The following is a 113748-nucleotide window of genomic DNA, read 5'->3' on the forward strand; positions in this document are numbered from 1 at the left end:
ACCGAGTCGGCAAAGCGCAGCGCATGGGGCTTGTCGATCTCCACCTGGGTGGTCAGCACCTGCTCGTGACTCATGATCAGGTCCAGCACTTCGCGGGTCATCCGCTCCAGCAGCTGAAAGCGGTTCTCCTCCACCAGCGCGATCACCTGTTTGGTGATGGTGCGGTAGTTGAGCGCCTGTTCGATATGATTGAACGCCACCGCCTTGTCGGCGCGGTAGCGGATCACCGCATTGATCACCACGTCCTGGCGATTGAGGATCTCCTCCTCCTTGATGCCGATGAAGGTCCTCAACCGCAGGTTCTTGATGCGGATGGTGGCAAGGTCGTGATCCAGGTGCTGGTCACCCAGTACATGCAGGGACATGGCCCCTCCCGTGCGTCATGCTTGAAAGCGGTAAACGAAAAGCATCGGCTTCAGCGCTTCGTGCGGCGGCCGTAGAACCGGCCTCTCAGCGGCTGTTGACCAACGTCAGGAACTCCTGACGGGTGCTCGGCTTCTCGCGGAATGCCCCCAGCATCACCGAGGACGTCATGCTGGAATTCTGCTTTTCGACGCCTCGCATCATCATGCACAGGTGTCGCGCCTCCACCACCACGGCCACGCCCCGGGCATCGGTGACCTGCAGCACGGCATCGGCGATCTGACGGGTCAGGTTCTCCTGGATCTGCATGCGGCGGGCGTACATGTCGACGATCCGGGCAAACTTGGACAGTCCCAGCACCTTGCCGTTGGGCAGGTAGGCGATATGGCACTTGCCGATGAAGGGCAGCAGGTGATGCTCGCACATGGAATACAGCTCGATGTCCTTGACCAGCACCATCTCGTCGGTCTCGGACGAAAACACCGCACCATTGACGATCTCTTCCAGCGACTGGGTGTAGCCGCGGTTGAGAAACTGCATGGCCTTGGCAGCACGCTTGGGCGTATCCACCAACCCTTCTCGCTCCGGGTCTTCGCCCAGCTCCTCAATGATGTGTCGATAGTGATTGGCGAGTTCGTCAGTCATGATCCAGCCCTTCAGGGGAGTCGTCGGCTCGGGCGAACACCAGGCGGCCCGCCTGGCTCCACAAAACCTGTACAAAGAATTTTTGAAGTATAGCTTTTGCATTGCGTGAGCGATAGTCTACCGCAGCGTGTCGCCTTCCGCAGTTCGCCTGGTGTTTTTGCCCACCGTCACCCCCCATCATTGGCGAGAAATCGGCGCGACACCCGATCTTGCCACAGCCTGCTGCAAAAGCCCGTTGCCGAGGCCTATTGGGAGATTGCCGTCACCGACGCGACGAGGTACGTGACAGAGTGTCGCGCAACGAGAGCGATAGCTGTCCACCCGACAGCCCTGTGCTATCGTCATCAGGTTGTCCATGTGCCAGGCGACACTGTCGGTGGCATGCCTCCATGCAGCTACCCGTCCTGTTGCCCGCATTTCGCCAGCCATATCGCGAGAATCGCCAATGCCTGCCCTTCGCCGCCTGCTTGCCCGGCCCAGCACGCCCCTCGTCGCCATTCTGACCTTCAGCGCCCTGACCAGCATGACGCCCGCTATGGCGGACAGCCTGGAGCTACCCGCCCAGGCACGCATCGACGTCAGCATTATCGAAGGCATCGACCTCGACTCCGCCGGACAGCGGCTCGATGATGTCATGCTCAAGCCCGCCGCCGATGCCGAGGGACGCACCGACCTGCCCCACTACTGCGTGCTGGTCGGCGACGCCAAGCGCGATGGCCAACGCCTGCGCATCACCACCGAGGCCCTCACCTGCGTCGAGACCGATGGCGGCGAAAGCCACATCTACTCCGGCGAACTCATCGCCGGCGCCTATGACGAGGATGGCCAGTTCGGCATCGCCGCCTGCGATGACGGCGGCTGCCGCCTGGACGCCGACCGCGTGTTTCAGCTAGAACTGACCGAACCGCTGGCCATCGAGCAGATGCCCAACCCGTCTGCGCAGCTTAACGCCGAACGTCGTGGCGAAGACGCCGACAACGAAACCAAGCAGGCAACCCCGTCGAGCCAGACCACTCCGTCCGAGTAGCGGCACCTATGGCGGACAGCACACGGCGTCCGCCAGACCCCATCTGTCAGCCACCCGCCAGCCAGCGCTCGGAATCCGCCAGGGCCAGGCGTTGATGCTCCAGCTGGCGGATGTGCTCGTCCCAGTAGCCGGCGTCGGCGACCCAGGGAAACGCCCGGGGAAAGGCCGGATCGTTCCAGCGCGCCACCACCCAGGCGCTATGGCGCATCAACCTCAAGGCGCGCAGCGGTTCGATCAGGGCGAGCTGCTGGCGATCGAAATCGATCACCTGCTCGTAGCCCTCGATCACCTCCGATAGCTGCATCGCCCTTTCCTCCGGCCCCTGGGCGGTGAACAGCATCCACAGGTCCTGTACCGCCGGCGCCATCATCGCGTCGTCGAAATCGACCAGCGCAAAGCGATCCTCCCGCCCCAGCATATTGCCGATATGGCAGTCGCCGTGAACCCTCTGCATGGGTGCGCTGACACCCGCGGGTGGTGCCAGCGCCTCGATCAACTGCTGCGAGATGCGCTCGTAGGCCTTGCGCTGACGCTCGCTCAACCAGGGACTCTCGAGTACCGTGCGACGAGCCTGTTCGGCCATGGCGCGGGGCTCCTGCCGACAGCGATGGGCGAACTCGCCGCGCCGGCCCACCTCGTGCACGCGTCCTATCAGCTCACCCAGGGCGAACAGATGGTCGGGGTTCTCGAGCTCAGGCGCCTGGCCGGGCAGGTGGGGAAACAGCGCCACGCGGTAGCCCCCCGCCCGGTGCAGGCTCTCGCCAGCGTCGTTGCGCCAGGGGGCCGCCACCGCCACCCCGGCATCGTCGAGCTCACGCAGGAAGGCGTGCTCCTCGCCGATGGCCTCATCGCTCAACCGGTCAGGGCGGTAGAACTTGGCCACCCAACGCTTGCGGTCATCGTCCTGCACCAGATAGACGCGGTTCTCGTAGCTGTTGAGCGCAAAGGGCTCGCCGGGCAGCCACAGGCCCAGTGATTCGATCGCCTCCACCACGCGCTGCGGAGAAAGTTCACTGAAGGGCGTGGGGGTCGTGGTCATGGGGGCTCCGGGTAAAAGCACAAATATCAAACGAGGCGAGAGGCGCCGAGCTTAACAGAGCCAGGGTGGCGGCGTCCTCGCCAGCGCCCAGGCGTCTACCCGGCGTGCCCCCGCGCGGCGACAGGCCTGCGCCAGCCGCTCAAGGGTGGCCCCGGTGGTCATGACGTCATCGACCAGCGCCACGTGCCGAGGCAGCCCTGACGCGATACCAAACATGCCCGACGCGATGCGACGACGGGCCCGCGAACCGAGCTCATGCTGGGGGCGATCATCACGACGCCGCCAGGCCCGCCTCACCGGCACGCCGAGCCGACGCCCCAGCTCGCAGGCCAGCCACTGGCCCTGATCGAAGCCAAAGCGCCTGGCCCTGGCGGGATGACGCGGCACCCCGATCAGAGCGTCAGGCACGCCATTCTCGCCCACGAGCGATGCCTCGAGAAACAGTGCGACCAGCAACTGGGCGCTGGGCAGATGGGCCTCGGCCTTGAAGCGCTGGACGAGACGCCTGATCTCGTCGCGGTAGATCAGCGGCGTCCGCACCTCATGGAAGCTGAAGGGCTCCACCAGACAGCGACCGCACAGGCGTTCACCCGCCGGACGCCGCCAGCGGTGCTCGGGCAAGGGTTCGCCACAGCCCTCGCAGGGACAACGATTGAGATCAAGCCCTCGGCGGCAGGGATCACACAGCAGGATTGTCACAGGACCCGGCGCAGCAAGCACCGCGTGACTCGACCCTAACCCTGGTCCTGGCCCTGGCCCTGGCCCTGGCGCCAGGGTCGCCAGGCAGAACAGGCAGCGATCCGCCATCAGTTTCGCCACGCCATGGTCAACCTTGCCGATCACGCAGGTTGACAGCTTCGCCATACCACTTATCCTTGTCGTCAACCAATCCGATTTTAAAAAGTTGACCATAGCGAGACACCCATGTCTGCCGACTCGACGTCCACAGTTTCCACCCTAGCCGCCGATGCCGCCCCCCGTCACGACTGGACGCTCGATGAGATCGAAGCGCTGTTCGCCCTGCCCTTCAATGATCTGCTGTTCAAGGCCCAGTGCGTCCACCGCCAGCACTTCGATGCCAACGCCGTTCAGGTCTCGACCCTGTTGTCGATCAAGACCGGCGCCTGCCCCGAGGACTGCAAGTACTGTCCTCAGTCTGGCCACTACAACACCGGCCTGGACAAGGAGAAGCTGCTCGAGATCGAAAAGGTGGTGGAGCAGGCGAAGTCCGCACTCGATGCCGGTGCCAGCCGTTTCTGCATGGGCGCCGCCTGGCGCAGCCCGCGCCAGCGGGATCTCGAGGTGGTCATCGAAATGGTGAAAAGGGTCAAGGCGCTGGGGCTCGAGACCTGCATGACCCTCGGCATGGTCGACGAAGCCCAGGCCCACCAGCTGGCCGACGCCGGCCTCGACTACTACAACCACAATCTGGATACCTCGCCTGAGTACTACGGCGAGATCATTACCACGCGCAGCTACGCCGATCGCCTCGACACCCTGGGCAATGTGCGCCAGGCCGGCATGAAGATCTGCTCCGGCGGCATCCTCGGCATGGGCGAGACCGCCCGTGATCGCGCGGGGCTGCTCAGGCAGCTGGCCAACCTGTCACCGCACCCGGAGTCGGTACCGATCAACATGCTGGTCAAGGTCCCCGGCACGCCCCTGGAGGACGTCGAGGACCTCGACCCCATCGAGTACCTGCGCGCCATCGCGGTGGCCCGCATCATGATGCCGAAGAGCCACGTGCGACTGTCCGCCGGTCGGGAGCAAATGGACGAGTCGACCCAGGCACTGGCCTTCATGGCCGGCGCCAACTCGATCTTCTACGGCGACACCCTGCTGACCACCGGCAACCCACAGGTCGAGCGCGACCGCGCGCTGTTCGACAAGCTTGGCCTGCATCCGGAACGTCGCGACACCTGTGCCAGTGACGACGAGCGCGAACAGGTCCTGGCCCGGCAGATCGAGCGCCAGGCCAGGGAAGCCAGCAGCGCCCAGTTCTATGACGCTGCGGTCTAGCCCCATGTGCGCCCGCTGCCAGCCCTTCGCTAGTGCGGTGCATCACTGCCAGGAGCCCACCCCATGAGCGCAGACTGGCATTCCCACCTGCGCCAGAGTGCCCAGGCACGCCACGAGGCGCATCGCTGGCGCCAGCGCCGTGTCCATCGGCAGGACGCGCAGCGACTCGACATGGCCGGCAACGACTATCTCGGTCTGGCCGCTGACCCGCGTCTGGCCGAGGCCGCCGCCGATGGTGCGCGGCGCTTCGGCGCCGGGGCCCGTGCCTCACATCTGGTCACCGGACACAGCACGGTGCACGAGGCACTCGAAGAAGCCCTGGCACGCCTCACCGGACGCCCCCGGGCGCTGCTGTTCTCCACCGGCTACATGGCCAACCTGGGGGTGATACAGGCGCTCTGTGACAGCGGCGTGCATCTTCTGCAGGACCGGCTGAATCACGCCTCCCTGATCGACGGTGCCCGGCTGTCCGGCGCCCGCTCACGGCGCTATCACCACAACGACCTTGATGACCTGGCGCGCCTGCTGGATCGGGTGCCGGACGCCAGCCGCCGCCTGGTCATCAGCGACGGTGTCTTCAGCATGGACGGGGACTGCGCCGACGTCGACGGCCTGGCCGAGCTCAGCCGGCGCCACGGCGCCTGGCTGATGATCGACGATGCTCACGGCATCGGCGTGCTGGGCGAAAACGGCGACGGTAGCGTCGGTCGACGACTCGGCTGCGAGCGGGTCCCCGTGCTGGTCGGCACCCTGGGCAAGGCGCTCGGCACCGCCGGTGCCTTCGTCGCCGGCGATGACGCCCTGATCGAGCATCTGATCCAGTTCGCCCGCCCTTACATCTACACCACCGCCCTGCCCCCGCCGGTGGCGGCGGCGACGCTACAGTCTCTCGAGATAGTGGCCAGCGAACCCGAGCGTCGCCGCCATCTCGATGGGCTGATCGCGCGATTCCGCCGCGAGGCCACCAGCCTGAAGCTGCCGCTGATGGCGTCGGCCACCCCCATCCAGCCGATCCTGCTCGGCGATGAGCAGCGCACCCTGGACTGGGCCAGCACCCTCGAGGACGCCGGCATCCGGGTGGGCGCCATTCGCCCGCCGACGGTTCCCGCCGGCGCCTCAAGGCTGCGTGTCACCCTGAGCGCCGCCCATGACGACCACGACATCGACCGTCTGCTCGAGGCGCTCTTGACCTGCCAGAAGCAGGAGTCGGCCACCTGCATAGGGGCATCCCGATGATCCGGCTAGTTCTGCTGTCCGGTTGGGCCATCGACGCCAGAATCTGGTCACCGCTGGCGAGCCATTGGGGGACCTCGGTGACGGTGGAGACCATCGACTGGCCCGGCATGGGCGGCAGGCCCGCGCTTGCAGACACAGGTGCCTCGGACGCAGACGCCTCAGACGCCTCGGACGCAAACACGGGGCTTTTCCAGCAGCAGGCACACCCGTCCTCTGGCATTCAGACGCTGGCGAAGGCCATGGGACCTTCCCTGTCGTCCCGCGACGGCGAGCCGGTCATCTGGGTGGGCTGGTCGCTCGGCGCGTTGCAGGCCGCCGCGCTGACCCGGCACCTGCCCGCCCCCGACGGCCTGGTGCTGCTCGGCATGGGTCCGACCTTCTGTCACCCGAACGGGGTGACAACGACGGCGCTGGCTGATTTTCGCGCCGCCTTCCGCCGCGACCCGACCAGGGCCAGAGAGCATTTCCTGCGCTGGCAGCTGTCCGGCGAGCCCTCGCCCCGTGACGCCCTGCGCAGGCTGCGCAGCCTGCTGACGCCTGACATCGTCGCCGATCACGCCACCCTGGAGCAGGGCCTCGCCACCCTGGCAAGCGCCGATATCGGTGACCTGCTTGGCGGCGTGCCAGGCCATGTCTCAGGCCAAGCGCCGGATAATGCAACTCCCGTCCCCGCCACGTCCCTGTGCGGTGCCACGGACCCCCTGCTGGCGCCTGCCGTACGCGCGGCCATGGACGAGCGTATCGAAGGCGCCGGGCACTGCCCGATGCTGAGCCAGCCGGCCCGTCTGGCCGAGGCGATTCAGCGCCACGCCTTGCGCATGCTAGATAAAGGAAAGGCACCCACCAGCCGCCGCGGGCCTCACTATGGTGACCGCGAAGCCCAGGGGTTTGACGAGGTGACGCCATGAACGCTCCGCTTGTGCAGCGCCAGCTCGAGCCCGCGTGCTCCAGCGACACGGCCTCGGCCACGCCGAACCAGAGGGACGTCTCCGCAGCGCCCGATGGCACACCCGGTGACTGGCAGCGGCGGGTCGCCCGGGCGTTCTCGCGGGCGGCCCCGCGCTACCGAGAACTGGCGCGCGCCCAGATGGCCATGGCCGAGACGCTGTGGCCCCACCTGCCAGATCACGCCGAGCGGATCCTCGATCTGGGTTGCGGGCCCGGCGACCTGACCCGAAGAGTGGCCGAGCGCTACCCTGACGCCAGCGTGCTGGGGCTGGATCTGTCCGCGGCGATGCTGGCACAGGCTCGCCAGACACTGGTTCAACAGACACCGACCCAACAGACACCGGCCCGACCAGCCCAGGACGACCGAGGCACCGAGCCACGTCGACAAGAGGCATCACCTCATCCGCGCGCCACGGCGTGCGCCTGGGTCTGCGCCGACGCCCAGGCGCTGCCGCTGGCCGATGCCAGTCTCGACCTGGCGATATCCAATCTGGCCATCCAGTGGTGTCCCGACCTGGAGCAGGTGCTGGCGGAACTCCATCGCGTCCTGGCGCCTGGGGGACGGGCGGTACTCAACACCCTGCTGCCCGGCACCCTGGCCGAGATCGGCCAGGTCTGGCGTCAACCGGGCAAGGCCAGTGGAGTGCTGGACTTCGCAAGCCTGGACGACCACCGGCGCGCGGTGCTTTCCCGCCCCTGGGCCGCCACCGCCTTCGAGCAGCGTGCCGAGCGCTTCTACTACCCGGACCTGGACGCCGTGATGGCCTCGGTCAAGGGCGTCGGCGCCCAGGTCGCCCGTCCCGGCGCCCGGCTGAGCCGTCAGGATATAAGACAGGCGCGGGCCCGCTATGAACACCTGCGCAGACCCGAAGGACTACCGGTGACCTACCAGCGGCTGACGTTGATTCTCGATCGCTGACGCCTGACCACCGCGCCCCTGAGTGAGGTGCCCCATCGTCGTTTCACCGCCACCAAACTTGCAGCACAGGATCCCGCACTCGCCATGCCAAGCTACTTTGTGACCGGCACCGACACCGACGCCGGCAAGACCCTGGCAAGCTCCGGCCTGCTGGCCCTGGCACGCCGCCAGGGCCAGACCACCCTCGGCCTCAAACCGATCGCCTCGGGGTGTGAGTCCACCGCCGAGGGACTGCGTAATATCGACGCCCTGACCCTGCAGGCCCAGAGCGTGCCGTCTGTACCCTATGACGACATCAATCCCTTCGCCTTCGCGCCCCCCATTGCGCCACACCTGGCGGCTCGCTATGCCGGCGTGGACCTGTCCCTCGACAGGCTCTGCCACACGCTGGGGGGAAGCCTTGAGCTCCCCCGTGATCTGATCCTGGTCGAGGGAGCCGGCGGCTACCGGGTCCCGCTCAACGACCAGGAGGACCTGGCGGGGCTCGCCACACGCCTTCAGCTTCCGGTGATCCTGGTGGTGGGACTGAAACTCGGCTGCCTGAACCACGCCCTGCTGACCGCCGAAGCCCTCAAGGCGGATGGCGTCACTTGCGCCGGCTGGATCGGCAACCTTGTCGATCCCGGCTTCGCCGAAGATGAAACCCTCTACCGGGACAACCTCGATCACCTGAAAGCCAGGCTGCTGGGGCCCTGCCTCGGCATCATTCCTCGCCTCGATGGCAGCGACCATCGGGCACTGGCCGATCAAGCTGCCGATCATCTTTCGCTGCCATAGCTCGACCTCACAAGCCTCAGCCCAGCCCCCGAGCCGCTCGAAGCGTCCGGGCGGATAGCGGGGCCCTGGCTCGATCGAAGCGAGCGCACCTCACGGAAGTGTTTGACTTGCCAGGCCGGCAACGTAAAATATGCCCCGCCTACCCCGCGTGCGGATGTGGTGGAATTGGTAGACACGCTAGATTTAGGTTCTAGTGCCTTAGCGCGTGGGAGTTCGAGTCTCCCCATCCGCACCATCTTGATCTCGCTCAGCTTTTTCCTACAGCTGTCAGTTTCCCAAGACGCCTGGGCCATTCGCTCAGGGTAGAATCCTGGCATGGTCTCATCATGCCTGGCGACACCTGACATGACGGCTCGTCCGGGTCTTCCCTGCAATGATCCAGCACCTACCTATCACCTCTTGAGCGTGATGGCATTGCTGCAGGTAGGCCTGGTCAGCGCTCGCAAGCACTCAATCATCTCATGGCGCTTTGCAGGAAAAGCCCGAACGCCATCGCCACCGACGGCGAACAATCCCGGCTTCCCCTGCATATTCTTCCCGCGATACTTCGAGACCTTACAGTGGTCCCAAAAAAGAGCGCCCCAAACTTGAGGGGTGGTTCAGGGCGCTCTTGCCATTACATCGAAGGTTGAAGCGATGGTCAGGGCGTTACGATATCGAACCAGAATTCGAAGCTGTCGAGCAGGCCGATAAATTCATCGACAGTCTGCTGATCACCATCCACGGTCACGTCGCCCGCATCAATCGAATCCGCCATGGTCGTTTCACCAAGGTTGATGCTATCCAGTTGGGCACGATCGATTGTCACCGTTGCCGCTGCATCTTCTGCCCAATCGCCAATCGTGTAGTTCATTACCCCATTGGAAATGGAGATGGTGAACTTCTCGTCAACGTCGGGCATTTCAAAGTTAATATCGAAGTCCTTACCGACGGCTTCAGGATGGTTAAGTCTTACAGCGAGATAATCCAGATAAATATCGAGCGGTAGACCTTTCACCATATCTGGAGAGGCAGTATCGGGTGTCGCCACCTCGGCTACGCCTTCACGAAGTTCCTTTGCCGCGGATAGATAGAAATTCCTCCAAGGACCACTCTCTGCTTGATAGCCCATCTGAGTCAGAGCGTCTGCCAGCAGATCTTTGGCCTCCTGGTTCTCAGGTTCCGCGAAGACAAGATGATTCAACGCCGTCGCGGCCCACCGATAGTTCCCCTCATCCACGTCCTGACGAGCCTTCTCGAGAACTTGCTCCGCGCCACCTACGTATTCGACAAATTTTGCACCTTCTTCTGCAGGAGGAAGTTCATGCAACTCGGAAGGATTACCACTGAACCACCCAAAGTACAGCTGATATTGCGCCTTGGCATTATGGCTGACACTACCGTAGTAACCACGATTGTAGAATTCTTGAGCAAGCGAGTCCGGCAGTTCGATCTGTTCTGCTATCTCGAGCATTGTCTCGCCATGGTTGGCCAGACGCAGCACTTCGTCGTGCAGGTAGCGGTAGGTATCACGCTGCTTTTCCCAGTATTCAACGACATTCTCGTTGCCCCAGGTGGGCCAGTGGTGGCTCCCCAGACTGACCTCTACATCGTCTCCATACCGGTTGATGACATCGTGAATATACTTGGCCCACAGATCACCGCTTCGTACCTTTGCACCTCTCAAGGTATACAGATTATGCAGGGTGTGGCTAATTTCCTCTGCCTGCATCAATGCCTTGAACTCAGGTACATAAAACATCAGCTCAGCCGGTGCCTCTGCACCTGGCGTGTTGAGAAACTCGATCTCGACGCCGTCAACAACCTCGGTCGTTGGGGTGTCGTCAATCGTTATCGTCGGTTGAGCGATAGTCACAGTACCGGCTGCGGTGGTGGTGCCAAGCCCAGAACCAAGTGAGCCTTCTGGCCCTTTCTCGATAACGTTGCCATACATGTAACTGGCCCTACGACTCATCGTATTGCCGGCGATCAGATTCTCACTGACAGACTCTTCGAAGAAATTCTCAGGCGCCACAATCGGAATCTCACCTGCATCGACTTCATCCTGGGTCAGGATACCTTTTACACCCCCGAAGTGATCCACATGACTGTGCGTGATAATCACGCCGGTAACGGGAATATCTTCCACATGCTCTTGCAGCAAAGTCAGGCCGGCGGCAGCCGTTTCATTGGCGGTCAGGGGATCGACGACAATCCATCCATTATCCCCCCTGATGAAGGTCATGACGGCAAGGTCAAAACCTCGTATCTGATAAATTTTCCCTTCAACAACTTCAAACAAGCCATTTATTGCGTTCAATTGACTTTGCCGCCATAAACTGGGATTCGCCGTATCCGGAGCATCCCCCGTGGCAAAGTCAAATTGCGCCGTGTCATAGACAGGCGAACCGTCCGGCTTCTTGATGACACTCTCGTCCAGCGTAGCAATCAAGCCACGCCTGGCATTCTCGAAATCGGTATCATCATCAAAGGGCAAGTAGTCTCGCAGTTGCTGGTTGAAGGCTTTCGTGCTTTCCGATGCGGCGTTTTCAGCAGCAACTGCCGGAGTGGCGCCAATGGCAAGTGCAATCGCCGTGACTGCGAAAGGTATGATTTTCATTCCCTGTAATCGTCCCTGTCGATGCGCATTGGCCAAACGCGACCAATAGTCATTAATGAATTGTGCTCATTCAAGCTAGAACAGAGACCTGAGGCCGTCACGGCATATTTATCAACCAAAAAACTATCACAAATACATTCTTGATTGCTTTTTGCTATCATAAAGCCAAGACCTTTCCGGCCCATCGCCATCCATAGGCAAGTCGTCACGAATGCTGACCTGCTTCAAGGCCTTGTTCGCACCCTGGCTCCGGCGCAACCTCAGCCCTTATCCAAATAATACTTAGTCCATTGCGACACCACCCCCGCGATAGTGTCTGCAACTGCCCGAGACGAGCCTCTGGCGAAACCTGGCGCTTAGCGTGGAATCCAGCACTGGGACGGGTGCGTCCCGTTGACGCCGCCTAAGCATCCGTTGGCTTTATCAGGGCTCGATCCTGCTATCGTTACATGCATGTTCCATGATTGAAATCGACCTCGCACGCTGCGCAGGTCCGCGAAAAAAGGTCATTGCATGCTGAACTACTTTGCCCTCGGCATCCTGTGCTTCGTGGTGTTGACCCTGTTCTACGGTGTCATCGTCATCCACGACATCCCCTACGGTATCGCCAAGAAGCGCGACCACCCGCACCAGGACGCGATCCACGTCGCCGGCTGGGTCAGCCTGTTCACCCTGCACGTGCTGTGGCCCTTCCTGTGGATCTGGGCCACCCTCTATCGGCCCGATCGCGGCTGGGGCTTCAAGCAGATCGAGGAAGAACAGGCGCGAGAGCGCAGCGAGATCGACGAGTTACGTCTCGAACTCGACCACCTGCGCCAGCGGCTCGACGCCCAGGAGGCCTCAGCGCCGTCGCTCAAGGCCGAGCAACCGGCTCGCGCCCAATATACGTCCGGCAATACCCAGGGGGGTCAGGACTGATGGATCTGCTTATCGTGCTGACCTATGCGGCGCTGTGTATCGCCGTGTTCAAGATCTTCCGCATCCCGCTCAACAAGTGGACGGTCCCCACTGCGGTACTCGGCGGCATCATCGTGGTCGCGACCCTGGTGCTGCTGATGAACTACAACCACCCCTTTACCCGCCAGGTTCGCCAGGCCTACGCGGTGACGCCGCTGGTATCCGAGGTCCGGGCTCGGGTCAGCTCCGTCGAGGTCGACCCCAACACCCTGGTCGAGGCCGGTACTCCGCTGTTCATCCTGGACGCCACCCAGTTCGAGTCCCGGGTAGAGCGGCTGACGGCGGAGCTCGAAGACGCCCTGCGCAATTCCGACAGTCGCAGTGCCGGCGTTGCCGAGGCCGAGGCCAACCTGGTGGCGGCCCAGGCCGATAGAGATCAGGCCAGTCGGACCCTGGCACGTTATCAGGCCGCCTCCTCGGCCTTCAGCCGGCAGCAGATCGACGAAGCCTCCCAGAATGCCCAGACCGCGGCTGCACGTGTCGCCCAGGCCGAGGCCGCCCTCGAGCGGGCCCGCGCCGAACAGCGCCCCGACGGCGACGACGAGGACCCGTTGGTCGTCGCCAAGCGCGCCCAACTGGCGGAGGCACAATATGATCTGCAAAACACGGTCATCCGCGCTCCCACGGACGGCTTTCTGACACAGCTCGCGGTGCGCCCGGGAATGATGGCGGTACCGCTGCCGCTGAAGCCACTGGGGGTCTTCGTGCATGACGAACCCGGCCGCTTTACCGGCGCCTTCCGCCAGCAGGCGCTCAACCGCATCCAGCCAGGCGACGAGGCCGAACTGACCTTCACCGCCCTGCCGGGCCAGGTGTTCGCCGCCGAAGTCATCGAGGTGCTGCCGGCCATCGCCGAGTCCCAGGTCGCCGCCGGTGATCGACTGCTGGGCGCCGACGCCTTCGCCAGGACCGACGCCCCTGCGCTGGTGACCCTGAAGCTCGCTCCGGGCCAGGATATGCCGGACATGCCGCTGGGCATCGGCGCCCAGGCAGCGGTCTACACCGAGCACTTCCACCACGTCGCCATCATGCGCAAGGTGCTGTTGCGCATGCTCGGCTGGCAGCACTATGTCTACATCGACCACTGAGTCGACAGGCGTTTCGCCGACGCTGACCCGCTGCTAGGCTGGCCCCAGTCAGGTTCGCCCAGCGTGGCGAACCAGGGAGCGACAGACAGCACCCAGCCTTTCCTGGTGTACCCGACGAAAGGCACACCAGGTGGCTGGGGGCGGGGGGCAAGGATGCACAGCAGGAAGGAATCAACGCGCACCAATACCTGGGTGGCACTGGTGATCGTCATCGCCAGCGCCGCTCTGAGCTATTGGCTGCTGGACAGTCGCGACGACGTCAACGGAGGTGCAGCGGTATCGCTGTTCTCGTTGGGTCTCGTCAGCGCGCTGGTGATCGGCTATTCCCGTTCGGTCAGTCAGATCAACGCCCTCGGCGCCCAGGTCAAGTTCAACCGCCTGAGCCAGGAGGCCGACGCCACGCGCAAATCGCTGGAGCGCGACCGCCTTCATCTCTACCGCATGCTGATACCGCTGACGCTGAAGCACCCCGAAGGCGAACACGCCATCCACGGCGTCGATCCCCGTGTACCGGCACTGCTGGAACTTGACGACAAGGTCGCTACCGAAGGCCTTCAGGCCGACCTGTCACAGGAACTCGCCCGCGCCCTCCATCGTCTGCTGCATAGCCAGTACCACCGCATCGTGGAACTGCTGCCGCAGGACGCCTCCCTGCCAGCGTCACAACGGACATCATCGGGCCACGACTTTACTCCCGCCCAGCTTGGCGAGCTGCTGGATCGGGCCGAAGCCTGTCTCGAGCGCCAAGGCGAGGCGTCGACGTCCAATGACGACAGACAGCGGCTTCACAACAATGTTCGCGTCAGCCGCCGCCTGCTGGCCAGTTACCATCGGCTCGATGACGTCACCCCAAAGGCCCCTTTCGACGCCATTGTCTGAGGTCCGCAGACAGCCTCTCGCTTCTCGTCTCTCACCTCTCGCCTCTCGCCTCTCGCCTCTCGCCACCTGGTCCCCGCCCGAGCAAATGACCGATCAGGCTGTGCCGGTTCGCTCCATCCTGTTCGCCGACGTCGGCCCCCAAACTCGGCGTCCCTGGCCCTCGTCTACGCTGAGATGGCGGTACATCACCGCAGTGTCACATCCATCTTCGCGATCGGCGGGAGGCCCCATGGCAGAGTCACTTACACAACAACAGGACGTTGACAGCGACAGCGGCGGACGCTCGCCTCGGCTGATCTGGTCGTTGCGGGCCTTCGGGCTGGCCGGTGCGGCCATGGTCTGGGTGGCCCTTGGGGGTGCCGAGTCGATGTCGCCAGATGCCCGCTGGGTGGCCGCCATCGGCACCCTGATGGCGATCTGGTGGATGACCGAGGCGATTCCGCTGTCGGTCACCTCGCTGCTGCCCATCGTGTTGATTCCCATGCTGACCGAACGCTCGGTGTCCGAGGCCACCGCTCCCTACGCCAGCTCCATCGTGTTTCTGTTTCTCGGTGGCTTTCTGATCGCCATCGCCATGGAAAAGTGGCAACTGCACCGGCGTATCGCCCTGACCACCCTGCATCGCGTCGGGGTCGAACCTCGTCGTATCGTGCTCGGCATGATGCTGGCCACCGGTTTTCTGTCCATGTGGGTGTCCAACACCGCCACCACCCTGATGATGCTGCCGATTGCGCTGTCGGTACTGACCCTGGTGGTGGAACGCTCGAGCTCACAGGACAGTGACGCGGTCGGAGAAGACCTGCACAAGGGCGGCCGCGTCTCGGACATCATCAAGGATGACAACATCCGCAGCTTCGGTGTCTGCCTGGTACTGGCCATCGCCTGGTCGGCGTCCATGGGCGGGCTCGGCACGCTGCTGGGTTCTCCCCCCAACGCCATCGTCGCCGGCTACGCCGCCGATGAACTGGGCCGGGACATCGGGTTCCTGCAGTGGATGATGGTCGGTCTGCCCCTGGCGCTGACCTTTATCCTGATCGGCTGGGTACTCATGACCCGGGTGCTCTATCGCTTCAAGCTCGATGAGATTCCCGGCGGCAAGGCGATGATCGAAGACCAGCTCGATCACCTGGGACCGATTGGCCAGGGCGAGCGCATGGTGATGTTCGTGTTCGCTGGCGCGGCCTTTCTGTGGGTGGTGCCGGGGCTGATCGCCAGCCTGCCGCTGATCGGCGACTGGTTTTCGTTCCTTGATGCCCTCAATGACACCGCCATCGCCATCACTGCCGGTATCGTGCTGTTTTTCCTGCCGGGCAACGCAAAGGGCGACATGGTGCTGGACTGGCAGGACGCCGAGGATGGCCTGCCCTGGGGCGTACTGCTGCTGTTCGGCGGCGGTCTGTCGCTGGCCAGCGCGGTGGCGGCGTCAGGGCTCGACGGCTGGTTCGGCGAACAGGTCAGCGCGCTGGGAGCGCTGCCGATGGTGGCGCTGGTGGTGGCGGTGACGACGATCGTGCTGTTTCTTACCGAGATCACCTCCAACACTGCCACCGCCGCGACCTTCATCCCGGTGCTGGGCGGGGTCGCCGTCGGCATTGGCGCCGACGCCATGACGCTGCTGATACCTGCCGCCTTCGCCGCGACCTGCGCCTTCATGCTGCCGGTCGGCACGCCGCCCAACGCCATCGTGTTCGGCTCCGGCGCCGTCACCATCTCGCAGATGGCCCGTGGCGGGATCGTGCTCAACGTGATCGGCGTCGCCCTGATCACCCTGTTCTGCTACGTACTCGGGGGGCTGGCCCTGGGTCTGCAATTCTAGAGCGTCCGCGCTATTGGCTGATCGCTCCCAGGAGCCTCACCTGCCGGTGGGGCTCTCTCCCTGTTGTCTGCGCTGTCGAAGACGGGCCTCGGCCTGCTCAAGCACCTCCCAGGCCAGGCGACGAAGGCCGACCTCCCCCTCGGTCATGGCCTCGAGCAGGGCTCGCTTTTCCTTCAGGTAGAGGCGTGCAAATCCCGGGTCATGCTCGACGATAGAGCCGGTGTTGTGGATCAGATCGGCGTACTTGATGGTCTGGGCGCGGGCCCCGGCCTGTGCCAGACGCTCCAGCGCCAAGCGCTTGCGCACGGCGCGATTGCCCACCTCAGGCCCTTCGAGATCGCTTAGCGCCAACACCAGCGCGGTCACCTCTTCCCCGAAGTTGTCACCCAGTGTCTGGGCCGTCACCTGGGTGTCCTCCAGTACATCGTGCAACCAGGCGGCGGCAACCATGGCGGGGTCGCCGGGGCAGTGGCGGCTGACCAGCGCGGCCACAGCGGCGGGATGCTCGATATAGGGGGTGTCCAGGTACTTGCGCCGCTGACCGATGGCGCCGTGAGCCGCCGTGGCGAAGAGCCGCGCCGCCTCCACGGTGTCGATGCCCGAGATCTCGCTTGCGTCGCTGGAGGGTGTGTCCACGCTGTCGCTCCCGTGTCGTGTCTTTATCGTGCGCCCCGGTCGGGCCCATTGCCGGTCCAGCACCTTTTGCTGATTGAGGCCTCGGCCGCCGCGGCTTAGGCTGACAGACCCGACCTCAAGACGCCATCAGGCGCTCCCCTGGCCGACCAGGAACCGCCATCAAAGGAACTGCCATGAAACGCGAAACCCTCGCCCTGCACCACGGCTACGCCCCTGACGACCAGCACTCTGTCGCGGTCCCGATCCACCAGACCACATCGTTTTCCTTCGATGATGCCCAGCATGCCGCCGACCTGTTCGATCTCAAGGTCGAGGGCAACATTTATTCGCGCATCATGAACCCCACCTGCGCGGTGCTGGAAAATCGCGTGGCCGCCCTGGAAGGTGGTATCGCCGGCCTGGCGGTGGCCTCCGGCATGGCCGCCATTACCTATACCATCCAGACGCTTGCCGAAAGCGGCGACAATATCGTCTCGATCAGCGAACTCTACGGCGGTACCTACAACCTCTTTGCCCACACCCTGCCGCGCCAGGGCATCGAGGTCCGCTTCGCTGACAAGGACGACCTCGCCGGCATCGCCGATCGCATCGATGAGCGTACCAAGGCGGTGTTCTGCGAAAGTATCGGCAACCCTTCGGGCAGTGTGGTGGACATCGCCGCACTCGCCCAGGTGGCCCACGACAACGGTGTCCCGCTGATCGTCGACAACACCGTGGCCACGCCCTTCCTGTGGCGACCGATCGAACACGGCGCCGATATCGTGGTGCACTCCGCGACCAAGTATATCGGTGGCCACGGCACCACCGTGGGTGGCGTGATCGTCGATTCCGGTCGCTTCCCCTGGGCCAGCCATGCCGAACGCTTTGCGCTGCTCAACGAGCCCGACCCCTCCTATCACGGCATCAGCTATACCCGAGACGTCGGCGACGCGGCCTTTATCGCCCGCGCCCGGGTCGTGCCACTGCGCAACATGGGGGCGGCCCTCAGCGCCCAGGCCGCCTGGAATCTGCTGCAGGGTCTCGAGACACTGGCGCTGCGTATCGAGCGCATCTGTGCCAACACCCAGACTATCGCCGAGTACCTCGAGGGCCACGAGGCGGTGTCCTGGGTCAAGTACGCTGGCCTTTCACATCACAAGGACCACGAGCTGGCCAAGCGCTACATGAACGGCCAGGCCTCCGGCATCTTGAGCTTCGGCATCAAGGGCGGACGAGACGCCGGGGTGCGCTTCTACGACGCGCTCGGGCTGATCCTTCGACTGGTCAATATCGGTGACGCCAAGACCTGCTCGGCGATTCCGGCGGTGACCACCCATCGCCAGCTCAATGACGAGGAACTGGCCGCCGCCGGGGTCACCGCGGACATGGTGCGCCTGTCTGTCGGCATCGAGCATGTCGACGATCTGATGGCGGACCTGGACCAGGCGCTCAAGGCGTCTCAGGGCTAGCCCGGGCGGTAGAAGCGCAGCAGGTGTAGGTGACAGCGTCCATCCACAGGGATGGACGTTCCTCTTTTTGTATCCAGCCCGAGCTTTATATCTAGCCGGAGCCCGGCACTGGTAGCCCCACCGGGGTCGGCGACGGTGGCAGCCAATCGCCCTTGATCAGGGCTTCGGCCGGGCGGTAGAAGCGTAAGGTATACGTCCATCCCGGGGCGATCGCCAGGTGGTTGGGTGCCTGGGGGTCGCCGCCAAAGTGGAGGGTTACCGAACCATCCTCGTTGGCGTCGGCCTCGACACTGGTCAGGGAGTGCGCCCCTTCGGCGCCCTCGATCAGACGCCCTCTGGCATCATAGACGGTTACCGACCAGAACCCGGTGACCGGCACGTCCACCGGCAGAATCAGCACCTGAGGCGTCTCGCCATCATTGTGAAGCGGGCTGACGGTGACGTAGTAGGCGTCCTCGATGGGCTGGCCCAGCCAACCCGCGGCCGTCCCCCACAGATGCCGCACCGGGTCGACGCTGTCTTCAGCGCCAAACATGCCGTGGCTGCCGGAGATAAAGGGCGACAGACCAAGCACCGCCTCTCTTACCTCGCTCAGTCGCTCCATATCCCACTCGGGCAATGACAGTTCTCCCGCGTCATCCTGGGACCACTCGATGGCATCCTGCAGCGCGTTGGCTTCGGCGATGTCCGCGCTCGAGTCGGCGTCCACCTGGGTACGGAACATGACCAGGGCATAGCGCGAACCGACGCTCTCTTCATCCAGCACGATCTCGCGTCCGCCGTAGGACATCATCGGGGTGTAGTGGTCCTGATTGACCACCTGCATGGACTGCAGTCGGGTGGCGCTGGCCGGGGCGGTGAAGGTCACCGGTGAGGCCAGATCGAAGACGCCGACGCTGTGCAGGATATCCCGATTGACCCGAACCACCTCGGCGTCCACCGGCAACGGCGCGCGGTCATGGCGCAGGCTGCCAAAATAGCCATCATCGGCATAGTTCTGGAAGTGGGTGTCGGTCTGCGCCCGCACATAGGTATCCAGATTGACCGCACCGTCCGAGCTGGATGGCTCGGTGGCCTCTGCGGTCGCTGCCACTGCGTTCGAGACCAGGCCGCTTGCCATTGCCAGCAGCAGCCAGGAAAACCGCTTCATTGTCATCCCCGCACCCCGATTGTCGGTCGCGAGCCCTGGCGGCCAGAGCCCTGCCTCTGGCTCAGCATAGCGTCTTCGCGGCACGAAGGACTCAACGGCATGAAAACGGCGGCCCCGAGGGCCGCCGAAGGTCTCACTACTCAGTAAGCAGTGAATTGACGTTTCCAGAGACTGTCAGCTACCGGCGATGGTCATCTCATCGATCAACCAGCTACCGCTGTGGATGCTGCCACGGGTATCGATATCATCCCCCAGTCCCACCAGACCCTGGAACATGCCTGCCAGGTTGCCGGCGATGGTGAACTCCTCGACGGGATGCTGAATCTGGCCGTTCTCGACCCAGAAACCGGCCGCACCGCGGGAATAGTCACCGGTGACGCCGTTGACACCCTGCCCCATCAGCTCCGTGACCAGTACGCCCCGATCCATCTTCGAGAGCAGCGCCTCACGGCTTTCCAGCGGTGCTTCGAGGCGCAGGTTGCGTGCCCCGCCGGCGTTGGCGGTGGTCTGCATGCCGAGCCGACGCGCGCTGTAGGCCGACAGCATGTAGCTGGCCAGACGCCCCTGCTCGATAAAGCGATTGTTGCGGGTCTGGACGCCGTCGCCGTCGAACGGACTGCTGGCCATGCCACCCACCAGCATCGGCTGCTCGGCGAGGCTGAACCACTCGGGAAACAGAGTCTCACCCAGGCGGCCACACAGGAAGGAGGCGTCGCGGTAGATGGCGCCGCCGGCCAGGGCCGACATCAGGTGGCCGATCAGGCCGCTTGCCAGGGTCGGGTCGAACATCACAGGAAAACGCCCGGTCTGGGGGCGCTGCCCCCCGAGGCGCTGTAGCGTACGCTCGGCGGCGCTGCGGCCGACCTCCGCCGGGTCACGCAGCGCCCGTGGATCCCGGGCGCTGGTGTAGTCGTAGTCCCGCTGCATGCCGGATGCGTCCTCGGCGATCAGCAGGCAGGAAAGCGAGTGACGGCTGCCGCGCTGGCTGCCGAGAAAACCATGGCTGTTGGCGTAGACGCGAACGCCCTCGCCGCTCGACAGGCTGGCGCCGTCGGAGCTGCGGATACCCGGCTCGGCCAGGCCCGCCGCCTCGCAGGCAAGCGCCAGCTCTATCGCCTTGTCCGTGTCCAGCGCCCAGGGGTGATGGACGTCGAGATCCGGCAACTCGGTCGCCATCAGTTCGGCGTCGGCAAGCCCGGAGGCAGGATCCTCGCCGGTGTAGCTTGCGATGGCGATGGCCTTCTCGACCACGCTCTTGATCGAGGCGTCGCTGGCATCGGTGGACGAGGCGCTGCCCTTGCGCTTGCCCAGATAGACGGTGACGGCGATGCCCTGATCGCGGGACAGCTCCACCGACTCCACATCGCCCTCGCGCACGCTTACACCGGTGCCCTGATCGACGCTGGCGCCGACCTCGCAGGCATCCGCACCCAGTCGCCGAGCAAGCTCGAGCGCGGTCTCGGCACGACTTTCCAGCACCGCCTGCTGGGCTCTGGCATCAAACGCCTGTGTCATCTTGTACTCCTTGTCCGACCATAGGGGTCGGCTGAGACTGTCATCCTGCGGCGCCTCGGGCGCCACAGGCTGGTATACTTTCGCGGACGTCGCGCCCGGCGCGACCACCGCCTTTTCGATTTTCCCCGATGCCTTCACCAGGGACCCGGTATGACCCAGGATGACCTTTCCCCCGACGATCGCCCCAGCAAGTCCCAGCTCAAGCGGGAGATGCACGAGCTGCAGGCGCTGGGCGAGCGCTTCATCGCGATGAAGCCCGAGGAGCGCGCCCGCTTCCCGCTGTCGGACGATCTGCTTCGCGCCATCGACGAGACCGACCGCATTCGTGCCCGCGAGGCCAGACGCCGCCATATGCAGTACGTCGGCAAGCTGATGCGCAAGGAAGACCTGGAGGCCATCCAGGCGGTCTTCGACGACATCGAGAAGGCCCAGGTCCAGCGCGACCATGCCTTCCTGCGCCTGGAAAAGTGGCGTGATCGCCTGATCGAAGAAGGTGATGACGCCGTCGAACCCTTCCTCGAAGACTATCCCCAGGCCGATCGCCAGGCGCTGCGTCAGCTGATCCGCAACGCCCGCAAGGAGCGCGAGCAGAACAAGCCCCCCACCAACGCCAAGCGGCTTTACAAGCTATTGCGTGATACCGCAGGGATCTAACCGCCGGGCTCGAGGGCCAGTCTGACGAGTGACTGCGCTCGACGGCGTTACCGCCACCGCCCTAGGGCTTTTCTGAAAAGTGCCTAGGTCCTGCATGCTCCGCCTTGGCGCCGACACCTCCGTCGGCGCCGCCTTGTCGATCAGCTAGCTTGCCTCGGCTGTATCAGGATTGGGTGCCACCCACGGTCAACTCGTCAAGCTTGAGGGTCGGCTGACCGACGCCCACCGGCACCCCCTGTCCTTCCTTGCCGCACACCCCGATACCGGTGTCCAGTTCCATGTCGTGGCCGATCATCGAGACCTGGCCCATGGCTTCGGGGCCGTTGCCGATCAGCGTCGCTCCCTTGACCGGCGCGGTGATTCGACCGTCCTCGATCAGGTAGGCTTCGCTGGCCGAGAACACGAACTTGCCCGAGGTGATGTCCACCTGGCCGCCGCCGAAGCTGACCGCGTAAAGCCCGCGCGAGACGCTCTTGATGATGTCCTGGGGGTAGTCCATGCCGGCGCGCATGTAGGTATTGGTCATGCGCGGCATCGGCATATGGGCGAAGGATTCGCGACGGGCGTTACCGGTGGGCGCCATGCCCATCAAGCGGGCGTTCAGCTTGTCCTGCATGTACCCGGTAAGGATGCCGTCCTCGATCAGGGTGGTGCATTGGCTGGGGGTGCCCTCGTCGTCCACCGACATCGAACCACGGCGATCCATCAGCGTGCCGTCGTCGACCACGGTAACGCCGGGCGACGCCACGCGCTCGCCGATACGGCCGGCGAAGGCCGAGCTGCCCTTGCGATTGAAGTCGCCCTCGAGGCCATGGCCCACCGCCTCGTGCAGCAGAATGCCGGGCCAGCCGGCCCCCAGCACCACCGGCATCTGTCCGGCGGGGGCATCGGTCGCCTCCAGGTTGACCAGCGCCTGACGCACCGCTTCCTTGGCGTAGGTCTCGGCGACGCCTTCGTCGCGCAGTCTTGCCATGGGGTAGCGGCCGCCACCACCGGCGCTGCCGCGCTCACGCCGGCCGTTCTTGACCGCGATGACACTGACATTGAGCCTCACCAGCGGGCGCACGTCGGCGGCGACGGTGCCGTCACTGGCGCTGACCAGTACCACTTCGTAGACGCCGGACAGCGAGGCGCTGACCTGGGACACACTGGGGTCGGCAGCCCGGGCCACCCGGTCGGCCAGCTTGAGCATGGCGACCTTGTCTTCGGCCGACAGCCCTGACAGCGGGTCGATGCCCGCGTAGCGCGGCTCGCCACTGACCTGGATGCGTGGCGCCTGGGTCAGGGTGGCGCCGCTGCGCACGATGCCCGAAGCGGTGCGGCCCGTCTCGGCCAGGGCATCGGCGTTGATCTGGTTGGAGTAGGCGAAGCCGGTCTTCTCGCCGGCCATGGCGCGCACCCCGACGCCACCGTCGATGTTGTAGCTGGCTTCCTTGACCTCGCCGTCCTCCAGCACCCAGCCCTCTTGCCAGGTCCGCTGAAAGTACAGATCGGCGTAGTCGATGCCAGGGCCCAGAGCGTGCCGGAGACCCGTGTCGAGACCGCCGAGATCGAGGCCTCCCGGGGTCAACAGGGTGGCCACGGCCTCATCGAAGGATGCAGCTTGAGATGTCATTGAGCACTTTCCAGAGTGATCCGGGGCGAGGTCCAGGGACCCTGCACCAGATAGTGAATTCGCGTCACCCGGTCGATGACGTCGCCGAACAGCTTGTCGGCCACAAACAGGGCACCGCCCACGACGGGCGCCCCTACGGCCACGGCTGCCAGCGGCAGGTTGTTGCTGACCGGCACGGTCACGCCGAGCATCAGGTCGAGCTGACGTCGCGCCAGGTCGGCGGAGCCGTCCAGGGTAAAGTCGGTGGCGGGGCCATCGATACGAATCGGCCCTTCGGTTTCCAACACTCCACCATACAGGGTCGCGGCACCACTGACACGGTCGAAGGCGGTACCCTCACCGGTGACGTCCGAGAAATCCAGACGCAGGCGCCGCAGCAGGTTGTCGACGTTGAGCAGTCCCACCACCTTGGCCGAGGGCGAGCTGATATTGGCAAAGGTCCCGTCGACCATATCGACGTTCAGGCTACCGCGTGATCGGGCCAGCGCAAACTGCCAGGGGGCCCCCGGCCAGGCCAGCTGACTGTCCACGTCGAGTCTTTCAGCGTGTACCGCCACGTCCTGCCCGAGCGCCGCCAGCGCGGTCCCGGGATCGCCACCGGTGAGCGCCAGTCGCGAGCGCGTCAGGCTGGCCTGACTACCGGAGGCCTCCCATACCAGCGACCCTTCTGCCGTGACCTCGCCCAGGGTGAGGGATACCGGCTCGACCGACAGCCGATCACTGCTGGAACGCCATGCGCCGTTGAAGGGCCCGACCCGATTGCCCTGGTACACGATATCGTCGATGGTGAGACGTCCGTCGGGCAGCTCGCGCACTCGCTGCGGGAAGGCCGCAGGCGCGCTGGTGACTTCAAGCTCACCGAACAAAGAGCCGGACTCGGCACCCTGAACCGCCGCTTGCCCGCTCTCGGGAATCAAGCTGTCCAGCACCAGTCGATCGAGATCGAGCACCAGTGGCTGTGCAACACCCGGGCGGTAGGTCACCTGGCCGTCGACCAGGCTTCCGCCAAGCGCCGCCTGCCACTGCCTGGCGCCTCGGCTGAAGCGGGGACTGGCGTCGATGGTCAGCGTGCCCAGACAACGATCGCCGTCGCTCAGGCAGTCGGTGCGGGCCTCCAGGCGTGACAGTCCCGCCCCGCCGCCGCCACTGGAGCCGCCTTCCGGCATGGCACCGGCCAAGGGCTTCAGGGCGTCGGCCCAGGCGCCCAGATCGAGTCGCTGCAGATAGGCCAGCACCGACCAGCCCGGCTCACCGGGCCAGGCGCCAGGTGCCGCCCGACCGACCCACAGCTGACCCTGGCTGCCGCCGGGCCCGGCGGCGCGCCAACGGGCGCCGACATCGCGCCCGTACTGGCCGCTCAACACCGGAGAATCGCCGAGGCTCAGGTCCAGCTTGAGCGGTACCGTCTGGGAGGCACGCTTGCCCAGCGGTGCCGGTAGTGCGATCGACAGCCCCTCCAGGGTGCTTTCCAGCGACAGACGCTGGGCATCGAGCTCAAGCCGGCCTTGCCAGGGGAAGGAGCCCGACAGCAGTACCCCAGGCTCGAGCCCCGCCCAGTCCAGCAGCGCCGGCGCTTCGGCGCGTCCTGACAGCGCCACGCTATCGTTGCTGCCCTGAAGGTCGGCCGCCACGCTACCACCGAGCACCTGGCCCTCAAGACGACCGGACAATCCACCTTCTTCGCCCCGCTGGGACCAGGTCAGGGGGCCGCTGACGTTCTCGAACTCGAGCTCGGTGCCCTGATGCACGACCCTCGACGCCCGGGCGTCGGCCTCGACCTTCAGGTCCAGGGCGTCCGGGTCGGCCATCGGCAGCGACAGCGACAACTGGCCAGTCACACTACCCTCGCCGCGCCAGTTACTGGCGGCCTCGGCGCCCTCCACCGGCATCTCTTCGAGAAATGCCAGCAACTGCGTCAGCGACGCCGACAGCGGCCCTTCGACGCTGAGGACCTCGTCGGCCAGTTTGACGCTGGCGCCTTCGGTCTTCACGCCCTGGCTCTCGGCATGGTCGACGCGCGCCTCCAGACTGTCATCCTCGACGGACAGGTGGCCGCTGACGTTGCTAAGCGCCGGCCAGCCTTCGGCGTAGGGCACCCGCCCCTCGACGATATCCAGATCCAGGCTGAGACTGCTGTCGAGCTTCTCGCTGTCGAGGTCGTCCTGCTCACGCAGCGGCACGTGCAGGCGCAGCTGCCCCTGGGGCACCCGTCCGGCCAGACCACTGGCCAGCCAGTCCGCGAGTTCGGCGTCCACATCGTTGCGCAACAGCGGCATCGGCAACCACTCGCTCAAGGCGATATCCCGGGCGTTGACGTCGCGCATGTCCAGCTCAAGACCGAAGCCCCCGCGACGATCGGCGGCGATGGCCAGACCAAAGCCCCCTTCCACCTCGGCGTCGCGCCAGCCGACCTTGAGGTCGCGTCCACTGACGAAGCTGCGCGGCCCGTCGTAGGACCAGATCACCTCGCCGGTGGCGTAGTCGAGCTGCATGGGGGCGGCAAACAGCTCAGGGAAATGCATCGATGCCTGGCCAGCGTCGACGAAGTCCACTCGACCACGGGTGCCGTCGGCTTCCACCCAGACATCCAGCGGGCCGCCGCCGGGCGCACTCTCCCAGGGATCGACCTCGACCCCCAGCGCGCTGACCCGGGCACGCCATTCGTCATCGAGCCTGCCAAAGCCCAGCCCGGTCACCTGACCGCGGGGCTTCAAGGCGTCCACCGCCCGGGCCAGGCCCTCAGGCAGGCGCAGACGCTCGCGCCACTGCGCCAGTGCACCCAGCTCGAAGCCGCTGGCGTTGGCCCACCAGCCGTTTTCACGACTTTCCACGTGCCAGTACTGGGGCAAGGCGCCACCTTCCGGCGCGGTTTCGCCGTCGTCGCCGGTCCAGCTCACGTCTTCGGCGTCACCCTCGAACCAGGCCTCCCAGTCATCGACGTCGCGTCTCAGCCACTGGCCGCGCAATTCGGCCCCATTGAGCACGATGCCACCAGGCGAGCCCTCGCCCATCTCCTGGGCGACCGCTGTCGCCATCTCGTCGCGCTGATTCAGCGCCAGGCGCGGTGCCAGTACATCGAGGCGCACATCCGCCAGGCGTCCGTTATCCCAGCGCGCCCAGACGGTGGCGTCCCCGCTGGCCTCATCGAAACGCAGCACGTCCTCGATGCCGATCAGTCGTGACAAGCCGGTCAGGCTGTCGAGCTGCATGGTGCCCTGCAGGGCGGCGCTGAAATTGCTTGCCTCGCGACTGCCCGGCGTCAAGGCCATGACGATCTCCATCGCCTCGGCGTCGCGATCCTCGATGAATACCTCACCCTCGATATGGGTGCGCATCTCATCGCCGGTCATCAACAGCCGCGGCGCATGCAGGGTGGTCACCTCGCGGCGCCCGTGCAGCACCACGCGCAGGTCATCGACCCAGGCACGTTGGCGCAGCATGACGCCGACCCAGAAGTCCAGACGCTCGAGGTCAAACTGCCCTTCGGGCATCAGTTCGGGGGGGATACGCGCCGGCTGTGGCCACAGCCAACGACGTTCGCGGTCCTGATAAAGGTGGAGGGTGACGCCCTGGAAGTGGGCCTTGTCGACCACCGGCAGCCCCTCGTCAAGGCTCGCCAGGGTGTCCAGGCGCACTTCACCGCGCTCGACCTGCAACAACGGATAGCTGCCCGTGGCGTCTTCGGCCTCGAGTCGCAGCCCGTCCAGGGTCAAGCCGGGGTCGAGGCCGTGCAGACTGCCTTCGAGACTCACCAGATGGGTCTCCGCCTCGAAGCGCGACGCTATCATCTCGACCAGTCGATCCTCGAGGCGATCGACCTGGCCCAGCGACACGCGCAGCACCAGCGACAGCAGCGCGGCCATCGCCAGCACTACCGCCACCAGCGTCAACAACCAGCGAGTCAGCAGGCGGATCGGCCTCATCGGATCACATCAGCACGATGTCGTACTGCTCCTGGGAATAGTGGGTCTCGACCTGAAAACGAATGGTCTTGCCGATAAATTCCTCGAGATCGGCGACCGCGGCCGACTCCTCGTCGAGCAGTCGGTCCACCACCGCCTGGGAGGCCAGCACCGCGTAGGTTTCGGCATTGTAGGCGCGCTCTTCACGCAGGATCTCGCGAAAGATCTCGTAGCACACCGATTCCGGCGTCTTGAGGGTGCCCCTGCCCTGGCAGGAGGGACACGGCTCGCACAGGGTCTGCTCGAGGCTTTCACGGGTGCGCTTGCGGGTCAGCTGTACCAGCCCGAGCTCAGTGACGCCGGTGCATTTGGTCTTGGCGTGATCCCGTTCCAGCGACTTCTCGAGCATCCTCAGCACCTGGCGCTGGTGCTCGGTGTCCACCATGTCGATGAAGTCGATGATGATGATGCCGCCGAGATTGCGCAGACGCAGTTGACGGGCGATGGCGGTGGCCGCTTCGAGGTTGGTCTTGAAGATGGTTTCTTCGAGGTTGCGGTGACCCACGTAGGCGCCGGTGTTGACGTCGATGGTGGTCATCGCCTCGGTGGGGTCGATCACCAGATAGCCGCCGGACTTGAGCTGGACCTTGCGCGCCAGCGCCTTCTGGATCTCGTCCTCGACGCTGTACAGATCGAAGATCGGTCGCTCGCCGGCGTAATGTTCGATGCGTCCCACCGCCGAGGGCATGAACTCCTCGGCAAACTCGACCAGCTTGACGTGGTTTTCGCGGGAGTCGATGCGCACCTTCTCGATATCGTCGCGCATGACGTCGCGCAGGGTGCGCATGAACAAGGGCAGATCGTCGTAGATGACGCTGGGTGCCGGCGCGGTCAGCCGACGTTCGCTGACCTTGCGCCACAGCCGCAGCAGGAAGTGCATGTCGGCGACCATCTCCTCGAGCGTCACGCCCTCGGCGGCGGTGCGCACGATAAAGCCACCGGAGACCTCGATCTGCTGCTCGGCCGCGGCTTCCTCGACCAGACCGCGCAGGCGCTCGCGCTCGGTCTCGTCCTCGATGCGTTGGGACACGCCGTTATGAGGCGAGTCCGGCATGTACACCAGGTAGCGCGACGGTACCGACAAGTGGGTGGTCAGGCGAGCGCCCTTGGAGCCGATGGGGTCCTTGGTGACCTGAACCACCAGCGACTGGCCTTCATGCAAGAGCTGCGAGATGGACGGCTGGTCATCACCGTTGGCGCTGTGCTCACCGACATCGTGGGCGTGAATGAAGGCTGCACGAGACAGGCCAATATCGACAAAGGCCGCCTGCATGCCGGGCAGTACCCTCACCACCTTGCCCTGGTAGATATTGCCGACGATGCCACGACGCCTGGCCCTCTCTATGAAGGCCTCCTGCAGCACGCCGTTCTCCACCACGGCCACGCGGGTTTCCATGGGCGTCAGGTTGATGAGTACTTCACCACTCATTCGGCAGTCCTTGTCCTTTGATGTCTCGCGCCATTATGACATAGCCGCTGGCGGTTGCGATGGCGCTGGCGCCGGACCTCCCGTCCGGCTCGACTGAAGCAGCACACGCCTGCCGGTGGCCCAGCGGGTGGCTCGCCGTCTCGTCGAGCGGCGGCGCCACTACACCTTCACGCCACCCTCACGACACCGTCAAAATAAAGCGCCGTTCCACACAGGCACGCGCTGTCGGCGCAGCAGGCTCGCCGTCTCGTAGAGCGGCAGCCCCACCACCGCGGAATAGCTGCCTTCGACGCGCTCGACGAAGATCGAGGCGAGCCCCTGGATGGCGTAACCGCCTGCCTTGTCGGCAGGCTCACCGGTGCGCCAGTAGTTGCGAATCTCGTCGTCCTGGAGCTCACGCATCAGCACATCGCTGACGACCGTTGCCTCGAGCACCCCGGCGGGTCCGCTGACCGCCACCGAGGTCATCACCTGATGCCAGCGCCCGGACAGCGAGCGCAGCATGACAAAGGCGTCCTCGGCGTCGACAGGCTTGCCGAGAATCTCGCCGTCGCGCACCACCGACGTGTCGGAGCCCAGCACCGGCAAGTCGAGGCCCGTCTCACGCCTGGACCTGGACTCAGACCCAGTCTCGGCTTCTGCCCCAGCCACGGCCTTGGCCCGGGCCAGGCGGGCGACGTAATCCCGGGCCGCTTCACCAGGATGCGGCGTCTCGTCGATATCCACCGGCGCGATCTCCACCGCCACACCGATGCTCGCCAGCAGCTCACGCCGCCGGGGCGAGGCAGAGGCCAGGCGCAGCACCGGGGAACTCACATCAGCATCGAGGGGCTCACTCATCGCTTGCGTCTCCAACGCTTTCGTGGGGGCTCAGGTCATGAGGGATTCAGGTCTTGGCGGAACGCCGGCCGATGGCCTTGAACAGGGTCGCCAGCCAGGGCCACAGCGCCGCCCCGATCAACGATGGCATCAGAAACGACAGGTGCATGGAAAACGGGCCGAACAGGGTACGCAGCCACTGTTCCACCAACTGCACCAGTCCCAGCAAGACGAAGATCAGCACCGCCTGCTGGAGCAGCGAGTAGGTCCTGAAGCGGGGGTACACCAGCGCCGAGAGGAAGGCCAGCAACGACAGCGTCAGCGCGCTCTGCCCGAGCGGCGCCCCTTCGATAAGATCCAGCAGCAGGCCCAGCACGAAACCATGAAAGACGCCCACCCGGTCGGGCTGTGCCATGCACCAGTACAACAGCATCAGGCCCAGCCAGTCGGGCCGCCAGACCTGCCAGCCGTCGGCCATGGGCATGACCTGCAGACACAGCGCCAGAGACAGGGTCAACCATACCCACACCAGGCTGACGCGAGGGGTAGCGGCCATCAGTCGTCCTCCTCGTCTTGCTCGGGGGGCGTCAACAGCTCACCCAGGCGGCGGGCTGCCTCGACGGCCTCGGGGTCCAGTTCCGGGTGCCAGCGTCCTCGCGAGACGTCGAGCGCAGGCTCCGGCGGAAACAGCAGAAGGAAGTGACGCGAGCGCTGCAACTGGGCGACGGGAGCGGCGCTGACCGTGGCGAAGGGCTCGCCAGGATCGTGGCTGACGTCGCTGACCCTGGCCACCGGATAACCCGCAGGAAAGCGTCCGGCCAGGCCGGAGCTCATCAGCAGGTCACCGACGCGAATGTCGGCGGTATCCGGCACGTGCAGCACCTTCAGCGCGTCGTAGCTGCCGGTACCCTGGATAATGAAGCGAAGCCCGTTGCGATTGACCTGGATCGGCAAGGCGTGACTGGCATCGGTAAGCATCAGCACGCGGCTCGAGTAGGCGGAAAGCTCGCTGACCTGACCGGCGATACCGGAGGAGTCCATCACCGGCTGACCGACATAGACGCCATCGCGGCGGCCACGATCGATCACCATCTGGTGGGTGAAGGGGTCGGGATCCAGCGACAGCAGTTCGGCGGTGAGGTAAGGCACCTCGTGATCCCGGGCGGCGTCGAGCAGCTCGCGCAGGCGCACGTTCTCGGCGGTCAGGCTGGCCATGCGCTGTACCCGATGGGACAGGGTCAGCAGCTGCTCGCGCAGTCGCGCGTTCTCTTCCACCAGCGAGCGTTGCTCGGACAGCGCCAGGGCGCCCCAGTTGAGCACGTCACTGGGCAGACTGACGGCCCACTGGATCGGCGCCACCAGCGTCGACAACTGGGCACGCACCGATTCCATTCGGGTGAAGTGGGTATCGACAAACATCAGCCCGCCCGCGAGCACCGCACACAACAGCATGCGGTACCCGGGCACGGAGCCATGCGAGAACAGCGGTTTGATAGGCCGACTCCCTGGAGGTCCTGGGCCAGACGTCGTCAGTCGCTGGAGAGCAGCTCGAAGGTGTGCTGATCGATCATCTCCAGCGCCTTGCCGCCACCACGTGCCACGCAAGTGAGCGGGTCATCGGCGACCACCACCGGCAGGCCGGTCTCCTCGGCGATCAGCTTGTCCAGATCACGCAGCAGCGCGCCACCACCGGTCAGCACCAGGCCGCGCTCGGCGATGTCTGATGCAAGCTCGGGCGGTGACTGTTCCAGGGCGCTCTTGACCGCCGACACGATGGAGCCCAGCGGCTCCTGCAGGGCGTCGAGGATCTCGTGGGAATTGAGGGTGAAGCTGCGCGGAATGCCTTCGGCCAGGTTGCGACCGCGCACGTCGATTTCGCGCAGCTCGCCGCCCGGATAGGCACAGCCGATCTCTTCCTTGATGCGCTCGGCGGTGGCTTCGCCGATCAGGCTACCATAGTGGCGCCGTACATAGGAACTGATGGCCTCGTCGAAACGATCGCCGCCGATGCGGATGGACTCGGAATAGACCACGCCATTGAGCGAGATGATAGCGATCTCGGAGGTACCACCACCGATGTCGACAACCATCGAACCCTGCGCCTCTTCCACCGGCAGCCCGGCCCCGATGGCCGCGGCCATGGGTTCCTCGATCAGGAAGACTTCACGGGCACCGGCGCCCTCGGCGGACTCCTTGATGGCGCGACGCTCGACCTGCGTGGACATGCAGGGAACGCACACCAGGACCCGGGGGCTCGGCGTCAGGAAGGTGCTCTGATGCACCTTGCGGATAAAGTACTGGAGCATCTGCTCGGTCACGGTGAAGTCGGCGATGACGCCGTCCTTCATCGGACGAATGGCGGTGATGTTTCCGGGGGTGCGGCCCAGCATGCGCTTGGCATCGGCGCCGACCGCAGCAACGCTGCGCATGTTGCCGGACTGCCGAATCGCGACCACGGAGGGTTCATCCAGGACGATCCCGCGATGACGCACATAGATGAGCGTATTGGCCGTCCCCAGGTCGATCGACAGATCGCTGGAAAACACACCTCGTAAACGTTTGAACATGGATAAAGATACCTAGTGCAGACCGGAAACCCTGTGCGGACGCAAACGGTATCACTGACCCCCCCTAGCGGCAAGCGTGATGCGCGTCTCCCTTGACCGGCAAGACCTGCCCGACGACGCGCGAATGTGGTACCTTCTGCGGTCATTTCATGGACCCCTTCCGTCGAGGAATTGATCATGGCGCTTGAACACGCCGAGGTCCTCCGTGCCGCTCACCTGGCCCGGATCGACCTTTCTGAGAATGACGCAGCCCACTATCACGACGATCTCGGCCGGATCCTGGAGATGGTCGATCAGCTCCAGGCGCTCGACACCGAAGGCGTCGCCCCGCTGGCTCACCCCCTCGATGCCACCCAGCGCCTGCGCGCCGACGAGGTCACCGAGAACGACCAGCGCGAGCACTTCCAGCGCTGCGCTCCCCAGGTCGAGAATGGCCTGTACCTGGTGCCGCGGGTCGTCGAGTGACCCCGCGCCCCACCCTTCTCGACATTGGATTCACGCATACAGGGAGCCAGGCCCATGCATGACAGGACACTGACCGAGATCAGCCAGGCGCTCGACGCCGGCGAGATCTCCAGTCGCGAGCTGACCCAGGATCTGCTCGGACGCATCGACCGCCTCGACGGCACACTCAACAGCTTCGTCAGCGTCACCGCCGACCAGGCGCTCGAGGCCGCCGAGGCCGCCGACCAGGCCCGCGCCCGCGGAGAAGCCGGCCGCCTGACCGGCGTGCCGCTGGCACTCAAGGACATCTTCTGCACCCAGGGGGTCAAGACCAGCTGCGGCTCGAAGATGCTCGACAACTTCGTCGCCCCCTACGACGCCACCGTGGTGGAAAAGCTCAAGGCCGCCGGCACGGTCAGCCTGGGCAAGACCAACATGGACGAATTCGCCATGGGCTCCTCCAACGAGTCGAGCTTCTATGGCCCGGTCAAGAACCCCTGGGATCTTGACGCCGTCCCCGGCGGCTCCTCCGGCGGCAGCGCCGCCGCCGTCGCCGCGGGCCTGGTGCCGGCGGCGCTGGGTACCGATACCGGCGGCTCGATCCGCCAGCCGGCAGCCTTCTGCGGCATCACCGGGCTCAAGCCGACCTATGGCCGGGTCTCGCGCTACGGCATGATCGCCTACGCCTCGAGCCTCGATCAGGGCGGCCCCATGGCCCGCAGCGCCGAAGACTGCGCCCACCTGCTCAACGTCATCGCCGGCCATGACGTGCGCGACTCCACCAGCGTGGCCCGCGGTGTTCCCGACTACACCGAGGAGCTCAGCGCGCCGCTGTCCGGCCTCAAGATCGGCCTGCCCAAGGAATACTTCGGCGACGGCCTCGATGCCGGCGTCAACCAGGCCATCGGCGAAGCGATCAAGGTCTACGAATCGCTCGGCGCCAGCGTGCGCGAGGTCAGCCTGCCCCACACCGCCTACGCCATCCCGGCCTACTACGTGATCGCGCCGGCGGAGGCCTCCTCCAACCTGTCGCGCTACGACGGCGTGCGCTTCGGCCATCGCTGCGACAACCCCGAGGACCTCATCGATCTGTACAAGCGCTCCCGCGCGGAGGGCTTCGGCGAGGAGGTCAAGCGACGCATCCTTATCGGCACCCACACCCTGTCCGAAGGCTTCTTCGACGCCTACTACAAGAAGGCCCAGCAGGTTCGCCGACTGATTCGACAGGACTTCCTCGACGCCTTCGAAGAGGTCGATGTGCTGATGGGCCCCGCCGCGCCGACCCCGGCCTTCGACCTGGGCGCCCAGAAGGACCCGGTCTCGATGTACCTGCAGGATATCTACACCATCGCCGTCAACCTGGCGGGCATCCCCGGCATCAGCGTTCCGGCGGGCTTCGCCGGCAAGCGCCCGGTGGGCCTGCAGATCCTCGGCACCCACTTCGCCGAGACCCGTCTGCTCAACGTGGCTCACCAGTTCCAGCAGGCCACCGACTGGCATTTGAAGCGTCCCGAGATGACCGAGGAGAACTCCTGATGCAGTGGGAAACCGTCATTGGTCTCGAGGTGCACGTCCAGCTCGCGACCCGCTCCAAGATCTTTTCCGGCTCCTCCACCGCCTTCGGTGCCGAGCCCAACACCCAGGCCAACGCCGTTGATCTGGGCCTGCCCGGCGTGCTGCCCGTGCTCAACGAGCAGGCGGTGGCGATGGCGTTGAAATTCGGCCTCGGCATCCATGCCGAGATCCCCGAGGTATCAGTGTTCGATCGCAAGAACTACTTCTACGCCGACCTGCCCAAGGGCTACCAGACCAGCCAGATGTACCATCCCATCGTCGGCGCCGGCGAAGTGGAAATCTGCCTGGAGGACGGCGAGAACAAGATCATCAGGGTGCACCACGCCCACCTCGAGGAAGACGCCGGCAAGTCGCTGCACGAGGACTTCCACGGCATGACCGGCATCGACCTGAACCGGGCCGGCACGCCGCTGCTGGAGATCGTCTCCGAGCCGGACATGCGCTCGGCCAAGGAGGCGGCGGCCTACCTCAAGGCGATCCACTCCATCGTCACCTACCTTGGCATCTCCGACGGCAACATGGCCGAAGGCTCGATGCGCTGTGACGTCAACGTCTCGGTCAGACCCAAGGGTCAGCAGGAATTCGGCACCCGTGCCGAGATCAAGAACGTCAACTCCTTCCGCTTCGTCGAGCGCGCCATCGCCTACGAGGTCGAGCGCCAGATCGAGCTGATCGAGGACGGCGGCAAGGTGGTGCAGGAAACCCGCCTTTACGACCCCGAGGCCGACGAGACCCGCAGCATGCGGACCAAGGAAGAAGCCAACGACTACCGCTACTTCCCCTGCCCCGACCTGCTGCCGGTGGTGCTCGACTGCGCCTACGTCGACCACCTGCGCGAGAGCCTGCCCGAGCTGCCCGCCGAGAAGCGCGCGCGCTTCCAGAGCGAGCTGGGACTGTCCGCCTACGACGCCGGCGTGCTGTCGGCCAGCCGCGAGATGGCCGAGTACTTCGAGCAGGTCAAGGACATCTGTGGCGACGCCAAGCAGGCCGCCAACTGGGTCCAGGGCGAGCTGTCCGGCGCGCTCAACCGTGACGGACTGGACATCTCCGACAGCCCGGTCAGCGCCGAGCAGCTCGGCGGCCTGGTCAAGCGAGTGATCGACTCGACCATCAACGGCAAGGCCGCCAAGCAGGTGTTCCAGGCGCTGTGGAACGGTGAAGGCGACAGCGCCGACGCCATCATCGAGGCCAAGGGCCTGAAGCAGGTCACCGACACCGGCGCCATCGAAGCCATGGTCGACCAGGTGATCAGCGACAGCCCCGCCCAGGTGGCCCAGTACCGTGACGCCGAGCCCGACAAGCGCGGCAAGATGATCGGCTACTTCGTCGGCCAGGTGATGAAGGCCTCACGCGGCACCGCCAACCCCCAGCAGGTCAACGCCCTGCTCAAGGAAAAGCTCGACGCCCTGTGCTGATGGGCGCTACGGCGACCACCGGCGATGGCAGCGCCATCGCCGGCTTCCACTGGCTTTACCCAAGGAACCCGCGATGTCGGACGATGTCGGTACCCGCCTGAGGGCCCTGCGAAACCTGCGCAATATCTCCCAGCGCGAGCTGGCCAAGCGCTGCGGGGTGACCCATTCCAGCCTGTCGCTGATCGAACAGGGCAAGGTCAGCCCCTCGGTCAGCTCGCTGAAAAAGATCCTCGACGCCATCCCGATGAGCGTCGGCGACTTCTTCACCATGGATCTGGAGAGCAAGAACCAGGTGTTCTACAGCGCCGACGAACTGACCGACATGGGCAGCGGCGACGTGGTGTTCAAGCTGGTGGGCGCCAACCGCGAGTCACGCGCCCTGTCGTTTCTGATCGAGACCTACCCCCCGGGTACCGATACCGGCCGCGAGATGATCACCCACCAGGGCGAGGAAGCCGGGGTGGTGCTCGAGGGCGAGATCGAGATCACCATCGGTGCCGAGACCCGGGTACTTGGCGCCGGCGAGGCGTACTACTTCGACACCAACGTGCCCCACCGCTTTCGCAACCCTAGCGAGACCCTCTGTCGGCTAGTCAGCTGCACCACCCCGGCGCGAGCCTTCTAGCGAGCGGCGAATACCGTGGCGTCGGCTTAGCGGCGCCCGCCCAGTTCCTGCCATCTGGTCAGCTGCACCACCCCAGCCCGTGCCTTCTAGCAACGCTCGGACACTGACAGCCCCCTACCCTTCGGCACTGCCCGCCCTGCAAACCACAAAAAAGGCCACGCAAGGCGTGGCCAATCAGGGAGTCATCTCCCATCAGTGCGCGTTAATGACATCGGACCGGGAGTCTAGTTCAAGGCGATCCAGACGCTCTTGAGTTCGGTGTATTCGGCCAGCGAGTGGTGCGACTTGTCGCGGCCATTGCCGGACTGCTTGACCCCGCCGAAGGGCACGCTCTGGTCCCCGCCTGCCCAGTTGTTGACGAACACCTGGCCCGACTGCAGACGACGACTGACCCGCATGATGCGATCGACGTCCTGACTCCACACCCCGGCGGCCAGCCCATAGACCGAGTCGTTGGCCAGGGCGATGGCCTGCTCTTCGCTGTCGAAGCCGAACACCGACAGCACCGGGCCAAAGATCTCTTCACGCCCGATCGTCATGTCCTCGGTGACACCGTCGAACACCGTCGGCTGGATGAACAGCCCCGGCCCGTCGAGCGCCTCGCCGCCGGCACGCAGCCGTCCGCCTTCTTCCTGCCCCTGGCGAATGAAGTCGAGGATGCGACGGTGCTGGGTCGCATCGACAATCGCCCCCATGAAGCTCGACGGGTCCAGCGGATCCCCCGGCTGCATCGACTCGGCCGCCGCCAGCAGGTGCTCGATAAAGGCCTCGCGCACACTGTTCTCGACCAGCAGCCGCGAACCGGCGATACACACCTCCCCCTGGTTGTGGAAGATCGCCTCGGCGGCGTGGTGCGCCACCTGGGCGAGATTCCTGCAGTCGGCAAACACCAGATTGGGGCTCTTGCCACCGCACTCCAGATAGACCCGCTTGAGGTTCGACTGACCGGCGTACTGCATCAGCTGCTTACCGACCGCGGTGGAGCCGGTGAAGGCCAGACAGTCGACGTCCATCGACAGCGCCAGCGCCTTGCCCACGGTGTGACCAAAGCCCGGCAACACCTGCAGCACGCCGCGTGGCAGGCCGGCCTCCTGGGCCAGGGCAGCCAGACGCAGCGCCGACAGTGGCGACTTCTCCGATGGCTTGAGGATGACGCTGTTGCCGGCGGCCAGGGCCGGTGCGATCTTCCAGGCGGTCATCATCATCGGGAAGTTCCAGGGCACGATGGACGCCACCACCCCGATCGGCTCGCGCAGCACCAGCGCGAGCGCCTCTTCGCCGGTGGGCGCGACCTCGCCATAGAGCTTGTCGATGGATTCGGCCTGGTGACGCATCGCGCCGATGGCGCCGGCCATGTCACCCAGCGCGCTGGTGATCGGCTTGCCCATGTCCAGAGTGTCGAGCAGCGCCAGTTCGTCGCGGTGGGCCTCCATCAGCTCGGCCAGCCGCAGCAGCACCCGCTTGCGCCGGGTCGGCGCCAGGCGCGACCATTCACCACCATCGAAGGCGCGCCGGGCGTGGGCAACCGCCAGCTCGGCATCGGCCTGATCACAGCTTGCGACCCGCGCCAGTACTTCCCCCGTGGCGGGGTTGATGGTCTCGAAGGTCTCGCCGCCGGCGGCGTCGACGAAGCGATCATCGATATAGGCGCGGGTTTCCAGCCGCGCTGTCAGGGTGTCGGCCATGGCCTGCCAGCCAGCCTTGTCGAGGGGACGACTCATGCATCAGCCTCCTCGGCGGCGGTGATCTCGACGCCCTGGGCGGTCAACCGGCGCAGCGTCTCGTCCAGCGCCTCCCGGGCAAGACGCACCAGTTCGTCGATTTCATCGTGGCTGATCACCAGGGGCGGTGAAATGACCATGGTGTCTCCCACCGAGCGCATCACCAGGCCTGTCTCGAAGCAGATATCGCGACACAGGTTGCCCACCGCCAGCGACTTGTCGAAGCGCTTGCCGCTGTCCTTGTCGGCGACGATCTCCAGGGCGCCGATCAGACCCAGCGAGCGCGCCTCGCCGATCAGCGGGTGGGACTCCAGGGACTTCCAGCGCGTCGCCAGGTAAGGCCCCAGATCATCACGCACCCGCTCGACCACGCCTTCGGCCTGCATCAACTCAAGGTTCTTGAGCGCTACCGCGGCGCACACCGGATGCCCCGAGTAGGTGAAGCCGTGGTAGAACTCGCCACCCTCGTCGATCAGCGTCTCGGCGACACGATCACCGACCAGCACCCCACCGATCGGCAGGTAGCCGGAGGACAGCCCCTTGGCGATCGGCATCAGGTCGGGCTTGAGGTCGTAGTGGACGCTGCCGAACCACTCGCCCAGACGGCCGAAACCACAGATCACCTCGTCGACCACCAGCAGGATCTGGTGGCGCTCGAGCACCTCCTTGATCGCCGGCCAGTAGCTGTCCGGGGGAATGATGGCGCCGCCGGCACCCTGTACCGGCTCGGCGATAAAGGCCGCGACCTTGTCGGACCCCAGCTCCTGGATACGCGCCTCGAGCGCCTCGGCGCAGGCACGACCGAAGGCCTCCGGGGTCTGATCACGCCCTTCGCCGAACCAGTAAGGCTGACGGATGTGGGTAATACCCGGCACACAGGGACCACCCTGTTCATGCATCGGCGCCATGCCGCCCAGGCTCATGCCGGCCACGGTGGAGCCGTGATAGCCGTTTTCGCGACCGATGATCCACTGCTTTTCTGGCTGGCCCTTGAGCGCCCAGTAGCGACGCACCATCCGCAGCACGGTGTCGTTGGCCTCGGAGCCGGAACCGGTGAAGAACACCCGATTCATGTGCGCCGGTGCCAGTCGACACAGGGTCTCGGCAAGCTCCACCGCCGGTGGATGGGTGGTCTTGAAGAAATTGTTGTAGTACGGCAGCTGGGTGAGCTGCTCGCTGGCGGCGTCCACCAGCTCCTGACGCCCATAGCCGAGGTTGACGCACCAGAGTCCCGCCATGCCATCGAGGATGCGATGCCCATCCGCGTCCTGGATGTAGACCCCCTCGGCGTCAACGATGATACGACTGCCTTCCTCCCCGAGCGCCTTGAAGTCGGTGAAGGGGTGCAGATGGTGTTCGCGATCGAGCTCTTTGAGCCGTGCGGCGCCTGGCGAGGTCATGGCCAAGTCTCCCGATATTGGTGAGTTGCTTTGTTATGGTTTACTCAACATAACCACCCTTCTCGTGAAAGCCAAGCCTAGCGCAGCATTTCCTCAGAAAAAAACCATAAGTCACTGATTATTAGTCTACGACCATCGCACAATGTCGATATTTTTTATTTTTAGCCACAAAAAAAATTGACAACAAACGGCCAAACGACCAACTTTCATTGACGCCAAACGGCGCTCTCCACACCTTCCAACAACAACCGGGGCCACCATGAAACCACCATGTCCTTCGCCGACGGGCCGGCGAAAAACCCGATGCGTGCCTTTGCTCTTGCTGTCGCTCTTGCTGCTGTGGGCGAGCCTTTCCACCGTCCAGGCAGCACCCCAGCTGAGCGGCCCGGACATCCTGCTCGAAGGGGTCGCCACCGACGTCCAGGCCAGCGGGCTTGATCCCGACCGCCCCTGGCACATCGACGACGGCACTCGCCGCCATCCGCTCGAGGTCGACGCCGACGGGGTCGCGACGCTCAGCCTGACCGTCACCGACGGCCCACGCACCCTGTCGCTTTACGACGCCTCCAACACCCCCGCCGCCACCCTCGAACTCGACCCTGTTCCCGCCTGGCTCTCGCTATTGCCTGCCCTGACCGCCATCACCCTGGCGCTGGCCTTCCGCCAAGTCATCCTGGCGCTGTTTGCCGGGCTGTTGCTCGGCGGCTGGGTGCTCCACGGCATGAACGCCGGCGCCGTGCTCGGCGCCTTCGGTGACTCGGTCAACGTCCACGTGCTGTCCGCCGCCAGCGACAGCGACCATATGTCGATCGTGCTGTTCTGCCTGCTGATCGGCGGCATGGTCGGCATCATCTCGCGCAACGGCGGCACCCGCGGCATCGCCGAGCGCATCGCGCGAGTGATCCGTGGACGACGCCAGGCGCAGAATTCCACCGCACTTTTGGGTCTGGCCATCTTCTTCGACGACTACGCCAATGCCCTGATCGTCGGCAACACCATGCGCCATATCACCGACCGCGTGAGGATCTCGCGAGCCAAGCTGGCCTACCTGGTGGACAGTACCGCCGCACCGGTGTCCGCGATCATGCTGGTGACCACCTGGATCGGCTTTCAGGTCGGGCTGATCAGCGAGGCGATGGATGCCATCGACGACTGGAACGAGTCCGCCTACTCGGTGTTCGTCAACGCCATTCCCTACAACGCCTATCCGATCCTGGCGCTCGCCTTCGTCTTCCTGGTGGCCTGGAGCGGTCGTGACTTCGGCCCCATGCTCACCGCCGAGCGCAAGGCACTGTCCGAGCCCGGCGCCCGCCAGGCAATGAGCAGCCGGGAAGCCATCGTCGAGGAAGCCGACATCCCCACCAAGGAAGGCATTCCGACCCGGGCGCTGAACGCGGTGATACCGATGATCGTGCTGGTGGCGATCACCCTGGGCGGGATCTACGCCACCGGTCTCGCTGCCCTCGGCGGCGGTGACCATGAACTGCGCGACATCTTCGGCGAGGGCGACTCCTTCAGCGCCATGATGTGGGGTTCGCTCGCGGCCTGCGTGACGGCGGTGATCATGACCCAGGTGCAACGACTGATGAGCATGACCGAAACCGCCCACTACTGGTTCGAGGGCGTCAAGTCGATGCTGCTGCCGATCACCATCCTGATGATGGCCTGGGCACTGGCGAGCGTGAACGAGGACCTGCACACCAGTGACTTTCTGGTCACGGTGCTGGGCGATAGCCTGTCACCGCAGTGGATGCCGGCGGTGATCTTCGGCCTGGCCGGCTTCACCGCCTTCGCCACCGGTTCGTCATGGGGTGTCATGGGCATCATGATGCCGCTGGTGGTACCGCTGGCCTGGGCCGTACTCGAGCACAATGGCATGGCCGGCACCGCCGAAGGCATGCCGCTGCTGTACGCCTCGGTGGCGGGAGTACTGGCCGGCGCGGTGTGGGGCGATCATTGCTCGCCGCTGGCCGAGACCACCCTGCTTGCGGCCATGGCCAGCGGCTGTGATCTGATCGACCACGTCAGGACGCAGCTGCCCTACGCCATGCTGGTCGGCATCGTGGCGCTGCTGTTCGGCGCACTCGGCACCGGTTTCGGCCTGCCCTGGTGGCTGGGCCTGGCGGGAGGCGTCGCCACCCTGACCGCGGTGCTGTTCACCCTGGGCCAGCGCGCGACCGCGGCAACGAAGGTAGCGACGGCCAGCGCCTGAGCGCCTCCGGGCGCTGGCGAACCAGCGCCCGCTCCGTCCAGCGTGCCGACTTCCGCTACCACTACCATCCCAACGACAGCGCCGCCCTCCTGGGGCGGCGCTTTCGTTGGGATGACTTGAGGTGTTGTGGCGACTTCAGGTGTTGTGACGACGTTGCGAAAGGGTGCCAGCACGACGTGGTGACCCTGTGACTACGGCACCGCTGTCATCTGCTGAGTGATGGGTCGCCAGGAGGCCTGGGGCGATGACCCCGTCGCAGGCTTACTCCTGCTCTTTCATCATCTCCTGACGTTTTTCGGTGGCGGCCGCACTGCCTTCGAGCAGTTCGGCGTTGTAGCCATCCATCTTGCCCTCGGCATTGCCCGGGTCCGAAGTGCCCTCGAGCATTTCCTGACGCTTCTCGGTAGCCGCGGCGGACCCTTCCAGCAAGGTCTCGTTGGTCTGATCCATCATGCCTTCACCGGGCTGAGAAGTGGCCGCCTGCTCTTCCATTTCCTGGCGATGCTCATCCTGGGCACTAGACTCCGCCAGGGCCGTCGCCGCGCTCAGAGACAGCAGCGAACCCGCAAGCACCAGCATCAAAGACGAACGCTTGATCACCATGGTCATCTCCTTCGATTCCTTGAGAGGGGGCATCCAACTGCGAGCATCAGGGGCGATCCTCACCGTTTGAGCATAGAAGGATCTCTATGCCTGTCGAGGCAGCGGACAGCTTTTCCCCACCGACAGTGGTAAGTCGGCACAGTATTCATCGAAGCATGCAGAACACAGCGTCAAACACACCGCCTGGCTGACGTCATTGCCCAACTCGGCACGACGCCGACGCCCAGGACATTAGGCGCTGTCCGAAAAGTCGACGAGCGAAGGTTAGACAAGGCAAAAATCGGTGAGAAAGCGCAGTTTACGGGGTGTAAATGAGCATTTTGATCCGATTTTTAACGCCGTATTACCGAGTGCAGGCACTTTTCAGACAAGCCCTAGTGCGTCGCACAGGCAGCAGCAAAGCCCTTGAAGATGGCGTCATACAGCGGATGGGACTGGGGCTCCCACTCCGGATGCCACTGCACCGCCAGGGTGAACCCCGGCGCGTCAGCCACCGAGATGGCCTCCACCAGCCCGTCCGGCGCCAGCGCCTCGACGCGCAGCCCCTCACCAAGTCGATCGACACCCTGCTGATGCAGCGAGTTGACCCGCGTGCTGGCCTCGGGGTAAAGCGCGGCCAGACGGCCACCTGGCTGGATCTCGAGGTCGTGTACCGGCGCATACTGCTCGGCCTTTTCACCCTCCGGCTCGCGGTGATCCAGCCGCCCCGGCACCCGCTGCACCGCCTGATGCAGGCTGCCGCCGAAGGCCACGTTGAGCTCCTGAAATCCTCGACAGATGCCCAGGAGCGGCAATTGCTGCTCCAGCGCCAGCGGCACCCAGCTCATGGCGGCGGCGTCGCGATCCACGTCGTCCCGGGTATTCTCCGGTTCGCGTTCAGCACCGTAGCGCTCGGGCAGTACGTTGGTGTAGCTGCCGGTCAGCACCAGGCCATCGAGGCGCGCCAGCAGCGCCCGGGCATCTTCCTGGCCCTGCCCTTGCCACACCGGCAGCATGATCGGTTCAAGACCGTAGTCACGCAGGGCGCGCAGATACTTGTCGGTCACCATGTGGGCCGGGTGACCCTCCACCTCTCGACGGCAGGCGATGACGCCAACCAGCGGACGAATGTTCATCGAACTCCTCGCAGCTCTATCCGTTGTTATGGTTTCCTCAACATACCTTGGTCGGATTTTCTTGCCAAGCCCGGCGCGGAAAATCTTGACAGAAAGACTAACAACAATCTGTTTTTATTGCCTTTTATAAAACTAAAGACCGCTCGACTCCTCGACATGCCCCTCACCTCTACGCGTAAATAATTTGACACCATGGCCCGGTCAGCGAAACACTAGCCACATCACAACGAACCAACAAAAGGTGACAGCATGGGCACCCCCAGCGTCGACGAAGCTCGCGACTTTCTGGCCCGACATCCCGAGGTCGACAGCGTAGACCTGCTGATCAGCGACATGAACGGCGTGCTGCGCGGCAAGCGCATCCCCCGCGACAACCTCGAAAAGGCCTACGCAAGCGGCATCCAGCTCCCCGGCTCGGTGTTCGCCCTCGACATCACCGGCAATACCGTCGAGGAAACCGGGCTGGGACTCGACATCGGCGATCGCGATCAGGTCTGCCGTCCCATTCCCGGCACCCTGATGGTCACGCCCTGGCAGCGCAAGGGACGCCAGGCGCAACTGCTGATGAACATGCGCGACGACCAGGACGGCCCCTTCTTCGCCGATCCCCGCAACGTGCTGGCGCGCCAGGTCGAGCGACTGGCCGAGCGCGGCCTCAAGGCGGTGGTCGCGCTGGAGCTCGAATTCTATCTGGTCGATCGCCAACGCGACGAGATGGGTATGGCCCAGCCCTGCCGTTCCCCGGCCAGCGGCGAGCGGGCGAGCGATAGCCAGCTGTATTCGATCAACGAACTCGACGAGTACGCCGACTTCCTCGAGGAGGTGCACGCCGCCGCCCAGCTACAGCAACTGCCGCTGGACACCGCGCTCAAGGAGTGCGCCCCGGGGCAGTTCGAGATCAACCTGATCCACGGCGATGACGTGATGAAGGCCTGCGACAGCGCGGTGCTGCTCAAGCGCCTGATCAAGGGAGTGGCACTGCGCCACGGCTTCGAGGCCACCTTCATGGCCAAGCTCTACGGCGGCGAGGCCGGCAACGGCATGCACGTCCACATGAGCCTGATCGACGAAAGCGGCGACAATGTCTTCGCCGACAGCGATGGCGACCCGCTGGGAACCCCTGCCTTGCGTCATGCCATCGGTGGCCTGATGGAGCTGATGCCTGCTTCGATGGCGCTGTTTGCGCCCAATCTGAACTCCTTTCGACGTTTTCAGCCCGGCCTCTATGTGCCGATGACGCCGACCTGGGGCTACGATAATCGCTCGGTGGCACTGCGGATCCCCTCTGGAGCCAACGCCGCCCGCCGGGTAGAACATCGAGTAGCCGGAGCCGATGCCAACCCCTATCTGCTGCTGGCCACCCTGCTGGCCTCGGTCTGTCACGGTCTGGAAACCGCTGTCTCGCCGGGGGAGTCCGTCACTGGTAACGCCTACCGCCAGTACGAGCCCACCCTGACCAACAGCTGGTCAAAGGCCCTCGACCTGCTGGAGCACAGCGAACCCCTCGGGGAAGCCTTCGGCCAGGCGTTTCTCAAGGTGTTTCTGGCCAACCGTCGCGCCGAGCGCGAACTGGCCATGCAAAGCGTCAGTCGCCTGGAGTACGACTGGTACCTGCGCCACGTCTGAGCGCGGGAAATCACGACGCTATCGCCCCGGACTCCCGTACCGGGTAGGGACGCCCTGTGCGCTCGCCCGGCACGAACGCAAGACCTCAACAACCCGATATAACTCACAGCAATCACGGGTACCTCCCTCATGACAACCACAACGCCCCTTGTCATCGATCCAGGCCTCGCACTGGAGGTGACGCCATGACCCAGACCAACGCACCGTCCACCCATCCCTTCGCCCCCGGCAAGCCCAGCCAGAAGGGCAAGGGTCGCACCTTTGCCATGGTCGCAGGACTCATTGCCCTGGTGGCCGGCCTGACCTTCCACCACGAAGCCGGCACCCCCTTCGGCTGGATCAGCCTGGTGCCTTCGCTGATCGTGCTGGTGGTGGCGATTGCCACCCACAGGACCCTGGAGGCCCTGGCCATCGGCGCGCTGTCCGGGCTTATCCTGATCGAGCCGAGCGACTATATCGGTGCCCTGGCCGACGTCTCGCTGTCGGTCATGATGAACGAGACCATCGCCTGGCTGATCCTGGTATGCGGCCTGATGGGTGGCTTTATCGCCATGCTCGAGAAGTCCGGCTGCACCCTGAGCTTCAGCCACTTCATGAGTCGCCTGGTCAAGACCCGCCGTCAGTCACTGCTGTGCACTGCGGTACTGGGACTCTTGATCTTCATCGACGACTACCTCAATGCGCTGGCGACCTCGGCGGCGATGAAGCGGTTGACCGACCGTTTCGGCGTATCGCGGGAAAAGCTTGCCTATATCGTCGACTCCACCGCCGCCCCGATCTGCGTCCTGGTGCCGATCTCGACCTGGGCGGTGTACTTTGCCGAGCTGCTGGAAACCAACGGCGCCACCGATGGCCCCGGCATGTGGCTGTACATCCAGTCGATTCCCTACATGCTGTATGGCTGGGTCGCCATGGGCCTGGTCTTTCTGGTGGCCATGAGCATCGTGCCTGACCTTGGCCCGATGAAGACCGCCGAGGCCCGCGCCCGCGCCGGCCAGACGATTCCCGACGGCGCCCCGGATGAGCCGCTTGGTGACGACACCCCGCGTGGCAACCCCTGGCTTGGCCTGTTCAACTTCGTCGCCCCGATGGCGGTGCTGATCGGCGCCAGCGCCTACTTCGAGATCGACCTGCTCAAGGGCGTCATCGCCGCCACCCTGTTCACCATTGTGCTGTTCCTGGTGCAGCGCCTGTCCACCTTCTCGAGCCTGATGGACTCGATCATGGACGGCTTTCGCACCATGATGCTGCCGCTGGCCATCGTCGCCGTTGGCTTCGTGCTCAAGGAGGTCAACGACCAGCTCGGCATGACCCAGTTCATGATCGACGCCCTGGCGCCCTACATCACCCCGGCGCTGCTGCCGGCCATCGTCTTCATCTCCATGGCGGTGGTGGTATTTGCCACCGGATCGTCCTGGGGCGTGTTCGTGATCTCGATCCCCATCGTGATCCCGATGGCCGCCCATATGGAGGTGTCGATGCCACTGGTGGTGGGCGCCCTGCTGTCGGCCTCGAGCTTCGGCAGCCACGCCTGCTTCTTCTCGGACTCCTCGGTACTGTCATCCCAGGGCAGCGGCGTCCTGCCGATGCAGCACGCCCTGACCCAGCTGCCCTACACCCTGATCGGGGCAACCGTCACCAGCCTCGGCTTCGTGGCGCTGGGCTACGCGCTGGTGTAACGAAACCGGGAGCGCAATGCGCTCCCGGTTTTCGTATCGCGACACACGCCTAGATCGAAGAAAGACCGTACTTGTCGAGTAGCTCCACCAGCATCCTGCCGCTATTTACCCGGTGCTCCCGGTGATGGTCCCTGGCGGCGATGACGTCACCATTCTGAATGGCCTGGACAACGGCCCGATGGTCGTTGTTCGATGACGTCGGCCGTGGCCGTAGTCCCAGGGTCAACATGCGCACACGGTGGGACTGATCCCAATAGGTGTTGACGATGGTGGCGATGCGGCGATTGCCGCACAACTCCACCAGCAGCAGATGGAATCGCTCGTCCGCCGCTGCCCAGCGGGTCAGGTCGTCATCGGCCAGGGCGTCGTCCATCTCATCCACCGCATCCATCAACTGGCCGAGCTCCTGGTCGGACAATCCGCGTCGTGCCAGCAACTCGACCGCCTGGGTCTCGAGCGCCGTCAACACATCGTATATCTCGACCATATCCTCGGCCGATACCGGCAACACTCGCATACCGTGGCGCGGCCTGATTTCCACCAGCCCTTCATTGGCCAGCCGAATCATTGCCTCTCGCACGGGCGTCCGGCTCATGTCGAGCAGTTCCGCCAACTCCTTCTCGAGGCGGAAGGATCCCGAGGAAAACTCGTTGTCGAGTATCCGACGCTTTATCTCGTAGTACGCCTTTTCCGGCAGCGACAGCTTGTCCCCCGGAGGCCCCTCGCCCCTGCTCGCCGGCACGGGTCGAGAAGACGTGTCTCTTGAGTTCATCGCTGCAAATCCTCAGCTTCCACAGACGTCACTGGACACACAAAGCCGCCTGCCTTCTCTGGCAGAGGTGTAGACAGCCTCTTCGATGTTCATGTTGGCGAGATAGTCAGACGCGGTATTTGCCAACCTCGACCGCCCCATCAAGCCATCCACCACATGGCGGCTGAACCGATAGACGCAGTCCCCGCCAAAACCGTGATCCACCCACTCATAGTCGATATCCTGCCACAGATTCTCCCCGTGCCTTCTGTAACCCAGGGTGCCATCGCCTCTCAGCACCAGCACACCCTCGCTTCCTTCGATGGTCATTTCGCCCATGGTCAGCCGCCGGTTTTCGGCGCAATGATCGGACAGGCGGTTGCCATCCAGAACGGCGCGAACCCCACCGGCACACTCCATGATGACATGCCCCGCATCCTCACCGGAGATAGCAGGGTTGAGGCGCCTCAGTTCGGCATAGACAGCGGACACCTCGCCGAAGAGATAGCGAAAAGTGTCGATCCAATGTATCCCGGTCTCGTGGATCAGAAACCGCTCCATCTTCTGAAAGTACGGCTGCCTCTCCAGATAGGCCTGCGGCCCCTGTCCATCTCCAGGGCGCAGCCGGAACGTCGCCTGATAGATCTGTCCCAGCCTGCCCGCGGCGATCTGCCGCTGAATCTCCTCGTACCAGGGCTGAAACCGGACGTTTTCATGAACGATCAGTTCAATCCCGGCTTGCTCGGCCAGGGCGACGGCTTGGCGCGCCTCCTCCAGGCTTTTGCAGAACGGCTTCTGGCAGATCACGTTCACCCCGCGCTCCGCCGCCAGGCGGATCAAGGCCAGGTGTGAAGAGGGCGGCGTGATGATATCCAGCACGTCGGCGCGCGCTTCCTCCAGCATCGCCAGGACATCCGAGTAGACCTCCCAGCCCCCATGACGCTTGGCCACCTCCCGAGCACGAGAGGTGTCCTGATCACACACGCCCACCACCTGAACCTCGGGGATGCGTGACCAGGCGTCATATTGAAACTGGCTGAAGTATCCGGCGCCAACCGCCGCCACCCTTAGCTTTTCCATCAACAACCTACCTCCTGCGACCTGCCATTGTGAGCGGCGCACCACCCAACCATCAAAAGCTACTGGATCGGAAGCTCGACCAGCTGGGCCATGACCGCCTCGAACACCGCGGTCGTACCGGCATCCCCGCCCAGCTCGCAGGTCACCAGGGTGCCAGTGGCAAAGGCAGCGTCCACGGCCCCTCGCAGCAACTTGCCTGCCTTCAGCGCCGGCTCACAGTCGTGCTTCTCTCCCAGCCACTCCAGCATCATCACACCGGACAGCACCATGGCCGTTGGATTGGCGAGGCCCTTGCCAGCGATATCCGGCGCACTGCCATGGCATGGCTGAAAGACCGCGTGATCATCGCCGATGTCTGCGGAAGGCGCGTAACCCATGCCACCGATCAGACCGGCGCCCAGGTCGGACAGTATGTCGCCGAACATGTTCTCGGTGACCATCACGTCGAGATCCCAGGGCCTGGTGACCATGTTGAGCGCCGCCGCGTCCACGTACATGTGGTCGCAGTCGAGCTGCGGATGCGCCTCGGCCCGCTCGTCGAAGATCTTGCGGAAGAAGGCAAAGGACTTGAACACATTGGCCTTGTCGACACAGGTCACCCTGCCCTTCCCCCCCTGGGCCTGGCGGCTTTGGCCCAGCGCCAGGGTGAAGTCGAACAGTCGCTGACTCACATCCCGGGTGATGACCAGGGTATCGCGCGCTTCCTCGTCGCCCTTGATCTCGCCCCTGCCGTGAGACGCAAACAGGCCCTCGGTGGATTCCCGCACGATCACGAAGTCGAGTTCGTGGGCGCTGGGGTTATTGAGCATCGGCTGAAGCCCGGCGATGGTGCGCACCGGCCTGACCCCGGCGTACAGGCCGAAACGGAAGCGGAAGTCGATCTGTGGCGAGATCTCGGTGCCATCCGGATAGCGAACGTCCGGCAGCCCCATGGCACCCAGCAGGATCGCATCGGCTTCGTCGGCACGCTTCAACGAGGCCTCGGGAAGCGACTCCCCTGTATCCCTGAAGTGGGCGGCACCGGCAGGCAGCTCCTCGAAGCTCGCCGATACGCCCCCGACCCGCGCCATGGCTGCCTCCAGCAGCGTGACGCACGGCTTCATGATTTCCTGGCCAATGCCGTCACCGGGAAAGACAGCGATGGAAAAGTGGGTCTTGTTGGTCATTTGACAGCCTCTCGCTATTGTTGGTTGTTACTTGAAGAAGTCAGGCATCGGCGCCGGCGAGTGCCGAACGCAATCGGGTCAAGGGAGCACGCCAATGTATCGGCGCCACGCCGCGCACTGGCGCCTGAAACGAGGCAAGGCGGTCCCCCAGCAGGCAGCCAAGGTAAGCCCGATCGAGGTCGCTGCCGCCAAATGCCAGGCTCGATACGTGACCGAGTCGACGACTGACGACGCCATCCAGGTGAGGGCGACCCATCCGACCGGCGTCAAACGCCTCCTCCACTTGCTTGAGATAGGCCTTGTCGCTGTCTTCCAGCACGACACTCTGCTCCCCGGTCGGCGAGACCCGGATGACCCGATTGCTGACGATACTGGTGATCCAGGCCCCGCCTTCGACATCGAAGGTCACCCCATCGGGGAAGGTGCCAGGGCCGAACTCGCAGACAGTCTGGCGCTCGCCGAGTCGTCCCTTTTCCTCCACGGAAAAACGGCTCAGCCGGCGGGCAAAGGTTTCATTGACGTAAAGCCACCGGCCATCGGGGTGCAGGGCACACTCGTTGGTGTAACCCAGGCCATCGGCGACGATTCTGGCGTCACTGCCATCGGCGTTGGCCAGAGCAATAAAACCGTCGGCCACCGCCGCGCTGTACCCCTTGGCGCGGGGCTGCTGACGGGTACTGACGGTAATCCAGAGGCGACCGGCGCCGTCTCGATGAACGAAGTTGGTGGGAGGCAGGGCGACACCGTCGATCTCGGTCACCAATGGCTCCAGGGCGCCGTCGACGTGCAGCCGGAAGACGCCCCCCTGGTCTTCGCCCAGGTGGGTCGCGATCACACCGCCGTCGTCTTCCAGAGCAATACCGTTGGGACGAAGCTGGAAGCCCTGCTGGTTCGACAGGATGCGAAGGGCCGGCGCGCGATCTGCATGACGGAAGATCGCCACGCCACCGCTGTCGGTCCAGTCTGCGGTCATCAGCAGGCCACTAGAATGTGTCAGCACGCATTCGGGCCGACTCAAGTCGCCACCGCTATAGTTCAGCGCTTCGAGTTCGATCATGTTGTTCCTGGGGCTCGTTGTTCAGTTCTTGCGTTGGTCAGTCTTCTTGTTGTTCCGGGATTTCGATGTTCCGAGGGACCGTTTCCGTGGCCCTTTCACCAGCGTTTGACGACCAACTCGTTAACGTATACATTAACACATGCACAAAGCCGGTCAAGACCAGACCGCGTCAGCCACCCGGGCGACCGGCACAACAACAAGCGACGAGGAAGCCAAATGAAACGTCATGTCACGCCAGCAATCGCCCTGCTCATGGGTCTCTCCTTTCAAGCAGCCGCCGCGGACTACCCCGAACGCGACATCACCAATGTGGTCGTGTGGTCGGCCGGCGGCGGCACCGATGTCGCAAACCGGGTCGTCAGCGCAGAAATGAATGCCTTCCTTCCCAGGCGCATCAACGTGGTCAACAAACCGGGCGGTGTCGCCGGCTCCATCGGCATGAGCCATGTCAGCAACCAGCCTGCCGACGGCTATACGTTGGCAGGTCTGTCCGAATCGAATGTCGCCGCGGCGGTCCAGGGCGGCTGGGAAAATACCTTCGACAGCTGGTACCCCTTCATCATCGGGGGATCGCCGGATCTGATCTCCGTGGGCAGCAATTCGTCCTATACCAGCCTGGAAGAACTGGTGGAGGCGGCCTCCAGCGGCGACGTCACCATCAAGGCAGCCGCGGGGGGCTCGGGCTCCGTTCATCACCTCAATCTGCTCGCCTTCGAGAAAGGCACGGGGGCAGACCTCAACTTCATTCCCTACCCGGGTTCCGCGCCGGGCCAGAACGCCGCCATCACGGGTGAAGTCAGCGTGGTCATCACCTCTCTTGCCGAGCAGCAGCAACTGATTGCGGCCAATCGACTTCGGCCCCTGGCGGTGTTGACCGATAGCCCGGTCGACATCGAGGGAACCGGTGAAATCCCCTCTGCCTTCGACAGCTATCCGCAGTTGAAGGAATATCTGCCTATTCGACAGACCATCGGTTTTGCCGTCCGCGACGATGCCCCGGAGGAGGTCAAGGAGACCCTTGAACAGGCGTTCGAGCAGGCACTGGAAACCGACGCGGTAAAACAGTGGGCAGAGGACAACTACTTCCAGTTGTCCGGCAAGACGGGAGAAGAAGCTTCGGAGGAATTCTCTCGGCTCGAGTCCCTCTTCTCATGGACGCTGTATGACCTGGAGTCTGCTTCCATCAATCCGGAGGAATTGAATATTCCAAGGCCCTGATCGCGACTTCTTCGTTCCCGATAACCGAAGGCCCGGAGGCAATCGTTGCCTCCGGGCATTTTCCGGGCCACGTCAATACCTCGTAGAACATCAGGTTCACTGGACACATCATGGTTGACAGCAAACAGCTCCCTGAACCCGAGAATCAGGCAGGCGCCGCTTTCTCGGGGAACGACGAACTCATCCAGCGGCGACGCCGCGATTTCTTCACGAGCCTGGCACTGCTGCTGCTGGCATTCGCCATGCTCGCAAAATCCCTCACCTTCCCCATGACCGACAGCTACGGCGGTGTCACCAACGCCTGGTACGTTTCCCCCGCGCTGTTCCCTCTGTCGATCGCCGTTACCCTGGGGTTGGTGTCGCTGCTGTTGCTGCGACGCGCCATCCTCGATGGCGGCGCCAGACGTAGAGAGAGCGCCTCGAAGGGCCGATCGAAGGCGTCGTTTCCAGCTTCTGCATCCTGTCGTGTGGCCGTGATCATGGCCTTTATCGGTCTGTACGTTTACTCGTTCGTCCCCAGCGTCGATTTTGCACTGGCCAGCGCCCTCTTCCTCTTTCTCTTCATCACACCTTTCTATATCGAAAAGGTGGCTCTCATTCCCCTGACACTGGTCGGCGCCGTCATCGCTTGCGTGCTCATCACACTACTGAGCCATCGGCCCACATCTCAGCAGTACGCCCTGGATCTGGTAGCTATCGCCACGCTTCTGACAGTCGCCACCATCGCCTGGTGGTTGCTGCGCCATTCGCCTAGCGAATGCAGGAAACTGCGCACCGTCGTGCTGGTCAGCATTGCCGTTCCCCTGGTGCTGGTACCGATCTTCCGTTTCTTCCTGCTGGTACCACTCCCGGTGGAAGGTCTGGTGATAGACACCATGCAAGCCCTCGTCAGCCGCCTGACGGCCCAAGGTTAAGGAGACACTCGCATGGACTTTATCGCGCAGCTTTCGGTATTCGCGCATGCCATCTGGCAGATCCTTACCAACCCCGCCATGGTGGCGCTACTGCTGGGGTCGAGCTTCCTGGGTATCATCTTCGGGGCGCTTCCCGGCCTGACCGCGACGCTCGGGGTCGCCCTGCTGACCACGCTGACCTATTCGATGGACCTTCAGACCGCACTGATCTCGCTGATCGCCATGTACGTGGGGGCGGTGTACGGTGGGTCCTACCCGGCCATTCTCATCAATATCCCCGGCACCGCAGCAGGCGCCGCAACCGCCATGGACGGCTACCCCATGGCCCAACGGGGGGAAGGCGGCAAGGCGCTCGGCATGACCACCACCGCGTCCTTTATCGGCACCCTGATCGGCATGGTCGCGCTGATCGCCCTGGCACCGCTGATCTCCGAGGCTGCGCTGCAGTTCACGTCCTATGAATTCTTTCTTCTGGCGCTCTTCGGCATCATCATCAGCGGCACCCTGACGAGCAAGGACCTGGTCTACAAGGGATGGATCGCCGGACTGCTGGGCCTTGCGCTATCGACGATCGGTCGCGACCAGCTTCAGTTCTTCCCCAGGTTCACCTTCGGCCTGCCGGAGCTGGACGGTGGCATCGAGGTCGTTCCGGTGTTGATTGGCGCCTTTGCCATCCCGCAGATCATTCGTACCCTGCGCGACAGGGTAGCCCTCGGCAGTCCTCAGCCCGTCAAGCGCGTCCTACCCGAATTCCGTGCGGTCTTCCGCAATCTGCGCCACGTCATCCGTTCGGCGTTCATCGGCGTGGGTATCGGTGCCGTCCCCGGCGTCGGCGAGGATATCGCCGGCTGGGTGTCCTACGGCACCGCCCAGAACTCCTCTGCCCACCCTGAACGCTTCGGCAAGGGCGAACCTGCCGGCCTGGTCTCGTCGGAAACGGCCAACAATGCCTGTATTGGTGGTGCGCTCATTCCTCTGACGACCCTAGGCATTCCAGGTAGCCCGCCGGCGGTGATGCTGCTTGGCGCGTTGATGCTGCACGGCCTGAACCCGGGTCCGATGATCGCCATCACCCAGCCCAACTTCCTGGTCGAGCTTACCGCCATCATCGCCCTCGCCTCCCTGGCCATGTGGATCAACGGCATGTTTCTGGCCAAGCACGTCATCAAGGTGCTGCGGGTACCCTCGTCAATCTTTCTGCCGATTGTCGCGGTGCTGTCGGTCATCGGGTCCTACGCGCTGGGCCTCAGCCTGCTGAATCTTTACCTGATGGTGCCGATCGGCATCGCCGCCTACGTCCTGGGAGAGATGGACTATCCGATTTCGCCTCTGGTCATCGGCGTCATTCTGGGCCCGATGGCGGACGAAAACCTGCGCCGCGCCCTGATGGTGTCCGAGGGCAGCCTGATGGGGTTCTTCGAACGACCGGTGTCACTACTGCTGATCGCCGTGATCGTGCTGACCATCGCGTCTCAGATCCCGGCCTGGAAGCGCTATCGCAGCCGCCTTTGGAAAAAATTCAGAGGGCGTGCGCTAGCAGGCAAGCCAGCGCATGGCGCCGACGACCATCAGTAGCGTCACATCGACAAGGAGACGGGTGTCGGCACCGAGCTGCCGACACCAACGCTCATCCGCCCCGCTCTCATCAGTCACCGCTCTCATTCACCCCAGACAGGAGACATTCACCGTGCACGCCGTCATCGTCAGTTTTACCCCGCAGCAAGGGTGTGCCGATCGCCTCGAGGCACTACTGCTGCGCCAAGCCTCGGATAGCCTGGAAAAGGAACGTCACTGCCAGCGCTTCGATGTGGTTCGACTACGGAACGAGAACACCTTCGTCCTCTACGAGCTCTACCGGGACCAAGACGCCTTCAGATGGCATCTGGACACCGACCACTTTCATGCCTTCGATCAGAAGAGCGCACCGCTGGTGGCGGAGAAGAAGGTCCTTCAAGGAGACCTGCGCCAGGCTTGACGCAACCTGGATCTGCGAGCACACCAACCCTACAGCCACCCCATGGCCTGCATCGCCTGATTGGCAGGCACCAGCACGTAGCGTACGCACACAAACCCCACCAGGCTGAGTGCGAGGGTATAGGGTGCGGCCATCCACACCATGCGGCCGTAGGAAAGGCGAATCAGCGGTGCCACCGCCGAGGTCAGCAGAAACAGGAAGGCAGCCTGGCCATTGGGCATCGCCACCGACGGCAGGTTGGTGCCGCAGGCCACCGCCACGGCCAGCAGGTCGAACTGCTCGGCGCCGATGCGCGCAGCGCTTAAGGCCGAGTGGATTTCGCTGATGTAGACGGTGCCGACGAAGACGTTGTCCGAGACCATCGACAGCAGACCATTGGTCACGTACACCAGGCCCAGCTGCTCACTGCCTTGGCGTGACAGCACCAGCTCGATCACCGGTGCAAACAGATCCTGCTCGATGATCACCGCCACCACCGCGAAGAACACCACCAGCAGGGCGGTGAAGGGCAAGGCTTCCTCGAAGGCCTTGCCAAGGGCGTGCTCCTCGGTGACACCGAGAAAGGCGCTTGCCAACACAATGACGGCAAGCCCGATCAGCCCCACCGACGCCTCGTGGCGAGCCAGCGCCACCACCAGCCAGACCAGCACCGCCGCTTGCACCCATAACCTGGCCACCTCGATCAGCGACTGGCCTGCCCGCTCCTGGCGGTCGTGCTCGACCAGGATGGCGCGTACCTTGGCCGGTAGACGCTGGCCGTAACCGAAGCAGCGCAGGCTTTCCACCAGCAGGCAGGTGGCAAGGCCTGCCACCAGCACCGGCAGAGTGACAGGCGCCATACGCAGCACAAATTCGCCAAAGCCCCAGCCAGCCTGCTCGGCGATGATCAGGTTCTGGGGCTCACCGACCATGGTCGTGACACCGCCGAGGGCGGTCCCCATGGCGGCGTGGAGCAGCAGCGAGCGCAGAAAGCGACGATAGTCGATCAGGTCCTGGTGGCTGACCTCGGGGAGCCCGCTATCATCGCTGTGGTCATGATCGTCGTGCTGCCCCTTCATCGACGCCACCCGATGATAGATGGCGTAGAAACCCACCGTCACGCTGATCACCACCGCGATCACCGTCAAGGCGTCCAGAAAGGCGGAGAGCGCTGCCGTCGTCACGCAGAAACACAGCGACAGCAGGCGCTTGGACGTGACGCCGATCAGCAGGCGTGTGAACGCCTTGAGCAACAGCTGCTTCATGAAGGTGATGCCCGCCACCATGAACACCAGCAACAGCAGGACATCCAGGTTGAGCGCCACCTCGTGCATCACACTGTCGGGGCCGGTCATGCCGATGGCCACCGCTTCCAGTGCCAGCAGCCCACCAGGCTGCAACGGATAGCACTTCAGCGCCATGGTCAGGGTGAAGATGAACTCGACCAGCAACAGCCATCCCGCGACGAATCCCCCAGACCAGGCGTAGACCAGCGGATTGATCACAAGGCAGACCAGGATGGCGGTCTTGTACCAGTCCGGCGAGGGACCGATAAAGTTGCGAAAGAAGGCATGGGGCAGTGTCGTCACCATCGACCGGCTCCTTGTCGATACGGCGGCGTTTCAGTATGCCGGTGAAAAGCGGCGCAATCCGCGTGACTGCGTCAACAAACCGCCCTGAACCAACGGAGTATCGGCTTGTCACGCCTACCACACCGGGCTAGCGTGAAAGACGCCACCACACCGATGAGGAATCGCCTGTGAAATGGGCTCGCACCAGCCGTGACAAGATGCACCATCACGCCGATACCATCGGCAACCTGCTCGTGGAAGGCTTTCACTACCTGGGACTCTTCGTCATCGGCGGGATGATCGCCTGGGCCTCGGTGGTCGCCTTCCTCGACATGCTGACCAGTGGCCACGCCAGCGTCGACGACATCCTGCTGCTGTTCATCTATCTTGAGCTGGGCGCCATGGTGGGCATCTACTTCAAGACCAATCACCTGCCGATTCGCTTCCTGTTGTACGTCGCCATCACCGCCCTGACCCGCTACCTGATCGGTGACATTTCCCACCACCCCAAGCCCGACGCCGGTCTCTTGTACCTGTGCGGCGGCATCTTCCTGCTGGCCCTGTCCGTGCTGGCGGTGCGCTTCGCCTCCTACAAGTACCCCTCCAGCAAGCCCATCGACGCCCTCGGCAAGGTGGTCAACAAGACCAACAGCGATCTGTAGGGCGCCCGGGACCAGCGCCCCTGCCCTCGCCCACGTTCACGCCCACGTTCACGTTCAGGTTCACAACTACAGCGACGACAACAGCCCCCGCCAGCCAGCATCGAAAGATACCGGTTGGCGGGGGCTGGGTGTTTACGCGAAGGCTGAAGACCGGAACCAGGTTCCCGTCAGGACTCTATCAGGACTCTATCAGGACTTGTCGGGGGCACCCCGGACCACGTCCCACTGGGGCTGACCCTGCTCGATCAGCACACGCTCGCCGTCGGGGGCCTGCTCCAGACGCGCCACCTGACGCACGCCGTCATACTCCCAGGCCACGTCGTAGCCCAGGGTCTTTTCACGGGTGTCGTTGACGGTGTGGCACCGCTGTTCGGTGGTGGTATAGGTCTGGCCGGCCTCGACCCGACGCTGCACTTCGCGTCCGGCGAAGCCACCGCCGATGGCACCGGCCACGGTGGCGATCTTGCGGCCGCTGCCACCGCCAATCTGGTTGCCCACCAGGCCACCGACCACCGCACCGGCAGCGCTGCCCAGAATACTGTGCGGGTCCCGGGTCGGCGCCTGGCGTGTCACCTGAACGTTCTCGCAGACCTCTCGCGGCGTGGAGACGGTCTCGGTGACCGGCGTGACGGCGGTAATATCGGCGAACTGCGGCCCCTGGGGCGCCTGCTGCACCTGCCAGGCGCCAAATGCCAGGCCACCAAGGCCAAAGACCGCGAGGGTGGAACCGACGATGATCGACTTGCTCATGCTGTTCTCCTTGCTCCGCCAGGGCGCTCGCTTAGCGTGCGAGAGGCGCCACGGCAGATGTCTTGGCGATGTGATGACACTATCCTAGCCGTTATCGAACAGCGTTCGAAGAACCATGGAGCCACTTGCAAGTTGTTTGTGAGGCTGTCGCAACTCACCGACAAAGGTGCCCCCAATCGGCGACGATGGGCGCTGCTGCCCTCGCCTCTTATGCCATTGGCACACCCCTGCCCACACATCACAACGCCTCGCTGCCGGAGGCAGCGAGGCGTTGGGCGAGACGCGACAATGGGGCTCACAAGCCGGGAGCGCGGGCCACGAAGCATCCCGCTGCCATTGGCTTGCCCGCACTTGTCTGTGACACCGACCAGCGGCTAGATACCCAGCTTGTCCCGGGTCTGGTAGTACCAGGCGCCGATGGCGGACAGCGGCACCCTGAGCATGCGGCCGCCAGGGAACGGCAGGTGCGGCAGGCCGGCGAAGGCATCGAAGCGCTCGTCACGGCCTGTCATCACCTCGCTGATCAGGCGACCGGCCAGGTGGGTGCAGGTCACGCCGTGGCCGGAGTAGCCCTGGGCGTAGTAGACGTTGTCATTGATCACCCCGAACTGGGGCAGTCGGTTGAGGGTCATCAGGAAGGTCCCGCTCCAGGCGTAGTCCACCTTGACCGTCTTGAGCATCGGGAAGGTCTTTTCCATCTTGGGACGAATGACCGCCTCGATGTCCTGGGGGTCCTCGCCGCCGTAGTTGACTCCCCCGCCGTAGATCAGGCGGTTGTCGCGGGTCAGGCGGAAATAGTCGAGCAGATAGTTGCAGTCTTCCACCGCCATGTTGTTGGGCAGAAGCTCCCGGGCCAGATCCTCGCCGAGCGGCTCGGTGGTGATGATCTGGGTACCGCAGGGCATCGACTTGGCCTCGAGCTCCGGCATCACGCCGCTCATGTAGGCGTTACCCGCCATCACCACACGCTCGGCGCGAACGCTGCCGTTGCGGCTCTTCAGTACCACCGGCTGGCCGTGTACCAGCGACTCCACCGGGCTCTGCTCGAAGATCACACCGCCCAGGGATTCCAGCGCCGCCGCCTGGCCCAGCACCAGGTTGAGCGGATGCAGGTGACCGCCGGAGTGGTCCACCAGGGCGCCGGTGTAGCGATCGCTGCCCACCTCGCGGCGACAGGCGTCGCCTTCCAACAGCTCCAGCCCGTCGTGGCCGTAGCGCTGCCACAGCGCCTGATGCTCGCGCAGCCCCTTGAGCTGGCGCTCGTTGCAGGCGGCGAACAGGTTGCCTTCACGCAGGTCGCACTGGATGTCGTAGCGGGCGATGCGCTCACGGATGATGCGATTGCCCTCGAAGGCCATGTCGCCGAGGGCACGCGCGGTGTCGGCGCCGTACTTGTCCTCGATCACGTCCATGTCGCGGCTGTAGCTGTTGACGATCTGACCGCCGTTGCGGCCCGAGGCGCCGTAACCGACCCTGGCCGCCTCCAGTACCACCACCTTGAGCCCCTGCTCCGCCAGATGGAGCGCGGCGGAGATGCCGGTGAAGCCGGCCCCGACCACGCAGACATCACAGCTTACCTCTCCCTCGAGGGCCGGGCGCTGGGGTGAGGCATTGGCCGAGGCGGCATACCAGGACGCGGCATGCTGGACCTCGGTGGCCCCTCCACGGGGATCGGTAGCGGTGGAACGGCTGGACATGACGGACTCCCAAAGTGGTTATTTTATTCAACACTAGATCGCATTCTACGCGGCGAAAGGAGACATCTTCAAGATAAAGACATGGAATAATCACCACCACGCACCGACGCCATAGCCCCACAACGCAGCGAGCCAGGCACCTGGCCTGGCTCGCTGATGGTGCATCATGCCACCGTCTCGGGCTTGCGCCACCGTCTCGGGATCGCGCCACCTTCTCAGGCCTACGCCACTCTCTGAGCTTCGCGCCACCTTCTCAGGCTTGCGCCACCCCGGGACGTCCTCCAAAGCGGCGGCTCACACCCGCAACAGCAGGTGCTCACGCTCCCAGGACGAAATCACCTGAAAGTACTCACGGTGCTCGGCCCGCTTTACCGCCAGGTAGCTGTTGGTAAAGCGCTCGCCGAGGATACCCGCCAGGGCGTCACACTCGTGCAGCAGGTCCAGCGCCGGTCCGATATCGTCGGGCAGCTTGTTGCCGCCGGACCAGGCCGAGCCGACCATGGGCGGGCGGGGCTCCACCTGGCCGAGCATGCCGAGGTAGCCACAGGCGAGTGACGCCGCCATGACCAGGTAGGGATTGGCGTCGGCACCGGCCAGTCGGTTCTCGACCCGGGTGGCCTCGGGCCCGGAGACCGGCACGCGCAGGCCCACGGTACGGTTGTCCATGCCCCACTCGACGTTGATCGGCGCCGAGCCCGAGGTCTCGGTACGCAGCAGCCGCCGGTAGGAGTTGACGTTGGGGGCCAGCAGCGGCATCGCCGAGGGCAGGTAGCGCTGCAGGCCGCCGATGAAGTGGTGGAACAGACGGCTGGGCTGGCCATCCTCGCCGGCAAACAGATTTCGTCCGCTGGCCGGGTCGATCAGGCTCTGGTGAATGTGCATCGAGCTGCCCGGCTCGTTGGCCATGGGTTTGGCCATGAAGGTGCCGTACATGCCGTGGCGCAACGCGGTCTCGCGCAGCACCCGCTTGAACAGCACCACCTGGTCGGCCAGCGCCAGCGGATCACCGTGCTGGAAGTTGACCTCCATCTGCCCGGCGCCCTCTTCGTGGATCAGGGTATCCAGATCCAGATTCATCGCCTCGCAGTAGTCGTACATCTCCTCGAACAGCGGATCGAACTCGTTGACCGCATCGATGGAGAAACTCTGGCGACTGCTTTCCTGGCGACCAGTGCGCCCCACCGGCGGCTCCAGCGGGTAGTCGGAGTCGGTGTTGGTCTTGACCAGGAAGAACTCCACCTCCGGTGCCACCACCGGAACCCAGCCACGTGCCTGGTACAGCTCCAGCACCCGCTTGAGCACATAGCGCGGCGCCAGCTCCACCGGCTCGCCGCTCAGATAGTGGCAGTCGTGGATGATCTGGGCGGTGGGGTCGTCGGCCCAGGGCACCAGGAAGACGGCGTTGGGGTCAGGCACCAGCTCCATGTCCCGCTCGGCAGGATTCCAGAAGCGGATGTCGTCATCGTCGGGATAGCCCCCGGTGACGGTCTGGATAAAGATGGAGTCCGGCAGGCGCGGTCGTCCGCCGTTGAGGTACTTGCCCGCGGGCATGATCTTGCCCTTGAGGATGCCGGTAAGGTCGGTGACCAGGCACTCGACCTCGGTGATGCCGTACTGCTTGAACCAGTCGCTGAGCGCTGGGCTTTCCTGGCGGTTACTCATGAGAGTGTTCCGTTACGTGAGTGTCTCACTCGGTGGCCGAGCCCCGACGTCGCCGGGGCTCTTTCCTTGCAGGGCGGCCCGGGGCTCATCAACGCCCCTGGGCCAATCCCTTCACCGAGCCTTTACCTCTGACCACAGTTGCTGAAAGGTCTGCAGTTGCTGACCGGACAGGCTGGGGGTGAAGACAAGCCGCGCCATGTCCTCTTCGCTGGGCTGGGTCGGCGGCTGGGTCAGCACCTCGTCGAGATGCGGACGCGCCGCCTCGTTGGGGCTGGCGTAGTAGTTGTAGTTCGACAGCTGGGCACCGATCTCGGCGTCCAGGATGAAGTCGATGAACTTGTGCGCGAGCTCCGGGTTGGGTGCCTCGGAGGGGATGACCATGGAGTCGACCCACATCTCGGCGCCTTCGTCGGGAATCACGAAGTCCAGATGTTCGAAGGTCTCCGGGTCCTCATCCTTGAAGTACAGGTAGTCGCCGTTGAAGGACATGCCCACGTGGGTGACGCCCCGGGCCAGCTGCTGCAGGGTCGGTGTGCCGTCGGTGAAGCCCGAGAAGTTGTCGCGATTCTTGGTCTCGATCAGCAGTCTAGCGGCATTCTTCAGGTCATCCAGGCCGCTGCAGTCGAAGCTCGCGCCCAGGTAGGCGCAGGCGCTGCCGGTGGCGACCTGGCCGTCCTGGATCATCGAGAACGGATAGTCGCCGTTGACCTCGGGGTCGAACAGCAGCGACCAGCTCTTGGGCGCATCGGGGAAGGTCTCGGTGTTGTAGACAAGGCCCGTGGTGCCCCACTGGTAGGCGGCGGAGTACTCGGCACCGGGATCGAAGCTCGGATCCTTGAACTGCGCCATCAGGTTGTCGAAGTTCGGAATCTGCGAGCGGTCGAGCTTCTGGATCAGGCCGGTCTCGATCATCCGCGGAATGTAGTAGTTCGACGGCACCACGATGTCGTACTGGGAGGTGCCACCGGCATTGAGCTTGGCGATCATCTCCGGGTTCGAGTTGAAGTAGTTGGTCACCACCTCGACGTCATACTTTTCCTCGAAGGCCTCGATGATCTCGGGGTCCATGTACTCGGTCCAGTTGAACAGGTACAGCTTGCCCTCTTCAGCCTGGGCGACGCCTGCGAGCATGGCGGCGGCCACGGCGAGGCCCAGGGCGCTGCGAGTCTTGTTGAGCATCGTTGCTTTCTCCTTGTATTGCTTGGTCTTGTCTGGGTACGTCAGGTGTTGATCGATCTGTTCCGAGATCGCCTCTGTGTCCGCCGATGGCACAGGCGTCATGCCTTGCGCCGATTGACGACGAGGCTTGCCAGGGCGGCCAGCGCCACCGCCGCGATCATCAGTGTGGCGATGGCGTTGATCTCCGGTGACACCCCCTTCTTGATCGCGCCCCAGATATAGATCGGCAGGGTCGCGCTCTCCGGGCCGGAGGTGAAGAAGCTGATGACGAAGTCATCCACCGACAGGGTAAAGGAGAGGAAGAAGGCCGATATCAACGCCGGCTTGATGGTCGGCAGCATGAAGTGCACCACTCGCTTAAAGGGCGAGGCATAGAGGTCCTTGGCCGCCTCGAACAGGGACGGATCCAGACCCACGAAGCGCGAGTAGACGATCAGCGCGACGAACGGAATCTGGAAGGTGACGTGGGCGATGATCATGGTGCCCAGCCCCGGCCCCAGGAGCCCGGTCAGCTCATTCACCTTGACGAAGAAGGCCATCTCCGAGATACCGAAAACGATATCCGGCAGCACGATGGGCAGATAGATCAGCACGATCAGCCAGCCCAGCTTGCGGTGACGGTGGCGATACATGCCATAACCGATCAAGCAGCCGATCACCAGGGCGATCAGCGAGGACGTCAGCGCCAGCACCAGGGTGTTGCCGAAGGCGCTCATGATCTGGTCATTGGCGAACAGCTGGTGGTACCAGCGCAGCGACAGTCCGGTCATGCTGGCCGCGCTGTTGGCGGCGTTGAAGGAGAACAGCACCACCACCGCCAGCGGCAGGTAAAGAAACACCAGGGTCAGCCACCAGAAGGCACTCAGACCTCGCTTGAGTGTGCGCTTTCTCATATCACCACCTCCTCACCGCCGCCGAGTCGCTTGCCGATCCGGCGCATGGCATAGAGTCCGGCGAAGGTCGCCAGCAGCATCAGGATGGCGCCGGCGGCGCCCAGCGGCCAGTTCGACCCACCGGAGAACTGGTTGGCCACCAGATTGCCGAGCATCAACGCCTTGCCGCCGCCCAGCAGTTCCGGAATCACGTACATGCCGAAGGCCGGAATCGCCACCAGCACGATCCCGGCGAGCAGCCCCGGCAAGGTCTGGGGAAAGACCGCGTGCCAGAACGCCTTCACCGGGGTGGCGTAGAGGTCCTGGGCGGCCTCCACCTGGGCGGTGTCGAGCTTCTCGAAGGCGGCGTACAGCGGCAGCACCATGAACGGCAGGAAGTTGTAGACCAGCCCCAGGGTCACCGCGAAGTTGGACGGATACAGCCCCATGTTGGGGGCGATCAATCCCAGCGACTCGGCGACGCTGGAAAGCGGCGTCCCCGGCGCCAGCAGGTTCATCCAGCCGAAGGTGCGGATGACCTGATTGGTCCAGGACGGCACCACCACCAGCAGCAGCATGATCGGCCGCCATTTCGCCCGGCAGGTGGTGATGTAGTAGGCGATCGGATAGGCCACGATAACGACCAGGCCGGTCGCCACCAGGGTCTGCCACAGCGACCTCAACAGGGTGTAGAGGTTGCCCGGGCTCCAGCCCAGAAAACCGAAGCCGGCAAGCTGCTTGAACGAATCGAGCGACAGCGGCATCTGCGGCAGGCCATAGGGCCCGTTGGTCATGAAGGCCACGCCCATCAGGTAGGCGCTGGGCAGCACCAGAAAGACGATGATCCAGGCCGCGCCGGGTGTCACGGTAAAGAGAAGATGGCGCGCTTCTCTGACCATGCCCTGGCTGCGTCCGAGGACAGCGGTATCGGTCATGACATGCCCCCTCAGTTGGCCACGGTGACGAGGTCTTCCGGGGCGACCACCAGGGTCACCTCGTCGCCGACCTCGGGCAGTCGGCGCCCGCGATTGTTGATGGTGGCCTGCAGGGTGGTGTCACCGACCGCGAGACGGAACTCGGCGTGGCTACCACGATAGAGCCGTTCGGTGATCCGCCCGGCCAGGTGGTTCACCCCCTGATGACGTCCCAGACGCACGTCCAGCGTCTCGGGGCGAATCAGCAACAGCTCACCGCCTCCCTGCTGTGGCGTGTCGAGATCGGGCTCGAGCTCCAGCTCGCCAAGCTCGGTGGTCACGCGCTGGCCCTGGCGGGCGCTGATCGGATAGAGGTTGGCATGGCCCATGAAACGGGCGACAAAGGCATTGACCGGGCGCTCGTAGACCTCCCGAGGTGGCCCCACCTGCTGGATGGTCCCGCCATTGAGCACGGCGATGCGATCGGACATCACCATGGCCTCGTCCTGATCATGGGTCACGAAGACGAAGGTCATGCCCAGGCGCTTCTGTACCCTCAGCAATTCGACCTGTAGCTGGCTGCGAAGGCCAGCGTCGAGCGCCGACAGCGGCTCGTCCAGCAGCAGCACGTCGGGCTCGCAGACCAGCGCCCGGGCCAGCGCGATGCGCTGACGCTGTCCGCCGGAGAGCTGATCGATGCGCCGATCGATCAGATCGCCCAACTGGATGAACTCGGCGATGCGCTCGACCCGTGCCTCGCGCTCGGCACGATCGACACCGCGCATCTTGAGGCCGAAGGCCAGGTTGTCGCGCACCGACAGATGGGGAAACAGCGCGTAGGACTGAAACACGGTATTGACGCTGCGATGGTGCGGCGCCACCTCGGTGACGTCGCGCTCACCGATGGTCAGGCGTCCCTGGTCGGCGTCTTCCAGACCCGCCAGGATGCGCAGCAGCGTGGTCTTGCCACAGCCCGATGGGCCCAGCAGGGTAAAGAACTCGCCGGCCTCGATGGTCAGGTCGACGCCATCGAGTGCCACCGTACTGGCGCCGAAGCGCTTGTGCAGGCCCTGCATATGGATCGCGGAGGCGGTCCGCTCGGAGCCGGCGGCATCGACGCCCGAGCGTGCGCCATCATGGGGCTCATCCCGGCGCTGTGAGTGGCGCTCGGCGGTGGAGGTCTCGGTCATAGGGGCATTCCTCGTCGTTGTCGGCAGCTCACAGCCGATCGCGAAGCTTGTAGAAGTGGGTGGCCAGCAGCAACAGCGGTGTTCTCAACAGGCGACCGCCGGGGAAGCGACGATGGGGCATGGCGGCAAAGACGTCGAAGCGCTCGCTCTGCCCGGCGATGGTCTCGGCCAGCAACTTGCCGGCCAGTCCCGCCATGGCCATGCCATGACCGGAGTAGCCTTGCGCATAGTAGAGGTTGGCGGCCAGTCTGCCGAAGTCCGGGGCGCGATTGAGCGTGATGGCCACGTCACCGCCCCAGCGGTAGGCGATCTCGACATCGTCGAGCACCTTGAACAGGCGCCGGATCTTGCCGTCGATGCGCGCCTCGAGCCCCTTGGGCGGGCGCCCGTCGTAGCTGACTTCACCGCCATAGATCAGTCGTCGATCCGCCGACAGCCGATAGTAGTCGAGCACAAAATTGGCATCGGCCAGGGCGTCATTCTTCGGCAGCACCTGGGCCGCATGCTGCTCGCTCATCGGCTCGGTGGCGATCATGTAGTTGGCGCAGCGCATGATGCGCCCGCGCATCTCCGGCAACAGGTCGATGCCGTAGGCGTTGGTCGCCACCACCACGCTATCGGCGGTGACCTCTCCGCCGGCGGTCTTCACCCGTGCAGGCTCGCCTTTGGTCACCGCGGTGACCGGGCTGTGCGAGTGGAAGATAGCCCCCGCCTGCTGGGCGGCCCTGGCCAGGCCGAGGGTATAGTTGAGCGGATGCAGATGCCCGCCCTCGGCCTCCCACAGGGCCGCCGGGTAGGCGTCGGTGACCACATGTTCGCGCAGCGACTGCCCTTCGCGCCATTCCAGCGCCTGGTAGTCGTACTTGTGCGCCATGGTCTCCTGGAAGGCGCGCAACTCGCGCACATGGCGCGGCTTGACCGCCGCGTGCAGGTAGCCCCAGGCAAGGTCGCAGGGAATGGCGTGACGCTCGACCAGCTGTGCAGTCAGGCGCACCGCTTCGCGGCTCATTTCCCAGATATCGCGGGCCGCCGACAGGCCAAGCGCCTGTTCCACGGTGTCCATGTCGGTACCGAGCCCGGGCAGGATCTGGCCGCCGCTGCGACCGGAGGCGCCATGGCCGACGTCATGGGCTTCCAGCACCACCACCTTGTAGCCTTGCTCGGCCAGATGCAGCGCCGCCGAACAGCCCGTCACCCCGGCCCCGATCACGCAGACGTCAGCGCGAACGTCGCCCTCTAGCCTGGGTGTCGGCAACAGCTCGACCCGGACGGAATCGCGGTACCAGGAGGCGGCCTCGGACGTGGAGGAATCTGTCATAGAGAGTCCGTATTGGTTGCGCAATGCGCTTGTTGTTATTGAATCTCGCACCTTCGCATGAAGGTGACACCGACAGTGTGCCACTTTCTCGCCACCAGGCGTCAAGTATCCAATAACACTAAATTCCTGACTTCAACGTCAGCGATTCGATACCTAAAGCGGCTGACGCACCAACATCAACACTTCACGTCATGCATCCCGCTCGATGGAAGTCGCCTTGGCGACGCTCACGCTTCGAACGTAAGCCGGCGCGCCCGGAAGCGCTCGAATCCAAGATGCCAGACGTGGAAAACTCAACGCGGAGCAACGACAGAGCGTCAGTCTCTCGTTTCATCGCCAAGAGTATAAGCGAGACATCATGTCAGCGAAGCGAAGACGTTGGCGGTTTGATCAAAGATCCAGGAGGCGCCATCAGTCGCCTGATACACCCGCATCGCTCTTCCCCAGCGCCGCCAGAAAGGCTTCCAGCACCCGATGCGGGCGGCGGTCACGGCGGGTGATGGCGACGAACGGCGTCTCGTAGGCGGCACTCTCGGAGCACAGCTCGCGCAGTCGTCCCTGCGCGACCCAGAGATTGGCGTGGTGATCCGGCAGATAGCCGATGTAGGCCCCGGTCAGGATAAGAAAGGCCGCGCCTTCCCGGTCGGACGCGGTGGCGCTGGGCTTGAGCCCGACATGGCGCTCACGGCCGGCTTCCGACAGCGGATAGGACGGTACCACTGCGTCCCACTGCCCCAGCGCCTGCCACCCGCCCAGCGCCTCCAGCGCCGTCGATGGCTCGGCAAACAGCGGATGCCCCCGGCCACAGTAAAGCCCGGAGCGTTCGCTGTAGAGCGCCTGGCTATCGACGCTGGCAGGCAGGTTGACCGCAGGAACGACACCGACATGCAGGCGTCCGTCGAGCACCCCGCGGGCGATCTCGCCGGGAGGGTCCATGTGCATGTTGATGCGCACCTCTGGGCCCTGGGCCTTGAGGCTTGCCAGGGCATGGGTGATACGCATCTCGGGTGAGCTGACCAGGGTATCGGTGATGCCGATATTGAGTTCGCCGCGCAGGCTGTGGTGCAGCGCATTGACCTCGGTGCGAAAGGCTTCCAGTCCCGACAGCAGACGACGTGCCCCTTCCAGCACCTCCCGTCCTTCCTCGGTCAGGGCGAAGCCGCCCCGCCCCCGCCGACAAAGCTTGAGCCCCAGGCGCTTTTCCAGGTCGCCCATATGCAGGCTGATGGCCGAACGACTGATGCCAAGCTCGTTCTCGGCAGCGGAAAATCCACCGCACTCAGCCACCGCCTTGAACACCCGCAATAGACGAATATCGAAGTCGGTGACCGGGCTCTGCCGGCTCACGCGCTTGCTCCGCCGGACCGCCCTCGGTCTGCGCAGGCAGGACAGCGTGGATCGCGCCCCAGCCGATAGTGACGCCATTCACCACTCAGGCCGTCGAAGGTGGCAAGCCCCCGGTGGGGCGTGCCGGCCCCGGACAACAGCTTGACCGCCTCCAGCGCCTGGAAGCAGCCGATCAGCCCCACCAGCGGCGAGATGACGCCACTCTCGGCGCAGGACAGGGCCTCGTCACCTTGGTCATCGGGCGGATACAGGCAGGCGTAGCAGGGGCTCGTCTCATCGCGCGGGTCGAACACCGCCAACTGCCCGGAAAAGCGGATCGCAGCGCCGGAGACCAGCGGCACCCCGGCGGCGACGCTGGCGGCATTGATGGCGTAGCGGCTGGAAAAGCGATCGGTGCAGTCGAGGATGACGTCCGCCTCCCGCGCCGCCTGAACCAACCCCTCGGCGTCCAGATGGCGCTCGATGGCGCTGACCCGGCAGCTTGCATTGAGGGCGATGGCAGAGTCGGCGGCCGACAGGGCCTTGTTGCGTCCCAGGTCCTGCTCCTGGTGGGCGATCTGGCGCTGCAGGTTGGAGATCTCGACCACATCGGCGTCGGCGATGGTCAGCTGTCCGACTCCGGCGGCGGCCAGGTACAGCGCCACCGGCGAGCCCAGGCCACCGGCACCAACGATCAGTGCGCGCGACGCCAGCAGGCGCTCCTGGCCGTCGATGTCCACCTGGGGAAGCATGATCTGTCGGCTGTAGCGCAGCAGGTCCTGGTCATTCATGAAAACTCACTTGTCCTCGAACTCTTCGATATCCGGCACGTGCAGGGCGAAATCTTCCTTCACTTCTTCCATCACCACGTAGCTCTTCGATTCCTTGACCCCGGGCAGGGTCAGCACCACGTCGCCAAGTAGCTGACGATAGGCGGACATCTCGGGAATTCTGCACTTGAGAATATAGTCGAACTGCCCGGACACCAGGTGGCACTCCTGGATCTGCGGCAGCTTCGACACGGCTCGACGGAACTCGTCAAACACCGCCGGAGACTGGGTCTCCAGGCTGATCTCGACGAACACCAGCAGATTGGCCTTGAGCATGCGCGGGTTGAGGATCGCCTTGTAGCCACGGATCACCCCGGAGCGCTCGAGGCGCTTGACGCGTTCCAGACACGGCGTGGTGGACAAGCCCACCTGGGCGGCGAGATCCACATAGGACACCCGGGCGTTTTCCTGCAGGCAACGCAGAATCTTCAGATCGATACGGTCGAGGGAGCGGTTCTTGGTTTTCATTGTGGTCCTGAACGCTGGTCTGACGGCGAGGGGCACGCAGGGAAAGAATCGACCAAAAAGGCCTGGTCGCAAAGCATTTCACGACAATCTCTCGCGCCCAATCGCTTGGTGGCAAAACATTTTACTGATAATCAGTATCACATGCCCCCAACAGACTCCAGTCCCGGCTTCAACGTTGCATGCCCCACTGCCCCAGCGTCACCCGAGGGTGGCCCCCCAGGTCATGCACGCTGTCGCAGCGAACATAGCCCAGCGCTTCAAGATGCTCTCGCACCCGCTCGGCCTGCTCGTAGCCGTGTTCCATCAACAGCCAGCCGCCCGGCCGGAGGAAGCTCCGGGCGCGTTCGGCGATGGCAAACAGATCGGCCAGGCCATGGTCGGCGGCCACCAGCGCCGAGCTTGGCTCGAAGCGCACATCGCCCTGCCCCAGATGAGGATCCTGCGGGTCGATATAGGGCGGGTTGGCCACGATCAGGTCGAAGCGCTCGTCATCGAGCGCATCGAACCAGTCGCTCTGGCGAAATCGTACCGCCAGACCATGTCGCTCGGCGTTGCGCCGCGCCAGCGCCACCGCCTCAGGGGACAGATCGACGCCCTCGACCCGCCAGCCGGGGCGCTCGCTGGCAAACGCCAGGGCGATGGCGCCGGTGCCGGTGCCCAGGTCGAGCAAGGCGCCGGTGTGGGCGTCGCTCCTGGCATCGGGCTTGGTATCGGCCCGGGCCAGCGCGGCCTCCACCAGGGTCTCGGTGTCGGGGCGGGGAATCAGGGTGCTAGGCGAGGTCGCCAGGGCCAGCCCCCAGAATTCGCGTTCACCGGTCAGGTAGGCCACCGGCATGCCCTGGGCACGCGCCGCCACCCAGGCCTCGAAGCGGGCCCGGGCCAGCGTCGCCATGGGCTTGTCGCCCCAGGTGTAGAGCCAGGTGCGGTCGACCTTCATCGCCGCCATGGCCAGCACCTCGGCGTCGAGTCGCGGCGTCGGGCTGCCAGCGGCCTCGAGGCGGCGGGTCGCCCGGGCGATCAGCACATCACAGCGCATCAGCCGTCCTGTTGCAGAGCGGCGAGCTGCTCCGCCTGGTACTCGTGGATCAGCGGGTCGATGACCTCGTCGAGGCCGTCGCCGGTGACCACCTCGTTGAGCTTGTACAGGGTCAGGTTGATGCGATGGTCGGTGATCCGCCCCTGGGGGAAGTTGTAGGTACGTATGCGCTCGCTGCGATCGCCGGAGCCCACCAGCGAGCGACGAGCGTCGGCCTGTTCCTGGCGCTGGCTGTCCTGGGCCGACTGCTTTAGCCGCGCCGCCAGCAGCGACATCGCCTTGGCCCGGTTCTTGTGCTGACTGCGCTCTTCCTGACACTCCACCACCACACCGCTGGGCAGGTGGGTGATGCGGATTGCCGAGTCGGTGGTGTTGACGTGCTGACCGCCGGCGCCGCTGGAGCGAAAGGTGTCCACCCGCAGGTCGGCCGGGTTGATGTCGATGTCACTGACCTCGTCGGCCTCGGGCATCACCGCCACGGTGCAGGCCGAGGTATGGATGCGGCCCTGGGATTCGGTGGCGGGAACCCGCTGAACGCGATGGGCACCGGACTCGAACTTGAGCCGGGCGTAGACGCCCTCGCCCTTCACCCGAGAGATGATCTCCTTGTAGCCGCCCTGCTCGCCGTGGCTGGCACTGACCACCTCGACCTTCCAGCCATGGTTCTCGGCGTAGCGCGAGTACATGCGAAACAGGTCGCCGGCGAACAGCGCCGCTTCGTCACCGCCGGTTCCCGCGCGCACCTCGAGAAAGACGTTACGCCCATCATCGGGATCCTTGGGCACCAGCAGACGCTTGAGTTCGACCTCCAGCTCCTCGAGCTTGGCCACGCCCTCCTCGCGCTCCATCTGGGCGAGCTCGCGCATGTCGGCGTCGGCGTCCTCGGCCATCTGCTCTGCGGTGGCCACGTCTTCCTCGACGCCACGATAGCGGCGCCAGGCGTCGACAAGCGACTCGAGCTCAGCGTATTCGCGGGAGTAGTCGCGAAAACGTGGCTGATCGCTGATCACGTCGGGCTCCGACAACAGGGCAGAGAGTTCCTCGAAGCGGTCGACGAAGGCATCGAGGCGCTCACGCAGAGAAGCTTTCATCGGCAAATCCTTGAAATCATGTAAGAAGGCGCATTGCGGTCAAGCCAGGCCCGGCTAGTTCCGGGACTCGGGCTCGCCCAGCAGCAGTTCGACGGCAGCCTCGAGCAGGTCCTGGCGCTCATCGGCGGCGGCACCCCGCAGGGCCAGGGTGGGCTGATGCATCAGGCGGTTGGTCAACTGGTGGGCCAGGCGACGCACCACGGCCTCGGGATCCTCACCCTTGGCCAGGCGCTCCAGCGCCTGGGTCTGGGCCTCGTCACGCAGCCGTTCACCCTTGGCGCGCACGTCGCGGATCACCTCGCCGGCCCCGCGCACCCGGCGCTCCTTGTGCCAGTGGGCCACGCCGTGCTCGATCAGCGCCTCGGCCTGGTCCGCCGCCACCTGGCGGTGACGTCGGTTTTCCTCGATGACCTCGTGCAGGTCATCGACGGTATAAAGGAAGATGTCGCTGAGCTCGCCGACCTCTGGCTCGATGTCGCGCGGCACGGCGATATCGACCATGAACACCGGACGGTGGCGGCGACGCTTGAGCGCCCGCTCGACCATGCCCTTGCCAAGAATCGGCAAGGGCGCCGCGGTGGACGAAATGACGATGTCGGCCTTTTCCAGGGCGACGGGGATCTCGTCGAGGCTGATGGCCTGACCGCCCAGGCTGCCGGCCAGGGCACTGGCCCGCTCGCGGGTGCGGTTGGCCACCGTCAACTGGTGCACCCCGGCTTCATGCAGGTGGCGCGCCACCAGCTCGATGGTCTCGCCGGCACCGATCAACAGCGCCCTGGCGCGCGAGAAATCGTCGAAGATTCGACTGGCCAGACTGACCGCCGCGTAGGCCACCGAGACAGGGTTCTCGCCGATGGCGGTCTCGGTGCGCACCTGCTTGGCCACCGCGAAGGTATGCTGGAAGAGCCGCTCCAGCTCCCCACCTAGCCCGCTGGCGTCCCTGGCCGCCTGGTAAGCATCCTTGAGCTGGCCCAGGATCTGGGGTTCGCCCAGCACCATGGAATCGAGACCCACGGCGACGCGCATCAGATGGCGCGCGGCGTCGCCTTCCAGATAGTGGTAGGCGCAGTGCAGCAGGTCCTCGCGGGGCAATGCATGAAACCGACTCAACCAGTCGAGCACCTCGCTCTCCCCGCTCGACTCGGTCACGCAATAAAGCTCGGTGCGATTGCATGTCGACAGCACCGCAGCCTCATGCACACTCGGCAGCGCACGCAGCTCGGAGAGCGCCCGGGTGAGTTGCGAGGGGCCAAAGGCCACCTTTTCGCGCACCTCGACGGCCGCGGTTCGATGGTTGATGCCAAGGGCAAGCAGGGTCATGCGTTCGACGTCTTCATCAGATGATGTCCGGAGTGGCCAACCAGGCCGCTCCTGCAAGGCGCATATCCTACCATAGGCAGCTCTGACCTCGCTCCCCCGGGCATTGACCTTTGCCAAGACTCGCCAAGCCGTTATGCTGAGAATTCTCATGGAGAAGATGACGCCTCAATGCCCCCGAACGCGCGCCACGGAAAGCTGACCTGCACTCTGGCCACCCTGTCACTGACGGCGTGGCTCGCCGGCTGTCAGAGCTTTTCCTACAGCCCAGGCAGCGCGTCACAGGCTGACCCCATGGCCGGTGCTCCACCGATCACCCGTGGACTCGATGCCGACGGCCTGTCGACGCTGCTGATTGCCGAAATGGCCGGTCAGCGGGGCGACTATCGACGCGCCACCGAAGGCTACCTCAAGGCAGCCGAGCGCTATCACTCCGCTGCCCTGGTCGAACGCGCCACCCTGGCTTCACGCTTCACCGATGACACCGCCCTGATCGAACGCGCCGCGCGACGCTGGCAGGAGCTGGCGCCCGAGGCGCCGGTGGCCGCCCAGATCCTGGGCAACCTCGCCGGTGGTCGCGGCAACTGGGACGAAGCCCTGAAACAGCGGCTGATCGCCGCCGATGACGACACCGACATCACGCGCTTCGTCGATACCGCCCTGTCCAGCGGCGGCGATCCGGTGACGCTCGCCGGCACCCTCGAACAGGCGCTCGACGAGCCCACACTCCCCGAGTCGAGGAAAGACGACCTGCGCCTGGCGCTGGCCCTGACCGACTCGGCCCAGGGGGATCATGAGGGCGCCCAGCGACGAATTGCCGCACTGGGAAACAACAGTCGCGATAACCCCCAGCGGATTCTCGCCGAATCACGCATCGCCCTGGACGCCGGCAAGTACCACCAGGCCCGCCTGGCGGCCAAACGCGGCCTCAACCTCTCTCCCGGCGACCCCCGCTTTCTGTTGCTGATGGCGCGTGCCGACATTCGCCTGGGCAACCTGGTGTCGGCCGAGAGCAGCACCGACACCCTGCTCGAGACCCGTGGCGACAACCCCCTGTTGCGGGTCGGCCTGGCCCAGCTCTATCTGGAAGAAGGCCACCACGACCCGGCGCGCCGGCTGCTGCTGCCGCTGGTCGATGATCCCCAGGCACCCAGCGCCCTCTATCTATTGCTTGGCAGCATCGCCGAGCAGGAAGACGAGGTCGACAACGCCCTGCTCTACTATCGCCGGGTACCGCCGGGCCCTGACTTCCTGCTGTCGCGACAGCGCGCGGCCAGCATGCTGATCGAGGCCGACCGGCTGCTGGACGCCCGGGCCTTTCTACGGGTCGAGCGGCTGCGTCACGACGATGCCTATACCGGCCTGGTCATCACCGAAGTGCAACTGCTCGACCAGCAAGGTCTCGAGCCCGAGGCCGAGGCGCTGCTCAACCGCGAGCTGGCGCGCAGCCCCGAGGATGGCGACCTGCGCTACTTCCGCGCCATGCGTGCCTGGAGCGAAGGCGACCTGGACACCTCCGAACAGGATCTGCGCACCCTGGTCGAACAGCAGCCGGACAACGCCGTGGCGCTCAATGCCCTCGGCTACACCCTGGCCGATGCCGGCGATCCGGATGACCTCGACGAGGCCAGGCGACTGATCCAGCGGGCCTACGAACTCTCGCCGGACAACCCCGCCATCCTCGACAGCCTGGGCTGGGTCGCCTACCGTGAGGGCAAACCGGAGGTTGCGCTACCCTGGATCGAGCGCGCCTGGCGCGAGATCGCCGACCAGGAGGTCGCCGCCCACCTGATCGAGGTGCTGTGGGACCTGGGCCAGAAGCAGCGCGCACGCGAGCTGTTGCAAGAAGCCCAGCAACGCTTCCCCGAGCGCCCGCTGATCGTCGATCTCCTCGATCGGCGCCCCGAAATCAGGCCTGAGCCAACGGCAACAGCGCCTTGACTGCCCCGACACCACGACCACTACCCGCAAGGACCCCGCGATGATGTCTTGTTTTCGCCTGACCGCCGCCGCCCTGGGGCTCGGCCTGCTGGCCGGCTGTGCCACCTCCCAGAGCGTCACCGAGCCGCGCCAGGAGCGCCAGGCCGGTGACTGGGAAGCCCAGACCGAACAGGTGGAAGCCTTCACCTCCTGGAACCTGACCGGAAAGGTGGGCCTGCGCACTCCCCAGGAATCCACCAGCGCCAACCTCGACTGGCGCCAGACCCCCTACCACTATCGCCTGCTGGTCACCGGCCCCATGGGCGCCGGCCGCAGTACCCTGGAAGGACGCGACGGTCGCGTCTCGCTGACCACCAGCGAGGGTCGCTTCGAGGCCGACAGCCCGGAAGCCCTGATGGAACAGCGCCTGGGCTGGTCGCTGCCGGTCTCGAGCCTCACCGACTGGGTCCGCGGCCTGCCCGCCGACGACAGTGACTTCGAGATGACCGACGACGAACTCGGCTTCCCCGCTTCACTGGAACAGGACGGCTGGGAGATCGACTATCGCGGCTGGAAGGATGTGAACGGTACCTGGCTACCCAACCGGCTGGTGATGACCTATGACGACCTGCGCGCCACCCTGGTGGTAAACCAGTGGCAGCCACTGGAACAGTAGTCGCGCCGGCTCCCGCCCCGGATGGCGGGAGCCTGTCTCCCGGGTAAAATGAAGCACCATCGCCCTCTGCCTCCTGTCGACGTGCTCCTTGCAGCAAGCTCCCTATAGAGAGAAGCAACGAGAGCCATCATCGATCCCGGTCGCCGATGGCAGGCGCCGCCCCCAGTCACCGATCGCCATCACTTCGGTCAGCCGATCCCTGGACAGCACCCTTTATAGACTCCCCCATGCCCGACACCTCTTTCTCTTCCGATGCCAGCGCGCAGCAGACCCTGACGTTGCCGGCGCCGGCCAAGCTCAATCGCATGCTGCATATCGTCGGCCGTCGCGACGACGGCTACCACGAGCTGCAGACGCTGTTCCAGTTCCTCGACCACGGTGACGATATCCACCTGCGCCTGCGCCAGGACGGTGAGATAACCCTGACAGACCGTCTCGAGGGCGTACCCCGCGAGGCCAACCTGCTATGGCGGGCCGCCGACCTGCTCAAGCGCGAGACCGGCTGCGCGCTCGGTGCCGATCTAGGCGTAACCAAGCGCCTGCCCATGGGGGGTGGTCTGGGCGGTGGCAGCAGCGACGCCGCCAGCGTACTGGTCGGGCTGAATCATCTGTGGGGCCTGGGACTGACGACCCGGCGTCTGGCCGAACTGGGCCTGACGCTGGGCGCCGATGTGCCGGTATTCGTCCACGGCCAGGCCGCCTGGGCGGAAGGCGTCGGCGAGCGCCTTGTCGCGGTGGCACTCGACACCCCCTGGTTCGTGGTCGTGCACCCGGGTGTGGCGGTCTCCACCCCTGCCGTGTTCACTGCGCCGGAATTGACACGGGACACCCCCGCCATTACCATGGCGCGCGCACTCAAGGGGGGAGCGTCAAGCTGGCGCAACGATTGCGAGGACACCGTCAGGCAAGCCTATGCTGAGGTGGCTCGTGCCCTGGACTGGCTCAACGCCCGGGCGCCGTCAATATTGACGGGTACCGGCGCGTGCGTTTTTGCCCGTCTGGAGTCGGAGGCCGAGGCCGTCCAGTTGCTGGACGATGTCCGATGCCAACAGCCGACCTGGCACGCCTTCAAGGCCCTGGGCCTGAATCGATCGCCTCTCCTCGACGCCCTGCCCGCGTGAGGCAGGACGTATGCTGGGGTATAGCCAAGCGGTAAGGCAGCGGTTTTTGGTATCGCCATGCGGAGGTTCGAATCCTCCTACCCCAGCCAACTTCCTTCTGAGTCCTGGACTCACTCCCCCAGGCTCACACTGAAGACCCAACACAGCAAAGGTGGCTGCGCGTGTCAAAATTGATGGTTTTCGCCGGGAATGCCAACCCCGAACTCGCCCGTAAGGTCGCCGAGAGCCTGGACAGCCGACTGGGTAATGCCACGGTCGGCCAGTTCAGCGATGGCGAGGTCGCGGTCGAGATCAACGAGAACGTGCGCGGCAAGGATGTCTTTATCCTGCAGTCCACCTGTGCACCGACCAACGACAACCTGATGGAACTGATCCTGATGGTTGACGCCCTGCGCCGGGCCTCGGCCACCCGTATCACTGCGGTGGTGCCCTACTTCGGCTACGCCCGCCAGGATCGCCGCGTGCGCTCCGCCCGGGTGCCGATCTCGGCCAAGATCGTGGCCGACATGATGGTCAAGGCCGGCGTCGACCGGGTCATGACCATGGACCTGCACGCCGACCAGATCCAGGGCTTCTTCGACGTGCCCGTGGACAACGTCTACGGCTCGCCGATCCTGCTCGACGACATCGAGCGTCAGAACTACGACGACCTGGTCGTGGTCTCCCCCGATGTCGGCGGCGTGGTCCGCGCCCGTGCCATCGCCAAGCAGCTCAACGCTGACCTGGCGATCATCGACAAGCGTCGCCCCCAGGCCAACCAGGCCCAGGTGATGCACATCATCGGTGATATCCAGGACCGCACCTGTGTGGTGGTGGACGACATGATCGATACCGCCGGCACCCTGTGCAAGGCGGGCGAAGCGCTCAAGGAACACGGCGCCAAGCGCGTGGTCGCCTACGCCACCCACCCGATCCTGTCGGGCCCTGCGGTGGACAACATCTCCGAGTCGGTGCTGGACGAAGTGGTGGTGGCCGACACCATCCCGCTGTCAGACACCGCGCGTCGCAGCGGACGTATCCGCCAGCTCAGCGTGGCCGGCCTGATCGCCGAAGCGATCCGCCGCGTCAGCAACGAGGAATCCGTCAGCGCGATGTTCCACTAAGCGACATATCGCGCGGGAAACGCGCCCCGACAACCGGGGCATCTGGAACCACCGAGGTCTGGTCGCGGGCTCGGTGGCTTCCTTACTTTAGCCAAGAGGCAATTTCATGTCTGACTACAAACTTACCGCCAATGTTCGTAACGACCTGGGGAAAGGTGCGAGCCGCCGCCTGCGTCGTGCGAACCAGCAAGTCCCCGCCATCATCTACGGTGGTGAAAAGACGCCGCAGCCGATCGCCGTCGACAAGACTGCGTTCTACAAGGCGCTGGAAGACGAAGCCTTCTTCTCTTCCGTCATCAACCTTGAGGTTGACGGCAAGTCCCAGCAGGTCGTGGTGCGTGACCTTCAGCGCCACCCGTACAAGCCGCTGGTGACCCACGCCGACTTCCTGCGCGTCGATGCGACTCACGAGATCACCATGCGCGTTCCGCTGCACGTGGTCGGTCAGGACGAGTCCAAGGCCATCAAGGAGCAGGACGGTGAACTGCACCAGCTGGCCAACGAAGTCGAGATCAGCTGCCTGCCGAAGGACCTGCCCGACTACCTCGAGGTCAACATCGCTGACCTCGAGATCGGCAGCACCCTGCACCTGTCCGACCTCAAGGTTCCGGCTGGCGTGACCCTCGTCGAGCTGAGCCACGGTGAAGAGCACGACCAGGCCATCGTCAACGTGACCAAGGCCAAGGTCATGCAGTCCGAGGAAGAAATCGCCGAGGAAGAAGCCGCCGCCGCCGAGGCCAGCGAAGAAGCTGCCGAGGAAGCGAAGGACGAAGCCAAGGACGAAGACGAAGAAGGCGACAAGGAGTAATCCTTTTCTGCCGGATTCAGGGGCCACTGCGGTGGCCCTTTTCGTTTCCGAGGGCTTTGCCCATGGCCTCGTCGCCAAGGCCCTGAGCAAAGCGCTTGCCCCGCACCGCTGACCGGAGAGACCACCATGACAAGGATCAAGGCGCTGATCGGCCTTGCCAACCCTGGCACCCAGTACGAGGCGACGCGTCACAACGCCGGCGCCTGGCTGGTGGAGGAAGTCGCGCGTCAGTCCAGCGCCGAGCTGCGCCCGGAGAAGAAGTTTCTCGGCCTCTACGCCAAGGCCTTTGTCGAAGGCAGCGACCTGCACCTGCTGGTGCCGACCACCTACATGAACCGCTCCGGTGCCTCGGTGGCGGCGCTGGCCAACTTCTTCAAGCTGGCCCCCGACGAGATGCTCATCGCCCACGACGAGCTCGACCTGCCCCCCGGCAGCGCGCGCTACAAGCAGGGCGGCGGCCACGGCGGCCATAATGGCCTGCGCGACATCATCAGCGCCCTGGGTAACGACAAGTCCTTCCATCGTGCGCGCATCGGCATCGGTCATCCCGGCAGCGCCAAGCTGGTCACCAACTACGTGCTGGGCCGTCCCGGCAAGACCGAGCGCGAGGCCATCGACGGCGCCCTGATCGAGTGCCTGGCGACATTGCCCCAGGCGCTATCCGGCGACTGGGCCAAGGCCATGAACCGCCTGCACAGTCACTCTGCCTGACCCGGCGGGCGCCAACCGGGACAGCAGGTGGTTGCACCGCCCGGGCTGTCCCCGCCTGGCCCGACGTCATACACTGTGCGCCGACTTCTTTCACTTCACGCCTTCAGGAACCACCCATGGGATTCAACTGCGGCATCGTTGGTCTGCCCAACGTCGGCAAGTCCACCCTCTTCAACGCCCTGACCAAGTCCGGCATCGATGCAGAGAACTTCCCGTTCTGCACCATCGAGCCCAATGTCGGCATCGTCCCCATGCCGGACCCGCGCCTCGACAAGCTCGCCGAGATCGTCAAGCCGGAGAAGGTGGTGCCCACCACCATGGAATTCGTCGATATCGCCGGCCTGGTCGCCGGTGCCTCCAAGGGTGAAGGTCTCGGCAACCAGTTCCTCGCCAATATCCGCGAGACCCAGGCCATCGCCCACGTGGTGCGCTGCTTCGACAACGACAACGTCATCCACGTGGCCAACCAGGTCGACCCGGCGGCGGATATCGAGACCATCAACCTGGAGCTGGCCCTGGCCGATCTCGACACCGTGGAGAAGGCCATCCAGCGCCTGGTTCGCGTGGTCAAGGGCGGCGACAAGGACGCCATTGCCACCAAGGCGGTGCTCGACAAGATCCAGCCGCACCTGGCCGAAGGCCAGCCGCTGCGCAGCTTCGATCTGAGCGATGACGAGAAGAAGCAGATCAAGAGCTTCGGTTTCCTGACCCTGAAGCCGACCATGTACATCGCCAACGTCAACGAGGACGGCTTCGACAACAACCCCTACCTCGACGTGGTCAAGGGCATCGCCGAGGCCGAGGGCGCCGTGGTGGTTCCCGTGTGCAACCAGCTGGAAGCCGAGATCGCCGAACTCGATGACGAGGAACGCGAGATGTTCCTGGCCGAGATGGGCATGGAAGAGCCCGGCCTCGACCGGGTGATCCGCGCCGGCTACGCCCTGCTGGGTCTGCAGACCTACTTCACCGCAGGGGTCAAGGAAGTGCGTGCCTGGACCGTCAAGGTCGGCGCCACCGCCCCGGAAGGCGCCGGCGTCATCCACACCGACTTCCAGAAAGGCTTCATCCGCGCCGAAGTGGTGGCCTATGACGACTTCGTCAGCCTGAACGGCGAGCAGGGCGCCAAGGACGCCGGCAAGTGGCGCCTGGAAGGCAAGGACTACGTGCTCAAGGACGGCGACGTGGTGCACTTCCGCTTCAACGTCTGACGCTCACCGCAGCGCCCGACGTAACATCACGTTTCCTGTGTCAACACCGAGGCATGCCTCGGTGTTGTCGTTTACATGCCAGTCACATGCAGCAACTCTATCGCAAAGAGGTTATATTCGAGAGATGTCATCAAGCGCAGGAACAAGAGCGTGACACTCTCGAACGATTCTCCACCACTCAAGGCAACGGCGCCTGAGCTATGGATAGCGGATGGGCCCGTCATCAGAGGCAAGCTGCTGCCCTATCCGACACGCATGGTGGTGGTACGCCTGAGCGGCGACCGGCTGTGGGTCCACAGCCCCGTTCCGCTGACCGAGCCACTGCGTGACGCCCTCGACGAGTTGGGCCAGGTACACTTCCTGATCGCTCCCAACCATTGTCACCACCTGTTCATGCGCGAATGGCAGATGGCCTACCCGATGGCTCGCAGTTTCGGCACCCGGTCAGTCATCGCCAAGCGCGGCGACCTGGTGTTCGAAAGCACCCTGGATGGCACTCCCAACCGCTTCTGGGGTGACGATATCGACCAGTGCCTGTTCACCGGCTCATCGCGCATGCAGGAAGCGGTGTTCCTGCATCGTTCCAGCCGCAGCCTGATCGTGGCCGATCTTATCGGCAATCTACCCCCTGCTTCCCTGACGCCCTTGCAGCGTCGACTGGCCAGGCTCTCGGGCATCCTGGCGCCGGATGGCAGGATGCCACTGGAGTGGCGACTGAGCTTCCTCGGCCGACGCTACCTGGCAAGCGAACATCTGCGCACCCTGCTCTCCTGGCGGCCCGCTCGAATCATCATGGCCCACGGCGAGATCATCGAGCATGACGCCAGCGACTTTCTCGCCCGCGCTTTTCGCTGGTTGAAGGAGTAAGGGCCAAGCATGGCGCTGTTTGCATACAGTGCATAATGTTTGTATAACATTGAGGCAGGTTCTGAACGCAAAGGATCTGCGCTCATGCTTGGTTCACCTCGGCTACTGCTGATCGGTTATCTGTTGGCAGTTGGCCTGCTCGGCATTTTTTGGTTACCGACATCCCCGCAACAGCTCTGGTGGTGGCTACCGCTGGCAGCGCTGGGGGTGGTCGGCGTGCTGGACCTGCGCTCCAGCCACAACGTGCTGCGCAACTACCCCATCGTCGGCCATCTGCGCTACATGATGGAATTTCTGCGTCCGGAACTGCGCCAGTACTTCTTCGAATCGGAGACCAGCGGCCGGCCGTTCAATCGCGAACAGCGCCAGATCATCGGCGCCCGGGCCGAGGGACGCAGCGACACCGCCCCCTTCGGCACCCGCCAGGACGTGCTGCGCCAAGGGCGTCGCCAGATTGCCCACGCCATGATCCCCACTCGCGTCGACCCGCAGCAAGCCTGGGTGACGATCGGTGGCCCCCAGTGCCACCGCCCCTACCGCTCTTCACGGCTCAACATTTCGGCCATGAGCTTTGGCGCCCTGTCCGGACGGGCCATCACCGCCCTCAACCTGGGGGCCAGGCGCGGCGGCTTTGCCCAGGACACCGGCGAGGGTGCCATCAGTCCTTATCACCAACGGCACGGCGGTGACCTGATCTGGCAGATCGCCAGCGGCTACTTTGGCTGCCGCGACCAGGCCGGGCGCTTCAACCCGGAAGCGTTCAGCGCCAAGGCCCGCGAGGATCAGGTCAAGATGATCGAGATCAAGCTGTCCCAGGGCGCCAAGCCGGGACACGGCGGCATGCTCCCCGGCTCCAAGGTCGACCAGGAGATCGCCAAGACACGCCAGGTCCCGGTGGGGGAAGACTGCTATTCACCGGCGGCCCATCCGGAATTTTCCACCCCGCTGGAACTGATGCAGTTCATCCAGCGCCTGCGCGATCTTAGCGGCGGCAAGCCGGTGGGCATCAAGCTGTGCCTCGGCCACACCCGGGACATGCTTGCGATGTGCAAGGCCATGCTAGCAAGCGGCATCCAGCCGGACTTCATCACCGTGGACGGCGCCGAGGGCGGCACCGGCGCGGGACCGGCGGAGTACGCCGACCATGTGGGCCGCTATATCGATGAGGCGCTGCCGATCGTCGACGCCTGCCTCAAGGGGATCGGCAAGCGCGACGAAATCAGCGTGATCGCCAGCGGCAAGGTGGCACTTGCCATCGACATGGTCGAGAAGTTCGCGCTGGGCGCCGACGTCTGCAACGCCGCACGCCCGTTCATGTTTACCTTGGGTTGCATCCAGGCCCAGCGTTGCCACACCAACACCTGCCCCACCGGAGTGGCGACCCAGGATCCGGCCCGCAGTCGCTCCATCGATGTCGACAGCAAGGCCGACAACGTCCAGCGCTTCCATCGGGCCACCCTGGACGCCTGCCTCGACATGATCGGCACCATGGGCCTGGCAGGCCCAGGCGACTTGCGCCCTGAGCACCTGCTCGAGGGACCGGCCACCGCCACCCGGGTATGGCAAGGCGACAGCCTGGAGGTCGGCGCCTTGCTCGACCACCAGAAAGCGCAACAACTCCCCGCCTGCTGGCGAGACGACTGGCATGAAGCCAGTCCCCACCACTTCTTGCGTGGACCGGGAGGCTCGCACCAGGAAAGCCATCACAGGACGGCCCCCGCCCCCCATCGAGACGGCGGCGAAGGAGACCGCCATCATCCGCCAAAGGAGGTGCAACGATGATCGTACGTAGTCACAAGGATGCGGAGAAGTCAGCCGTAGAGGACGACAAGTGGATCAGCCGGCGCTACACCCTGCGCAAGGACGGCATGGGGCATTCGGTCCACGAGACCTACATCAAGCCCGGCCAGGAACTCCACATGTGGTACAAGAACCACACCGAGACGGTCCTGTGCATCGAAGGCGAGGGCCAGATCGAGGACCTGACCGAGGGCGGCAAGTGGGATCTCAAGCCCGGTGTGCTCTACGCCCTCGACAAGCACCAGCAGCATATCCTGTCGAGCGAAAAGGGCATGACCGTGATCTGTACCTTCTCGCCGGCCCTGGTCGGTCCCGAGACCCACGATGAACAGGGCTCCTATCCCCTGCTCGACGACGACGGCAGCGTGCTCAAGCGCTGAGCCATGGCCCGACGCCGGGGCGGCACCAAGCACAGATCGGCGCTGGAGGCAGACAGCAAGACCTAGCGGAAATCCCGCGAGGGCACGCCGAGCCCGGCCCACAATCTGCTTAAGTCCTCGAGGCGTCCGGCGATCACGTGGATCACGCTGCCCTCGCGCTCCAGATGGCCGGTGACCTTCAACAGCCGGGCGTTCAACAGCGCCTGGCGCTGGGCCTTGGCGGTGTCCTTCCACACCACCACGTTGACGTTGCCGGTCTCGTCTTCCAGGGTCACGAAGGTGACCCCGGAGGCGGTGCCCGGCCGCTGGCGGGTGGTCACCAGCCCCGCTACCTGGACCAGATGGCCGTGGTCCAGCTCGGCAAGCTCAGTGGCCTTGAGGCAACGCGCCAGTCCTTGCCGCGCCATCGAGGCCTGCTCGCGCAGCAACGCCATGGGATGGCGGGCAAGGCTCAGCCCCAGATGGCGAAAGTCCTCCTCGAGGTCAGCCTGCTCGCTGGGGGGCGCCAGCTCTGGGGTGGTGTCGTCGAGGATATCGGTCTCGCCCAGCGCCAGCGCCGGATCCGGCGCCAGCAGATTCCAGCGTGCCTGGTAGCGATGGCCGCCGAGGCTCGACAGCGCCCCGGCCGCCGCCAGCGCTTCCCACTCGCGGGCCGACATCGGCGCGCGACGCCTGGCCTCGGCGACGCTGGCATAGCCGTTGGCCGGACGCCTCGCCAGCAGGCAGTCGATGGCACCACGCCCCAGCCCCTTGACCAGGCGAAAGCCCAGTCGCAGGGCACCGTCCGGCTCCAGGGTGGCGTCCCAGTGGCTGGCATTGATGTCCACCGGACGCACCTCGACGTCGTGGCGGCGGGCATCCTGCACCAGCTGTGAGGGACTATAGAAGCCCATCGGCTGGCTATTGAGCAGGCCACAGCAGAAGGCCGCGGGGTGGTGACACTTGAGCCAGGCCGAGACGTACACCAGGTGGGCGAAGCTGGCCGCGTGGGACTCGGGGAAGCCGTACTGGCCAAAGCCCTCGATCTGGCGACAGATGGCGTTGGCAAACTCGTCGCTGTAGCCCCTGGCACGCAGCCCGGCGGTCAGCCGCTGCTGGTGCTCGGCGATGGTGCCGGCCCGTCGCCAGGCCGCCATGGCCCGCCGCAACTGGTCGGCCTCGCCACCGGAATAGCCCGCCGCCACCATGGCCAGCTTGATCACCTGCTCCTGGAAGATCGGCACCCCCAGGGTCCGCTCGAGCACGCCCCTGACCTCGTCGCTGGGATAGCTGACCTCCTCGATGCCGTCGCGACGCCGCAGGTAGGGATGCACCATGTCGCCCTGGATCGGCCCTGGACGAACGATGGCGATCTCGATCACCAGGTCGTAGTAGTTGCGGGGCTTCAAGCGCGGCAGCATGTTCATCTGGGCACGGCTCTCCACCTGGAAGACGCCGACGCTGTCCCCGCGACTGAGCATGGCGTACACCTCAGGATCATCCCGGGGCACCCGGGACATCGCCATGGCCTGATGCTCGCCATCGCCCTCGCCATCGTCGTCGCCCTCGCCCGTGCTCTCGAAGCAGCGCCTGTCGTCGTCCCTGTGTTCACCTCCGTCAGACAGCAGCGCCAGGGTCTTGCGAATGGCGGTCAGCATACCCAGCGCCAGCACGTCGACCTTGAGCAGCCCCAGACTCTCCAGGTCGTCCTTGTTCCACTGGATCAGGGTACGCCCTTCCATCGCGGCGTTCTCCACCGGCACCAGCTCGTGCAGCGGCCCGCGCGAGATCACGAAGCCCCCCACGTGCTGAGACAGGTGGCGGGGAAAGCCCAATAGCTGCTCCACCAGCTCGACCAGATGGCGCAGCAGTTCCGGGACGGCGGTGGAGGCGGCCTCTTCACCTCCGCCGCCTACCGGCTCCCCCACCGTCTGCTTGAGCGCCTCGAGCCAGGCGCCCTCGCCCTCGCGTCGATCCAGCCGACTGGCGAGCCAGGCCAGATAGCCCGGTTGCAGCCCCAGCGCCCGCCCCACGTCCTTGAGTGCACTTCTGGGGCGGTAGCTGATCACAGTGGCGGCAAGCCCGGCCCGCTCGCGGCCGTAGCGCCGATAGATGTACTGGATCACCTCCTCGCGGCGCTCGTGCTCGAAGTCCACGTCGATATCCGGCGGCTCGTCGCGCTCCTCGGAAATAAAGCGTTCGAACAGCAGCTGCACCTGACGCGGGTCCACCTCGGTGATAAACAGGCAGTAACAGACCACCGAATTGGCCGCCGAGCCACGCCCCTGACACAGGATGCCCTGACGGCGGGCGAAGGCGACGATGTCCTCGATGGTCAGAAAGAACGGCTCGTAGGCCATCCTGGCGATCAGCTCAAGCTCGCGGGCGATCTGCTCGGCGATATCCGAAGGCGTACCCTCCGGGAAGCGTAGCCGCTCGCCCTGGCGCACCTTGTGCGCCAGCCAGGACGACGGCGTATGGCCGTCGGGGACCAGTTCCTCGGGGTACTCGTAGCGCAGCTCGCCGGGATCGAAACGACAGCGCTCGGCGATACGCAGGCTTTGTTCGAGCAGCGCAGGCGCGAAACACTGCGCCAGCCGCGACAGGGGTCGCAGGCAGCGCTCGGCGTTGGGCTCCAGCAGAAAACCGGCGCGCTGCACGCTGGTGCGATGCCGAAGTGCGGTCAGCACGTCCTGCAATCGCTTGCGGCTCGGCTGGTGCATCAGGACGCCACCGCTGGCGACCAGCGGCAGGCCGGCGGCACTCGCCAGCCTCATCCGCCTTGTCAATCGCTCCTCCTCGCTTGCCAGGAAGTGGCGCTGGACCATCACCCAGCAGCGCCCGTCGAAGCGTTGCTTTAGCCCGTCCATTCTCTCCCGAGTCCGGGCGTCGTCGTTGCCCGGCAGGTACAGCAGCAGACAGTCCTCGAGCGCCTCCAGGTCCTCCCAGTCGAGACGATAGCTGCCCTTGGGCGCACGGCGACGGCCCAGGGTGATCAGCCGGCACAGGCTGGCGTAGCCGCAGCGGTTCTCGGCCAGCACGACCACGACTTCGTCGGCCAGGCGAAACTCGGCACCGACGATCAGCGCGATCCGGTGGTCTCGGGCAGCCTCCCAGGCGCGCACGATGCCGGCCACCGAGCACTCGTCGGTGATCGCCAGGGCGCGATAGCCAAGCTCGGCGGCGCGGGCGACCAGCTCATGGGGGTGAGACGCGCCCTTGAGAAAGGTGAAGTTGGACAGGCAATGTAGCTCAGCGTAGCCAGGGCCCGGGGCGACTTCGGCAGCGTCAGGTGGCTCGCCGACACGCTCAACCGAACCAGCCATGCAACCACCATTGCGACTCGGCGTCGCGAAAGACCCAGCCGTGGCGACCGTCCGGCCAGCAGGCCACGTGATAGTCACGTCGCGCCGGGGCCTGGTCCCACCAGCCGCTGGCCAGTCGCTCGGGCCCGGCGACCCAGACCAGACGCTCGAGGGTCGCCGGCGTCAACGGCTCGGGGTGTTCCAGCAGCCAGGCCGGATGGTTGGCGCTCTGGATTTCAGACGGGGGCCTGCGGGCGGTCCCCGGCTGCGCTACCAAGCGGGAGGCTCGTTCGGGGCGATGATCCTCCAGCGCCATGGGCTGCAACACGGCGCCATCACCGAGACGAGAACGCAACCGGCTGAACAGTGCCTCGGGGGTGTCTCTGGGCGGCGCCGCCTGAAACAGGTCCGTTGCCACCTCTTGCAGGCTAGCTACCTCGCTGACCTCCAGGCGCAGGCGCAACACCGGCGCGTCCAGCACCACTGATTCCAGACGCAGCCGGCACAGCTCGAGCCAGGCCTCCGCCGCCTGCTCGCCCCCGGCGTGCCCCACGCTCAGGTCCTGAGCCCCTTCCCGGTGATACAGGGTCAAGGTCAACGACAATGCCTTGACGCAACGCACCTTGAGAAAGCCCTCGAGCTCCGCCAGCAGGCGCCGCAGGGGAAACACGATGCCGGCGGCCAGCTCGATCTCATGGACCAGCTCCCGCTCACGATCGAAGCGAGGCGGCGGCGCGAATACCGGCGGGGGATCGGCGACCTCGCCGGTCAAGCGCTGAAGGTAGCGCCGCAGGTCTGTCCCCAGGCGCGAGGCCAGCGAGGCTGGCGGCAGCACAAGCAGGTCGTTGAGGTGCGTAAACCCGAGTCCCTTGAGGCGCGACTGCTGGCGTGCGGACAGCCCCAGCCGGTCGAGGCGAAGCCTGCCGAGCCTGGCCATATGCTCCGCCTCGCCTTGGCCGCAATAGCCCCCCGTCCGGGCCAGCAGGCAGGCGGCCAGCGGGGTATGCCCGGTGGCGCTGGACACCTCAAGCTCCAGGGTCGCCAATTCTTCGTGCAGGCGTCGCCACAGTCCCTCGAGTCCACCGAAGTAGTCGAGCATCGAGGCGATCTCCATCACCACCCCCCAGGACGAGGCGTTCTCCCCCGTCGGCTCGAGACTGACCCGGGCGCTGAAGCGGGCACACCATAGCGCCAGCCCTTCGAGACGACGTCGGCTCACCTCAGGATCCGGCGTCAACAGCCGGAGTCCTGGCTCCAGACATAGTGCCGCACTGATCGTCATGCCCGGCCGCACACCGGCCTGCCAGGCCCCGGCCGAGACCAGGGCGATACGCTCCCCGTCCTCGCACAGCAGCGCGAGGGGTCCGTCATCGCCGGCGCTCAGCACCTCAAGCCCAAGCTGCGGACAGTGAAGGCATAGCCACAGCCCCTTCATGATCGCCCCACACCCTTGCGCTCGGAGACGAGCAACACGGGGCGGGATCGATGTTCCCCACTGGGTGCGCACGGCAGCGAGGTCGGCCGCGGGCTCGGGGGCGACAGTCTCGAGTCGGCCAGGATGATATCGATGGCCCTGGCAGGCATGGCCCCCTTGCGCTTGAAGGCATGGACCTCGATGCGCTTCGACAAGGGCGCCGTCTCGTCACCGCTGCTCTGGTCAGGAGCCGACAGCCGCAGTCGCCAGGGGGCCACTGACCCTTGCCTGGCGAAGTCGGCCGGTCGAATCAGCGCGCCATGGCCGCCGCCTGACGCCACGGCGAGCTGCAGCCGCCGCAGCCATTGCCCCTGCACCGCGGCGAACCAGCCCAGCACCAGATCGCAGCAGCCGCTCTTCAATGCCTGCTCCATGGCCCACAGCCGCTGCCTGGGATGGCGGGTACGCACGATGACCAGACGCGACAGATCCAGGCCCGCCGCCGCCAGGGCCGCCGCATGAGGCTGCCAGGGTGGGTCAAACCATACCACCCGCTCGCAGCGGTGCATCAGCGGAAGCAATAGACGAATCTCGCCGCAACCCGCTCGATCCAGCAGCAGTTCCAGCAGCTCTCCCCGGGGCCAGCCACCGCCGAGCACCTTGTCCAGAGCCTCGACCCCGGTGGAGATCCCGCGCCTCGTGTCGCCCTCTGGCTGATCACGGTGCCACTGTCGCCGCGCCCGCCAGACGCTGCCTCGCTGCATCAAGCGCGAGAGGTCATCACTTGCGTTGTCACGGGCCTGGTTGTCTGCTGCCTTCATCGCTCCTCTCCCGCTCCTGTCCCGCTCAACTGGCCTGCTGAACTGGCCTGCTGAACTGGCGTTCTCTGCTGGCGTTCTCTGCCGAGCTGCGCTCCTGGCCCGCTAGATACTCCAGCCCGGCTCAGATTTCTAACCCAGGTTTCTGGTCCAGGTTTCTGGCCCACGCTGGCCTTACCGGCCGGACGCCGATACACCAAATGCTGTTATTTTATACAGTACTCGCCCAATGCCAAGTCGGCAATGCAGCGCCAAGGCAATCTGACGATGGGTCAGGAAAGCGGCACATCCGCTCACACCAGCACAGAAGCGCCACGGGGGCTCCCCGGGGGAGGGGTATGGTGGTCGTAGAAGGTTGTCACAGCTCAAGTTTGGCTTGCGATAGCTGTGAAATAGTCAGGCAGGTCTTTTCTTCACCGCTGGACGTCATGACCATTCACCCCCCCACGACACCGCCATGCACCCCAGAGACCACGGTAGAAATCCGGGTCCGCGGCTGTGTGCAGGGTGTGGGGTTTCGTCCGACGGTATGGCAACTGGCCAACCGGCTAGCGCTGGTCGGTGAGGTGCTCAACGACGGTGAAGGCGTGCTGATCCGGGCAACCGGCCCCAGTGAACGCCTCGAGAGCCTGATCGAACAACTCAAGCGCGACCCGCCCCCACTGGCACAGATCACCGACATCGAGGTTCGCTCGGGCCTGGCGCCGCTGCACCGAGTCGGCTTCACCATCGTCGATAGTCTCGAGGGCGCAACGCGCACCGATATCGCCGTGGACGCCGCCATCTGCGCAGCCTGCACAGAAGAAATACTGAGCCAGCACCAGCGACGCTCCGGTTACGCCCTGACCAACTGCACCCACTGTGGCCCGCGCCTGTCGATCATTCGTGACATGCCCTACGACCGGGCGGCCACCACCATGGCTGACTTTGCGCTATGCGAGTGCTGTCGCGCCGAATATCTGGATCCCGGCGACCGTCGCTTTCATGCCGAACCCATCGCCTGTCCGGCCTGCGGGCCCCAGGTGCGTCTGGTGGCGCTGGACGGCGGGCCCTGGCTGGCGGGCGAAGATGCCATCGAGACTCGCGCTGAATCTTCGCTCGAGGCTCCTATCGACCAGGCCGCCGCGCTGATCCGCCAGGGCCAGATCCTCGCCATCAAGGGTCTCGGCGGCTACCAGCTTGCCTGCGACGCCACCAGCACCGAGGCCCTCGAGCGCCTGCGACGACTCAAGCATCGCCCCACCCGACCGCTGGCGTTGATGGCAAAAGACCTGGAGATGGTCAGGCGTTATTGCCGGCTCGATGAGCTCGAACAACAGGCACTCTGCTCAGCCGCCGCGCCCATCGTGCTGCTCGAGCGGCGCCGTGACGAGGCCCCAGGCCGGCCACTCGCCGAGGCCCTGGCCCCGGGACTCGACCGGCTCGGCGTGATGCTGCCATCGACCCCCTTGCACGTGCTGCTGTGCCAGCGGCTGCCCTTTCCCATCGTGATGACCAGCGGCAACGTCTCCGGCGAGCCCCAACTGATCGACGATGGCGGACTCGTCGACAGCCTATCGACAATCGCCAGCCACGCCCTCACCCACGACCGCGCAATCGCCCGGCGTATCGACGATAGCCTGGTACAGCTGGCCGCCGGCAAGGTGCGCATGCTGCGTCGTGCCAGGGGCTACGCCCCGGCATCACTGCCGCTGCCGCCTGGCTTCGAGGACATCTCGCCGGGGCTTGCCCTGGGTCCGCAACAGAAGGCCACCTTCTGCCTGGTGGATGACCAGCGCGCAATCCTGTCCCCGCATCAGGGTGACCTGGACGACGCCGCCACCCTCGACGACTACGAACGCAATCTTGACGACTTCCTGACGCTTTACGACCACCGTCCCGCCTGGCTGGCCTGCGACACTCACCCGGACTACCGTACCAGCGGCATGGCTCGGCGAATGGCCGACGACGCCGGCCTGCCACTCGATGCCATCGGCCATCACCACGCCCATATCGCCGCCTGTCTGGCCGACAACGGCTATCCTCGCGACGCCGCTCCGGTACTGGGGATCGCCCTGGACGGCCTGGGCCTTGGCGAGAATGGCGGCCTGCGGGGCGGTGAGTTCCTGCTGGCGGATTATCGCCATTGCCAGCGGTTAGGTTCTCTCAAGTCCGTGGCCATGCCGGGGGCCGGCGCCGCCTCCCGCGAGCCCTGGCGCAACCTCTTGGCGCAGCTCATCGCCGGTCCCGGCCTTGCCGCCCTCAAGCGCCGCCACCCAAACCTTGGCGTACTGAAGCGACTGCAGCAGAAGCCGATCGATACCCTGAGTGGGATGATCGAGGCCGGGATCAATAGCCCCCTCGCCTCCTCCTGCGGGCGCCTGTTCGACGCCGTCGCCGCCGCCCTGGAGCTGTGCTTCGATCGCCAGCACCACGAAGGCGAAGCGGCCATGGCCCTGGAAGCCCTGGCCGCCCGCGCGCTGACACCGACCCCGCCGCCTACGTCACGCACCTCTGGCGCCATTGCGCCGTATCCCTTCTCCCTTCACAGGGAGCAAGGCGGTCACCGGACCCTCGATCCGGCACCGATGTGGACGGCGCTGTTTGACGACCTGGCCGCCGGCAAGGACGCCACGCTGATCGCGGCGCGCTTTCATCTGGGACTGGCCAAGGGGCTTGGCGAGGTCGTTGGCGAGATGCTGGGCGACGTCGATGGCGACATGCAGGACGACGCACGTGACGAAGTCTCTAACGACCATGCCCGGCGCCTCTCCAGCACGCGCAACGTCAAGACCGTCGCGCTGAGCGGCGGCTGCTTTCACAACCGCACCCTGCTGGAACTGACGCTTAAGTGCCTCGCCCCCCTGCCTGTTCGAGTGCTGACCCACCGCCAGGTGCCGGCCAACGACGGCGGCATCGCCCTGGGCCAGGCGCTGATCGCGGCAGCACGGCGTCATCCGCTGGCCTCCGACCAGGCGTCGGATAGTCTGACCTCGGCAGCCTCAGCAATCTCGGCAACCTCAGCAACCTCGACGATCTCGACAACAACAACCGTTCCCTCCATTGCCACTGTCACTACCGCCACCACGGCATCCAATAACGCACAGGAGACCGCCCATGTGTCTGGGAATTCCAGGACAGATCATTTCCCTCGATGACGCCGACGCGCGGCTCGCCACGGTGGACGTGAGCGGGGTCCGACGCCAGATCAACATCGCCTGCATCGTCGATGACGACCACCCGCCCGAACACTGCGTGGGCGACTGGGTACTGGTCCATGTGGGCTTCGCCCTGAACCGTATCGACGCCGAGGCTGCGGCGCGCACCCTCGAACTGCTGGACGAACTAGGCGATACCCACGAGTTCGACGCCCTGACCTTGACCGGCGACCAGGAGGTCTCTTCATGAAATTCATCGACGAATTCCGCGATCACGCCCGCGCCCGGCAGATCCTCGAACACATCACCACCCTGGTCGCCCGCCTGGCCGAGCAGCGTGGAGGCCCGGTGCGCATCATGGAGGTCTGTGGGGGCCACACCCACGCGATCTTCCACTATGGGCTGGAGGCCATGCTGCCGCCGGAACTGGAGCTGATCCACGGCCCCGGCTGCCCGGTGTGCGTGCTGCCGATGGGTCGCGTCGATGACTGCGTCGCCATCGCCGAGCGTCCCGAGGTGATCCTCGCCACCTTCGGCGACGCCATCCGGGTTCCCGGCTCACGCAAGAGCCTGATTCAGGCCAAGGCCGACGGCGCCGATGTGCGCATCGTCTACTCCCCCACCGACGCCCTGGCACTGGCCCGCAAGCATCCGGATCGGGAGGTAGTGTTCTTCGGCCTGGGCTTCGAGACCACCATCCCCTCCACCGCCCTGACCATCGCCCAGGCCGCGCGCGAAGGGGTCGACAACTTCTCGGTGTTCTGCAACCACATCACCATCATCCCGACGCTCAAGGCGATCCTCGACAACCCTGACCATCGCCTGGACGGCTTTCTCGGACCGGGGCACGTGTCGATGATCATCGGCACCGATCCCTACCGCTTCATCGCCGAGCACTATGGCTGCCCGGTGGTGGTCTCTGGCTTCGAGCCCCTGGATATCCTGCAGTCGCTGCTGATGGTCGTTCGTCAGCTCCACGATGGCCGCGCCGAGGTCGAGAACCAGTACCAGCGTCTGGTGACCAGCGACGGCAACCTCACCGCCCTGGAGGCCTTCCATCAGGTCTACGAGCCCCGCGAGAACTGCGAGTGGCGCGGGCTTGGATCGATCGCCGAGTCAGGTGTCCAGATCAAGGCCGCCTACGGCGCCTACGATGCCGAACGCAAGTTTGCCGTGCCCAACCAGCAGGTGGCCGACCCCGACAGCTGCCGCTGTGGCGACGTGCTCACCGGTAATCTCAAGCCCTGGCAGTGCGAGCTGTTCGGCAAGCGTTGCACACCGGATCAACCCCGGGGCGCGCTGATGGTCTCCAGCGAAGGCGCCTGCGCTGCCTACTATCAATACGGCGGGGGCAACGTCGATAGCCCGAACCACAGCACAAGCCAGGCCGAATCATGAGCGATACGACGCGACGACAGCTTCCCACCCTTGCCGCCCGCGCGGTGACCCAGGCCCACGGAGGCGGCGGCAAGGCCATGAAGGACCTGATCGATGACGTCTTCGTCAGGGAATTCACCGCGCTTCCCGAGGTGCTCGAGGACCAGGCGCGGCTGGAGCTGGCCGAGCTGGCATGCCTGGGCGACCGGCTGGCCATGACCACCGACGGCTTCGTGGTCGACCCGCTGTTCTTTCCCGGTGGTGACATCGGCAAGCTGGCGGTGTGCGGCACCGTCAACGACCTGGCCGTGGGGGGCGCCCATCCCCGCTACCTGTCCTGCGCGGTGATCCTGGAAGAAGGCCTGCCGATCGATGACCTGAGGCGCATCGCCCGCTCCATGGCCACGGCGGCCCGCGAGGCCGGGGTCGAGATCGTCACCGGTGACACCAAGGTGGTCGAGCGCGGGGCCTGCGACGGCGTCTTCATCACCACCACTGGCATCGGCGTCATTCCCGCCGAGCGTAAGCTCGGTATCGAGCGCATTCAGGCCGACGACGTGATCATCGTCAACGGCTGGCTCGGCGATCACGGTGCCGCCATCCTGGCGGCCCGTGGCGACCTGTCGCTGGACACCGACCTGGAGAGCGACTGCGCCTCCCTCAATGGCCTGATCGAGGCACTGCTGGCCGCCGCCCCCGAGACCCGCTGCCTGCGTGACGCCACCCGGGGCGGCGTCGCCACGGTGCTCAACGAGATGGCCGATGCCTCCAGGCTTGCCATCGAACTCGACGACCTGGCCCTGCCGCTGCGCAAGGAGGTCCGGGGGATGTGCGAGATTCTGGGCCTGGATCCACTGTACCTGGCCAACGAAGGCAAGCTGGTAGCGGTGGTGCCCGCGGCTCAGGCCGAGGCGGCCCTGGTCGCCCTGCGCGGGCATCCGCTGGGAAAGGAAGCCGCGATCATCGGTCAGGCACTGGTCGGCAAGCCGGGACGGGTGACGCTGCGCACCGGCTTTGGCGGCCAGCGCATCGTCGACATGCTGGTGGGAGAGCAGCTACCGCGCATCTGCTGATGCGGTGCTGACACGCTGATGGTGGTCTGCTCAGGGCCGATTCGAATCTCGGCCTATTCGGGGTCTCCGGCCGCCTCGCCGATCCCGTAGCGTTGCAGCTTGGCCCTCAGGCCGATGCGCGATAGCCCCAGTTCACTGGCGGTACGCGACTTGTTGCCGCCATGACGCTCGAGCGCCCGGGCCAGGCAGCTCGCCTCCAGGCGTTCGACCCGTTCGCGCAGGGTGCCGGCGTCCTCGTCGTCCTCGTCGTCCTCGACCGGATCGGCCGTCGTATTCGCTTTCGGCGGCTCAGGCAGGTCCTGGCGCCGCTCGACTGGCGCCTGACGCCATTCATCGGTTCGCAGGTGCGGCGCCAGCAGTTCGACGCCAAGCTTCTCGCCGGTCGCCAGCATCACCATGCGGGTGATCTGGTTTTCCAGCTCGCGCACATTGCCGGGCCAGGTGTAGGCGCACAGACACGCCATCGCCTCCTCGGTGAAGCCGCCGACCCGGACCCCATGGCGGGAGGCAATCTGCGCCAGCAGCACCTCGGCCAGGGCCGCGATATCACAGGCGCGCTCGCGCAGCGGTGGCAACTGAACCGGGGCCACCGTCAGGCGATGGTAGAGGTCCTCCCGGAAGCGTCCCGCCGCCACCTCGGCCATCAGATCCCGATTGGTCGCGGCGATGACCCGAACGTCCAGCTGACGCACCTCGTTGGAACCCACCGGGCGCACTTCCCCCTCCTGCAGAAAGCGCAACAGGCGCAGCTGAAAGGCGCTGGAGGTGTCACCGATCTCGTCCAGCAGCAGGGTGCCCTCGTGGGCCCGCTCCAGCAGTCCGACGCGGCTTGAACTCGCCCCGGTGAAGGCCCCCTTGCAGTGGCCGAACAGCTCGCTCTCCAGCAGTTCATCGGTCACCGCGCCGCAGTCCAGGGCGTAGAAAGGCATCTCCGAGCGCAGGCTGCTGGCGTGGATCGCCCGGGCCATCAACTCCTTGCCGGTGCCGCTTTCTCCTGTCACCAGGACCGGCACGTCGAAGCCGGCGATGCGCGCCGCCATGTCGCACAGCGGCTCCAGCGGCGACCCCGGCGCCCGGATGATCGTCTCGAAGCCCCCCGCCTCGCGCATCCGCCGGCGGTGGGCCGCCAGCCGCGCCTGAACGGTCGGCTGGTACAGGGCACGCTCCGCGCGCAGCCGCCGACACTCCCGCTCGAGCTGATACTGACGCAGGGCGACGTCGATGGTTCGCGCCACCACCTCGACCGGACTGCGGCGACAAAGCAAGTGAAACGCCTCGGGCCAGTCACCGACCGAGGTGGGCCCATGATCGGCGATCACCAGACACTGCACCTCGGGCCAGCGATGGGCCAGTTCCCTGGCCCAGCCACCGTCAGGGGACAGCCCCGTGCCCCTGGCGGCGTCGCCCTCAGGTGCAAGCTCGACAATCACCAGCCCGACCCACTCGGACACCAGCAGCGCCCGAGCCTCTTCCCAGTGCGTCGCCCTCAGGCACTCCAGGCGCCCTTGCATGACGCCCTCGAGCGAGCCGATTCGCTCGCTGGCGACACCGACCACCAGCACACTGGGCAGCGACTCGGCGGCAACACCGCGTCCATCGAACAGCGGACCCTCGACCAAGGTGGACATGGCGACCCCTAGCGCTGCTCAAGCATGGCAAGGTGCTGGCGCGCCCGGCTCAAGGCGCGCTGCCTGAGCGCCTCACGGCGTGCGTCGATCCAGTCGAGCCAGGCGTCCATGCCCTCACCGCTGGTGGCCGACAGCCGCAGGATCTCGAGTTCTGGATTGATCCGACGGGCGTAGGCTTCGCAGGCGTCCATGTCGAAGTCGACATGGGGCGCCAGATCGACCTTGCTCAGCAGCATCAGTGAGGCGGCGGCGAACATGTGCGGGTACTTGAGCGGCTTGTCCTCGCCTTCGGTCACCGACAGGATCACCACCTTGGCGTCCTCGCCCAGATCGAAGCCCGCCGGACACACCAGGTTGCCCACATTCTCGATAAACAACAGGCCAAGCCCGGGCGGACTTACCTGGGGCAGCGCCCGTTCGACCATGGAGGCGTCGAGATGGCAGCCCTTGCCGGTATTGACCTGCAGCGCCGGCACCCCGGTCTCGCGAATGCGCCGGGCGTCATTGGCGGTCTGCTGGTCGCCCTCGATCACCGCCATCCCCTCGGCACCGAGCCGACGGATGGTGTCCACCAGCAGCGTGGTCTTGCCGGAACCCGGGCTCGACACCAGATTCAGCGCCAGCACGCCGTCGGCCTCGAGGCGCTGACGATTGCCCTCGGCGATGGCGTCATTGCGGGCCAGGATGTTGGTCTCGATCTCTACCAGACGGCGTTGCGACATCCCCGCCACCTCGACCCCGGCGGGGCCTGCGCCACAGTCCAGACTCACCTCGGTAGCGTGCCCTGCAGGGCCATGCACCTGGGCATGATCATGAGGGTGGGCATGGTCATGAGAGTCGCCGTGGGCGTGCTCGTGGGAATGAGCGTGAGCGTGCTCGTGATCGTGGGAATGAGAGTGGGCGTGCTCGTGAGAGTGAGAATGCCCGTGGTGGTGGGGATGAGTGTGCTCGTGGTCGTGAGGGTGAGCGTGGGAATGAGCGTGCTCGTGGGAATGAGCATGCTCGTGATGATGGGCGTGACTCTGGTCACCGCTTTCGGCGCATCCGCAGACGGTACACATCAGACAACCTCCAGTTCCTTGACGCGAAGTTCCTCTCCGCCGGTCACGTGCAGACGGGCGCTGGAACACAGGGGGCAATCGTCGCCACGCTGGGCAATATCCACCGTGCGATTGCAACCGAAACACCAGGCCGTGGCCGGTATGTTGACGATATCCAGCGTCGCCCCTTCGGCGACGGAGCCACGGGTGGACAGATCGAAACCGAACGCCAGGGCCTCGGGCTCGACGCAGGACAAGGCCCCGATCTCGAGACACACCCGGGTCACCTTCTCGAACGCCTGGACGCTGGCCTGCTCCTCGATCAGTTCGACGATGCTCTGACACAGGCTCAATTCGTGCATGATGACCTCCCCCCTGGCGGCCCTGCCTTCCGGCACGGCGCCTGCGAAGGCGCCTGGCACAGCGCTTCACTCAACTCCTGCCACACCACCGGCAGACAGGGATCAGCACAGCTCAGCGCCATCGCCACCCGCTGCCGGGCCCGGTTGTCGCCATCACTGAGGCCATGACTGTAGCCATGGCACTCGCCCTGGCCGTGGGCGGATTCCAGCAAGCGGGAAAGAAAGCCCTGTTGCCGCTCGCCATCGGGGCCGACAGCACCATCGAGCATGGCATCGGTCGGGGTGATGATGTGGTAGTCGACGACCCGGTCGTCCCGGCACGCCACCCGATGCACCAGGCGTCCCCGGGCGGCCTCGGCCCAGCCACTGCCATCGGCGGCGCGCCCGCAGCGTGGCTTGCCGGCATCGCTGCTTTCCCCAGCGGTGCAGTTGCCAGCGCCGGCGCGCAGCGCAAGTATCAACTGCGCCACCTCCACCACCCGCGCCAGCATCCGCGCATACAGGCTCCAACCATCCCGCGCGATGACGCCGCCTAGCGACGCATGCCCGGCCACGCGACCCACGAAGGTGGGGTCGTCCGCCACAGCGATTCTCCCGAACTCCCGCGGCCAGTCGGCGACCTGGCGCAACACCTCGGCGGGCCGACTCGGCGCTCGCTCAAGCCACGCCTCGATATCCTCCAGTGCGCGCTCGGCCGGACCGGCGAACACCCGCGCCTCCAGCACCTCCAGCGTGGTCAGCGAAAGCCCCGCCAGCCCCTTCAGGGAGTCGGCATCCATCGCCATCCCCAGCACCCCCGGCCAGTCCCGCAGCATGACCAGGCCATGCTCGCGCAGCGTCTCGAGCTGGATATTGCGGTGGCAGTCAGGGGCAAGCGGCAGGTCCATGGCCTTGGCCGCCGCTGCGCTCTGGGCGGCGGCGCACAGGTTGTAGAGACACCCCACCATGGTCATGGCCTCGTGACGATTTCGATCGATCAGCCACTGGGTCGGCATCCGTCCTCGCTGACTCACGCGAAACCCCGACTCGCCCCCGGGGTTGTGGCCGTGACTGATGATCAGCGTCGGCATCATGACGACTCGTCCTCGTCCCCTGGCGCAGAATCCAAGGACGCTCCGCTGCTGGAGACGGCTTTGGTGCCGGCAGTGGTGCCCGACGTGCGCCCGGTCAGGAAGTCTCGCCGAGACTCGAGCCCAGGCGCCGGGGGTGACCACTGGCTTACGCCAGCTTCGCCACCGCTGCCTAGGGGTTCGGGGTCGGCCGAGGGCGCCGCGGTGCTTTCAGCCTCCGCGTCAGCGTCAGCATCTGCCCCGGCGATACCCTCCTCCCCGGCCACGCTCAGCGCGGCGATATCCGCGTGGCGATCCGTCTCGGCACGGTGGGCCGGATCGAACAGCGCCTCCATGGCGGCACGCGCCACCTCGGTGGCGTAAGCCTGGCTTGCAAACTCGCTCATGTCGGAAAACAGCGAACAGGCCAGGAAGGCGCCCACCGGCACCCGGGTATTGAAGATGAATTCGTAGTCGCCGGAGGCAAAGGAGTAGACCCGCTTGTCACCGGGACGCAGGCACTGGACGTCGTCATCGGGACCTGGGATCACCACCAGATTCATCAGCCAGGGCGCGACCAGGATGCCCAGCAGCCCGCCCTCCCAGGGGATAAACCCCACCGCCTCGACGTGCAGCGACAGATTGTTGAAGGGGGAATCCTTCATGCCGGTGGTCTGGATCTCGCGAAAGGTCTCGACCAGTCGCTTGACGGCGCCCATATCCGCCGTCGCAGCCCCGGCGGGTGTGGCGAGTGCGGCGGGCGCGGCGGCCGCCCCCCCGACGCCCTGCCGACCATCCAGTACCATAAACTGGTTGCGCTCACCGTCACACTGGGGGCAGCGCCAGTCCTGGGGCAGCGCCGAGAACGGCGTCCCCGGCTCGACCTGACGGACGGCGTCACCGACGGCGGGGTCATAGCAGTACCAGCAGATCTTGCACTCGAGCCGGGCGTCGTCGTCCAGACGCGCCAGGTCTCCGAGAAACGAACCTTCGAATCGTGCCGTCACGCCATCGCCTCCACTACCTGCTTGAGTCGAATCACCGAATCGGCGATGTCTTCGGCCGCCGCGCAGGCCACCTCGGGCACATCGGAGACTTCGATGACGTCCAGAATCAGCGAGTCCTGGGAATTGAAGTAGCGCACCCGCCAGACGTGATCGAGGGCGGTGCTGTCGATACGACAGTTGCCGTAGCCCCGCGACAGGATGGTGACCTCGCCCCGACCCAGCGCCTCGTCCAGATAGGCCAGATCCTCCGGGGTATGGGGCAACAGCGACAGGTTGATGGCATAAGGCTCGCCACCCGGGACACGCTCCTCGCAGCGCTCGATCAGCTCCGAGATGATAAAGGGTCCGTTGACCACACCCTGGCCGGCCTCCGGCGGGCAGAAGATGCGCTGCTGGCGGCATTGCCCCACCGCCAGGGGCACCACGCCGATCTCGATATGTTCCCGCACACTGCCCGAGGCGTGATCCACGTCACGGGAGGTCACCCGCCACAGACCGGCGAAGACCGACTCCTGAATCTCGACGGCGCCAGCACCGGTACCAGTGCCACCCACCTTGATCGCGACCTCACCCTCGCCGAGCGCATCGGCCAGCGCCTTGCGATTCTCGGCATCTAGCGACGGCAGCTCGACCATCAGGTTGCCGCCCTCCGGCGTCCACTGGGCGGCCCTGTCGGCCAGAGCGCTGAGGGCATCCAGCGCCGGCCGGATGCGCTCGGGGTCCTCCACCTCGGGAAAGCTCGGCTGAAAGGTGCTCATTCCCGATGGCATCGGCAGGTAATCGAGCACGGCCTCCTCGGGCTGGCTGCCAGGCCCGATACCCGGCGATGACGGCATGAATCCCTGGGTCATGTTCGAACACTCCCGTCGCGAGCGATGATATTGGCGCTGGCAGACGTCCCTTGCAGAATGGCGTGGATCTCGCCAAGGTAGTCGTCCCAGTCGCGCACCTTCGAGATCACACCGGTCATCCGCCCGTCCTGGAAAAACAGCAGTGAAGGCACCGGCCACACCTGAAAGCGTTCGCGGGTGGCGTCTTCTTCCGCGCGATCCACCACCGCGGACTTGAAGCGCCCCGGGAAGGCCTTGACCAGCTCCGGCAGAATGGCGGCCACATCGTTGGTCTCGAGGTTGGTGGCCGGATCGCCACTGAGAAACAGCACCCGGGCGCCTGGCCCCGTCACGAAGGCCGCCAGTTTCTCCCCGGCGAGGCAGGGATAGTCCAGTTCATTGATCAGCCGGTGCAATGGCCCCGTCATTGGCGTGACTCCCTTGTCGCTCACTTGTCGCTCACTCGCTTGTGTTGTCGATCACCCGCTTGCGTTGTCACCCGTGGCGTACTCACCCGGTGGAGGCACCCGCCTTGCGCGCCGCCTCCAGATGCGGCGGCAGGCGGGGTTCACCCTGCTCCAGGTCTGCAAACAGTCCCGCCTCGACCATCCCTCCCTCGGCCGCCATGGCCATGGCCTTTAACGCATCGCTGATGCGCAGCGCCTCATCGGCCTCCAGCACCCGGCGCGCCGCTCCCAGAAATACCAGCAGCCAATCGCCGGGGCTCACCGCCTCGACCAGGGAAATATCGACCTCTTGTCGATTCTCTGCCCCGTCGCTGACACAGATGGCGAGCGTCCCGCTGACCTCAAGCACCCGCATGGGAATGCCAATGCACATATCGCGGCTACTCCTTTACAGGGCTTTCGGTAACACCATCCCGCTCGCTTCCCGCCTCGCGAGACGGGTCGCCGTGCGCCCCGTCAGGATGGCCAAGGTCCCTCGCCAGAAAGCGCGGATCACCCACACGGCAGGCCTCGCGGGGCGAGGGACGCATGTTTTCGTAGTGGTGAAGGGCGAGAGCCGAAGGCGCCAGTTCGGCGATGGGGGCCTGGTGATCGCGGCTGTATCCGGGGCTGTGTTGAGAGCCGTGTTCGGGGCTCTGTTGAGAGCGAAGTTGGGGCCTGGCGCCCCAGGACGCCAGCTCATCGACCACCAGGCGGATCACCTCGTCGATTCGCGCGGCGATCTCCGGTCGCAGCGAGCCGCCATAATCGTCCAGCACCGAGGGCTGAACACCGACCAGCATCACCCGCTGTGGCTGCCAGCAGAGCAGCTGCGCCGCCGCCAGCACCTCCTGAAAGCCGGTCTGGTGCAGCGACATCTTCTTGGCGCCCATGAAACTCGGCACCGCGTCATCGCGCACCACATGCACACTGCCCGGGGCCAGGCCGTAGTCGATGGCATCGATGACCAGCAGGCACTCACAGGACTGCACGTAGGGCAACAGGTAGAGTCCCTGGGTCCCGCCATCCATCACGGTCACCGCCTCGGCAAACGTATAGCGCTGGTGAAGCGCCTCCACTGCGCGGACTCCGAAACCCTCGTCGGCCCACAGCACATTGCCGATACCCAGCACCAGAATCGATGGCGTCGCCTCGTGATCATCTGTCTTCATGCCGGCTCCTTCGCTGCGCCGAATATCTGCCTGCGCTACTTTAGTTGGCTTTATCCTGCATCTCGTTCTTCGTTCTTTCCTTGTTCTTTCTTCGCCTCTTTCAACGGCTCGATCTTCGTCTGAGTCCTGGATGCATTCGCCATAAAAACATCAAGATGCAGCATGAAATCCAAAGGCCAGCCACGAAGCGCCTTGATCACCGAAAAAAAGACGCCGAAAAACAAGACAACGACAAACTAGGCACCGAAAAACAAGACACCGACAAACAGGCCGCCAAAAAAATGCCGAAAACGCTTCCACCTGCGCCACCCATGGCATATGCGAAAGCGTTTTTTTACACTACAGCAGCCACTTACATGCACATATCCACGATGACCTGAAAAAAACCTCGACGATTTCCGCAGAATAACGCCGCCACCTTTCAATAAAAAACATGCCCATCGTTTCGGCACATCCACATGGTATATAACCCTACAAAAGTCCAATAACCTCCGATTCAAAGAGAATCTTTCTCATAAAACACCGGGCAACAACGTTTCAAAAGGTGATTTGTGATTACCTGATTAATGCCCGACCAAGATGCCTCCCCCACCGGCCTATGCACGCGCCTCGCCAACCTCCCTGAACGCCAACAAAAAGCGCCGGAGACCTCACCGATATTCTCGGTGAAGCCTCCGGCGCCAACGGTCAGCGCTTACGCCCTTCAACGACAGGGCTAACGAGCAACTGCGAGCAACTGCGAGCTATGACAAGTCACGGCGAGCAGCGACAACTCACTACAAAGGGTCGTCGTCCTTGAAGGTGCGCTCCCCTGAGATCATGGTCGAGACGATGCTCTGGCGGGACATGATGTCCTCGCGTATCGCCACGTACACATGGATGATAATGAAGGTGATCATCACCCACATGCCGAGACGATGCAGGGTATGCACGTCCAGGCTCTGGCCCACCAGCGGGATGACCCAGCCGAACAGCGTGTCCTGCCAACTGCCACGCAGGGCACCTTCGGCGTAGAGCGCCATTCCGGTCACGATCATGAACAGCGTGCCGAGGGTGATGAAGATGAACATCGCCAACTGCGCCAGCGGGTTGTGGCCCACGTACTTGCGCGGGCGCTTCTCCAGAAACAGGTACCAGCGAAGCTCGAACCACACCTCACGCCACCAGTCACGACGGTGCAACGGCAAGCGAAACAGCTGCTTGGCGTGGTGATTGCCAACCAGCGACCAGTAGAAGCGAAACATAAAACCGATCGCCAGGATGTAGCCCGCAGTAAAGTGGGCAAAGCGGATATAGCCCATCACAAAGTGATCGCTGGCCTCACCTGACACCGTCGGCAGCGGCTTGCCGATAAAGTAGCCGGTGACGATCAGCACCAGGATGGCCGCCGCGTTGGTCCAGTGCCACAGCCGCAACGGCGCCTCATAGACGTAGACCGAGGTCTGCTTGACCGAGGAAGGCAGCACCCGTTCCTCCCCGGGGCCAAGCTTGCCAGCCTGAGGGTCCTCCGGGCTGGCCGTTGCAGCAGGTGACGCTTTCGAGTCATGGGACATGGGACACCCTCCCCCGGCTATCTGACGGTGACGCGAGACAGCTCTTCACCGTCTTCGCTCATCACGTGGGTGGAACAGGCCAGGCACGGATCGAAGGAATGCAGCGTGCGCAGGATCTCCACCGGCTCGTCCGGCCGCTCCATGGGCGTATTCAGCAGTGACGCCTCGAAGGCGCCGATGTTGCCCTCCGGATCCCGCGGGCTGCCGTTCCAGGTGGTCGGCACGATGCACTGGTAGTTCTCGATCTTGCCATCCTTGATGCGGATCCAGTGGCCGTTCATGCCCCGGGGTGCGGCGACCATGCCGACACCGCGAGCCTCCTGGGGCCAGGACGCCGGGTCCCACTTCTCGATATTGGCGGTAGCCAGGTCACCGGCGCGGATGTTAGCGATCAGCTCATGCCAGTCATCGAGCATCATGGACGCGCAGTAGTGGGCTTCCAGGGCGCGGGCCAGGGTACGGCCGATGGTGGTCGGCAGCGCCTGCTTCGGCGTCAGACGGGTGCCGGCGAGCTGATTGAGGGCGGCCAGCGACGAGTCCACCTGGTCGATCACGAAGTCATTGCCCTGGGCGTAATTGAGGATGTAGCGCGACAGCGGTCCCACCTCCATGGCGTGGCCACGCCAGCGTGGCGACTTGATCCAGGAGTACTTGGCGGCCTCGTCGATCTCCTCGATCCGGGTGCGGGTACCGACGGTGCCCTGGCCCAGTTCGTAGTGGTGCTCGGTCTCGCCGTCCCAGGGGTGCAGGCCACGGGACTCGTCGGCGTAGCGGTACCAGGAATGGGCCACAAACTCCTGGATCTGCTCGGGGTCGGTGGGGTCCACCTCGTGGATCTCGTTCCAGTTGCCGCCGAGGATGGCGCCCCCCTTGAGCTGGTCGGTGGACTTGTCGTAGTTGACCTTGGAGTAGTCGCCGTAGTCCATCACGTTGGTGGCGGACAGTCCCCCGCCATACAACCAGCCCTTGTAGAAGCTGGCGATGGCGATAACGTCGGGGATATAGACGTTCCTGGAGAAGGCGAAGGCTTCCTCCATACGCGCACGCACGAAGTTGAGCCGCTCCATGTTGAGCGGCGCCCCGGCCGCCAGGTCGCCGTCGATATTGATGGCGCAGGGCACCCCGCCGACCATGTAGTTGGGGTGGGGGTTCTTGCCGCCGAACACGGTGTGGACCTTGACGATCTCCTTCTGCAGGTCCAGCGCCTCGAGATAGTGAGCGGTCGCCATCAGGTCCGCCTCCGGCGACAGCCGGTAGGCGGGGTTGTCCCAGTAGCCGTTCTTGAAAAGCCCAAGCTGCCCCGACTCGATAAAGGTCTTCAGACGATTCTGCACGTCGCGAAAATAGCCCGGCGACGACAGCGGATGGTTGGGGCCGGTCAACTGCTGCAGTTGCGACGTCGCCCGCGGATCGGCCCTCAGCGCATTGACCGGGTTGACCCAGTCCAGCGCGTGCAGGTGGTAGAAGTGCACCACGTGGTCGTGCCACTGCAGCACCTTGGCCATCATCTCGCGGATCAGGTGAGCGTTGCGCGGGATGCGGATGTCGAGTGCGTCCTCCACCGCGCGCACCGAGGCCAGCGCATGACAGCCGGTGCAGACACCGCAGATGCGCTCGACAAAGGCCCAGGCGTCGCGCGGGTCACGGCCCTTGAGGATGACCTCGAGCCCGCGCCACATGGTGCCGGTGGACACCGCGTTGCGGATGATGTTGTTGTCATCCACGTTGACCTCGCAGCGCATATGCCCCTCGATGCGGGTCACCGGGTCGACGACGATACGCCGTCCGCTTCTGTCCAGATTGAACCCGTTAGGGGTGTTGATCTGCGTCATCAGGCTTCCTCCCTGTTGGCTGACGACTGGCGCTTGACCTGCGCCCGTTTCAAGGCGCTGACGGCGGCGTGGACCGCCACCGCACCGCCCACCCCGGTGGCTACAACGCCGCCGATCTGGTCGGCGTTGGCCTCGATGCCGAACTGGTGCACGTCCTGCAGCCGGGCGTACCAGGAGCCCTTGTCCCAGAAACCGTCTTCGGAGCAGCCGATACAGCCGTGGCCGGCCTGGATCGGGAAGCTCACGCCCTCGTTCCAGCGGATGGTCGAACAGGCGTTGTAGGTGGTCGGGCCCTTGCAGCCCACCTTGTACAGGCAGTAGCCGCGACGGGCGCCCTCGTCATCGAAGGACTCGACGAACTGGCCGGCGTCGAAGTGTGGCCGGCGGTAGCACTTGTCGTGGATGCGCTCGGAATAGAACATCTTGGGCCGGCCGGTGCGGTCGAGCTCCGGCAGCCGGTCGAAGGTCAGCATATAGGTGATGACCCCGGTCATGACCTCGGCGATCGGCGGACAGCCCGGCACCTTGATGATCGGCTTGTCGGTGATGACCTTGTGCACCGGAGTCGCCCGGGTGGGATTGGGGCGCGCCGCCTGGACACAGCCGTGGCTTGCACAGGAGCCCCAGGAGATCACCGCCTTGGCGTGCTCGGCGGTCTCGCGCAGCTGGTCGACGAAGGGCCGCCCACCAACGATGCAGAACATGCCGTCCTCGTTGAGCGGGGGATTGCCCTCCACCGCCAGGATATAGTTGCCCTTGTAGCGCTCGATGGTGTCGGCCAGGGCGGCCTCGGCCTGATGCCCCGCCGCCGCCATCAGGGTGTCGTCGTAGTCCAGCGAGATCATCGACAGCACCACGTCCTTGACCAGCGGATGGGCCGAGCGGATGAACGACTCCGAGCAGCAGGTGCACTCGAGCCCGTGCACCCAGATCACCGGCGTGCGCGGCTTGGTCTCCATGGCGTGGGCGATCTTGGCGGTGTAGGCAGGCCCGAGTCCCAGCGCCGCCGCCGTCAGTGAACAGAACTTCAGAAATGAGCGACGCGTGACCCCCTGTCGCCGCATCACGTCGTAGAAGGTTTCGATGGGCTCCATCGGCAACGACTCCCCTGTCGTGGTCCTGGATCTCGCCACCGGCGTGATCCCCTGATCTGGAGGCGGCCTACCCTCGATACGGCCAAGGACGAAAGCCGACTCAAGGCCTGCGCGCCAGGCCATCCAGATCGCCTGTTGTTGTTTCCCTTATATACGGGGCAAGGCCCGTGCCAGATTGCGGGGAGCACGTCTTTTCAAACACTTGGCGCACCTGACGACCACATGGCGGTAGCGCCCTTTCCAGCGACCTCCGTCACGGCAGCACAGAACTCGCGCTACACGGCACACAGGTGGTAGCCGGCTTTCCAGCGCGCTGCGCTGTCGCTGCCGTGGCCTACACGGCGCCAAGTGCTTGACAACAAGCAGCGAATCCGTAGAATACGGCGCCATCCAAAGGCTACGTAGCTCAGTTGGTTAGAGCACATCACTCATAATGATGGGGTCCCCTGTTCGAGTCAGGGCGTAGCCACCAGATACCGAAAGGCCCGTCGATCATCGATCGACGGGCCTTTTTGTTGCGCCTTCCTTTACAACGGTTCAACACCGACACAGAAAAAACAGAGCGCCTGGCGGTTGTTGCCCGCCAGGCGCTCTGTCGTCGTTTCAGCCTTTCAGCGCGTGCTGCGAGCGCTGGACCTACACCAGTTCGGCGCTGTCAAAGAAGGCCGTCAGCGCGCGGGTCAGGTGTTCCACGTCCTGGCTGCCGGCGGTCTCGCGGATCGAGTGCATCGCCCACTGGGGCACCCCCACGTCCAGCGTCGGCACACCCAGCTCCGTTGCGGTGATGGGGCCGATGGTACTGCCGCAACCCATGTCCGCCCGGGTGATAAAGGTCTGCACCGGCACCTGAGCTTGCTCGCACAGATCACGGAACATGGCCGCCGTGGCACTGTTGGTGGCGTAGCGCTGGTTGGCGTTGGTCTTGATCACCGGGCCAGCGTTGAGGCTCGGGCCGTGCTGGGCGTCGTGCTTGTCCTTGAAGTTCGGGTGCAGCGCGTGGGCGTTGTCGCAGGAGATCATCCGCGAGGACTGGATCAAGCGGATATAGCCTTCCTCTGTGCCCTCGCCGACCTGGCCATTTACGCGCTTGAGCACATCGGCGAGGAACGGACCCTGGGCGCCACAGGCGCTGGCGCTACCCACCTCTTCGTGATCATTGGCGACCAGCACCATGCCCTGTTCGCCGTCGGCGTCGAGCATCGCTTCCAGGCCAATAAAGCAGGACAAAAGGTTGTCCAGGCGGGCGCTGGCGATCAATTCCTTGCCCACGCCCACCAGCGACGGCGGCTGCAGGTCATAGAAGCCCAGCTCGAAGTCCAGCACCTTTACCCCGGTCAGGCCGTGCTCCTTTTCGAGCCAGGCCAGCAGCAGGCGATCGAGGTCGTCGTCCTTGCCACCCTGAAGCACCACCGGCGCCATCTGGGTCTGGGCATTCATCGCCTTGCCGTCATTGGCTTCACGATCCAGGTGGATGGCCAGGCTCGGAATGATGGCGATGGCCTCGGCGACGTTTAGCAACACACCCTCGACCCGCCCATCGGCGTGACGGACATGCAGACGCCCGGCCAGGCCCAGGTCCCTGTCGAACCAGGGCGCAAGCAGTGCCCCGCCGTAGACCTGCACGCCAAGCTGCAGCCAGCCCGCAGACGTCTGGCCGGCGTGGGTCTTCAGCCTGAGATTGGGGCTGTCGGTATGGGCGCCGACCATGCGCAGACTGGTGACCGGCTGGCCCTTCGGCAGGTTGACGGCGATAATCGAAGAATCGTTGCGGGTCACGTAGAAGCGGTCACCGGGAACCAAATCCCAGCTATCGGTCTCCAACAGGCGACGGTAGCCGGCGTCCTCAAACCGTTTAGCCATGTTCGCGGTGGCGTGCCAAGGGCTGGGGGAACGGTGCAGAAACTCAAGCAGCCGACTGAGCCTTTTGGCGCATCCGGCATCATCCTTTGGCAAGCACTCCTGTGACATGGGCGTCCTCTGTTGCATGATAGTGTGGTTGAAGGATTGACCCTGAATATCGCACAACGGCAAGGGTCAAGGATTGACATCAAGCTGCTACAATGCGAATCCGGTCCAAGGGACCCGCCGACCGAGTCGGTGTAAGACCGACGAGTGTACACGAATCCTGGAGTGCTTCATTGATGAGCCTGATTGAGTCTGCGGGTCGCGCCCTGGCGCTGTCCCTGCTGATCGCGGCCCCTACGGCGCTGGCTACTCCCACGCCCGGCGACGACCAGCGTCAGGCGGCCATGGAGGTGGCCGAATCACTACGCTACGGCCACTACGCGGACGTGAGGCTGGACGACCAATGGTCCAACCGCGCCTTCCAGCGTTATCTGGACGTGCTGGACGGCCAGCGTGCCTACTTCGTGCAGGACGACGTGGATGAGTTCGCTGATCTGCGTACCGGCATGGACGAGGCAATGCTCGAAGGCTCCCTGGAGCGGGCCTACGACCTCTACGAGCGCTACCACGATCGTGCCGAGGCGCGTCTTGAGTGGATGCTCGAGGAGATCGACCACCTCGACATGAGCTTCAATGGCGAAGGCCGCCTCGAACTCGACCGCGAGGATGCCGCCTGGGCCGCCTCCCAGGCGAGCCTCGACGACTTGTGGCGCAAGCGCCTGGCCAACGCCGCCCTGACGCTGTCAATCAGCGGCCAGGAAGACGACGAGGTCATCGACACCCTGCGCGAGCGCTACGAGACCCAGAAGCATCGCCTCGAGCAGACCAACGCCGAGGACGTGTTCGGGCTGATCATGGCCGCTGCCACCGGTACCGTGGACCCCCACACCGAATACCTGTCGCCGCGCCAGGGCGAGTCCTTCGACATCCAGATGCGCCTCTCGCTCGAAGGCATCGGTGCCCTGCTCCAGGCCGACGGCGAGTACGTCAAGGTCGCGAGCCTGGTACCCGGTGGCCCGGCCGAGAAGGACGGCGCGCTCAAGCCCGCCGACCGCATCATCGGCGTCGGCCAGGAAGGCGAAGACATCGTCAACGTGGTCGGCATGCGCTTGGACGACGTGGTCGAACTGATTCGTGGGCCCAAGGGCTCCGAGGTGCGCCTCGAGGTGGTGCCCGGCGAAGCCGTGGACATGACCCGCTCCACCGTGGTCGACATCACCCGTGACACCGTCAAGCTCGAGGATCAGGCGGCCAGCAGCGAAGTCATCGAGATCCAGCGCGAAGACGGCGTGCACAAGGTCGGCGTGATCGAGGTGCCCGCCTTCTATGTCGACTTCGACGCCTGGCAGGCCGGCGAGGAAAACTACCGCTCCACCACCCGTGACGTCGCCGCCGAGGTCGAGAAGCTCAAGGCCGAAGGCGTCGAGGGCATCGTGCTGGACCTGCGCAACAACGGCGGCGGCGCGCTGCAGGAAGCCAACTCGATGATCGGCCTGTTCATCGACCGTGGCCCCACCGTGCAGGTACGTGACGCCCGTGGCCGCATCAGCCTGTACGGCGACACCGACAGCGGCACCCTGTATGACGGCCCGCTGGTGGTGCTGGTCAACCGCCTGTCCGCCTCGGCCTCGGAGATCTTCGCCGGTGCCATCCAGGACTACGGTCGCGGCCTGATCGTCGGCTCCAACACCTTCGGCAAGGGCACGGTGCAGACCCTCAACGACTTGAGCTACGGCCAGATCAAGCTGACCCGCGCCAAGTTCTACCGCATCTCTGGCGAGAGCACCCAGAACCGCGGCGTGAAGCCGGACATCATGTACCCGAGCCTGCTCGACCCCGAGATCATCGGCGAGAGCGCGCTGGACAACGCCCTGCCCTGGGACACCGTGCGTGACGTCCAGTACCGCAGCTACGGCACCCCGCGCCAGTACCTGAAGGACCTGCGCGCCCGCCACCAGCAGCGTGCCGACGAGCACCCCAACTTCCACTACCTGGAACAACGGGCAGAGCTAGCGAGCCGTCTGCGCGAGCAGCACACCAGCGTCAGCCTGAACCGAGAGCAGCGTCAGCGTGAAGCCGACGCCCAGGATGCCGAAATGCTGGCACTGGAAAACGAGCGCCGCGAAGCCCTCGGCCTCGACATCCTCGAAGAATGGGGCGACGCCCGCGAAAGCGGCGACGACACCGACCTCGCCGACGAAGAGACCGAAGAGGAACAGCCCGTCGACCGCGCCGAAGTCGAGGAGTCAGCGGAAATCCTGCTCGACTTCGCCGAACTCGGCCCGAGCTGGCAGTACGCGGTAAAAGGCTAAGCAGCGACAGAAACGACTAGCCGCAAGCTAAACGAAAAGCCGGGGCATCGAGCCCCGGCTTTTTTATGGACGTGGTCTGAACGCAGCCATCGCCAACCTAACGGCGAACAGCCCTTCTCACTCTTCTCTCCCTCCAAAGCCCCATCGCGACCAGGAGTTCGAGCAAGGCGAAGCCAACAAACGCCGCCCCATAGACCCATCGAACCTGACGCTGCTGCTCTTCGGTGGGAAACAGCTCCATCGAGCCCTGCAAGAACCCCGCACCGCTCAGCAGCATCAACACGAGCAACAGCACCGCAACACACCAGAGTAGGATTCTCACCTTAGTCTCGCCTTGTTCGTCAGTAGCAGTAGCTGTCTACATTGTTCCCAATGCGCAGACGGCTGCGCATACTGGTAATGACATCGAAAATCAGAGCGACGATAATGCAAACACTATACGATCAGGACGCTCCCAAACAAGCCACAAACCTCAGCATAAACAGCGACTTGCTGAAAAGGGGCAGGAGTATGAATGTCGACCTCTCGGCCACGCTAGAGAAAGCACTGGAAGCAAAGCTCGCCGAGAGCGAAGCCCAACAATGGCAGAGGGAAAACAGCAACGCTATCAAAGCCTACAACGATGCTATCTCTGAGCATGGGTGCTTCGCCGAAGAATACAGGACATTCTAATGCCCCAGTTCGACGTGTACGCTAACCCCAGCGCGTCGACGAAAAGGATGTACCCTTACCTTCTGGATATACAGAGCGATACCCTCTCGGAGTTGGCCACCCGAATTGTGGTGCCCCCTAAACGCAAATCTCTTTCTGGACGTAAGAAAGCTGCCCCGCCCTGCGCCAACAGTGACCCTCGACAGCGAAGAACTGTTGATCCTTATCCCACAAATCGCATCATTACCTGCCAGCGTTTTAAAAAGGCCCATCGTCACTCAAGAGCACATGCGAGATAAAATAGTCGCCGCACTCGACTTCGCAATGGTCGGGTTCGGGTTCTGGTTCTGGTTATTGATATCGGTGTCTAACGCCGTAAGCAGGCGCGTAAAAACTGGAGCGAAGCGAAGGTTTTTACGTCGCGCTGCCTTACCTTGTTAGCGCTACGATGCCAGCGCACGAAGCACGGTTTCAGGTTCTTTAGCGACGACATTCAATAGCACCAAGGCTGGTCCTTGCGGGGTGCGATCACCACGCTCCCAGTGACGTAGAGTGCTTACACTGATGCCGAATGCAGAAGCAAATTCGTTTTGTGACATGCCGACTTTAGCTCGAACTTTTTTAACATCCAGCGGGCCAAATTCATGCACCACGGCTTTGTCGGGCTTTCCTTTGGAAAACTCTATTGCTTCCGTCACCCCCTGTTTAATACTTAAAAAAGAACTAGCCATCATTGCCACCATAATGTTTTCGCAAAAGGGCGGTGAATTTCGCAAGCTCGTTTCTCTCTGACTTGCTCAGGTTCGCTTTCTCACCTTTCCCGAATACGGTTAATAAAAAAAGCGGCATCGTGCCATTGTGGTAGTAGTAAACTACGCGAACACCGCCACTTTTACCTTTTCCTTGCGCAGACCACCTCAGCTTCCGAATCCCTCCCGTGCCCTGCATGATGTCGCCAGATTGGGAATGAAATGCCAGGCAATTGATAATACTGGCTTTTCCTTCCTCGCTCAGAAGACCCAGTGCTCATTTAAGGAATTCGGGTAGCTCAACGATTGCCTGCATAGCTCCAAAGGTAATCCACTGGATCACCCTTGATCAAGAGGGCGCTAACGCCTCAAACACCGGCTTGGCGGAGTTGGCAGCTTTTTTGGAACAAAAAAGGTGACATCTTTACCAAGTCCAAGAGATTTGACTTGTTATATACTCTATTTAGAAAAGAAAACATGATCACCTGACTCTATTGGTGGTCCTTGCCAGCCCCAATCAACTTTTGTTTTATCGTTTAGAATACTTGGATTTTCTCTTTCAAATTTTAAACGACAGAGATACTTAAACCATACAGTTTGAATAGAGCCGCTATCACCACGATTACTCAAATAAGAAAGCATTTCATTTAAATTAAGCGACCTGAATCGCTGACACTCTTCTATAAATAGTTTTTGATCATTAGTTTCGGGGTTAATTTTATTTGATGTAAGAGCGCTTAACCATGTTCCATATTTATTAATAATATCAAGCTCGGCTAGCGTAAACACCTCAATCTTGCACTGCACTCTATACGGTTTGTTAATTAATGCACGATGTTCCTTAGAATGTGAAACCTTCTCATTTTTTTTCGGAAAAGGTGTTTTTCTTGATTTACGACTGCTAGTCTCCCGCATATCAGGTTTCTCCTCTTTCCTTTAAGCAAGAAAAATGCAGGCAATAACGACTACAAGTACGATTATTAGTGTGGCTGCTATATTTATACCGAAACTCTAGGCTACCGTGTATATAACGCCGTATTAAGGGGTGAGCAACGCACGACCACTAAACTCAACCTTACCACCATAAACACTGAACCCAACCAGAACCAAAAATGCCATGCGTTGGGAGTCCCTCTTGAATGCTTTGTTAGATTACTTTGCTGCAATGACCTCTTTATTTGACTCATCCCATATACTCTGAAGCTTATCAAGAGTCGCATTCTCATAATCCAATACAAAAGCATCCATTGTATCGACCTCTTGATGCAAAGCTAAAAGCTTTTCCCCCTCTTCTTTTGCTAAAGGAACAGAGGTGCCAAAGGGCTCGAAGCGCATATACTGTTCATGTGTTTCACCAAACTGATCAACGTAAGACACAAACAAATACCTCTGTATTGCACCACCAATACTCTTATTCTCTTCGTTGTATCCTTGACTAAATTGACTAAGGATAGGATCTAGTCTGTTCGTATCAATTATATGCTGCTCTGAAAAAATGCCTTTGTTTACATCCGTAATATAAGAACTTACTGGAAAATAATTCAAAATCGGGACAACAACACTTTGTAAGAACACCGGTTTTCCGCTATTTTCCGGAGTTACAAGCTTCAACTCATTCAGCCTTAAGAAAGCAAAAGGATATGAGTGAAAATCGTACATAACATCCCCAGAATTGCTAATAACTAAAGTTTCACTCCTTTTCCCATTTTCCGCACTATCGAACCTAAATTCTGCAGAAACTTTCGGTAACAACGCCAATCTACTGATATCCAAGGAGCTAGCAGCAATCTGATTGGCTTTTGATGATATATTCAACGCTACAATTGAGACGACTACAGCCATAATTGCAATCATGCTTGAAGCAATAGTTTCAAAA

At 64.4% G+C, this 113748-nt stretch carries 100 protein-coding genes, 3 tRNA genes and 1 pseudogene (2 of these 104 only partly in view); 46 read left to right on the top strand and 58 right to left on the bottom strand.

Annotated elements, in window-relative coordinates:
- Together folX and folE are read right to left on the bottom strand one after the other, a co-directional pair.
- Positions 1-365: the 5' portion of a dihydroneopterin triphosphate 2'-epimerase gene (folX, locus tag C6W88_RS13820; RefSeq protein WP_045993970.1), read on the bottom strand. 55 nt of this gene lie to the left of the window's left edge; the window shows 365 of its 420 coding nt (coding positions 1-365); it begins with the start codon at positions 363-365; its stop codon lies beyond the left edge, outside the window.
- 85 nt (positions 366-450) lie between these two features.
- A complete protein-coding gene (gene folE / locus C6W88_RS13825) occupies positions 451-1008 on the bottom strand; it encodes a GTP cyclohydrolase I FolE (RefSeq protein WP_045993969.1) in 558 nt (185 codons plus the stop codon).
- 445 nt (positions 1009-1453) lie between these two features.
- Here folE and C6W88_RS13830 point away from each other — a divergent pair, with 445 nt between their 5' ends.
- The gene (locus tag C6W88_RS13830) at positions 1454-2035 is read left to right on the top strand and encodes a TraB/TrbI/VirB10 family type IV secretion system protein (RefSeq protein WP_108132873.1); all 582 of its coding nucleotides are present in this window, start codon (positions 1454-1456) and stop codon (positions 2033-2035) included.
- 46 nt (positions 2036-2081) lie between these two features.
- Here the strand turns inward: C6W88_RS13830 and C6W88_RS13835 are convergent, their stop codons facing one another.
- Together C6W88_RS13835 and C6W88_RS13840 are read right to left on the bottom strand one after the other, a co-directional pair.
- Positions 2082-3074 (bottom strand): serine/threonine protein kinase, encoded by a 993-nt coding sequence (locus C6W88_RS13835; protein ID WP_045993968.1) that lies wholly within the window; start codon positions 3072-3074, stop codon positions 2082-2084.
- Between the two features lie 51 nt (positions 3075-3125).
- Positions 3126-3938, bottom strand: a complete 813-nt coding sequence (locus C6W88_RS13840) for a ComF family protein (RefSeq protein ID WP_146164666.1) — start codon at positions 3936-3938, stop codon at positions 3126-3128.
- A 60-nt stretch (positions 3939-3998) separates the two neighbouring features.
- Between C6W88_RS13840 and bioB the strand changes: the two genes are divergently transcribed.
- The 6 genes from bioB (at position 3999) to C6W88_RS13870 (ending at position 9208) form a co-directional block, all read left to right on the top strand.
- Complete coding sequence (gene bioB, locus C6W88_RS13845; protein WP_045993967.1) at positions 3999-5093, top strand: biotin synthase BioB; 1095 nt, start codon at positions 3999-4001, stop codon at positions 5091-5093.
- Positions 5094-5156: 63 nt separating this feature from the next.
- On the top strand, positions 5157-6329 hold the full coding sequence (gene bioF, locus C6W88_RS13850; RefSeq protein WP_108132875.1) for an 8-amino-7-oxononanoate synthase: 1173 nt from the start codon (positions 5157-5159) through the stop codon (positions 6327-6329).
- Positions 6326-7237 carry an alpha/beta fold hydrolase gene (locus C6W88_RS13855; RefSeq protein ID WP_108132876.1) on the top strand — a complete coding sequence of 304 codons (912 nt, stop codon included), beginning with the start codon at positions 6326-6328 and terminating at the stop codon, positions 7235-7237. The genes bioF and C6W88_RS13855 overlap by 4 nt, the downstream gene beginning before the upstream one ends.
- Complete coding sequence (locus C6W88_RS13860) at positions 7234-8196, top strand: methyltransferase domain-containing protein (RefSeq protein ID WP_108132877.1); 963 nt, start codon at positions 7234-7236, stop codon at positions 8194-8196. The genes C6W88_RS13855 and C6W88_RS13860 overlap by 4 nt, the downstream gene beginning before the upstream one ends.
- 84 nt (positions 8197-8280) lie before the next feature.
- Positions 8281-8973, top strand: a complete 693-nt coding sequence (gene bioD, locus C6W88_RS13865; protein WP_108132878.1) for a dethiobiotin synthase — start codon at positions 8281-8283, stop codon at positions 8971-8973.
- A 150-nt stretch (positions 8974-9123) separates the two neighbouring features.
- Positions 9124-9208 (top strand) — tRNA-Leu (locus C6W88_RS13870).
- Between the two features lie 405 nt (positions 9209-9613).
- Here the strand turns inward: C6W88_RS13870 and C6W88_RS13875 are convergent.
- A complete protein-coding gene (locus C6W88_RS13875) occupies positions 9614-11572 on the bottom strand; it encodes an alkyl/aryl-sulfatase (RefSeq protein ID WP_108132879.1) in 1959 nt (652 codons plus the stop codon).
- Positions 11573-12085: 513 nt separating this feature from the next.
- On the opposite strand from C6W88_RS13875, the gene C6W88_RS22090 reads away from it, so the two are divergent.
- The 4 genes from C6W88_RS22090 to C6W88_RS13895 all read left to right on the top strand — a co-directional run bounded on the left by C6W88_RS22090 (position 12086) and on the right by C6W88_RS13895 (position 16312).
- A complete protein-coding gene (locus C6W88_RS22090; RefSeq protein ID WP_108132880.1) occupies positions 12086-12490 on the top strand; it encodes a DUF3302 domain-containing protein in 405 nt (134 codons plus the stop codon).
- Positions 12490-13617: an HlyD family secretion protein gene (locus tag C6W88_RS13885; RefSeq protein ID WP_108132881.1), complete on the top strand. Its 1128-nt coding sequence runs from the start codon at positions 12490-12492 to the stop codon at positions 13615-13617. Before C6W88_RS22090 ends, C6W88_RS13885 begins: the two co-directional genes overlap by 1 nt.
- A gap of 153 nt (positions 13618-13770) precedes the next feature.
- Entirely contained in the window at positions 13771-14496 is a 726-nt protein-coding gene (locus C6W88_RS13890) for a hypothetical protein (RefSeq protein WP_108132882.1), read from the top strand.
- A gap of 229 nt (positions 14497-14725) precedes the next feature.
- On the top strand, positions 14726-16312 hold the full coding sequence (locus tag C6W88_RS13895) for an SLC13 family permease (RefSeq protein ID WP_108132883.1): 1587 nt from the start codon (positions 14726-14728) through the stop codon (positions 16310-16312).
- 36 nt (positions 16313-16348) lie between these two features.
- On the opposite strand, the gene C6W88_RS13900 is transcribed toward C6W88_RS13895, so the two are convergent.
- Entirely contained in the window at positions 16349-16948 is a 600-nt protein-coding gene (locus tag C6W88_RS13900; protein WP_231498651.1) for an HD domain-containing protein, read from the bottom strand.
- A gap of 173 nt (positions 16949-17121) precedes the next feature.
- Between C6W88_RS13900 and C6W88_RS13905 the strand changes: the two genes are divergently transcribed.
- Positions 17122-18396, top strand: coding sequence for an O-acetylhomoserine aminocarboxypropyltransferase/cysteine synthase family protein (locus C6W88_RS13905; protein ID WP_108132884.1), 1275 nt, complete (start codon positions 17122-17124; stop codon positions 18394-18396).
- 91 nt (positions 18397-18487) lie between these two features.
- On the opposite strand, the gene C6W88_RS13910 is transcribed toward C6W88_RS13905, so the two are convergent.
- Positions 18488-19546: a DUF1214 domain-containing protein gene (locus C6W88_RS13910; RefSeq protein ID WP_181248624.1), complete on the bottom strand. Its 1059-nt coding sequence runs from the start codon at positions 19544-19546 to the stop codon at positions 18488-18490.
- A 174-nt stretch (positions 19547-19720) separates the two neighbouring features.
- Entirely contained in the window at positions 19721-21061 is a 1341-nt protein-coding gene (gene pmbA, locus C6W88_RS13915; protein WP_108132886.1) for a metalloprotease PmbA, read from the bottom strand.
- A gap of 150 nt (positions 21062-21211) precedes the next feature.
- On the opposite strand from pmbA, the gene yjgA reads away from it, so the two are divergent.
- Positions 21212-21715, top strand: a complete 504-nt coding sequence (gene yjgA / locus C6W88_RS13920; RefSeq protein WP_045993059.1) for a ribosome biogenesis factor YjgA — start codon at positions 21212-21214, stop codon at positions 21713-21715.
- Positions 21716-21878: 163 nt separating this feature from the next.
- Here the strand turns inward: yjgA and tldD are convergent, their stop codons facing one another.
- The 7 genes from tldD to C6W88_RS13955 form a co-directional block, all read right to left on the bottom strand.
- Positions 21879-23330, bottom strand: coding sequence for a metalloprotease TldD (gene tldD / locus C6W88_RS13925; protein ID WP_108132887.1), 1452 nt, complete (start codon positions 23328-23330; stop codon positions 21879-21881).
- On the bottom strand, positions 23327-27253 hold the full coding sequence (locus C6W88_RS13930) for a YhdP family phospholipid transporter (RefSeq protein WP_108132888.1): 3927 nt from the start codon (positions 27251-27253) through the stop codon (positions 23327-23329). The genes tldD and C6W88_RS13930 overlap by 4 nt, the downstream gene beginning before the upstream one ends.
- Positions 27254-27257: 4 nt before the next feature.
- Positions 27258-28721 (bottom strand): ribonuclease G, encoded by a 1464-nt coding sequence (rng, locus tag C6W88_RS13935; RefSeq protein WP_045993056.1) that lies wholly within the window; start codon positions 28719-28721, stop codon positions 27258-27260.
- A gap of 189 nt (positions 28722-28910) precedes the next feature.
- Positions 28911-29561, bottom strand: a complete 651-nt coding sequence (locus tag C6W88_RS13940; RefSeq protein ID WP_108132889.1) for a Maf family protein — start codon at positions 29559-29561, stop codon at positions 28911-28913.
- Positions 29562-29607: 46 nt separating this feature from the next.
- Positions 29608-30096 carry a rod shape-determining protein MreD gene (mreD, locus tag C6W88_RS13945; RefSeq protein WP_045993054.1) on the bottom strand — a complete coding sequence of 163 codons (489 nt, stop codon included), beginning with the start codon at positions 30094-30096 and terminating at the stop codon, positions 29608-29610.
- Entirely contained in the window at positions 30096-30992 is an 897-nt protein-coding gene (gene mreC, locus C6W88_RS13950) for a rod shape-determining protein MreC (protein ID WP_045993053.1), read from the bottom strand. Before mreC ends, mreD begins: the two co-directional genes overlap by 1 nt.
- 77 nt (positions 30993-31069) lie before the next feature.
- Positions 31070-32107, bottom strand: coding sequence for a rod shape-determining protein (locus tag C6W88_RS13955; protein WP_045993052.1), 1038 nt, complete (start codon positions 32105-32107; stop codon positions 31070-31072).
- A 177-nt stretch (positions 32108-32284) separates the two neighbouring features.
- Between C6W88_RS13955 and gatC the strand changes: the two genes are divergently transcribed.
- From gatC to C6W88_RS13975, 4 genes are all read left to right on the top strand, one after another.
- Positions 32285-32572 (top strand): Asp-tRNA(Asn)/Glu-tRNA(Gln) amidotransferase subunit GatC, encoded by a 288-nt coding sequence (gene gatC, locus C6W88_RS13960; RefSeq protein WP_045993051.1) that lies wholly within the window; start codon positions 32285-32287, stop codon positions 32570-32572.
- Between the two features lie 54 nt (positions 32573-32626).
- On the top strand, positions 32627-34087 hold the full coding sequence (gatA, locus tag C6W88_RS13965; RefSeq protein WP_045993050.1) for an Asp-tRNA(Asn)/Glu-tRNA(Gln) amidotransferase subunit GatA: 1461 nt from the start codon (positions 32627-32629) through the stop codon (positions 34085-34087).
- Positions 34087-35541, top strand: coding sequence for an Asp-tRNA(Asn)/Glu-tRNA(Gln) amidotransferase subunit GatB (gene gatB, locus C6W88_RS13970; protein ID WP_108132890.1), 1455 nt, complete (start codon positions 34087-34089; stop codon positions 35539-35541). Before gatA ends, gatB begins: the two co-directional genes overlap by 1 nt.
- A gap of 73 nt (positions 35542-35614) precedes the next feature.
- Positions 35615-36166 (top strand): type II toxin-antitoxin system RelB family anti-toxin, encoded by a 552-nt coding sequence (locus C6W88_RS13975; RefSeq protein ID WP_045993048.1) that lies wholly within the window; start codon positions 35615-35617, stop codon positions 36164-36166.
- A gap of 224 nt (positions 36167-36390) precedes the next feature.
- Here C6W88_RS13975 and C6W88_RS13980 read toward each other — a convergent pair whose 3' ends face one another.
- Positions 36391-37887, bottom strand: coding sequence for an aldehyde dehydrogenase (locus tag C6W88_RS13980; protein WP_108132891.1), 1497 nt, complete (start codon positions 37885-37887; stop codon positions 36391-36393).
- A complete protein-coding gene (locus C6W88_RS13985) occupies positions 37884-39287 on the bottom strand; it encodes an aspartate aminotransferase family protein (RefSeq protein ID WP_108132892.1) in 1404 nt (467 codons plus the stop codon). The genes C6W88_RS13980 and C6W88_RS13985 overlap by 4 nt, the downstream gene beginning before the upstream one ends.
- 307 nt (positions 39288-39594) lie before the next feature.
- Between C6W88_RS13985 and C6W88_RS13990 the strand changes: the two genes are divergently transcribed.
- Positions 39595-41499 (top strand): Na+/H+ antiporter NhaC family protein, encoded by a 1905-nt coding sequence (locus C6W88_RS13990; protein WP_197037119.1) that lies wholly within the window; start codon positions 39595-39597, stop codon positions 41497-41499.
- A gap of 261 nt (positions 41500-41760) precedes the next feature.
- Here C6W88_RS13990 and C6W88_RS13995 read toward each other — a convergent pair whose 3' ends face one another.
- Positions 41761-42102: a hypothetical protein gene (locus tag C6W88_RS13995; protein WP_146164667.1), complete on the bottom strand. Its 342-nt coding sequence runs from the start codon at positions 42100-42102 to the stop codon at positions 41761-41763.
- 374 nt (positions 42103-42476) lie between these two features.
- Positions 42477-43217, bottom strand: coding sequence for a gamma-glutamyl-gamma-aminobutyrate hydrolase family protein (locus C6W88_RS14000; RefSeq protein ID WP_108132895.1), 741 nt, complete (start codon positions 43215-43217; stop codon positions 42477-42479).
- A 249-nt stretch (positions 43218-43466) separates the two neighbouring features.
- On the opposite strand from C6W88_RS14000, the gene C6W88_RS14005 reads away from it, so the two are divergent.
- A complete protein-coding gene (locus C6W88_RS14005; RefSeq protein ID WP_108132896.1) occupies positions 43467-44843 on the top strand; it encodes a glutamine synthetase family protein in 1377 nt (458 codons plus the stop codon).
- A 185-nt stretch (positions 44844-45028) separates the two neighbouring features.
- Positions 45029-46522, top strand: coding sequence for a Na+/H+ antiporter NhaC family protein (locus tag C6W88_RS14010; protein ID WP_108132897.1), 1494 nt, complete (start codon positions 45029-45031; stop codon positions 46520-46522).
- A gap of 49 nt (positions 46523-46571) precedes the next feature.
- Here C6W88_RS14010 and C6W88_RS14015 read toward each other — a convergent pair whose 3' ends face one another.
- From C6W88_RS14015 to C6W88_RS14030, 4 genes are read right to left on the bottom strand one after another with little or no spacing between them, the layout of a single operon-like run.
- A complete protein-coding gene (locus C6W88_RS14015) occupies positions 46572-47294 on the bottom strand; it encodes a GntR family transcriptional regulator (RefSeq protein WP_108132898.1) in 723 nt (240 codons plus the stop codon).
- A gap of 12 nt (positions 47295-47306) precedes the next feature.
- Complete coding sequence (locus tag C6W88_RS14020; RefSeq protein WP_108132899.1) at positions 47307-48353, bottom strand: Gfo/Idh/MocA family protein; 1047 nt, start codon at positions 48351-48353, stop codon at positions 47307-47309.
- A gap of 59 nt (positions 48354-48412) precedes the next feature.
- Positions 48413-49519, bottom strand: coding sequence for an isocitrate/isopropylmalate dehydrogenase family protein (locus tag C6W88_RS14025; protein WP_108132900.1), 1107 nt, complete (start codon positions 49517-49519; stop codon positions 48413-48415).
- A gap of 40 nt (positions 49520-49559) precedes the next feature.
- Complete coding sequence (locus C6W88_RS14030; protein WP_108132901.1) at positions 49560-50576, bottom strand: SMP-30/gluconolactonase/LRE family protein; 1017 nt, start codon at positions 50574-50576, stop codon at positions 49560-49562.
- A gap of 216 nt (positions 50577-50792) precedes the next feature.
- Between C6W88_RS14030 and C6W88_RS14035 the strand changes: the two genes are divergently transcribed.
- The 4 genes from C6W88_RS14035 to C6W88_RS14050 all read left to right on the top strand — a co-directional run bounded on the left by C6W88_RS14035 (position 50793) and on the right by C6W88_RS14050 (position 54683).
- Positions 50793-51794: a tripartite tricarboxylate transporter substrate binding protein gene (locus C6W88_RS14035; protein WP_108132902.1), complete on the top strand. Its 1002-nt coding sequence runs from the start codon at positions 50793-50795 to the stop codon at positions 51792-51794.
- A 110-nt stretch (positions 51795-51904) separates the two neighbouring features.
- A complete protein-coding gene (locus tag C6W88_RS14040; protein WP_108132903.1) occupies positions 51905-52708 on the top strand; it encodes a tripartite tricarboxylate transporter TctB family protein in 804 nt (267 codons plus the stop codon).
- A gap of 12 nt (positions 52709-52720) precedes the next feature.
- Positions 52721-54283, top strand: coding sequence for a tripartite tricarboxylate transporter permease (locus C6W88_RS14045; RefSeq protein ID WP_108132904.1), 1563 nt, complete (start codon positions 52721-52723; stop codon positions 54281-54283).
- 112 nt (positions 54284-54395) lie between these two features.
- Positions 54396-54683 carry a putative quinol monooxygenase gene (locus C6W88_RS14050; RefSeq protein ID WP_162816462.1) on the top strand — a complete coding sequence of 96 codons (288 nt, stop codon included), beginning with the start codon at positions 54396-54398 and terminating at the stop codon, positions 54681-54683.
- Between the two features lie 29 nt (positions 54684-54712).
- Here the strand turns inward: C6W88_RS14050 and nhaB are convergent, their stop codons facing one another.
- Positions 54713-56254, bottom strand: coding sequence for a sodium/proton antiporter NhaB (gene nhaB, locus C6W88_RS14055; protein WP_108132906.1), 1542 nt, complete (start codon positions 56252-56254; stop codon positions 54713-54715).
- A 167-nt stretch (positions 56255-56421) separates the two neighbouring features.
- Here nhaB and C6W88_RS14060 point away from each other — a divergent pair, with 167 nt between their 5' ends.
- Positions 56422-56895, top strand: a complete 474-nt coding sequence (locus tag C6W88_RS14060) for a phosphate-starvation-inducible protein PsiE (protein WP_197037120.1) — start codon at positions 56422-56424, stop codon at positions 56893-56895.
- A 189-nt stretch (positions 56896-57084) separates the two neighbouring features.
- Here C6W88_RS14060 and C6W88_RS14065 read toward each other — a convergent pair whose 3' ends face one another.
- The 14 genes from C6W88_RS14065 to hemA form a co-directional block, all read right to left on the bottom strand.
- A complete protein-coding gene (locus tag C6W88_RS14065; protein ID WP_045995242.1) occupies positions 57085-57645 on the bottom strand; it encodes a glycine zipper 2TM domain-containing protein in 561 nt (186 codons plus the stop codon).
- Positions 57646-58019: 374 nt separating this feature from the next.
- The gene (locus C6W88_RS14070) at positions 58020-59342 is read right to left on the bottom strand and encodes an NAD(P)/FAD-dependent oxidoreductase (RefSeq protein WP_108132907.1); all 1323 of its coding nucleotides are present in this window, start codon (positions 59340-59342) and stop codon (positions 58020-58022) included.
- 294 nt (positions 59343-59636) lie between these two features.
- On the bottom strand, positions 59637-61004 hold the full coding sequence (locus C6W88_RS14075) for a glutamine synthetase family protein (RefSeq protein ID WP_045995153.1): 1368 nt from the start codon (positions 61002-61004) through the stop codon (positions 59637-59639).
- A 111-nt stretch (positions 61005-61115) separates the two neighbouring features.
- Positions 61116-62183: an ABC transporter substrate-binding protein gene (locus tag C6W88_RS14080; protein WP_052704559.1), complete on the bottom strand. Its 1068-nt coding sequence runs from the start codon at positions 62181-62183 to the stop codon at positions 61116-61118.
- 98 nt (positions 62184-62281) lie between these two features.
- Positions 62282-63076, bottom strand: coding sequence for an ABC transporter permease (locus C6W88_RS14085; RefSeq protein ID WP_108132908.1), 795 nt, complete (start codon positions 63074-63076; stop codon positions 62282-62284).
- Positions 63073-63990, bottom strand: coding sequence for an ABC transporter permease (locus C6W88_RS14090; protein WP_052704560.1), 918 nt, complete (start codon positions 63988-63990; stop codon positions 63073-63075). The genes C6W88_RS14085 and C6W88_RS14090 overlap by 4 nt, the downstream gene beginning before the upstream one ends.
- Positions 63991-64001: 11 nt before the next feature.
- Entirely contained in the window at positions 64002-65159 is a 1158-nt protein-coding gene (locus tag C6W88_RS14095) for an ABC transporter ATP-binding protein (RefSeq protein ID WP_108132909.1), read from the bottom strand.
- A 28-nt stretch (positions 65160-65187) separates the two neighbouring features.
- Positions 65188-66477 (bottom strand): NAD(P)/FAD-dependent oxidoreductase, encoded by a 1290-nt coding sequence (locus tag C6W88_RS14100; RefSeq protein WP_108132910.1) that lies wholly within the window; start codon positions 66475-66477, stop codon positions 65188-65190.
- Between the two features lie 411 nt (positions 66478-66888).
- On the bottom strand, positions 66889-67824 hold the full coding sequence (locus tag C6W88_RS14105; protein ID WP_231498652.1) for a LysR family transcriptional regulator: 936 nt from the start codon (positions 67822-67824) through the stop codon (positions 66889-66891).
- Entirely contained in the window at positions 67821-68594 is a 774-nt protein-coding gene (locus tag C6W88_RS14110) for a HesA/MoeB/ThiF family protein (RefSeq protein ID WP_108132912.1), read from the bottom strand. Before C6W88_RS14110 ends, C6W88_RS14105 begins: the two co-directional genes overlap by 4 nt.
- Before the next feature lie 6 nt (positions 68595-68600).
- The gene (locus C6W88_RS14115) at positions 68601-69101 is read right to left on the bottom strand and encodes an Lrp/AsnC ligand binding domain-containing protein (RefSeq protein WP_045995158.1); all 501 of its coding nucleotides are present in this window, start codon (positions 69099-69101) and stop codon (positions 68601-68603) included.
- A 169-nt stretch (positions 69102-69270) separates the two neighbouring features.
- Complete coding sequence (gene prmC / locus C6W88_RS14120; protein ID WP_108132913.1) at positions 69271-70137, bottom strand: peptide chain release factor N(5)-glutamine methyltransferase; 867 nt, start codon at positions 70135-70137, stop codon at positions 69271-69273.
- The gene (prfA, locus tag C6W88_RS14125; protein WP_108132914.1) at positions 70137-71228 is read right to left on the bottom strand and encodes a peptide chain release factor 1; all 1092 of its coding nucleotides are present in this window, start codon (positions 71226-71228) and stop codon (positions 70137-70139) included. Before prfA ends, prmC begins: the two co-directional genes overlap by 1 nt.
- A gap of 54 nt (positions 71229-71282) precedes the next feature.
- Complete coding sequence (gene hemA / locus C6W88_RS14130) at positions 71283-72548, bottom strand: glutamyl-tRNA reductase (protein WP_045995161.1); 1266 nt, start codon at positions 72546-72548, stop codon at positions 71283-71285.
- 168 nt (positions 72549-72716) lie between these two features.
- On the opposite strand from hemA, the gene C6W88_RS14135 reads away from it, so the two are divergent.
- From C6W88_RS14135 to C6W88_RS14185, 11 genes are all read left to right on the top strand, one after another.
- Positions 72717-74486: a tetratricopeptide repeat protein gene (locus C6W88_RS14135; protein ID WP_231498653.1), complete on the top strand. Its 1770-nt coding sequence runs from the start codon at positions 72717-72719 to the stop codon at positions 74484-74486.
- 40 nt (positions 74487-74526) lie between these two features.
- Complete coding sequence (lolB, locus tag C6W88_RS14140) at positions 74527-75141, top strand: lipoprotein insertase outer membrane protein LolB (protein WP_108132915.1); 615 nt, start codon at positions 74527-74529, stop codon at positions 75139-75141.
- A 227-nt stretch (positions 75142-75368) separates the two neighbouring features.
- Positions 75369-76262, top strand: coding sequence for a 4-(cytidine 5'-diphospho)-2-C-methyl-D-erythritol kinase (gene ispE, locus C6W88_RS14145; RefSeq protein WP_108132916.1), 894 nt, complete (start codon positions 75369-75371; stop codon positions 76260-76262).
- Positions 76263-76276: 14 nt separating this feature from the next.
- A tRNA-Gln gene (locus C6W88_RS14150) sits at positions 76277-76351 on the top strand.
- A 72-nt stretch (positions 76352-76423) separates the two neighbouring features.
- On the top strand, positions 76424-77365 hold the full coding sequence (locus tag C6W88_RS14155; RefSeq protein ID WP_181248623.1) for a ribose-phosphate pyrophosphokinase: 942 nt from the start codon (positions 76424-76426) through the stop codon (positions 77363-77365).
- A 106-nt stretch (positions 77366-77471) separates the two neighbouring features.
- The gene (locus C6W88_RS14160; protein ID WP_108132917.1) at positions 77472-78173 is read left to right on the top strand and encodes a 50S ribosomal protein L25/general stress protein Ctc; all 702 of its coding nucleotides are present in this window, start codon (positions 77472-77474) and stop codon (positions 78171-78173) included.
- 126 nt (positions 78174-78299) lie between these two features.
- Entirely contained in the window at positions 78300-78884 is a 585-nt protein-coding gene (pth, locus tag C6W88_RS14165; protein WP_108132918.1) for an aminoacyl-tRNA hydrolase, read from the top strand.
- Positions 78885-79000: 116 nt separating this feature from the next.
- On the top strand, positions 79001-80092 hold the full coding sequence (ychF, locus tag C6W88_RS14170) for a redox-regulated ATPase YchF (protein ID WP_045995168.1): 1092 nt from the start codon (positions 79001-79003) through the stop codon (positions 80090-80092).
- Between the two features lie 150 nt (positions 80093-80242).
- Positions 80243-80959 carry a DUF4336 domain-containing protein gene (locus tag C6W88_RS14175; protein ID WP_197037121.1) on the top strand — a complete coding sequence of 239 codons (717 nt, stop codon included), beginning with the start codon at positions 80243-80245 and terminating at the stop codon, positions 80957-80959.
- Positions 80960-81043: 84 nt separating this feature from the next.
- Positions 81044-82741: an FMN-binding glutamate synthase family protein gene (locus C6W88_RS14180; protein ID WP_108132920.1), complete on the top strand. Its 1698-nt coding sequence runs from the start codon at positions 81044-81046 to the stop codon at positions 82739-82741.
- Positions 82738-83139, top strand: coding sequence for an ectoine synthase (locus C6W88_RS14185; RefSeq protein ID WP_045995170.1), 402 nt, complete (start codon positions 82738-82740; stop codon positions 83137-83139). Before C6W88_RS14180 ends, C6W88_RS14185 begins: the two co-directional genes overlap by 4 nt.
- 62 nt (positions 83140-83201) lie before the next feature.
- Here C6W88_RS14185 and C6W88_RS14190 read toward each other — a convergent pair whose 3' ends face one another.
- The 3 genes from C6W88_RS14190 to imuA are packed head-to-tail and all read right to left on the bottom strand — an operon-like array spanning position 83202 to position 88658.
- Complete coding sequence (locus tag C6W88_RS14190; RefSeq protein WP_108132921.1) at positions 83202-86444, bottom strand: error-prone DNA polymerase; 3243 nt, start codon at positions 86442-86444, stop codon at positions 83202-83204.
- Positions 86428-87858 carry a Y-family DNA polymerase gene (locus C6W88_RS14195; RefSeq protein ID WP_108132922.1) on the bottom strand — a complete coding sequence of 477 codons (1431 nt, stop codon included), beginning with the start codon at positions 87856-87858 and terminating at the stop codon, positions 86428-86430. The genes C6W88_RS14190 and C6W88_RS14195 overlap by 17 nt, the downstream gene beginning before the upstream one ends.
- On the bottom strand, positions 87855-88658 hold the full coding sequence (gene imuA, locus C6W88_RS14200) for a translesion DNA synthesis-associated protein ImuA (RefSeq protein WP_108132923.1): 804 nt from the start codon (positions 88656-88658) through the stop codon (positions 87855-87857). The genes C6W88_RS14195 and imuA overlap by 4 nt, the downstream gene beginning before the upstream one ends.
- Before the next feature lie 425 nt (positions 88659-89083).
- Here imuA and hypF point away from each other — a divergent pair, with 425 nt between their 5' ends.
- From hypF to hypE, 4 genes are read left to right on the top strand one after another with little or no spacing between them, the layout of a single operon-like run.
- Entirely contained in the window at positions 89084-91792 is a 2709-nt protein-coding gene (gene hypF, locus C6W88_RS14205; protein WP_108132924.1) for a carbamoyltransferase HypF, read from the top strand.
- Positions 91752-92042 (top strand): HypC/HybG/HupF family hydrogenase formation chaperone, encoded by a 291-nt coding sequence (locus tag C6W88_RS14210; RefSeq protein WP_108132925.1) that lies wholly within the window; start codon positions 91752-91754, stop codon positions 92040-92042. The genes hypF and C6W88_RS14210 overlap by 41 nt, the downstream gene beginning before the upstream one ends.
- Positions 92039-93190, top strand: coding sequence for a hydrogenase formation protein HypD (gene hypD, locus C6W88_RS14215; protein ID WP_108132926.1), 1152 nt, complete (start codon positions 92039-92041; stop codon positions 93188-93190). The genes C6W88_RS14210 and hypD overlap by 4 nt, the downstream gene beginning before the upstream one ends.
- The gene (gene hypE, locus C6W88_RS14220; RefSeq protein ID WP_108132927.1) at positions 93187-94242 is read left to right on the top strand and encodes a hydrogenase expression/formation protein HypE; all 1056 of its coding nucleotides are present in this window, start codon (positions 93187-93189) and stop codon (positions 94240-94242) included. Before hypD ends, hypE begins: the two co-directional genes overlap by 4 nt.
- 53 nt (positions 94243-94295) lie before the next feature.
- Here the strand turns inward: hypE and C6W88_RS14225 are convergent, their stop codons facing one another.
- The 9 genes from C6W88_RS14225 to C6W88_RS14265 form a co-directional block, all read right to left on the bottom strand.
- Entirely contained in the window at positions 94296-95870 is a 1575-nt protein-coding gene (locus C6W88_RS14225; RefSeq protein ID WP_108132928.1) for a sigma-54 interaction domain-containing protein, read from the bottom strand.
- A gap of 8 nt (positions 95871-95878) precedes the next feature.
- Positions 95879-96931: a hydrogenase nickel incorporation protein HypB gene (hypB, locus tag C6W88_RS14230; protein WP_108132929.1), complete on the bottom strand. Its 1053-nt coding sequence runs from the start codon at positions 96929-96931 to the stop codon at positions 95879-95881.
- Positions 96931-97272 (bottom strand): hydrogenase maturation nickel metallochaperone HypA, encoded by a 342-nt coding sequence (gene hypA, locus C6W88_RS14235; RefSeq protein ID WP_108132930.1) that lies wholly within the window; start codon positions 97270-97272, stop codon positions 96931-96933. The genes hypB and hypA overlap by 1 nt, the downstream gene beginning before the upstream one ends.
- Complete coding sequence (locus C6W88_RS14240; protein ID WP_108132931.1) at positions 97260-98345, bottom strand: uptake hydrogenase HoxC; 1086 nt, start codon at positions 98343-98345, stop codon at positions 97260-97262. The genes hypA and C6W88_RS14240 overlap by 13 nt, the downstream gene beginning before the upstream one ends.
- Complete coding sequence (locus C6W88_RS14245) at positions 98342-99328, bottom strand: [NiFe]-hydrogenase assembly chaperone HybE (RefSeq protein ID WP_108132932.1); 987 nt, start codon at positions 99326-99328, stop codon at positions 98342-98344. The genes C6W88_RS14240 and C6W88_RS14245 overlap by 4 nt, the downstream gene beginning before the upstream one ends.
- The gene (locus C6W88_RS14250) at positions 99325-100179 is read right to left on the bottom strand and encodes a hydrogenase expression/formation protein (protein ID WP_108132933.1); all 855 of its coding nucleotides are present in this window, start codon (positions 100177-100179) and stop codon (positions 99325-99327) included. Before C6W88_RS14250 ends, C6W88_RS14245 begins: the two co-directional genes overlap by 4 nt.
- The gene (locus tag C6W88_RS14255; RefSeq protein ID WP_108132934.1) at positions 100176-100586 is read right to left on the bottom strand and encodes a thioredoxin domain-containing protein; all 411 of its coding nucleotides are present in this window, start codon (positions 100584-100586) and stop codon (positions 100176-100178) included. The genes C6W88_RS14250 and C6W88_RS14255 overlap by 4 nt, the downstream gene beginning before the upstream one ends.
- An 82-nt stretch (positions 100587-100668) precedes the next feature.
- On the bottom strand, positions 100669-100998 hold the full coding sequence (locus tag C6W88_RS14260) for a HypC/HybG/HupF family hydrogenase formation chaperone (RefSeq protein ID WP_108132935.1): 330 nt from the start codon (positions 100996-100998) through the stop codon (positions 100669-100671).
- 7 nt (positions 100999-101005) lie between these two features.
- The gene (locus C6W88_RS14265) at positions 101006-101776 is read right to left on the bottom strand and encodes a hydrogenase maturation protease (RefSeq protein WP_108132936.1); all 771 of its coding nucleotides are present in this window, start codon (positions 101774-101776) and stop codon (positions 101006-101008) included.
- 155 nt (positions 101777-101931) lie between these two features.
- On the opposite strand from C6W88_RS14265, the gene C6W88_RS21400 reads away from it, so the two are divergent.
- Complete coding sequence (locus tag C6W88_RS21400; protein ID WP_146164668.1) at positions 101932-102156, top strand: hypothetical protein; 225 nt, start codon at positions 101932-101934, stop codon at positions 102154-102156.
- A gap of 396 nt (positions 102157-102552) precedes the next feature.
- Here the strand turns inward: C6W88_RS21400 and cybH are convergent, their stop codons facing one another.
- Genes cybH through C6W88_RS14280 form a run of 3 tightly spaced genes read right to left on the bottom strand, consistent with a single transcriptional unit; the run spans position 102553 to position 106255 of the window.
- A complete protein-coding gene (cybH, locus tag C6W88_RS14270; protein ID WP_108132937.1) occupies positions 102553-103329 on the bottom strand; it encodes a Ni/Fe-hydrogenase, b-type cytochrome subunit in 777 nt (258 codons plus the stop codon).
- Positions 103330-103346: 17 nt separating this feature from the next.
- Positions 103347-105161: a nickel-dependent hydrogenase large subunit gene (locus tag C6W88_RS14275; protein WP_108132938.1), complete on the bottom strand. Its 1815-nt coding sequence runs from the start codon at positions 105159-105161 to the stop codon at positions 103347-103349.
- Positions 105161-106255, bottom strand: coding sequence for a hydrogenase small subunit (locus tag C6W88_RS14280; RefSeq protein WP_108132939.1), 1095 nt, complete (start codon positions 106253-106255; stop codon positions 105161-105163). The genes C6W88_RS14275 and C6W88_RS14280 overlap by 1 nt, the downstream gene beginning before the upstream one ends.
- A 395-nt stretch (positions 106256-106650) precedes the next feature.
- Here C6W88_RS14280 and C6W88_RS14285 point away from each other — a divergent pair.
- Positions 106651-106727 (top strand) — tRNA-Met (locus C6W88_RS14285).
- 164 nt (positions 106728-106891) lie between these two features.
- On the opposite strand, the gene C6W88_RS14290 is transcribed toward C6W88_RS14285, so the two are convergent.
- The gene (locus C6W88_RS14290; protein WP_108132940.1) at positions 106892-108223 is read right to left on the bottom strand and encodes a M18 family aminopeptidase; all 1332 of its coding nucleotides are present in this window, start codon (positions 108221-108223) and stop codon (positions 106892-106894) included.
- Positions 108224-108396: 173 nt separating this feature from the next.
- Here C6W88_RS14290 and C6W88_RS14295 point away from each other — a divergent pair, with 173 nt between their 5' ends.
- The 4 genes and pseudogenes from C6W88_RS14295 to C6W88_RS22100 all read left to right on the top strand — a co-directional run bounded on the left by C6W88_RS14295 (position 108397) and on the right by C6W88_RS22100 (position 111564).
- Positions 108397-110472 carry a carboxy terminal-processing peptidase gene (locus tag C6W88_RS14295; RefSeq protein ID WP_108132941.1) on the top strand — a complete coding sequence of 692 codons (2076 nt, stop codon included), beginning with the start codon at positions 108397-108399 and terminating at the stop codon, positions 110470-110472.
- Between the two features lie 426 nt (positions 110473-110898).
- Entirely contained in the window at positions 110899-111144 is a 246-nt protein-coding gene (locus C6W88_RS14305; RefSeq protein ID WP_108132943.1) for a type II toxin-antitoxin system CcdA family antitoxin, read from the top strand.
- Positions 111144-111266 (top strand): annotated as a pseudogene (locus C6W88_RS22095) (CcdB family protein); the annotation flags it as partial. The gene C6W88_RS14305 and the pseudogene C6W88_RS22095, both read left to right, overlap by 1 nt.
- The gene (locus C6W88_RS22100; RefSeq protein WP_375038071.1) at positions 111250-111564 is read left to right on the top strand and encodes a CcdB family protein; all 315 of its coding nucleotides are present in this window, start codon (positions 111250-111252) and stop codon (positions 111562-111564) included. The pseudogene C6W88_RS22095 and the gene C6W88_RS22100, both read left to right, overlap by 17 nt.
- A 2-nt stretch (positions 111565-111566) precedes the next feature.
- Here C6W88_RS22100 and C6W88_RS14315 read toward each other — a convergent pair whose 3' ends face one another.
- The 4 genes from C6W88_RS14315 to C6W88_RS21405 all read right to left on the bottom strand — a co-directional run.
- Positions 111567-111854: a type II toxin-antitoxin system RelB family anti-toxin transcriptional regulator gene (locus C6W88_RS14315; protein WP_108132945.1), complete on the bottom strand. Its 288-nt coding sequence runs from the start codon at positions 111852-111854 to the stop codon at positions 111567-111569.
- Positions 111847-112071, bottom strand: coding sequence for a type II toxin-antitoxin system RelE/ParE family toxin (locus tag C6W88_RS14320; protein ID WP_197037123.1), 225 nt, complete (start codon positions 112069-112071; stop codon positions 111847-111849). Before C6W88_RS14320 ends, C6W88_RS14315 begins: the two co-directional genes overlap by 8 nt.
- Positions 112072-112331: 260 nt before the next feature.
- The gene (gene maoP, locus C6W88_RS14325; RefSeq protein ID WP_108132946.1) at positions 112332-112787 is read right to left on the bottom strand and encodes a MaoP family protein; all 456 of its coding nucleotides are present in this window, start codon (positions 112785-112787) and stop codon (positions 112332-112334) included.
- 237 nt (positions 112788-113024) lie between these two features.
- Positions 113025-113748: the 3' portion of a hypothetical protein gene (locus C6W88_RS21405; RefSeq protein ID WP_146164669.1), read on the bottom strand. 32 nt of this gene lie beyond the right edge of the window; the window shows 724 of its 756 coding nt (coding positions 33-756); its start codon lies beyond the right edge, outside the window; the stop codon is at positions 113025-113027.

The organism is Halomonas litopenaei (assembly GCF_003045775.1).
Taxonomy (GTDB): Bacteria; Pseudomonadota; Gammaproteobacteria; order Pseudomonadales; family Halomonadaceae; genus Halomonas; species Halomonas litopenaei.

Excerpts from the sequence above, each read along its gene's own strand:
- C6W88_RS13905 (WP_108132884.1), top strand. The coding sequence starts at position 17,122 with ATGAAACGCGAAACCCTCGCCCTGCACCACGGCTACGCCCCTGACGAC.
- hypE (WP_108132927.1), top strand. The coding sequence starts at position 93,187 with ATGAGCGATACGACGCGACGACAGCTTCCCACCCTTGCCGCCCGCGCG.
- yjgA (WP_045993059.1), top strand. The coding sequence starts at position 21,212 with ATGACCCAGGATGACCTTTCCCCCGACGATCGCCCCAGCAAGTCCCAG.
- C6W88_RS14290 (WP_108132940.1), bottom strand. The coding sequence starts at position 108,223 with ATGTCACAGGAGTGCTTGCCAAAGGATGATGCCGGATGCGCCAAAAGG.
- pth (WP_108132918.1), top strand. The coding sequence starts at position 78,300 with ATGACAAGGATCAAGGCGCTGATCGGCCTTGCCAACCCTGGCACCCAG.
- C6W88_RS14065 (WP_045995242.1), bottom strand. The coding sequence starts at position 57,645 with ATGAGCAAGTCGATCATCGTCGGTTCCACCCTCGCGGTCTTTGGCCTT.
- C6W88_RS13940 (WP_108132889.1), bottom strand. The coding sequence starts at position 29,561 with ATGAGTGAGCCCCTCGATGCTGATGTGAGTTCCCCGGTGCTGCGCCTG.
- C6W88_RS14115 (WP_045995158.1), bottom strand. The coding sequence starts at position 69,101 with ATGAAAACCAAGAACCGCTCCCTCGACCGTATCGATCTGAAGATTCTG.
- C6W88_RS13910 (WP_181248624.1), bottom strand. The coding sequence starts at position 19,546 with ATGAAGCGGTTTTCCTGGCTGCTGCTGGCAATGGCAAGCGGCCTGGTC.
- C6W88_RS14195 (WP_108132922.1), bottom strand. The coding sequence starts at position 87,858 with ATGAAGGGGCTGTGGCTATGCCTTCACTGTCCGCAGCTTGGGCTTGAG.
- C6W88_RS14250 (WP_108132933.1), bottom strand. The coding sequence starts at position 100,179 with ATGACCCAGGGATTCATGCCGTCATCGCCGGGTATCGGGCCTGGCAGC.
- bioD (WP_108132878.1), top strand. The coding sequence starts at position 8,281 with ATGCCAAGCTACTTTGTGACCGGCACCGACACCGACGCCGGCAAGACC.
- C6W88_RS14305 (WP_108132943.1), top strand. The coding sequence starts at position 110,899 with ATGCAAACACTATACGATCAGGACGCTCCCAAACAAGCCACAAACCTC.
- C6W88_RS14190 (WP_108132921.1), bottom strand. The coding sequence starts at position 86,444 with ATGGCTGGTTCGGTTGAGCGTGTCGGCGAGCCACCTGACGCTGCCGAA.
- C6W88_RS14075 (WP_045995153.1), bottom strand. The coding sequence starts at position 61,004 with ATGAGTAACCGCCAGGAAAGCCCAGCGCTCAGCGACTGGTTCAAGCAG.
- C6W88_RS14275 (WP_108132938.1), bottom strand. The coding sequence starts at position 105,161 with ATGACGCAGATCAACACCCCTAACGGGTTCAATCTGGACAGAAGCGGA.
- C6W88_RS13840 (WP_146164666.1), bottom strand. The coding sequence starts at position 3,938 with ATGGCGAAGCTGTCAACCTGCGTGATCGGCAAGGTTGACCATGGCGTG.
- gatA (WP_045993050.1), top strand. The coding sequence starts at position 32,627 with ATGCATGACAGGACACTGACCGAGATCAGCCAGGCGCTCGACGCCGGC.
- C6W88_RS14185 (WP_045995170.1), top strand. The coding sequence starts at position 82,738 with ATGATCGTACGTAGTCACAAGGATGCGGAGAAGTCAGCCGTAGAGGAC.
- C6W88_RS21400 (WP_146164668.1), top strand. The coding sequence starts at position 101,932 with ATGCAGCATGAAATCCAAAGGCCAGCCACGAAGCGCCTTGATCACCGA.
- C6W88_RS14010 (WP_108132897.1), top strand. The coding sequence starts at position 45,029 with ATGACCCAGACCAACGCACCGTCCACCCATCCCTTCGCCCCCGGCAAG.
- C6W88_RS14100 (WP_108132910.1), bottom strand. The coding sequence starts at position 66,477 with ATGACAGATTCCTCCACGTCCGAGGCCGCCTCCTGGTACCGCGATTCC.
- gatC (WP_045993051.1), top strand. The coding sequence starts at position 32,285 with ATGGCGCTTGAACACGCCGAGGTCCTCCGTGCCGCTCACCTGGCCCGG.
- C6W88_RS14135 (WP_231498653.1), top strand. The coding sequence starts at position 72,717 with ATGCCCCCGAACGCGCGCCACGGAAAGCTGACCTGCACTCTGGCCACC.
- C6W88_RS14045 (WP_108132904.1), top strand. The coding sequence starts at position 52,721 with ATGGACTTTATCGCGCAGCTTTCGGTATTCGCGCATGCCATCTGGCAG.
- hypB (WP_108132929.1), bottom strand. The coding sequence starts at position 96,931 with ATGTGTACCGTCTGCGGATGCGCCGAAAGCGGTGACCAGAGTCACGCC.
- cybH (WP_108132937.1), bottom strand. The coding sequence starts at position 103,329 with ATGTCCCATGACTCGAAAGCGTCACCTGCTGCAACGGCCAGCCCGGAG.
- C6W88_RS14315 (WP_108132945.1), bottom strand. The coding sequence starts at position 111,854 with ATGGCTAGTTCTTTTTTAAGTATTAAACAGGGGGTGACGGAAGCAATA.
- hypF (WP_108132924.1), top strand. The coding sequence starts at position 89,084 with ATGACCATTCACCCCCCCACGACACCGCCATGCACCCCAGAGACCACG.
- C6W88_RS14090 (WP_052704560.1), bottom strand. The coding sequence starts at position 63,990 with ATGACCGATACCGCTGTCCTCGGACGCAGCCAGGGCATGGTCAGAGAA.
- bioB (WP_045993967.1), top strand. The coding sequence starts at position 3,999 with ATGTCTGCCGACTCGACGTCCACAGTTTCCACCCTAGCCGCCGATGCC.
- tldD (WP_108132887.1), bottom strand. The coding sequence starts at position 23,330 with ATGACATCTCAAGCTGCATCCTTCGATGAGGCCGTGGCCACCCTGTTG.
- prfA (WP_108132914.1), bottom strand. The coding sequence starts at position 71,228 with ATGAAAGCTTCTCTGCGTGAGCGCCTCGATGCCTTCGTCGACCGCTTC.
- C6W88_RS14095 (WP_108132909.1), bottom strand. The coding sequence starts at position 65,159 with ATGACCGAGACCTCCACCGCCGAGCGCCACTCACAGCGCCGGGATGAG.
- C6W88_RS13985 (WP_108132892.1), bottom strand. The coding sequence starts at position 39,287 with ATGACCTCGCCAGGCGCCGCACGGCTCAAAGAGCTCGATCGCGAACAC.
- C6W88_RS14085 (WP_108132908.1), bottom strand. The coding sequence starts at position 63,076 with ATGAGAAAGCGCACACTCAAGCGAGGTCTGAGTGCCTTCTGGTGGCTG.
- maoP (WP_108132946.1), bottom strand. The coding sequence starts at position 112,787 with ATGCGGGAGACTAGCAGTCGTAAATCAAGAAAAACACCTTTTCCGAAA.
- C6W88_RS13980 (WP_108132891.1), bottom strand. The coding sequence starts at position 37,887 with ATGAGTCGTCCCCTCGACAAGGCTGGCTGGCAGGCCATGGCCGACACC.
- hypA (WP_108132930.1), bottom strand. The coding sequence starts at position 97,272 with ATGCACGAATTGAGCCTGTGTCAGAGCATCGTCGAACTGATCGAGGAG.
- C6W88_RS14040 (WP_108132903.1), top strand. The coding sequence starts at position 51,905 with ATGGTTGACAGCAAACAGCTCCCTGAACCCGAGAATCAGGCAGGCGCC.
- C6W88_RS13955 (WP_045993052.1), bottom strand. The coding sequence starts at position 32,107 with ATGTTCAAACGTTTACGAGGTGTGTTTTCCAGCGATCTGTCGATCGAC.
- C6W88_RS14210 (WP_108132925.1), top strand. The coding sequence starts at position 91,752 with ATGTGTCTGGGAATTCCAGGACAGATCATTTCCCTCGATGACGCCGAC.
- C6W88_RS13975 (WP_045993048.1), top strand. The coding sequence starts at position 35,615 with ATGTCGGACGATGTCGGTACCCGCCTGAGGGCCCTGCGAAACCTGCGC.
- C6W88_RS13885 (WP_108132881.1), top strand. The coding sequence starts at position 12,490 with ATGGATCTGCTTATCGTGCTGACCTATGCGGCGCTGTGTATCGCCGTG.
- C6W88_RS14005 (WP_108132896.1), top strand. The coding sequence starts at position 43,467 with ATGGGCACCCCCAGCGTCGACGAAGCTCGCGACTTTCTGGCCCGACAT.
- C6W88_RS14295 (WP_108132941.1), top strand. The coding sequence starts at position 108,397 with ATGAGCCTGATTGAGTCTGCGGGTCGCGCCCTGGCGCTGTCCCTGCTG.
- C6W88_RS14080 (WP_052704559.1), bottom strand. The coding sequence starts at position 62,183 with ATGCTCAACAAGACTCGCAGCGCCCTGGGCCTCGCCGTGGCCGCCGCC.
- hypD (WP_108132926.1), top strand. The coding sequence starts at position 92,039 with ATGAAATTCATCGACGAATTCCGCGATCACGCCCGCGCCCGGCAGATC.
- C6W88_RS14265 (WP_108132936.1), bottom strand. The coding sequence starts at position 101,776 with ATGAAGACAGATGATCACGAGGCGACGCCATCGATTCTGGTGCTGGGT.
- C6W88_RS13895 (WP_108132883.1), top strand. The coding sequence starts at position 14,726 with ATGGCAGAGTCACTTACACAACAACAGGACGTTGACAGCGACAGCGGC.
- folE (WP_045993969.1), bottom strand. The coding sequence starts at position 1,008 with ATGACTGACGAACTCGCCAATCACTATCGACACATCATTGAGGAGCTG.
- C6W88_RS14070 (WP_108132907.1), bottom strand. The coding sequence starts at position 59,342 with ATGTCCAGCCGTTCCACCGCTACCGATCCCCGTGGAGGGGCCACCGAG.
- C6W88_RS14000 (WP_108132895.1), bottom strand. The coding sequence starts at position 43,217 with ATGAACATTCGTCCGCTGGTTGGCGTCATCGCCTGCCGTCGAGAGGTG.
- C6W88_RS14240 (WP_108132931.1), bottom strand. The coding sequence starts at position 98,345 with ATGATGCCGACGCTGATCATCAGTCACGGCCACAACCCCGGGGGCGAG.
- C6W88_RS13860 (WP_108132877.1), top strand. The coding sequence starts at position 7,234 with ATGAACGCTCCGCTTGTGCAGCGCCAGCTCGAGCCCGCGTGCTCCAGC.
- nhaB (WP_108132906.1), bottom strand. The coding sequence starts at position 56,254 with ATGGTGACGACACTGCCCCATGCCTTCTTTCGCAACTTTATCGGTCCC.
- prmC (WP_108132913.1), bottom strand. The coding sequence starts at position 70,137 with ATGCGCTGTGATGTGCTGATCGCCCGGGCGACCCGCCGCCTCGAGGCC.
- C6W88_RS14225 (WP_108132928.1), bottom strand. The coding sequence starts at position 95,870 with ATGTCCACCTTGGTCGAGGGTCCGCTGTTCGATGGACGCGGTGTTGCC.
- lolB (WP_108132915.1), top strand. The coding sequence starts at position 74,527 with ATGATGTCTTGTTTTCGCCTGACCGCCGCCGCCCTGGGGCTCGGCCTG.
- C6W88_RS13835 (WP_045993968.1), bottom strand. The coding sequence starts at position 3,074 with ATGACCACGACCCCCACGCCCTTCAGTGAACTTTCTCCGCAGCGCGTG.
- C6W88_RS13855 (WP_108132876.1), top strand. The coding sequence starts at position 6,326 with ATGATCCGGCTAGTTCTGCTGTCCGGTTGGGCCATCGACGCCAGAATC.
- mreC (WP_045993053.1), bottom strand. The coding sequence starts at position 30,992 with ATGCTGTTGTGTGCGGTGCTCGCGGGCGGGCTGATGTTTGTCGATACC.
- C6W88_RS13830 (WP_108132873.1), top strand. The coding sequence starts at position 1,454 with ATGCCTGCCCTTCGCCGCCTGCTTGCCCGGCCCAGCACGCCCCTCGTC.
- C6W88_RS14180 (WP_108132920.1), top strand. The coding sequence starts at position 81,044 with ATGCTTGGTTCACCTCGGCTACTGCTGATCGGTTATCTGTTGGCAGTT.
- C6W88_RS14015 (WP_108132898.1), bottom strand. The coding sequence starts at position 47,294 with ATGAACTCAAGAGACACGTCTTCTCGACCCGTGCCGGCGAGCAGGGGC.
- C6W88_RS22090 (WP_108132880.1), top strand. The coding sequence starts at position 12,086 with ATGCTGAACTACTTTGCCCTCGGCATCCTGTGCTTCGTGGTGTTGACC.
- C6W88_RS14260 (WP_108132935.1), bottom strand. The coding sequence starts at position 100,998 with ATGTGCATTGGCATTCCCATGCGGGTGCTTGAGGTCAGCGGGACGCTC.
- mreD (WP_045993054.1), bottom strand. The coding sequence starts at position 30,096 with ATGGCCGCTACCCCTCGCGTCAGCCTGGTGTGGGTATGGTTGACCCTG.
- C6W88_RS13930 (WP_108132888.1), bottom strand. The coding sequence starts at position 27,253 with ATGAGGCCGATCCGCCTGCTGACTCGCTGGTTGTTGACGCTGGTGGCG.
- rng (WP_045993056.1), bottom strand. The coding sequence starts at position 28,721 with ATGAGTGGTGAAGTACTCATCAACCTGACGCCCATGGAAACCCGCGTG.
- ispE (WP_108132916.1), top strand. The coding sequence starts at position 75,369 with ATGCCCGACACCTCTTTCTCTTCCGATGCCAGCGCGCAGCAGACCCTG.
- C6W88_RS14255 (WP_108132934.1), bottom strand. The coding sequence starts at position 100,586 with ATGACGGGGCCATTGCACCGGCTGATCAATGAACTGGACTATCCCTGC.
- gatB (WP_108132890.1), top strand. The coding sequence starts at position 34,087 with ATGCAGTGGGAAACCGTCATTGGTCTCGAGGTGCACGTCCAGCTCGCG.
- C6W88_RS14320 (WP_197037123.1), bottom strand. The coding sequence starts at position 112,071 with ATGCAGGGCACGGGAGGGATTCGGAAGCTGAGGTGGTCTGCGCAAGGA.
- C6W88_RS14020 (WP_108132899.1), bottom strand. The coding sequence starts at position 48,353 with ATGGAAAAGCTAAGGGTGGCGGCGGTTGGCGCCGGATACTTCAGCCAG.
- C6W88_RS13995 (WP_146164667.1), bottom strand. The coding sequence starts at position 42,102 with ATGGTGATCAAGCGTTCGTCTTTGATGCTGGTGCTTGCGGGTTCGCTG.
- pmbA (WP_108132886.1), bottom strand. The coding sequence starts at position 21,061 with ATGACACAGGCGTTTGATGCCAGAGCCCAGCAGGCGGTGCTGGAAAGT.
- bioF (WP_108132875.1), top strand. The coding sequence starts at position 5,157 with ATGAGCGCAGACTGGCATTCCCACCTGCGCCAGAGTGCCCAGGCACGC.
- C6W88_RS14025 (WP_108132900.1), bottom strand. The coding sequence starts at position 49,519 with ATGACCAACAAGACCCACTTTTCCATCGCTGTCTTTCCCGGTGACGGC.
- imuA (WP_108132923.1), bottom strand. The coding sequence starts at position 88,658 with ATGAAGGCAGCAGACAACCAGGCCCGTGACAACGCAAGTGATGACCTC.
- C6W88_RS14030 (WP_108132901.1), bottom strand. The coding sequence starts at position 50,576 with ATGATCGAACTCGAAGCGCTGAACTATAGCGGTGGCGACTTGAGTCGG.
- C6W88_RS13890 (WP_108132882.1), top strand. The coding sequence starts at position 13,771 with ATGCACAGCAGGAAGGAATCAACGCGCACCAATACCTGGGTGGCACTG.
- C6W88_RS14280 (WP_108132939.1), bottom strand. The coding sequence starts at position 106,255 with ATGGAGCCCATCGAAACCTTCTACGACGTGATGCGGCGACAGGGGGTC.
- hemA (WP_045995161.1), bottom strand. The coding sequence starts at position 72,548 with ATGACCCTGCTTGCCCTTGGCATCAACCATCGAACCGCGGCCGTCGAG.
- C6W88_RS13875 (WP_108132879.1), bottom strand. The coding sequence starts at position 11,572 with ATGAAAATCATACCTTTCGCAGTCACGGCGATTGCACTTGCCATTGGC.
- C6W88_RS14160 (WP_108132917.1), top strand. The coding sequence starts at position 77,472 with ATGTCTGACTACAAACTTACCGCCAATGTTCGTAACGACCTGGGGAAA.
- C6W88_RS14035 (WP_108132902.1), top strand. The coding sequence starts at position 50,793 with ATGAAACGTCATGTCACGCCAGCAATCGCCCTGCTCATGGGTCTCTCC.
- C6W88_RS14110 (WP_108132912.1), bottom strand. The coding sequence starts at position 68,594 with ATGAATGACCAGGACCTGCTGCGCTACAGCCGACAGATCATGCTTCCC.
- ychF (WP_045995168.1), top strand. The coding sequence starts at position 79,001 with ATGGGATTCAACTGCGGCATCGTTGGTCTGCCCAACGTCGGCAAGTCC.